Annotated in this window: 100 protein-coding genes, 2 tRNA genes and 2 pseudogenes (2 of these 104 cut by a window edge); 53 read left to right on the top strand and 51 right to left on the bottom strand. The window is 69.8% G+C overall.

Annotated elements, in window-relative coordinates; genetic code table 11:
- The 4 genes from ACYVO6_RS06175 to ACYVO6_RS06160 all read right to left on the bottom strand — a co-directional run.
- Positions 1-639, bottom strand: the 5' portion of a protein-coding gene (locus ACYVO6_RS06175) for an ATP-dependent Clp protease proteolytic subunit (RefSeq protein ID WP_033328039.1). The gene continues 42 nt to the left of window position 1, outside the view; the window shows 639 of its 681 coding nt (coding positions 1-639); its start codon is at positions 637-639; its stop codon lies off the left edge, out of view.
- A 110-nt stretch (positions 640-749) separates the two neighbouring features.
- Complete coding sequence (locus ACYVO6_RS06170; protein WP_386353524.1) at positions 750-1,358, bottom strand: ATP-dependent Clp protease proteolytic subunit; 609 nt, start codon at positions 1,356-1,358, stop codon at positions 750-752.
- A 345-nt stretch (positions 1,359-1,703) separates the two neighbouring features.
- On the bottom strand, positions 1,704-3,125 hold the full coding sequence (tig, locus tag ACYVO6_RS06165; RefSeq protein WP_461058046.1) for a trigger factor: 1,422 nt from the start codon (positions 3,123-3,125) through the stop codon (positions 1,704-1,706).
- A gap of 244 nt (positions 3,126-3,369) precedes the next feature.
- Positions 3,370-3,446, bottom strand: a tRNA-Pro gene (locus ACYVO6_RS06160).
- Between the two features lie 154 nt (positions 3,447-3,600).
- On the opposite strand from ACYVO6_RS06160, the gene ACYVO6_RS06155 reads away from it, so the two are divergent.
- Positions 3,601-3,674 (top strand) — tRNA-Gly (locus ACYVO6_RS06155).
- 80 nt (positions 3,675-3,754) lie between these two features.
- Here ACYVO6_RS06155 and ACYVO6_RS06150 read toward each other — a convergent pair.
- Together ACYVO6_RS06150 and ACYVO6_RS06145 are read right to left on the bottom strand one after the other, a co-directional pair.
- Positions 3,755-4,597, bottom strand: a complete 843-nt coding sequence (locus ACYVO6_RS06150; protein ID WP_461058044.1) for an alpha/beta fold hydrolase — start codon at positions 4,595-4,597, stop codon at positions 3,755-3,757.
- 28 nt (positions 4,598-4,625) lie between these two features.
- The gene (locus ACYVO6_RS06145) at positions 4,626-4,820 is read right to left on the bottom strand and encodes a hypothetical protein (RefSeq protein WP_033328032.1); all 195 of its coding nucleotides are present in this window, start codon (positions 4,818-4,820) and stop codon (positions 4,626-4,628) included.
- Positions 4,821-5,528: 708 nt separating this feature from the next.
- Between ACYVO6_RS06145 and ACYVO6_RS06140 the strand changes: the two genes are divergently transcribed.
- On the top strand, positions 5,529-6,629 hold the full coding sequence (locus ACYVO6_RS06140; protein ID WP_461058235.1) for an acyltransferase family protein: 1,101 nt from the start codon (positions 5,529-5,531) through the stop codon (positions 6,627-6,629).
- Between the two features lie 15 nt (positions 6,630-6,644).
- On the opposite strand, the gene ACYVO6_RS06135 is transcribed toward ACYVO6_RS06140, so the two are convergent.
- The 4 genes from ACYVO6_RS06135 to ACYVO6_RS06120 form a co-directional block, all read right to left on the bottom strand.
- Positions 6,645-7,100, bottom strand: a complete 456-nt coding sequence (locus ACYVO6_RS06135) for an HD domain-containing protein (RefSeq protein WP_461058042.1) — start codon at positions 7,098-7,100, stop codon at positions 6,645-6,647.
- Positions 7,097-9,550, bottom strand: coding sequence for an ABC transporter permease (locus tag ACYVO6_RS06130; protein WP_461058040.1), 2,454 nt, complete (start codon positions 9,548-9,550; stop codon positions 7,097-7,099). Before ACYVO6_RS06130 ends, ACYVO6_RS06135 begins: the two co-directional genes overlap by 4 nt.
- A complete protein-coding gene (locus ACYVO6_RS06125; RefSeq protein WP_461058038.1) occupies positions 9,550-10,380 on the bottom strand; it encodes an ABC transporter ATP-binding protein in 831 nt (276 codons plus the stop codon). Before ACYVO6_RS06125 ends, ACYVO6_RS06130 begins: the two co-directional genes overlap by 1 nt.
- Before the next feature lie 680 nt (positions 10,381-11,060).
- Positions 11,061-12,227, bottom strand: coding sequence for a SpoIIE family protein phosphatase (locus ACYVO6_RS06120; protein WP_461058036.1), 1,167 nt, complete (start codon positions 12,225-12,227; stop codon positions 11,061-11,063).
- Positions 12,228-12,408: 181 nt separating this feature from the next.
- Between ACYVO6_RS06120 and ACYVO6_RS06115 the strand changes: the two genes are divergently transcribed.
- The gene (locus ACYVO6_RS06115; protein WP_461058034.1) at positions 12,409-13,644 is read left to right on the top strand and encodes a GNAT family N-acetyltransferase; all 1,236 of its coding nucleotides are present in this window, start codon (positions 12,409-12,411) and stop codon (positions 13,642-13,644) included.
- 6 nt (positions 13,645-13,650) lie between these two features.
- On the opposite strand, the gene ACYVO6_RS06110 is transcribed toward ACYVO6_RS06115, so the two are convergent.
- From ACYVO6_RS06110 to ACYVO6_RS06095, 4 genes are all read right to left on the bottom strand, one after another.
- A complete protein-coding gene (locus ACYVO6_RS06110) occupies positions 13,651-14,460 on the bottom strand; it encodes an Fpg/Nei family DNA glycosylase (RefSeq protein WP_461058032.1) in 810 nt (269 codons plus the stop codon).
- 416 nt (positions 14,461-14,876) lie between these two features.
- Complete coding sequence (locus ACYVO6_RS06105; RefSeq protein ID WP_461058030.1) at positions 14,877-15,362, bottom strand: ribose-5-phosphate isomerase; 486 nt, start codon at positions 15,360-15,362, stop codon at positions 14,877-14,879.
- 88 nt (positions 15,363-15,450) lie between these two features.
- On the bottom strand, positions 15,451-16,497 hold the full coding sequence (locus ACYVO6_RS06100; RefSeq protein ID WP_461058028.1) for a serine/threonine-protein kinase: 1,047 nt from the start codon (positions 16,495-16,497) through the stop codon (positions 15,451-15,453).
- Positions 16,498-16,632: 135 nt separating this feature from the next.
- Positions 16,633-17,205 carry a biotin transporter BioY gene (locus ACYVO6_RS06095; RefSeq protein ID WP_461058026.1) on the bottom strand — a complete coding sequence of 191 codons (573 nt, stop codon included), beginning with the start codon at positions 17,203-17,205 and terminating at the stop codon, positions 16,633-16,635.
- A gap of 316 nt (positions 17,206-17,521) precedes the next feature.
- On the opposite strand from ACYVO6_RS06095, the gene ACYVO6_RS06090 reads away from it, so the two are divergent.
- On the top strand, positions 17,522-18,163 hold the full coding sequence (locus ACYVO6_RS06090; RefSeq protein ID WP_461058024.1) for a superoxide dismutase: 642 nt from the start codon (positions 17,522-17,524) through the stop codon (positions 18,161-18,163).
- A 158-nt stretch (positions 18,164-18,321) separates the two neighbouring features.
- On the opposite strand, the gene ACYVO6_RS06085 is transcribed toward ACYVO6_RS06090, so the two are convergent.
- Positions 18,322-19,980, bottom strand: a complete 1,659-nt coding sequence (locus tag ACYVO6_RS06085; RefSeq protein WP_461058022.1) for a glycine/sarcosine N-methyltransferase — start codon at positions 19,978-19,980, stop codon at positions 18,322-18,324.
- 275 nt (positions 19,981-20,255) lie between these two features.
- Between ACYVO6_RS06085 and ACYVO6_RS06080 the strand changes: the two genes are divergently transcribed.
- The 3 genes from ACYVO6_RS06080 to ACYVO6_RS06070 are packed head-to-tail and all read left to right on the top strand — an operon-like array spanning position 20,256 to position 24,363.
- The gene (locus ACYVO6_RS06080; protein WP_461058020.1) at positions 20,256-22,472 is read left to right on the top strand and encodes an MMPL family transporter; all 2,217 of its coding nucleotides are present in this window, start codon (positions 20,256-20,258) and stop codon (positions 22,470-22,472) included.
- 5 nt (positions 22,473-22,477) lie between these two features.
- Positions 22,478-23,722 (top strand): sensor histidine kinase, encoded by a 1,245-nt coding sequence (locus tag ACYVO6_RS06075; RefSeq protein ID WP_461058018.1) that lies wholly within the window; start codon positions 22,478-22,480, stop codon positions 23,720-23,722.
- Positions 23,719-24,363 carry a response regulator gene (locus ACYVO6_RS06070; protein WP_461058016.1) on the top strand — a complete coding sequence of 215 codons (645 nt, stop codon included), beginning with the start codon at positions 23,719-23,721 and terminating at the stop codon, positions 24,361-24,363. Before ACYVO6_RS06075 ends, ACYVO6_RS06070 begins: the two co-directional genes overlap by 4 nt.
- A 63-nt stretch (positions 24,364-24,426) precedes the next feature.
- Here ACYVO6_RS06070 and ACYVO6_RS06065 read toward each other — a convergent pair whose 3' ends face one another.
- The gene (locus tag ACYVO6_RS06065; RefSeq protein ID WP_461058014.1) at positions 24,427-25,089 is read right to left on the bottom strand and encodes a mycothiol-dependent nitroreductase Rv2466c family protein; all 663 of its coding nucleotides are present in this window, start codon (positions 25,087-25,089) and stop codon (positions 24,427-24,429) included.
- A gap of 186 nt (positions 25,090-25,275) precedes the next feature.
- Between ACYVO6_RS06065 and pepN (ACYVO6_RS06060) the strand changes: the two genes are divergently transcribed.
- Positions 25,276-27,852, top strand: coding sequence for an aminopeptidase N (pepN, locus tag ACYVO6_RS06060; protein WP_461058012.1), 2,577 nt, complete (start codon positions 25,276-25,278; stop codon positions 27,850-27,852).
- Between the two features lie 320 nt (positions 27,853-28,172).
- Positions 28,173-29,261, top strand: coding sequence for a hypothetical protein (locus ACYVO6_RS06055; protein WP_461058010.1), 1,089 nt, complete (start codon positions 28,173-28,175; stop codon positions 29,259-29,261).
- 87 nt (positions 29,262-29,348) lie between these two features.
- Here the strand turns inward: ACYVO6_RS06055 and ACYVO6_RS06050 are convergent, their stop codons facing one another.
- Positions 29,349-30,098: an SDR family NAD(P)-dependent oxidoreductase gene (locus ACYVO6_RS06050; RefSeq protein ID WP_461058008.1), complete on the bottom strand. Its 750-nt coding sequence runs from the start codon at positions 30,096-30,098 to the stop codon at positions 29,349-29,351.
- 193 nt (positions 30,099-30,291) lie between these two features.
- On the opposite strand from ACYVO6_RS06050, the gene ACYVO6_RS06045 reads away from it, so the two are divergent.
- On the top strand, positions 30,292-31,725 hold the full coding sequence (locus tag ACYVO6_RS06045; RefSeq protein ID WP_461058006.1) for an ATP-binding protein: 1,434 nt from the start codon (positions 30,292-30,294) through the stop codon (positions 31,723-31,725).
- A gap of 167 nt (positions 31,726-31,892) precedes the next feature.
- On the opposite strand, the gene ACYVO6_RS06040 is transcribed toward ACYVO6_RS06045, so the two are convergent.
- Together ACYVO6_RS06040 and ACYVO6_RS06035 are read right to left on the bottom strand one after the other, a co-directional pair.
- Positions 31,893-32,435: an MOSC domain-containing protein gene (locus tag ACYVO6_RS06040; protein ID WP_461058004.1), complete on the bottom strand. Its 543-nt coding sequence runs from the start codon at positions 32,433-32,435 to the stop codon at positions 31,893-31,895.
- Positions 32,436-32,513: 78 nt separating this feature from the next.
- Positions 32,514-32,915: a pyridoxamine 5'-phosphate oxidase family protein gene (locus ACYVO6_RS06035; protein WP_461058002.1), complete on the bottom strand. Its 402-nt coding sequence runs from the start codon at positions 32,913-32,915 to the stop codon at positions 32,514-32,516.
- A gap of 299 nt (positions 32,916-33,214) precedes the next feature.
- Here ACYVO6_RS06035 and ACYVO6_RS06030 point away from each other — a divergent pair, with 299 nt between their 5' ends.
- The 5 genes and pseudogenes from ACYVO6_RS06030 to ACYVO6_RS06010 all read left to right on the top strand — a co-directional run bounded on the left by ACYVO6_RS06030 (position 33,215) and on the right by ACYVO6_RS06010 (position 37,884).
- Positions 33,215-33,865, top strand: coding sequence for an MOSC domain-containing protein (locus tag ACYVO6_RS06030; RefSeq protein ID WP_461058000.1), 651 nt, complete (start codon positions 33,215-33,217; stop codon positions 33,863-33,865).
- A gap of 206 nt (positions 33,866-34,071) precedes the next feature.
- Complete coding sequence (locus ACYVO6_RS06025; RefSeq protein WP_461058233.1) at positions 34,072-34,950, top strand: MOSC domain-containing protein; 879 nt, start codon at positions 34,072-34,074, stop codon at positions 34,948-34,950.
- 331 nt (positions 34,951-35,281) lie between these two features.
- On the top strand, positions 35,282-35,722 hold the full coding sequence (locus ACYVO6_RS06020) for a VOC family protein (RefSeq protein WP_461057998.1): 441 nt from the start codon (positions 35,282-35,284) through the stop codon (positions 35,720-35,722).
- 157 nt (positions 35,723-35,879) lie between these two features.
- On the top strand, positions 35,880-36,284 hold the full coding sequence (locus tag ACYVO6_RS06015; RefSeq protein ID WP_033320271.1) for a nuclear transport factor 2 family protein: 405 nt from the start codon (positions 35,880-35,882) through the stop codon (positions 36,282-36,284).
- Between the two features lie 155 nt (positions 36,285-36,439).
- Positions 36,440-37,884 (top strand): annotated as a pseudogene (locus tag ACYVO6_RS06010) (NF041680 family putative transposase).
- 39 nt (positions 37,885-37,923) lie between these two features.
- On the opposite strand, the gene ACYVO6_RS06005 reads toward ACYVO6_RS06010, so the two are convergent.
- From ACYVO6_RS06005 to ACYVO6_RS05990, 4 genes are all read right to left on the bottom strand, one after another.
- Complete coding sequence (locus ACYVO6_RS06005; RefSeq protein WP_461057996.1) at positions 37,924-38,325, bottom strand: pyridoxamine 5'-phosphate oxidase family protein; 402 nt, start codon at positions 38,323-38,325, stop codon at positions 37,924-37,926.
- A 243-nt stretch (positions 38,326-38,568) separates the two neighbouring features.
- Entirely contained in the window at positions 38,569-38,832 is a 264-nt protein-coding gene (locus ACYVO6_RS06000; RefSeq protein WP_461057994.1) for an ATP-binding protein, read from the bottom strand.
- Positions 38,833-38,922: 90 nt separating this feature from the next.
- Positions 38,923-40,074 (bottom strand): serine hydrolase domain-containing protein, encoded by a 1,152-nt coding sequence (locus tag ACYVO6_RS05995; protein WP_461057992.1) that lies wholly within the window; start codon positions 40,072-40,074, stop codon positions 38,923-38,925.
- Between the two features lie 110 nt (positions 40,075-40,184).
- Positions 40,185-41,945 carry a TIGR03767 family metallophosphoesterase gene (locus ACYVO6_RS05990; RefSeq protein WP_461057990.1) on the bottom strand — a complete coding sequence of 587 codons (1,761 nt, stop codon included), beginning with the start codon at positions 41,943-41,945 and terminating at the stop codon, positions 40,185-40,187.
- A gap of 463 nt (positions 41,946-42,408) precedes the next feature.
- Here ACYVO6_RS05990 and ACYVO6_RS05985 point away from each other — a divergent pair, with 463 nt between their 5' ends.
- Positions 42,409-45,735: a S8 family serine peptidase gene (locus ACYVO6_RS05985; RefSeq protein WP_461057988.1), complete on the top strand. Its 3,327-nt coding sequence runs from the start codon at positions 42,409-42,411 to the stop codon at positions 45,733-45,735.
- 73 nt (positions 45,736-45,808) lie between these two features.
- Here ACYVO6_RS05985 and ACYVO6_RS05980 read toward each other — a convergent pair whose 3' ends face one another.
- Both ACYVO6_RS05980 and ACYVO6_RS05975 read right to left on the bottom strand, forming a co-directional pair.
- The gene (locus ACYVO6_RS05980; RefSeq protein WP_461057986.1) at positions 45,809-46,597 is read right to left on the bottom strand and encodes a hypothetical protein; all 789 of its coding nucleotides are present in this window, start codon (positions 46,595-46,597) and stop codon (positions 45,809-45,811) included.
- 1 nt (position 46,598) lies between these two features.
- Positions 46,599-47,144: a sigma-70 family RNA polymerase sigma factor gene (locus ACYVO6_RS05975; RefSeq protein ID WP_461057984.1), complete on the bottom strand. Its 546-nt coding sequence runs from the start codon at positions 47,142-47,144 to the stop codon at positions 46,599-46,601.
- Between the two features lie 192 nt (positions 47,145-47,336).
- Here ACYVO6_RS05975 and ACYVO6_RS05970 point away from each other — a divergent pair, with 192 nt between their 5' ends.
- Positions 47,337-48,353: an aspartate-semialdehyde dehydrogenase gene (locus tag ACYVO6_RS05970; protein WP_461057982.1), complete on the top strand. Its 1,017-nt coding sequence runs from the start codon at positions 47,337-47,339 to the stop codon at positions 48,351-48,353.
- 267 nt (positions 48,354-48,620) lie between these two features.
- Here the strand turns inward: ACYVO6_RS05970 and ACYVO6_RS05965 are convergent, their stop codons facing one another.
- Positions 48,621-49,097: a DUF1203 domain-containing protein gene (locus ACYVO6_RS05965; protein WP_461057980.1), complete on the bottom strand. Its 477-nt coding sequence runs from the start codon at positions 49,095-49,097 to the stop codon at positions 48,621-48,623.
- A gap of 113 nt (positions 49,098-49,210) precedes the next feature.
- Between ACYVO6_RS05965 and pepN (ACYVO6_RS05960) the strand changes: the two genes are divergently transcribed.
- Entirely contained in the window at positions 49,211-51,802 is a 2,592-nt protein-coding gene (gene pepN, locus ACYVO6_RS05960) for an aminopeptidase N (protein ID WP_461057978.1), read from the top strand.
- Positions 51,803-51,866: 64 nt separating this feature from the next.
- On the opposite strand, the gene ACYVO6_RS05955 is transcribed toward pepN (ACYVO6_RS05960), so the two are convergent.
- On the bottom strand, positions 51,867-53,156 hold the full coding sequence (locus ACYVO6_RS05955) for a M14 family zinc carboxypeptidase (RefSeq protein ID WP_461057976.1): 1,290 nt from the start codon (positions 53,154-53,156) through the stop codon (positions 51,867-51,869).
- A gap of 289 nt (positions 53,157-53,445) precedes the next feature.
- On the opposite strand from ACYVO6_RS05955, the gene ACYVO6_RS05950 reads away from it, so the two are divergent.
- Positions 53,446-53,964, top strand: coding sequence for a MarR family winged helix-turn-helix transcriptional regulator (locus ACYVO6_RS05950; protein WP_461057974.1), 519 nt, complete (start codon positions 53,446-53,448; stop codon positions 53,962-53,964).
- Here the strand turns inward: ACYVO6_RS05950 and ACYVO6_RS05945 are convergent.
- Positions 53,948-55,507, bottom strand: a complete 1,560-nt coding sequence (locus ACYVO6_RS05945; RefSeq protein ID WP_461057972.1) for an FAD-dependent monooxygenase — start codon at positions 55,505-55,507, stop codon at positions 53,948-53,950. The two genes, ACYVO6_RS05950 and ACYVO6_RS05945, sit on opposite strands and share 17 nt — an antisense overlap.
- A 155-nt stretch (positions 55,508-55,662) precedes the next feature.
- On the opposite strand from ACYVO6_RS05945, the gene ACYVO6_RS05940 reads away from it, so the two are divergent.
- Positions 55,663-56,277: a TetR/AcrR family transcriptional regulator gene (locus tag ACYVO6_RS05940; protein WP_461057970.1), complete on the top strand. Its 615-nt coding sequence runs from the start codon at positions 55,663-55,665 to the stop codon at positions 56,275-56,277.
- 257 nt (positions 56,278-56,534) lie between these two features.
- Here the strand turns inward: ACYVO6_RS05940 and ACYVO6_RS05935 are convergent, their stop codons facing one another.
- From ACYVO6_RS05935 to ACYVO6_RS05925, 3 genes are all read right to left on the bottom strand, one after another.
- Positions 56,535-56,831, bottom strand: coding sequence for a hypothetical protein (locus tag ACYVO6_RS05935; protein ID WP_461057968.1), 297 nt, complete (start codon positions 56,829-56,831; stop codon positions 56,535-56,537).
- 91 nt (positions 56,832-56,922) lie between these two features.
- On the bottom strand, positions 56,923-59,061 hold the full coding sequence (gene malQ / locus ACYVO6_RS05930) for a 4-alpha-glucanotransferase (RefSeq protein WP_461057966.1): 2,139 nt from the start codon (positions 59,059-59,061) through the stop codon (positions 56,923-56,925).
- Entirely contained in the window at positions 59,061-59,345 is a 285-nt protein-coding gene (locus ACYVO6_RS05925) for a hypothetical protein (protein ID WP_461057964.1), read from the bottom strand. Before ACYVO6_RS05925 ends, malQ begins: the two co-directional genes overlap by 1 nt.
- A gap of 189 nt (positions 59,346-59,534) precedes the next feature.
- Between ACYVO6_RS05925 and ACYVO6_RS05920 the strand changes: the two genes are divergently transcribed.
- Genes ACYVO6_RS05920 through ACYVO6_RS05910 form a run of 3 tightly spaced genes read left to right on the top strand, consistent with a single transcriptional unit; the run spans position 59,535 to position 62,115 of the window.
- The gene (locus ACYVO6_RS05920) at positions 59,535-60,068 is read left to right on the top strand and encodes a PadR family transcriptional regulator (protein WP_461057962.1); all 534 of its coding nucleotides are present in this window, start codon (positions 59,535-59,537) and stop codon (positions 60,066-60,068) included.
- The gene (locus ACYVO6_RS05915; protein ID WP_461057960.1) at positions 60,065-60,763 is read left to right on the top strand and encodes an ABC transporter ATP-binding protein; all 699 of its coding nucleotides are present in this window, start codon (positions 60,065-60,067) and stop codon (positions 60,761-60,763) included. The genes ACYVO6_RS05920 and ACYVO6_RS05915 overlap by 4 nt, the downstream gene beginning before the upstream one ends.
- Positions 60,760-62,115, top strand: coding sequence for an FtsX-like permease family protein (locus ACYVO6_RS05910; protein ID WP_461057958.1), 1,356 nt, complete (start codon positions 60,760-60,762; stop codon positions 62,113-62,115). The genes ACYVO6_RS05915 and ACYVO6_RS05910 overlap by 4 nt, the downstream gene beginning before the upstream one ends.
- Positions 62,116-62,278: 163 nt before the next feature.
- On the opposite strand, the gene ACYVO6_RS05905 is transcribed toward ACYVO6_RS05910, so the two are convergent.
- Positions 62,279-62,815, bottom strand: a complete 537-nt coding sequence (locus ACYVO6_RS05905; RefSeq protein WP_461057956.1) for an HNH endonuclease — start codon at positions 62,813-62,815, stop codon at positions 62,279-62,281.
- A gap of 289 nt (positions 62,816-63,104) precedes the next feature.
- Here ACYVO6_RS05905 and ACYVO6_RS05900 point away from each other — a divergent pair, with 289 nt between their 5' ends.
- Positions 63,105-64,196 carry a mechanosensitive ion channel family protein gene (locus ACYVO6_RS05900; RefSeq protein ID WP_461057954.1) on the top strand — a complete coding sequence of 364 codons (1,092 nt, stop codon included), beginning with the start codon at positions 63,105-63,107 and terminating at the stop codon, positions 64,194-64,196.
- 89 nt (positions 64,197-64,285) lie between these two features.
- On the opposite strand, the gene ACYVO6_RS05895 is transcribed toward ACYVO6_RS05900, so the two are convergent.
- Positions 64,286-64,810 (bottom strand): cysteine hydrolase family protein, encoded by a 525-nt coding sequence (locus ACYVO6_RS05895; protein ID WP_461057952.1) that lies wholly within the window; start codon positions 64,808-64,810, stop codon positions 64,286-64,288.
- A 132-nt stretch (positions 64,811-64,942) separates the two neighbouring features.
- Here ACYVO6_RS05895 and ACYVO6_RS05890 point away from each other — a divergent pair, with 132 nt between their 5' ends.
- Positions 64,943-65,542 carry a TetR/AcrR family transcriptional regulator gene (locus ACYVO6_RS05890; protein WP_461057950.1) on the top strand — a complete coding sequence of 200 codons (600 nt, stop codon included), beginning with the start codon at positions 64,943-64,945 and terminating at the stop codon, positions 65,540-65,542.
- 25 nt (positions 65,543-65,567) lie between these two features.
- Here ACYVO6_RS05890 and ACYVO6_RS05885 read toward each other — a convergent pair whose 3' ends face one another.
- Positions 65,568-66,764, bottom strand: a complete 1,197-nt coding sequence (locus tag ACYVO6_RS05885; protein ID WP_461057949.1) for a M20 metallopeptidase family protein — start codon at positions 66,762-66,764, stop codon at positions 65,568-65,570.
- 134 nt (positions 66,765-66,898) lie between these two features.
- Here ACYVO6_RS05885 and ACYVO6_RS05880 point away from each other — a divergent pair, with 134 nt between their 5' ends.
- Together ACYVO6_RS05880 and ACYVO6_RS05875 are read left to right on the top strand one after the other, a co-directional pair.
- Positions 66,899-67,291, top strand: coding sequence for a type II toxin-antitoxin system RelE/ParE family toxin (locus ACYVO6_RS05880; protein WP_461057947.1), 393 nt, complete (start codon positions 66,899-66,901; stop codon positions 67,289-67,291).
- On the top strand, positions 67,281-67,592 hold the full coding sequence (locus tag ACYVO6_RS05875) for a helix-turn-helix domain-containing protein (protein ID WP_461057945.1): 312 nt from the start codon (positions 67,281-67,283) through the stop codon (positions 67,590-67,592). Before ACYVO6_RS05880 ends, ACYVO6_RS05875 begins: the two co-directional genes overlap by 11 nt.
- Before the next feature lie 254 nt (positions 67,593-67,846).
- Here ACYVO6_RS05875 and ACYVO6_RS05870 read toward each other — a convergent pair whose 3' ends face one another.
- A complete protein-coding gene (locus ACYVO6_RS05870) occupies positions 67,847-68,689 on the bottom strand; it encodes an NAD(P)H-binding protein (protein ID WP_461057943.1) in 843 nt (280 codons plus the stop codon).
- Positions 68,690-68,776: 87 nt separating this feature from the next.
- Between ACYVO6_RS05870 and ACYVO6_RS05865 the strand changes: the two genes are divergently transcribed.
- Positions 68,777-69,199: a winged helix-turn-helix transcriptional regulator gene (locus ACYVO6_RS05865; protein WP_461057941.1), complete on the top strand. Its 423-nt coding sequence runs from the start codon at positions 68,777-68,779 to the stop codon at positions 69,197-69,199.
- Between the two features lie 28 nt (positions 69,200-69,227).
- Here ACYVO6_RS05865 and ACYVO6_RS05860 read toward each other — a convergent pair whose 3' ends face one another.
- On the bottom strand, positions 69,228-69,389 hold the full coding sequence (locus ACYVO6_RS05860) for a hypothetical protein (RefSeq protein WP_461058242.1): 162 nt from the start codon (positions 69,387-69,389) through the stop codon (positions 69,228-69,230).
- Between ACYVO6_RS05860 and ACYVO6_RS05855 the strand changes: the two genes are divergently transcribed.
- Both ACYVO6_RS05855 and ACYVO6_RS05850 read left to right on the top strand, forming a co-directional pair.
- Complete coding sequence (locus ACYVO6_RS05855; RefSeq protein ID WP_461058231.1) at positions 69,313-69,936, top strand: DUF5753 domain-containing protein; 624 nt, start codon at positions 69,313-69,315, stop codon at positions 69,934-69,936. The genes ACYVO6_RS05860 and ACYVO6_RS05855 overlap by 77 nt on opposite strands.
- Before the next feature lie 4 nt (positions 69,937-69,940).
- Positions 69,941-70,126: a DUF397 domain-containing protein gene (locus tag ACYVO6_RS05850; protein WP_461057939.1), complete on the top strand. Its 186-nt coding sequence runs from the start codon at positions 69,941-69,943 to the stop codon at positions 70,124-70,126.
- A gap of 298 nt (positions 70,127-70,424) precedes the next feature.
- Here ACYVO6_RS05850 and ACYVO6_RS05845 read toward each other — a convergent pair whose 3' ends face one another.
- On the bottom strand, positions 70,425-71,171 hold the full coding sequence (locus ACYVO6_RS05845) for a class I SAM-dependent methyltransferase (RefSeq protein WP_461057937.1): 747 nt from the start codon (positions 71,169-71,171) through the stop codon (positions 70,425-70,427).
- Between the two features lie 208 nt (positions 71,172-71,379).
- Here ACYVO6_RS05845 and ACYVO6_RS05840 point away from each other — a divergent pair, with 208 nt between their 5' ends.
- The 13 genes from ACYVO6_RS05840 to ACYVO6_RS05780 all read left to right on the top strand — a co-directional run bounded on the left by ACYVO6_RS05840 (position 71,380) and on the right by ACYVO6_RS05780 (position 89,273).
- Positions 71,380-72,615: an ROK family transcriptional regulator gene (locus ACYVO6_RS05840; protein WP_461057935.1), complete on the top strand. Its 1,236-nt coding sequence runs from the start codon at positions 71,380-71,382 to the stop codon at positions 72,613-72,615.
- A 194-nt stretch (positions 72,616-72,809) separates the two neighbouring features.
- A complete protein-coding gene (locus ACYVO6_RS05835; RefSeq protein WP_461057933.1) occupies positions 72,810-74,141 on the top strand; it encodes an ABC transporter substrate-binding protein in 1,332 nt (443 codons plus the stop codon).
- A gap of 3 nt (positions 74,142-74,144) precedes the next feature.
- On the top strand, positions 74,145-75,104 hold the full coding sequence (locus ACYVO6_RS05830; protein ID WP_461057931.1) for a carbohydrate ABC transporter permease: 960 nt from the start codon (positions 74,145-74,147) through the stop codon (positions 75,102-75,104).
- Between the two features lie 5 nt (positions 75,105-75,109).
- Positions 75,110-76,030, top strand: coding sequence for a carbohydrate ABC transporter permease (locus ACYVO6_RS05825; protein ID WP_461057929.1), 921 nt, complete (start codon positions 75,110-75,112; stop codon positions 76,028-76,030).
- Positions 76,031-76,036: 6 nt separating this feature from the next.
- Positions 76,037-77,305, top strand: coding sequence for a 6-phospho-beta-glucosidase (locus ACYVO6_RS05820; protein ID WP_461057927.1), 1,269 nt, complete (start codon positions 76,037-76,039; stop codon positions 77,303-77,305).
- Positions 77,296-78,282 (top strand): N-acetylglucosamine kinase, encoded by a 987-nt coding sequence (locus tag ACYVO6_RS05815; protein ID WP_461057925.1) that lies wholly within the window; start codon positions 77,296-77,298, stop codon positions 78,280-78,282. The genes ACYVO6_RS05820 and ACYVO6_RS05815 overlap by 10 nt, the downstream gene beginning before the upstream one ends.
- Positions 78,283-78,516: 234 nt before the next feature.
- Positions 78,517-79,941: a hypothetical protein gene (locus ACYVO6_RS05810; protein ID WP_461057923.1), complete on the top strand. Its 1,425-nt coding sequence runs from the start codon at positions 78,517-78,519 to the stop codon at positions 79,939-79,941.
- A 14-nt stretch (positions 79,942-79,955) separates the two neighbouring features.
- Positions 79,956-80,963 (top strand): glutamate ABC transporter substrate-binding protein, encoded by a 1,008-nt coding sequence (locus ACYVO6_RS05805; protein ID WP_461057921.1) that lies wholly within the window; start codon positions 79,956-79,958, stop codon positions 80,961-80,963.
- A 99-nt stretch (positions 80,964-81,062) separates the two neighbouring features.
- Complete coding sequence (locus tag ACYVO6_RS05800) at positions 81,063-82,403, top strand: zinc ribbon domain-containing protein (RefSeq protein WP_461057919.1); 1,341 nt, start codon at positions 81,063-81,065, stop codon at positions 82,401-82,403.
- A 12-nt stretch (positions 82,404-82,415) separates the two neighbouring features.
- Positions 82,416-85,205 (top strand): serine/threonine-protein kinase, encoded by a 2,790-nt coding sequence (locus tag ACYVO6_RS05795; RefSeq protein WP_461057917.1) that lies wholly within the window; start codon positions 82,416-82,418, stop codon positions 85,203-85,205.
- The gene (locus ACYVO6_RS05790) at positions 85,206-86,510 is read left to right on the top strand and encodes a PP2C family serine/threonine-protein phosphatase (RefSeq protein ID WP_461057915.1); all 1,305 of its coding nucleotides are present in this window, start codon (positions 85,206-85,208) and stop codon (positions 86,508-86,510) included.
- Between the two features lie 139 nt (positions 86,511-86,649).
- A complete protein-coding gene (locus ACYVO6_RS05785; protein ID WP_461057913.1) occupies positions 86,650-87,996 on the top strand; it encodes a vWA domain-containing protein in 1,347 nt (448 codons plus the stop codon).
- A gap of 110 nt (positions 87,997-88,106) precedes the next feature.
- Positions 88,107-89,273, top strand: coding sequence for an FHA domain-containing protein (locus ACYVO6_RS05780; RefSeq protein ID WP_461057911.1), 1,167 nt, complete (start codon positions 88,107-88,109; stop codon positions 89,271-89,273).
- 29 nt (positions 89,274-89,302) lie between these two features.
- Here ACYVO6_RS05780 and ACYVO6_RS05775 read toward each other — a convergent pair whose 3' ends face one another.
- The gene (locus tag ACYVO6_RS05775) at positions 89,303-90,283 is read right to left on the bottom strand and encodes a methyltransferase domain-containing protein (RefSeq protein ID WP_461057909.1); all 981 of its coding nucleotides are present in this window, start codon (positions 90,281-90,283) and stop codon (positions 89,303-89,305) included.
- Between the two features lie 216 nt (positions 90,284-90,499).
- Here ACYVO6_RS05775 and ACYVO6_RS05770 point away from each other — a divergent pair, with 216 nt between their 5' ends.
- The 5 genes from ACYVO6_RS05770 (at position 90,500) to ACYVO6_RS05750 (ending at position 96,014) form a co-directional block, all read left to right on the top strand.
- Positions 90,500-90,904 (top strand): globin, encoded by a 405-nt coding sequence (locus ACYVO6_RS05770; protein WP_461057907.1) that lies wholly within the window; start codon positions 90,500-90,502, stop codon positions 90,902-90,904.
- A 193-nt stretch (positions 90,905-91,097) separates the two neighbouring features.
- A complete protein-coding gene (locus tag ACYVO6_RS05765) occupies positions 91,098-91,799 on the top strand; it encodes a FadR/GntR family transcriptional regulator (RefSeq protein WP_461057905.1) in 702 nt (233 codons plus the stop codon).
- A 146-nt stretch (positions 91,800-91,945) separates the two neighbouring features.
- Entirely contained in the window at positions 91,946-93,400 is a 1,455-nt protein-coding gene (locus tag ACYVO6_RS05760; RefSeq protein ID WP_461057903.1) for a four-carbon acid sugar kinase family protein, read from the top strand.
- A 257-nt stretch (positions 93,401-93,657) separates the two neighbouring features.
- A complete protein-coding gene (locus ACYVO6_RS05755) occupies positions 93,658-94,560 on the top strand; it encodes an NAD(P)-dependent oxidoreductase (RefSeq protein ID WP_461057901.1) in 903 nt (300 codons plus the stop codon).
- Entirely contained in the window at positions 94,557-96,014 is a 1,458-nt protein-coding gene (locus ACYVO6_RS05750) for a GntT/GntP/DsdX family permease (RefSeq protein ID WP_461057899.1), read from the top strand. Before ACYVO6_RS05755 ends, ACYVO6_RS05750 begins: the two co-directional genes overlap by 4 nt.
- 42 nt (positions 96,015-96,056) lie before the next feature.
- Here the strand turns inward: ACYVO6_RS05750 and ACYVO6_RS05745 are convergent, their stop codons facing one another.
- The 9 genes and pseudogenes from ACYVO6_RS05745 to ACYVO6_RS05705 form a co-directional block, all read right to left on the bottom strand.
- The gene (locus tag ACYVO6_RS05745; RefSeq protein ID WP_461057897.1) at positions 96,057-96,746 is read right to left on the bottom strand and encodes a hypothetical protein; all 690 of its coding nucleotides are present in this window, start codon (positions 96,744-96,746) and stop codon (positions 96,057-96,059) included.
- On the bottom strand, positions 96,743-97,168 hold the full coding sequence (locus ACYVO6_RS05740) for an acyl-CoA thioesterase (RefSeq protein ID WP_461057895.1): 426 nt from the start codon (positions 97,166-97,168) through the stop codon (positions 96,743-96,745). The genes ACYVO6_RS05745 and ACYVO6_RS05740 overlap by 4 nt, the downstream gene beginning before the upstream one ends.
- A 2-nt stretch (positions 97,169-97,170) precedes the next feature.
- Positions 97,171-98,835 (bottom strand): energy-dependent translational throttle protein EttA, encoded by a 1,665-nt coding sequence (gene ettA / locus ACYVO6_RS05735; protein ID WP_461057893.1) that lies wholly within the window; start codon positions 98,833-98,835, stop codon positions 97,171-97,173.
- A 135-nt stretch (positions 98,836-98,970) separates the two neighbouring features.
- Entirely contained in the window at positions 98,971-100,479 is a 1,509-nt protein-coding gene (locus tag ACYVO6_RS05730; protein WP_461057891.1) for a serine/threonine-protein kinase, read from the bottom strand.
- A gap of 107 nt (positions 100,480-100,586) precedes the next feature.
- A complete protein-coding gene (locus tag ACYVO6_RS05725; RefSeq protein ID WP_461057890.1) occupies positions 100,587-102,956 on the bottom strand; it encodes an ATP-binding protein in 2,370 nt (789 codons plus the stop codon).
- Between the two features lie 60 nt (positions 102,957-103,016).
- Positions 103,017-103,661, bottom strand: a complete 645-nt coding sequence (locus tag ACYVO6_RS05720) for a DUF6879 family protein (RefSeq protein WP_461057888.1) — start codon at positions 103,659-103,661, stop codon at positions 103,017-103,019.
- On the bottom strand, positions 103,654-103,923 hold the full coding sequence (locus ACYVO6_RS05715) for a hypothetical protein (protein WP_461058229.1): 270 nt from the start codon (positions 103,921-103,923) through the stop codon (positions 103,654-103,656). Before ACYVO6_RS05715 ends, ACYVO6_RS05720 begins: the two co-directional genes overlap by 8 nt.
- A 138-nt stretch (positions 103,924-104,061) precedes the next feature.
- Positions 104,062-104,577: pseudogene (locus tag ACYVO6_RS05710) on the bottom strand (aromatic amino acid lyase); the annotation flags it as partial.
- A 25-nt stretch (positions 104,578-104,602) separates the two neighbouring features.
- A complete protein-coding gene (locus ACYVO6_RS05705; protein WP_461057886.1) occupies positions 104,603-105,565 on the bottom strand; it encodes an ABC transporter substrate-binding protein in 963 nt (320 codons plus the stop codon).
- Positions 105,566-105,917: 352 nt separating this feature from the next.
- On the opposite strand from ACYVO6_RS05705, the gene ACYVO6_RS05700 reads away from it, so the two are divergent.
- The 4 genes from ACYVO6_RS05700 (at position 105,918) to ACYVO6_RS05685 (ending at position 110,109) form a co-directional block, all read left to right on the top strand.
- On the top strand, positions 105,918-108,563 hold the full coding sequence (locus ACYVO6_RS05700) for an ATP-binding protein (RefSeq protein WP_461057884.1): 2,646 nt from the start codon (positions 105,918-105,920) through the stop codon (positions 108,561-108,563).
- A gap of 10 nt (positions 108,564-108,573) precedes the next feature.
- Positions 108,574-109,047 (top strand): roadblock/LC7 domain-containing protein, encoded by a 474-nt coding sequence (locus tag ACYVO6_RS05695; RefSeq protein WP_461058227.1) that lies wholly within the window; start codon positions 108,574-108,576, stop codon positions 109,045-109,047.
- A gap of 65 nt (positions 109,048-109,112) precedes the next feature.
- The gene (locus ACYVO6_RS05690) at positions 109,113-109,544 is read left to right on the top strand and encodes a DUF742 domain-containing protein (RefSeq protein WP_461057882.1); all 432 of its coding nucleotides are present in this window, start codon (positions 109,113-109,115) and stop codon (positions 109,542-109,544) included.
- Positions 109,495-110,109: a GTP-binding protein gene (locus tag ACYVO6_RS05685; RefSeq protein ID WP_461057881.1), complete on the top strand. Its 615-nt coding sequence runs from the start codon at positions 109,495-109,497 to the stop codon at positions 110,107-110,109. The genes ACYVO6_RS05690 and ACYVO6_RS05685 overlap by 50 nt, the downstream gene beginning before the upstream one ends.
- Positions 110,110-110,122: 13 nt before the next feature.
- Here the strand turns inward: ACYVO6_RS05685 and ACYVO6_RS05680 are convergent, their stop codons facing one another.
- From ACYVO6_RS05680 to ACYVO6_RS05665, 4 genes are all read right to left on the bottom strand, one after another.
- Positions 110,123-110,797, bottom strand: a complete 675-nt coding sequence (locus ACYVO6_RS05680; RefSeq protein ID WP_461057879.1) for an ABC transporter permease — start codon at positions 110,795-110,797, stop codon at positions 110,123-110,125.
- Positions 110,794-111,537 (bottom strand): ABC transporter permease, encoded by a 744-nt coding sequence (locus tag ACYVO6_RS05675; RefSeq protein WP_461057877.1) that lies wholly within the window; start codon positions 111,535-111,537, stop codon positions 110,794-110,796. The genes ACYVO6_RS05680 and ACYVO6_RS05675 overlap by 4 nt, the downstream gene beginning before the upstream one ends.
- Positions 111,534-112,703 (bottom strand): ABC transporter ATP-binding protein, encoded by a 1,170-nt coding sequence (locus ACYVO6_RS05670; protein WP_461057875.1) that lies wholly within the window; start codon positions 112,701-112,703, stop codon positions 111,534-111,536. Before ACYVO6_RS05670 ends, ACYVO6_RS05675 begins: the two co-directional genes overlap by 4 nt.
- 129 nt (positions 112,704-112,832) lie before the next feature.
- Positions 112,833-113,099 carry a hypothetical protein gene (locus ACYVO6_RS05665; protein WP_461057873.1) on the bottom strand — a complete coding sequence of 89 codons (267 nt, stop codon included), beginning with the start codon at positions 113,097-113,099 and terminating at the stop codon, positions 112,833-112,835.
- A gap of 199 nt (positions 113,100-113,298) precedes the next feature.
- Between ACYVO6_RS05665 and ACYVO6_RS05660 the strand changes: the two genes are divergently transcribed.
- Positions 113,299-113,385, top strand: partial view of a VOC family protein gene (locus ACYVO6_RS05660; RefSeq protein WP_461057871.1) — the start only. Its footprint extends 318 nt past the window's final position; only the first 87 of its 405 coding nucleotides appear in the window; the start codon lies at positions 113,299-113,301; its stop codon lies off the right edge, out of view.

Here is a 113,385-nt window from a genome sequence, read left to right as displayed (position 1 = left end):
CTGGTCGATCAGACCGTACGAGAGCGCGTCCTCAGCAGTGAGGATCTTGTCGCGCTCGATGTCCTCACGGATCTTCTCGATCGGCGTCGTGGAGTGCTTGGCCAGCAGTTCCTCCAGCTGGGCGCGCATCCGGAGGATCTCGTTCGCCGCGATCTCCAGGTCGGAGACCTGGCCACGGCCCGTCTCGCTGTAGGGCTGGTGGATCAGCACGCGGGCGTTGGGCAGCGCCATGCGCTTGCCCGGCGTACCGGCGGCGAGCAGGATCGCGGCGGCGGAGGCCGCCTGGCCCATGCAGACCGTCTGGACGTCCGGCTTCACGAACTGCATCGTGTCGTAAATCGCCGTAAGCGCCGTGAAGGAGCCGCCGGGGCTGTTGATGTAGACCGAGATGTCACGGTCGGGGTCCATCGACTCCAGGCACAGCAGCTGCGCCATGACGTCGTTGGCGGAGGCGTCGTCGATCTGCACGCCGAGGAAGATCACGCGCTCCTCGAAGAGCTTCGCGTACGGGTCGTACTCGCGCACGCCCTGCGAGGTGCGCTCGACGAAGCGCGGGATGACGTAGCGGGACTCCGCGCGGGGGCCGGTGTACTCGGCCTCCGTGCGGGCGTAGAGGCCGCTGCCGGGGAAGTCGTTCACTGTGTCTCCTGGGAGCCTGAAAAGAGCTGAGGCGGTCGGCTGGGGGCTCGGAAGGCTTATGTCGGCTGCGCTCGGGGCCGCGGCTGGGCTGCCCGTGGGCGCAAGCCGGCCTAGGCCGCTCCGGTGCCTCCGCCGCCCGGCATACCGGCAGCGGTGGGCATGATGTCGTCGATCAGGCCGTACTCCTTGGCCTCGATCGGGTCGAACCAGCGGTCCCGGTCCGAGTCGCGGGTGACCTGGTCCACGGTCTGGCCGGTGTGGAAGGCGGTCAGCTCCGCCATCCGCTTCTTGGTGTGCAGCAGCCGCTCGGCGTGGATCTTGATGTCCGACGCGGAACCGGCGAGGCCGGCCGAGGGCTGGTGGATCAGGATCTCGGCATTCGGCAGGGCGAAGCGCTTGCCCGGGGTGCCCGCGCTCAGCAGGAACTGGCCCATGGAAGCCGCCATGCCCATGGCGATGGTCACCACGTCGTTCTGGATGTACTGCATGGTGTCGTAGATCGCCATGCCGGCCGTGATCGATCCGCCGGGGCTGTTGATGTACAGGAAGATGTCCTTGTCCGGGTCGGCGGCAAGGAGCAGCAGCTGTGCGGTGATCTTGTTCGCAATGTCGTCGTCGACCGGCTGGCCGAGGAAGATGATCCGCTCACCGAGCAGCCGGTTGTAGACCTGGTCGCCGAGGCCACCACCGATGGAGGGCTCGCCGGCGGCTGAAGGCATCAGATTCGTCACGTATCCACCTGCTCGTCTTGTTGACGGCGCCGGGGCCGTCTCACGTGTTCTGCCGGGGCGGGGGGCCGTCCGGCGGTTTATCGGGACTCCCCTGCCCTCGTACTCATGGACCCTAACGCGCGGGTCCCTTCGGGGAATCCCGAGGAGGGAACTGTTCGCTGTGAGCGCATGCGCTCCGCTGGTCGAGCCGGGGTTTTGGCGGGCCGTCCCCTTGGGGCGCGGGGCTGTGACATATGCGGCTCCGCGCCCCTTTGGGGGTGCTCCCCTGGGCGTAGCGCAGCAGGCCCCGGACCGCTTGTGCGGTCCGGGGCCTGCTGGAGGTCAGCGAGGCGATCAGGCCTCAGGCTTCTCCTCGGGGGCCTCGGAGTCCTCCTCAGCCGCTTCCGCGGAGTCCTCCGCCGGGGTCTCCTCGGAGGAGGACTCGGCGGCCTCGGCCTCGTCCTCCTCGTCGTCCAGGTCCACGATCTCGCCGTTCGTGTCCTTGACCGTGGCCGCCTCGACGACGACCGCGAGGGCCTTGCCGCGGGCGACCTCGCCGACGAGCATCGGGACCTGGCCGCCCTCGACGACCGCCTGGGCGAACTGGTCGGGGGACATGCCGGAGGAGGCCGCGCGACGCATGAGGTGCTCGGTGAGCTCCTCCTGGTTGACGTTCAGCTTCTCCTTGTTGACCAGCTCGTCGAGGACGAACTGGGTCTTGATGCCCTTGACCGCGGCCTCGCGCGTCTCGGTGTCGAACTCCTCGGCCGTCTTGCCCTGGATCTCCAGGTACTGCGGCAGGTCGAGGCCCATCTGACCGAGCTGGTGGTGCTCGAGGTTGTGCTTACGGGTGTTGATCTCGTCCTCGAGGAGCTTCTCCGGGACGGGCACCTCGACCAGCTCGAGCAGCTTCTCCAGGACGCGCTCCTGTGCCTGCGTGGCCTGGTCGTACTGCTTCATGTTCTCGAGGCGCTTACGGCTGTCCGTGCGCAGCTCCTCCAGGGTGTCGAACTCGGAGGCGAGCTGCGCGAAGTCGTCGTCCAGTTCGGGAAGCTCACGCGCGGCGACCTGGCTGACCTTGACGGAGACCTCGGCCTCCTTGCCGGCCGCCGAGCCGCCCTTGAGCTCGGAGGTGAAGGTGGCCTCGCCACCGGCCTCCAGGCCCTTCACGGCGTCGTCGATGCCCTCCAGCAGCTCACCGGAGCCGATGGTGTAGGAGACGCCGCTCGCGACGCCGTCCTCCAGGACCTCGCCGTCGACCTTGGCCTCCAGGTCGATCGTCACGACGTCGCCGTCCTCGGCGGCGCGCTCGACCGGCGTGGTGGACGCGAAGCGCTCACGCAGCTCCTCGACGGCCTTGTCGACGTCCTCCTCGCTGACCTCGACGGCGTCGACCTCGACCTCGATACCGGAGTAGTCCGGGATCTCGATGATCGGGCGGATGTCGACCTCGGCGGTGAAGTTCAGCGTCTCGCCGTCCTTCAGCTCCGTGATGTCGACCTCGGGCTGGCCGAGCACGTTCAGCTCGGCGTTGTTGACCGCGTCGGTGTAGAACTTCGGAAGCGCGTCGTTGACCGCCTCCTCCAGAACCGCACCGCGGCCGAACCGCTGGTCGATGACGCGCGCCGGAATCTTGCCCTTCCGGAAACCCTTCACCGTGACCTGCTGGTTGATCTTCTTGTACGCCGCGTCGAGGCTGTCCTTGAGCTCCTCGAAGGGCACCTCGACAGTGAGCCGAACCCGGGTCGGGTTCAGGGTCTCCACGGCGCTCTTCACGGTTCGGTCTCCTTGATGGCTGACTTCTTGGGGTTCTGCTGTCGACCTCTGCCGGATGCGGCGGGTGCCTCAGCGGATTCGCGGCCCTTGCGAGACGTAACAGTGCAGACATACGGGCACGCAGTTTGCATAGTAGCCGCAGGCGGTACACGCCCCAAAAGGCGAGCTTCCGATGCCGCGGTCCCCGGGACCCCGGTCGGCTTCCGGACCGGGTCCCTACGGGTGGCCACCGGGGCCCTGCTGGTGGTCGGGGTGGCGGGATTTGAACCCACGGCCTTCCGCTCCCAAAGCGGACGCGCTACCAAGCTGCGCCACACCCCGTCGGTGCGACACGTAGGGTACATGCCCTCGGACACTGCGGCTCCCGCAATTTCGCGGGCGCCTGAGGGGGCGCGGAACGGGATGTGCGGCGAAGGGGTGCCACCCGCTACGATGCTCCCGTGCCGCGCGTCCACTGACCTGCGGCGCATCCTGTGCGGGCGTAGCTCAATGGTAGAGCCCCAGTCTTCCAAACTGGCTACGCGGGTTCGATTCCCGTCGCCCGCTCCATACAGCTCAGGGCCAGGTCAGAGGTCAAATCCTCTGCCTGGCCCTGAGGCGTTTCCGGGTGCTGCCGCCAGTCGGTGCCGTCAGTCCCTGAGGAAGGCGAGCAGTTCGCCGAGGAGCTGGGCCGGGGCGTCCAGCGGGACGAGGTGGCCCGCGTTCGGGATCAGGTGGAGGCGGGAGCCGGGGATGAGGGAGGCCAGTTCCTGGCCCTTGGCGGCGGGGATCCAGGTGTCCTCCGTGCCCCAGCAGATCCTGACGGGGAGGTTCAGGGTCGGGTACAGGTCCTGGATCTCGTCGGTGTAGCGCTGGTCGGCCTGGGCGATCTGGCGGTAGAACGCCGCTTGCCCTGTCGCGTCCGTCCAGGGCGCGACCAGCTCGTCGAGTACGGGAGGCAGCAGTCCGCGATGGCTCGCGGAGCTGACGTACTCGCGGACCAGGGCCTCGTGCAGGGGAGCCGGGAGCTGTTCGAAGACCTCGGAGTGTTCCGCGACCAGGCGGAAGAAGGGGGAGCCCCAGGGGGCGAGGGCCACGGGATCGACCAGGGCGAGGCGGCCGTACTCGGCGCCATGCAGCAGATGCGCCCGGAGGGCTACGCAGCCGCCGAAGTCGTGGGCGATGACGGAGGGGGCCTGCAGGCCCCAGGCGGTCAGCAGCTCGGCGAAGACCTCGGCCTGGGCCTTCAGGGAGACGTCCTGGGCCGCCCCCTTCCCGGCCTTCTCGGAGCTGCCGTAGCCGGGCATGTCCCAGACGTGGACCCGGTGGCCCTGCGAGGCGAGCGTCGGGGCGATCTCGTGCCAGACGTACGAGGAGAACGGGGTGCCGTGCAGCAGCACCACGGGCGGGCCGTCAGCGGGGCCGAAGCGGTCCCAGCGGACGGTTCCGATCGCGCTGGGCCGGCTCTCGCGCAGCTGCCAGGTGTTCGTCACGTCGTTGGGCTGCACTCGCTGACCCCGCTCAGAACTGGATCTCGTTGATCGTCTCCGCTATCGAGTTGAGGAACCGCTGGATGTCATCGGCCATGCCCGTCGAGGCAAGGAAGAAGCCGAACAGTACGGCGACGACCGCCGGACCCGCCTTGATCGTTCCTCCTCGGATCAACACCACGAGGACGATCCCCAACAGCAGCACAACTGATAGCGAAATGGCCACAACTGATCACACCCTACGGTCGGTCCGCTCTCCCGGCCCGAGGGCGCCACCCCGCACACCCCCGCAGAACCATCGTGCCACCAACAGGCCCGGCCTATGCGGAAGGTGGGTCATCATCAGCCATCGTTCTCGCCGGACCTGCACAATCCGTACCCGCGCGGCGCTCGTCGGCGGCCATGAACGGCGGGGCTGCGTACGGCAATTCGAGGAGCCTCCCGCACGCCGAATTCAGGAGGGTCATTGCCCTGCCCACACATCCTGTTCGCAGCTAATTCGAATTGTTGCCGCAGGCACAGCGAGGGGCCGGCGAGCGGGTCAACAAACGCCGATCAACGGACATTTCACCAGAGTCACCCGCGAACGTTATGCACCATTTAGTCGGTATGAAGTGGTACGTAACAGGCGTACGTAGTACATCAGTCGACCTCTGCATCACCAAGTCGATGTCGTCTCCCGCTTCTTCAAATCCCCCGTACTCACCGGGATAAGCGAGGGTTAAGCAGGAATGACACGGAGGGTTTTACGAAATCGCATCGGCGACGCTAGGGTGCCTCAGATGTTCACCGCTGCCTCGTCCCCCGCATGCGCAGTGAGGTCCCGGATCCTCTCCCCCAGTTCCTGGTGGGAGGGTCTGTGACGAACTCGCTCCGCCCACACGGCCAACAGAGGGCGCCGCTCCCGCCGACGGAGGAATCGTCGGTGTCCGGAATGCCGAGCCCGCGAACCCGCGACACCCCCCAGGCGAACACCGCTCCCACCGGGCCTCAGGCAGGGCCGGCCAAGCAACGCGACGCGTTCTTCGACAACGCCAAGTACCTGGCCATCGTGCTCGTCGCGATGGGCCACACCTGGCAACCGCTGACCGACCACAGCCGCAGCGCCGAGGCGCTCTACATGGTCGTCTACGCCTTCCACATGCCGGCGTTCATCCTCATCTCCGGCTATTTCTCGCGCAGTTTCGACATGCGTGCCGACCGGCTCCAGCGGCTGGTGACGGGCATCGCCGTGCCGTACATCCTCTTCGAAGCCGCGTACTCCGTCTTCAAGAAGGTGGCGGACGACGATCCGAGCCATCCGGTCAGCCTGCTCGACCCCTGGTACCTCACGTGGTTCCTGGTCGCTCTGTTCGTGTGGCGGCTGACGACGCCGATGTGGAAGGTCGTGCGCTGGCCGGTGCCGCTCGCGCTCGCCATCGCGGTCCTCGCCTCCGTCTCGCCCGACATCGGTGACGACCTGGATCTGCAACGTGTGCTGCAGTTCCTGCCGTTCTTTGTCATCGGCCTGTTCATGAAGCCCGAGCACTTCCAGCTGATGCGGCGCCGTGAAGTCCGGATCCTGTCGGTGCCGGTGTTCGCGGCGGCGCTGGTCGTGGCGTACTGGGCGGCTCCGCGGATGACGTCGGCGTGGTTCTACCACCGGGACAGCGCACAGGAGTTGGGCACGCCGTGGTGGGCCGGCGTCGTGATGACGCTCGCGCTGTTCGGCTGCTCGATGATCCTCACGGCCTGCTTCTTCTCCTGGGTGCCGCGTCGCAAGATGTGGTTCACGGTGCTCGGCGCGGGGACGCTGTACGGCTATCTGCTGCACGGTTTCCTGGTCAAGGGCGGCCGTTTCTGGGGCTGGTTCGACTACACCTGGCTGCATGAGCCGCTCGGCGAGATCTTCGTCACCCTGGTCGCCGCCGCCGTGGTCACCCTGCTGTGCACGCCGCCCGTCCAGCGCATGTTCCGCTTCGCGATGGAGCCGAAGATGGAGTGGGCGTTCAAGCGGGACGCGGCGGAACTGGCTCGTGAGCGGGCCAAGTCCTAGGCCGAGGCCCAAGTCCTAGACCAGGCCCAGGAGTTCGCGCATCCTTGCGTACTTCTGCTCCAGCCGTGTCCGCGTGGGCTCGTCCAGGGCCGCCAGCCTCGCCGGATTCGCGTTGTGGGCCAGGTCGGATTCCTTGACCAGGAGGGCCCCCGGCGTCGCCAGGATGCGTTCGGCGTACGACTCCGGGGGCTCGCCGAGGCGTCTGGTGAGGGCCAGGACGATGTCCTTCGTGCGCCGGGTCAGCGCGGCCTCGTGCAGGAGCCAGTCCTCCGAGACGGCGTCGTCCTCGATGGCGTCGTGGAGCCAGGCGGCGGCGATCTGTTCGTCGTCGCCGCCCCGGGCGCGTACCCCTTCGGCCACCGCCTGGAGGTGCTCGGCGTACGGCCGGCCCGCCTTGTCGGTCTGGGCGGCGTGTGCGTTGCGGGCGATGGCTTCGACTTCGGTGAGGGTCAGCAGCGCGTTCTCGGTCATGCGTCGAGTGTGCCGCGTAGCGCCGACCTGGCCGGTATCGACGCCGCCGCCACACCGATCACGAGCACGGCCGCGGCCAGCGAGCCGTACAGCAGCGGTGGTATGTACGGTGCCTGCCCCGTCAGTCCCTTCATCATCGGGATGAGCGTGGCGAGCGCGATGCCCGTGCCGAGGGCGAGGCCCGCGAGTGCGACGAGCAGGGCCTCCCAGTGGATCATGTTCAGCACCTGGCGGCGGGTGGAGCCGATGAGCCGCAGGGTGCCCAGTTCTCGGCGACGGTCGAGGACGGTCATCACCAGCGTGTTGACGGCGGCAACGGCCGCGAAGCCGCCGAGGACCGCCGCCATGACGGTGTTCGCCCAGGCGTTCAGCTCGCGGTCGAGGGACTGGGCGGCGGTGTAGCCACCGCGATCCGAGACCGTGCCGAACTTCGCCAGGTCGGTGGCGCTGCCGCCCTTCGTCCAGAGTTCGGTGGCGAAGGCGGAGCTGACGTGGCTCGCCAAGTCCGCGTGATTCAGGGTCACTTGGGACAGACCCATACCTCGGCCGTACGTCGCCACGATGGTCGGAGTCGCTTTCGTACCGTCGGGCAGGCGCAGTTCGACGCGGTCGCCCACGCCGACATCGGTGTCGCGGGCCAGTGAGGTGTCCATCGCGACCTCGCCCCGCTTCAGGGACAGCGCGCCCTTCTCGACCTTCAAATCCTGCACGCGGGCCAGGTCCCGAGCCGAGCCCATGACGCCCTGAGTGGAGACCGGCTGCAGATATCCGCCCGCCGGCACGAGGACATCGGTCTTCAACAAGCCGACAGCGGCGGTGACTTCGGCGGTGCGGGCTGCCTGCCGCACCGCCCCCGGAGTCAGCCCCGCCTCCGAGGTCACGATGTGGTCGGCCACGGTGCCGACCCGCTGCTGCTCCCGCGTGACCCGCTCCTCACTCGTGTGCATGAAGACGAGTACCGAGGAGAAGGCCATCGCCAGGACGATCGGGGTGATCGCGGAGGCCAGCCGACGGGCGTTCGTACGGGAGTTGGCGGCGGCCAGCGAGGCTGTGGCGCCTGCCCCGCGCAACGCCAGCCCGAACACGGCGGCGCAGGCCCGCGCGACCAGCGGGCCGAGCAGCGCCACGGCCAGCATGAACAGCATCACGATGCCCAGCGCCGCATTGGCCGCGTCCTCGCCGGTCTGCGAGGCGGCGACACCGGCGCAGACGAAGCCGCCGACGGCCGCCGCGATCCCCAGCGGCGTACGGATCCAGCCGAAGCGCAGCCGCTCCACGGACGCCTCGGTGAGCGCCTGCCCCGGCTTGATCCGCGCCGGCCGGCGGGCCGCCATGTACCCGGCGACCAGCGCGGTACCGAGCACGGCGCCGACGGCCGAGAGCAGCGGGATGTACGAGACCGACAGCGCGACCGGCTCCGGTATCGCCCCCTTGTCCTTGAGCTGTCCGAACCACCAACGGGCCAGCCCGATGCCCGGCAGACAGCCGACGAGGCCCGCGAGAGGAGCGACCAGCAGATTCTCGGTGGCGATGGACCGGCGGATCTGGCGCGGGGTCGTACCGATCGCGCGCAGCAGTGCGAACTCGCGGGCCCGCTGGGCGATGGACAGTGCCACCGTCCCCGCCGCCGTGAACACGGCCACCATCGTCGCAGTCCCGCCGAACGATGCGCCGAGCGCGATGAGAAGCTCCTCGGCCTCGGCGAGGGAGGAGTCTTCGACCGAGCCGCGGTCGTCGCCGGCGTGCACCTCGGCCCGGTCCCCGAGGGCACGCGCGACCTGGGCCTTGAGGGCGTCGGCCGTCACCCCGTCCTTCGGCAGGACGGCGATGGCGTCGATATGCCCGGGATGACCGGAGATACGTATGGCCTCGGAGTCGGCGAACCAAACCGTCCCCTCTACATCACCCTGCTGCCCGGCCTTCGCGATGCCGGAGACGCGGAAGGTGCGAGAGTCGTCGGCGGTGGTGAGGCTGACGCGCTCACCGACCGTGCCCTTGGCGAGTACGACCTCACCGTCTCCCGGCGCCCGGCCCGCCGCCAGCCGCTCGCCGGTGAACGCGGTGGAACCCCAGCCATGGGCGGTGAGCCGCGCGCCGTCGCCCGCCCGCACTGGGAAGGTCACGTCCGCGACCGCCTGGCGCGCACCGGACACCGAACCGGCCTTCGCCACCAGGGAGTTGTCCAGCCAGGCCTTGTCCGGGACCGGTACGGCGTCGTCCTCGCGGCTGTCGCCGTGGCCGGTGACGCGGTGGGCGCGTTGGTCGGCGGCGGCGACCACGGGGGCGTCTTTGTAACGGACGGGCGGGACGGAGGCACGCAGGCCGGTCTCCAGGAGGATGCCGCAGGCCGACACTATGAGCGCGGCCATCGCCAGCGCGACGAACGTGCCCACGAAGGCGGCGGGCTTGAAGCGGACGGCGGCGCGGGCCAGGCCGTTGGGTACGAACATCAGGCGGCCGCTCGTACGGTCGCGGGAGCCGTCAAAGCGGCCATCCGGGCAGCGATCTGCTCCGCCGGGGCGCGCTCCAGACGGTCGACGATCGAACCGTCGGCGAGAAACAGGACACGGTCGGCCCAGGCGGCGGCCGTCGGGTCGTGGGTGACCATGACGACCGTGGCGGCGACCGCGTCGACGGCCTGCCGGAGCAGCCCCAGGACCTCACCGGCAGTGCGCGTGTCGAGCGCGCCGGTCGGCTCGTCCGCGAAGACCACGTCGGGCCGGGTGACCAGGGCGCGGGCGATCGCGACCCGCTGCTGCTGCCCACCGGAGAGCTGTCCGGGGCGACGCCGTCCCAGGCCGTCCAGGCCGACCTGAGCGAGGACCCCGGCCGCCCGGCGCCGGTCGGGCCGGTGACCCGCGAGACGCATCGGCAGCACGACATTCTGCTCGACGGTGAGTGACGGCAACAGGTTGAACGCCTGGAAGACGAAGCCCAGGCGTTCGCGGCGCAGCGCCGTCAGCTTGTTCTCGCTCATCCCGGTGATCTCCGTACCGCCGAGCCGCACCGTCCCGCCGCTCGGCCGGTCCAGGCCTGCCGCGCACTGGAGGAACGTGGACTTGCCCGAGCCGGACGGGCCCATCACCGCGGTGAAGCTGCCGCGTGGGAGGGCGAGGTCGATGCCGCGCAGGGCGTGTACGGCGCCCGCACCTCGCCCGTACCGCCGCCGTACGCTCCGCAGTTCGACGGCCCAGTCGCCGTCCGGCCTCAGGCCGCTCCGTACGTTCTGTGGGGCGTCGTCCCCCGCCCCGTCGTCGTACCGCCTCTTCCGCAGGCCCATGGCCGGGTCCGCCCTTCCCCTCGCCGATCCCTACCGATGCCTCGACGCTACGGATCCATTGGCGGCCGGCACCATGAGGGCGACCGCCGGGTTGGGGTGGGGGAAACCCCCCTTCGGCAGCGGAGGTGTTTCGTCTGCGGCGACGTGGGCGGGGGTTCTTTTCCCCAGCCCCGCCCCTTCCCGAAACTGGGGGCTACGCCCCCAGACCCCCTGCCTCCGGCGGGTGGGGCGCCTGCCGGGGAATGGGTGGGTTCATACTCGGGCGCCTGCCGGGGGTGGGGTGTTGAGATCGTGCGCGGCTGCGGGTGCGTCGTGGCTGGTCGCGCCCCGCGGCGGAGCCGCATATGTCACAGCCCCGCGCCCCTGACGGGGCGCTCCCGGAGCCGCCAGCCCTCATGCTCGCCAGCCACCACGTGCCCGCAGCCTCCCACCGGCGGGAGGGGCCGTGGGCCGGTGCGTCGTATGCCCGTCGCGTAGGTTCGGTCTCGGAGAACCAGGACCCTGTACCAGCAAAGGGCCGTATGCCCGGCCTGCGACGGGCTGACGCACCGGCCCACGGCCCCGACCCACCCACCGGACCCCAAGGGGCGCGGGGAACGGCGCGACCAGCCACCCACCAACCCGCACCCGCCCAACCGCCGGAGGCACCCCGCGACCAGCCACAACGCACCCGCACCCACTCAACCGCCGGAGGCCTCCCGACAGATCAGCAGCAACGCCCTGTCATCGTTCACATCCCGCGCAACCGCCTCAATCAAATGCCACGCCGCCCCATGAAACCCCCCAGCCACATACCGGTCCGCCTCACCGGTAAGCCGGTCGATCCCCTCCGCGATGTCCCGGTCGGACGTCTCGACCAGGCCGTCCGTGAACAGCATCAGAACGTCACCCGGACGCAACGTCCCCTTCACGGAGTCGAACTGGGCCCCGTCGTACACCCCGAGCAACGGCCCCTCCGCGGACTTCTCCTCCCAGCGCCCGCTCCCCGCGCTGAGCTGCAGCCCCGGAGGATGCCCGGCCGAGAAGAGCTCGTAGTCACCGGAGTCCAGGTCCAGAACAAGGTGGATCGACGTGGCGAAGCCCTCGTCCCAGTCCTGCCGGAGCAGGTAACCGTTCGCCGCGGGCAGGAAGGCGTGCGGCGGCAGCGAGCCGAGCAGCCCCCCGAACGCCCCCGACAGAAGCAGCGCACGCGACCCCGCGTCCATGCCCTTGCCGGACACATCGGTCAGCACGACCTCGAGCGTGCGCCCCCCGTTCGTACGGGCGGCCACCACGAAGTCCCCCGAGAACGACTGACCACCGGCCGGCCGCAAGGCCATCTCCCGATGCCAGCCCACCGGCAGCTTCGGCAACTTGCTCTGGACCCGGATGCGTTCCCGCAGGTCGAACAGCATGGTGCCGCCGCGCCGCCACGGAACCCCCACCCGGCTGCGGAACTGCGCGATCAGCAGACCGAAGAAGCCGCAGGCGGCGACCACCAGCACGATCCCCGGCGTCACCCGGGACGGCCCCTCCGTGTACGGACCGAGCTTCACGGACTCGACAATCAGCGCGGTGGCGGCAGCCGCGTACAGGCCGAGCAGGCTGGCCGGGCGCAGCAGCAGCCCGCCGGCGACGATCGGGAGGACCAGCGCGGCCGGCGAACACCACACGGAGTTGACGAGTGTGGCGCCCGCGATCACGGGAATCGTCAGCAGCAGAGCGGCCAGCGCGACCCAGTCCGAACCGTCTCCGCGGAAGTAGTCGACAGCGGATCTGCGCAGCCCGGTGCGGACCCGGTGCAGCTGCTTCTTGCACCGGGCCGCGAACGTCTCGGCTTCCGCGCGCCGCTCTCGTCCTGCTGCCATTGTTCGGGACCCTATCCATCGGACCTGGTACTTGGCACGGGAGGTCCCACTTGTCCCCCGTCCGAGAACCGAAGTCACAGAAACGTCCGATCCCCGAGGATCGCATGCCGCAGTGGGCGGCCCGCCCCGAGCCGACAGAAATCCACTCGCTGATCCCGGATTGCCCTGGTAGGCATGGCACATGACGACTGGCTTGCACGTGCTTCGGCCGGACGAATGGGACGAGTGGTACGGGAAGTTGGTGCTCGCCTTCGGCGGAGTCGACGAGTCGCCCGAGGAGCGCGCCCTGTGGAACGGCCTCACGGAGTTCGACCGCTTCATCGGGACCTGGGACGGCGACGCGTGCGTGGGAACGGCCGGTGCGTTCAGCTTCCGGATGACCGTTCCGGGCGGAGCCCCGGTCAAGGCGGCCGGCATCACGATGGTGAGCGTCGCCGCGACGCACCGCCGCCGCGGGGTGCTGACGTCCATGATGCGCAGGCAGCTCGACGACATCCGCTCCTGGGGCGAGCCGCTGGCCGTACTGACCGCCTCCGAGCCGGCGATATACGGCCGCTTCGGCTACGGCGCGGCGACCCAGCAGCTGCGCGCGGAGATCGACACGTCCCGGGTACGGCTGTCGGTGCCGACGGGCACCGACGACGTACGACTCCGCCTCGCCGAACCTGACGCGGACGCCGTACGCGATGCGTGCGAGGCCGTCTACGCACAGCGGGTGCCGACCCGGCCCGGGATGATGGCGCGGCTGCCCGGCTGGGAGCAGCTGCCGCTGCTCGACCCGGAGAGCGACCGTAAGGGCTCGTCGCCGTTGCAGTGCGTGCTCGCCGAGCGGGAAGGGGAAGTGGTCGGCTACGTCCGGTACTCCATCAAGCCGGAGTGGGACGCGGCCGGCCCCAAGGGCACGGTCGAGCTGCGCGATCTGGAGGCGCTGGACCCGGCTGCGTACGCGGCGCTGTGGCGGTTCCTGTTCGACATCGACCTGACGTCGACGGTGAAGACTTACAACCGTCCCGTCGACGACGCCTGGCAGCACCTCGTCTCCGACATCCGGCGGTGCGGGCTCGGCCTGCGCGACTCGCTGTACGTACGGACCGTCGACGTCGGCGCGGCGCTCGAGGCGCGTACGTATCAGACGCCCGTGGACGTCGTGTTCGAGGTCGAGGACGCGTTCTGCCCCTGGAACGAGGGGCGTTGGCGGCTCTCCGGTGACGCGAAGGGGGCGTCCTGCGAGCGGACCACCGACTCGGCCGATCTCGCCCTGTCCGTACGGGAGTTGGGGGCGGTCTATCTCGGCGGCGTGTCCCTCGCCGCACTCGCCGCGGCCGGGCGGGTACGGGAGCTGCGCCAGGGCGCGCTCGCGGAGGCCTCGCTCGGCTTCTCCTCCGTCGTCGCACCGTGGCTGCCGCACGGCTTCTGAGCCGCTTCAGGCCCTCTGGCAGGTGGGGCACCAGAAGAGGTTGCGGGCGGCGAGACCGGCGGTGCGGATCTCGCCGCCACAGATGTGGCAGGGCAGGTCGGCCCTGCGGTACACGTAGACCTCGCCGCCGTGGTCGTCCCTGCGCGGTGGGCGGCCCATGGCCTCCGGCTCGTGTTCCGGGCGGACCGTGTCGATGCGGTTGTCGCGGACGCCTTGGCGCATGAGCGCGACGAGGTCCGTCCACATCGCGTCCCACTCGGCCGGAGTGATGTCCTTGCCCGGCCGGTACGGGTCGATGCCGTGCCGGAAGAGGACTTCCGCGCGGTAGACGTTCCCTACGCCCGCGATGACCTTCTGGTCCATGAGGAGTGCGGCGATCGTCGTGCGGCTGCGGGAGATGCGTGCGTACGCCTGTGCCGGGTCGGCGTCCTCGCGCAGGGGGTCCGGGCCCAGGCGGTCGTGTATCGCCTGCTTCTCCGTGTCCGTGATCAGGGTGCAGGTGGTGGGGCCGCGGAGGTCTACGTACGCGGTGTCGTTGGTGAGGCGGAGGCGGACGGTTTCGGTGGGCGGGGGTGCGGGGGCGTCTCCGAAGGTGACCTTGCCGAAGAGGCCGAGGTGGATATGGGTCCAGTTCTCGGTCTCGAACCGTAGGAAGAGGTGCTTGCCGTGGGCTTCCGCGGTGGTGAGCTGCGTGCCGTCCAGGAGGGCTGCTGCGTCGGCGAACTTGCCCTGCGGGCTCGTGACGCGTGCCTTCCGGCCACCGAACCGTCCGAGGTAGTCCTCGGCCAGCCGGTGGATGGTGTGCCCTTCGGGCACGGGGGCCTCCTGGTCGTGTTCGTGTTGCGGTCCGAGCGGGATTCTTTCCCCAGCCCCGCCCCTTCCCGAAACTGGGGGCTCCGCCCCCAGACCCCCGCTCTCGGCTTGGCGGCCTCGTCCTCAAACTCCCCCAGCTACCTCCCCCAGCTACCGCTGGGGGTGCCCCCAGAGGTGCCCCCAGACGGGCTGACTTGTGCCTGGCCTGGGCTGGATAGCTGACCTCGCCCTTCAGGGGCGCGGGGCTGTGTCAATGTGCGGCTCCGCCGCGATGGGGGTCCCCCCGCTCGAGCGAATTCGAGAGTGGGGGAGCGACCAGCCACGACGGTCCCGCGGCCGACACACGACCCCTCAAGGGGGGCCTGGGGGCGCAGCCCCCAGTTTCGGGAAGGGGCGGGGCTGGGGAAGAAGAAAACCCCCTACCCCCGCGGGTGGTGCGCCGGAATCTCCGGCAGATCCCCCGTCGTCTCGTACGCCGACAGCATGTCGATGCGGCGGAGGTGACGGGCATCGCCCGAGAACGGGGTGTTGAGGAACGTCTCGACGAACTTGGTCGCCTCGTCCCGCGTATGCATCCGCGCCCCGACAGCAACAACGTTCGCATCGTTGTGCTGACGCCCCAGCGCCGCAGTCTCCTCGCTCCAGGCGAGCGCCGCCCGAACCCCGGCCACCTTGTTCGCCGCGATCTGCTCGCCGTTCCCCGAGCCGCCGATCACGATGCCGAGGGACCCGGGATCCGCCGCGGTGCGCGAGGCCGCGCGGAGGCAGAAGGGCGGGTAGTCGTCCTGGGCGTCGTAGATGAGGGGCCCGCAGTCGACGGGCTCGTGGCCGGCCGCCTTGAGCCACTCGACGAGGTGGTTCTTGAGTTCGAAACCGGCATGATCGGAGCCGAGGTACACGCGCATGGTTCGAGTGTGACACGCGTGTTTCGGCCGGGCCTCCTCGGGTCAGGCCGGGGGAAAGCGCCGCTCCTGATGGCAGCGATGGAGCAGGTCAGGGCGGCGGCGGGCGCGAGGTGCCCGCGACCGTGGGCGGCGGGCTGGTGTCCGGCAGCTTCGTCTCACCGCCGGGACGGATCGCGGTGATGATCATGACGATGCCCACGGCGGTGGCGGCCACCAGGACGAGCACCGTGAGCAGCCGCGGGAGCCACTCGGGGCTGTCGCTCTCCTCGGTCTCCCGCTCGCTCTCGGCGGGGAGTTCGCGCCCCGCCGGTACGGGCGCGCTCGCGGCCACCGGCGTCGCAAGCACCCGATACAGGAACCGCACCACCTCCCCCACATCGGGCCGCGCCGCCGGATCCCGGGCCAGCAGCCTCCGCAGCAGCGGAGTCAACGGCTCACCCTCAGGCGGCAGTTGGGGCTCCTCGTACATCACCGCGGCCAGTGTGGCGAGCGTCCCGGCGCGTTCGAACGGGGAGTGCCCGGTCAGGGCGGTGCAGAGCGTGGCGCCGAGGGACCACAGGTCGGAGGGCGGGCCCTGTGGGCGGCCGGAGATACGTTCCGGCGGGATGTACTCCGGGGAGCCGACGATGACTCCGGCCTGCGTCAGCCCCTGGGCATCCTGGAGGGCGGCGATCCCGAAGTCAGTGAGTACGACTCGGCCACCCGGCCCCAGCAGGACGTTGCCGGGCTTGATGTCACGGTGCAGTACTCCGGCCGCATGCACCCGGCGCAGCGCCTCTGCGAGCGCGAGGCCGATCCTGGCCGTCTCGCGTACATCGAGAGGGCCGTGTTCGACGACGGTCCGGGCCAGCGAGGGGGCCTCGACCAGTTCCATGACGATCCAGAGCCGGTCGTCCTCCTCGGCCACGTCGTAGACCCGTACGACATTGGGGTGGTCGATACGGGCACTCGCACGCGCCTCGCGCAGCGCGCGCTCGCGCCGGACCCCGAGTTCCTCACTGCCGGCGACATCGAGCCGTAGTTCCTTCACGGCGACCGGACGGTCGAGCAGCTCGTCGGTCGCGCGCCAGACACGGCCCATGCCGCCCTGCCCGATGGGTTCGAGGAGCCGGTACCGGTCCACGACACACAACATGCGAGTACACCCCCAACCTCCTTCCATGACACCACAATCCGGGCCAATGGCACGAGACCGGAAAACAAGCGGCCCCCGCGCCCCTTACGGGCGCGGGGGCCGGGTGGAGCCGGAGTTGGGGCTGCGACGTCGCTCTTACCGTTTCACGAGCTTCCAGGCGGTGGGCAGCAGGCCCATGGCCAGGGCCGCCTTGAGGGCGTCGCCGATGAGGAAGGGCGTGAACCCGGCGGCAACGGCCTCCGTGGGGCTCAAGAGCGTGGCGGCGGAGAGGTAGGGGACGCCGATCGCGTAGATGACGGCCTCGCCGAGCAGCATCACGCCGGCCATGCGCCACACCGAGCGGTCGGCGCCCCGGCGGGCCAGGGCGCCGACGAGCGTGGCCGCCAGCATCATCCCGATGATGTAACCGAAGGTCGGGGAGACTCCGTGGCCACCCTCCGCGAACCACGGGACCCCGGCCAGGCCGACCAGCGCGTACAGGGCGAGCGAGAGGAAGCCACGCCCTGCGCCGAGCGCGGTGCCGACGAGGAGGGCCGCGAAGGTCTGCCCGGTCACCGGCACCGGCGAACCCGGCACGGGCACGGCGAGCTGGGCGGCGATCCCGGTGAGCGCGGCGCCGCCGGCCACGAGCGCGATGTCGCGGACGCGTGACGCGGGGAGCAGGTCGGCGAGGACCTTGCCCGGGAGGGCGGTGGCGGCGGTGCTCATGGGGACTCCGGCGGTGTGCGAGCGGGCGGTTCGGGACACCGTGACGCTATCCCAGGCCCCTGGACTCGATCACGAGCAGCGCTCGACAAACCGCGGATCGCACGCTTGGTGCGCTCCATACAAAGAGTGGTGGATACACCCGGATCGGCGTGACCCTGGTCACTGAGGTACGGCGGTTTCGCCCACAAGGGCAGAGCCGAGGTGAACTGTCGGGTCTCACCAAACCCCCTTGCCGCCCCCTCTCACGGAACCCCTCTTGATAATATTCTGCACTTGCAACAGACTTGCAATAAGACTTCGGAGGGGACGACCCACCATGCCCGTCTACACGCTCCCTGAGCTGCCGTACGACTACTCCGCGCTCGCGCCCGTGATCAGCCCCGAGATCATCGAGCTGCACCACGACAAGCACCACGCGGCGTATGTGAAGGGGGCGAACGACACCCTGGAGCAGCTCGCGGAGGCGCGGGACAAGGAGACGTGGGGCTCGATCAACGGGCTGGAGAAGAACCTGGCCTTTCACCTCTCCGGCCATGTCCTGCACAGCATTTACTGGACGAACATGAGCGGGGACGGCGGCGGCGAGCCGCTGGCCGCAGACGGAGTGGGCGGCCTCGCGGACGCCATCACCGAGTCGTTCGGTTCCTTCGCCGGTTTCAAGACTCAGCTGACGAAGGCATCCGCGACCACGCAAGGGTCCGGCTGGGGCGTACTCGCGTACGAGCCGCTGAGCGACCGCCTCGTCGTCGAGCAGATCTACGACCACCAGGGCAACGTGGGCCAGGGCTCAGTGCCGATTCTCGTCTTCGACGCCTGGGAGCACGCCTTCTACCTGCAGTACCGCAACCAGAAGGTCGACTTCATCGAGGCCATGTGGCAGGTCGTCAACTGGCAGGATGTGGCTCGGCGTTACGAGGCCGCGAAGTCCCGTACGGATGTGTTGCTGCTCGCACCCTGAGTGCGCGCCCCTGGACCCTTGGACGTCCTGCCTCGTGATCGTCTTCTCAACCTTCGCGCGGGCAGGCGGATAGAAGAAGACCCCCCGCGAGGACGTGACTCGCGGGGGTCTTCCTTGCACGTCATGCGTCGAGAAGGCTGCTCAGTCGAGAAGGTCGCTCAGACGACGGCGCCGAGCCTGAAGTGGAAGACGCCCCAGGTGAGATGCCCTTCCCTTCCACCGTCGATCCAGTGGCCGAGCCCCTTCTTCATCTGGGCCAGGTAGTCGTGGCTGATTTTTCTGGCCAGCCCTTCGGCCTCTTGGCGCCCGGTTTCCTCAAGGACCCGCGTGTAGTGGTTCACCAACTGTTCGCGGTGCTCTTCGAAGCCACCGTCGACGGCGGTGAATCCGAGCCTGTCCAGCTCGCGTGCGTAAAAGGCGGGCGAGCCCATGTCGTCCAGGTGGATGCGGTCGAGAATCGGCTGCAGCACGTCGGTGGAGCCGCCGTCCGCCGCAGCCATCGGGTCGGTGAAGATGAGTCGGCCGCCGGGCCGCAGCACCCGCGCGATCTCCTTCAGGACCTGGACCCGGTTCCCGCTGTGCAGGAAGGCGTCCTGGGACCAGACGACGTCGACCTGGTCGTCCGGAAGCGGGATGTCCTCGAAGGACCCGTCCACGACCTCGATCCGGTCGGTGAGCGCGCGTGCCGAGTTCAGCTCCTTGTGGCGCTGGTTCTCCACCTCGCTGAGGTTGAGCGCGACCACCCGGCAGCCGTACGTCCCGGCCAGGTACCGTGCCGAGCCGCCGTACCCCGAGCCCAGGTCGAGCACCACGGAGTCGCGGGTCAGCTCCAGCTTCGACGCCATCCGCTCGACGGTGCGCCGGCTGGCTTCCGCGATGGACTCCGCGGGGCTTTCGTAGAGGCCGATGTGGATGTCCTCGCCGCCCCACACCGTGGCGTAGAAGGTGTCGGCGTCGGGTGAGTTGTAGTAGCTGCGGGCGGTGCTGACCGCGCCCTTGTACCGGCCCTCCTGCTGGTCGTCCATCCGGTACTCCTTCTGCGCCACATGCACGAAGAAGTCCGGCTGCTCACCCCGGTAGGTGTGCTGGAAGTCGCCGTAGGTCTCGACCCGCTGAAAACCCACCTCGGACATCAGCCGGCGGGTGTAGTCCTTGCGCAGCGGGAACATGTTGAGGTGGTACACGGAGTCGTCCGGGAAGTGGTACCGCATGCGGCACAGACCCTCGTCGACGTACTCCGGCTCCACGGTGACGTCCTCACCGCAGTAGTAGTACGTGTGCTTGCTCGTGTAGCCGTCGTCCAGGATCGCGTCGTAATTGCGCTGGTCGAGGACGAGAATTCCGTCGTGCTTGAGCATCGCGTAGAACTCGGCGAGCGCCTTGCGCCGGTCGCGCTCCGAGAAGAGATGCGTGAAGGAGTTGCCGAGGCAGACGATGGCGTCGTACTCCCCGTGGACGTCTCTGTTGAGCCACCGCCAGTCCGCCTGGACGACTCGCAGGATGTGCCCGCCCTGCTTGGTGCCGTTCTCGAAGGCCATCGCCAGCATGTCCGCGCTGCCGTCGGCACTCACGGTGTCGAATCCGGCGGCCAGCAGCCGTACGGAGTGAAATCCTGTGCCCGTCGCGACGTCGAGCACGCTCTTCACGCCCCACTTGCGCAGCAGGTCGATGAAGAAATTGCCTTCGCTGTCCGCCCGTTTCTCCCAGTCGATGAGCGAGTCCCACTTCTCGACAAAGCTGGGAACGTATTCCTCCGTGTAGTGACCGGTTTCGCGTACTTCGACAGGGTTGTCGCCGAACTCTTGAGCCGGTTGCACGATGATGGGGAACTCCTTCAGTCATCGGGAGTCATGCTCAGCAGATCGCTATCCGATGTCGTGGACCTCATGCCTCCAAAGTTCGTATACAGCGGCGCAGTTGACGCTGATAGCAGCATTGGCCAGCATCTTTGTTGTCTCAAGATTCTTTGAGGCCGGGGCGGGCCGGCCGGTCCGGGGGCTACCCCCAGTTCTCGCGTCCACCGATCAGTGGACGGCAAGTTCCACCGAGTACCTCTGTCTGCCAACTGCCCTGCTCAGCAACGCTTTTGTTCATGAACTCATTCACTGTGCGCATGGCTCGCTGGAGTGCCCTGCACCCCTGGCGGGCGATCATCGGATGGCTGGTGTTCGTGGTGTTGTGCCTGGGCATCGGCAGTGCTGCCGGCCTCAACAGCGCGAAGACCGCGGACTACCGGGTCGGCGAGGCCGGCCGGGCCGAGGCGATGGCCGCCGAGGGGCAGTTGGAGCGCAGGTCCACCGAGCAGGTGCTGATCTCCGCCCGGTCCGGCGCCGGTCTCGACCGGGGCGCCGTCGAAGCCTCCGCGAAGGCCGCCGCGGAGGATCTCACCGCCCGGATGGAGCGGCTGCCCGAGGTCGAGAGCGTGGCCGATCCGCTGCTGTCGGAGGACAGCCGGATCCTCATGGTCGAAGTGGCCGTGAAGGGCGAGGAGCGCGACGCGAAGGACAAGGTCGACGCGCTGATCGCGCAGACCGAGGCCGTACAGAAGGCGAACCCCGAACTGCTCCTGGAGGAGACCGGAAGTCCCTCCATCAGCAAGGGAGTCGACAAGCAGCGCGCTGACGATCTGGCGCTCTCCGAGGCGATCACCCTGCCGGTCACGCTGATCACTCTGCTGATCGTGTTCGGTTCGGTGACCATGGCCGGGGTGCCGCTGCTGCTCGCGCTGTCGTCGATCGCGGCGGCCGTCGGGCTGTCGATGGTGGTCTCGCACGTCTCCCCCGACACCGGGGTCGGGACCAACATCATCCTGATGATCGGGCTCGCGGTCGGCGTCGACTACACGCTCTTCTATCTCAAGCGGGAGCGGGAGGAACGGGCCCGCTCCGGCGGGCGGCTGAGTTCCGAGGCGCTGGTGGAGCTGGCCGCGGCGACCTCGGGGCGGGCGGTCGTGGTGTCCGGGCTGGCGGTCGTGGTGTCCACGGCGACGCTGTTCCTGGCCTCCGACGTGATCTTCTCCTCGCTGGCCACCGGCACCATCGTGGTCGTCCTGGTGGCGGTGCTCAGCTCCCTGACCGTACTGCCCGCGCTGCTGGTCAAGCTCGGCAAACGGGCCGAGCGCAGGGCGCTGCGCCGTGCCGAACGCGGCAAGCCCGCGCGGCGGCGGATGCGGGGCGAGGGCGGCGGCCGGGTGTGGGCCGCGCTGCTGCGGCCTGCGACCAGGCATCCCGTGGCCACCCTGTGTGTCTCGGTGCTCGCCATGCTGGCGCTCGCCGCGCCGCTGGGCGGGTTGAAGATCACCGAGATGAGCCGGGACACCCACTCGCGGGAGATCCCCGCCATGCAGGTGTACGACCGGCTCAACGAGGCGTTCCCCGAGCAGCGGGTGACCCACGACGTCGTCGTACGCGCCGAAGCCGCACGCGCCGGCGAAGTCACCGCGTCCCTGGAGGAACTGGCTCAACTCGCGGACGCGGACCCGCTGTTCACCGGCGAGTCCCGGATACGGACCTCCGACGACCGGCGGACCAGCGTGCTGGAGCTGAACGTGCCGCATCTCGGCAACTCGGACGAGGCGTACGACTCCCTCGACCATCTGCGGGACGAGTACGTGCCCGCGACGGTCGGCCGGATCTCTGGCGTCGAGTCCGGTGTGAGCGGGGACGTCGCCCGTTACGCCGACTATCCCGCGCACCAGAACAGCAAGCTTCCCCTGGTTCTCGGCGCGTTGCTCCTGGTGACCTTTGCGATGACCCTGTACGCGTTCCGTTCGGTGGTGCTCGGTCTGCTGGGTGTCGTACTGAACCTGCTGTCCGCGGCGGCGGCGCTCGGGCTCCTCGTCCTGGTCTTCCAGGGCAGTTGGGCCGAGGGACTGCTGAACTTCGACTCCACCGGGTCGATCGGGTCGCGGGTGCCGCTGTTCCTGTTCGTGATCCTCTTCGGGCTGTCCATGGACTACCAGGTGTTCGTGGTGAGCCGGATCAGGGAGGCCGTCCTCGCCGGCGTACCGACACGGCAGGCGGTCCACGACGGAATTCGCAGCTCGGCGGGTGTGGTGACCAGTGCGGCGGTGGTCATGATGACGGTCTTCGTGAGCTTCGTCTTCCTGCACATCATCGAGATGAAGCAGATCGGCTTCGTCCTCGCGGCGGCCGTGCTGCTGGATGCCTTCATCATCCGGATCCTGATCCTGCCGGCGGTGATGCTGCTGCTCGGCGAGGCGAGCTGGTGGCCTTCGCGCGGGGTGCGGCGGCGGTCGGTGTCCGAGCGGCAAGAGGCCGCCAAGTCGGCGGTGGCAGACGTACGTTGACTGTTATGACCACCCCAGCTTCTCCCGCCGGGAGTCCCGCCGAGCAGGTCACCGACCCTTTCTGGGCCGCCACGCTCCGCCGCTGGAACGCGGTGTCCTGGGTGCTGTTCGGCGCGCTGGCGATCGGGCTGGCCGCGCTGGACCAGCCCGGCGGGAGCAAGTACTGGGCGCTCGGTCTGCTCGGCTGCCTGATGCTCTGCTACGCGGTGGTCGACCGGTTCCCGGACAATCCCGTGCTGCGCCCGCACACGTATCTGCTGGTGCTGGTCGCCACGCTGGGTGTGTTCGCGTATCTGCGCGGCTCCTTCGGGTCGCTGTTCATGGTGACGCTGCCGCACTTCTGGATGTTCGGGCGTACGCCGCGGGCCTCGGTCGGGTTTCTGGGGCTGGCCACCGGGGCGACGCTGGTGGGGAGTTGGTTCCGGCTCGGCCCGTCGGCGAAGTTCTTCGGGGAGACGCTGGTCCCCGTGGTGATCGTCGTGGCCGTCGGGATGCTGATCGGGCTGTGGGTGCACTCGGTGGTGGCCCAGAGTCATGAACGGGCCCGGCTGATCACGGAGTTGGAGCAGGCACAGTCCGAGCTGTCCGAGGCGCATCAGCGTCAGGGGGCGGCCGATGAGAGGGAACGGATGGCACGCGACATCCATGACACGCTCGCGCAGGGCTTCGCCTCGATCATCGCGCTCGCGGAGGCGGCACGGGCAGGCCTCGACAGCGATCCGGCGCGCAGCGCACAGCAGTTGCGGTCGATCGAGTCGACGGCGCGCGAGAACCTCGCCGAGGCGCGGGAGCTGGTCGGCTCCGCGCAGCGCGGCGGGCAGGTGGCGGCCGGTTCGGTGGCGCACACGCTGCGCCGGACGCTGGACCGTTTCGCGGAGGACACCGGGCTCGCGGTGGACGCGGAGCTGGCGGACATCGAGTGCGACCAGCCGACCCGGATCGCGCTGCTGCGCTGTACGCAGGAGTCGCTCGCCAATGTGCGCAAGCACGCGCGGGCGTCCACGGTCGGAGTCGTACTGGCCCGGCAGCCGTACGGGGTGGAGTTGGAGATCACGGACGACGGGGCCGGGTTCGTCGTCGGGGAATCGGCGGGGTTCGGGCTCGACGGGATGCGCAAACGGCTCGCGGAGCTGGGCGGGGAGCTCAGGGTGACCAGTTCGGTGGGGGACGGTACGCGCGTACTGGCGACGATCCCGATGGATGGCGAGGCCGGCGAAGGCAAGTCCGGTGAAGGCGAGGAGATGACATGACCGGCGGCGGAAAACTGCGGATCATCGTGGTGGACGACCACACGGTGATGCGGGCCGGTGTGGTGGCCCTGCTGGCCGCCGAGCCCAGTATCGAGATCGTCGGCGAGGCGGGCGACGGCCGGGCGGCCCTCGAACTCGTCGCGGCGTACGAGCCCGACGTGGCCCTGGTGGATCTGCGGATGCCCGTACTGGACGGGGTCGCGACGACCACGGAGATCGTGGCCGCACACCCGCGCACCCGGGTCCTGATCCTCACCACCTACGACACCGACGCGGAGATCGAGCGCGGGGTCGAGGCGGGCGCCATCGGCTACCTCCTGAAGGACGCCACCCGCGAGCAGCTGGTCGACGCCATCCACGCGGCGTCACGCGGCGAAACGGTCCTCGCCCCTCGGGTCGCGGAAAAGCTGGTCGCCCGTATGCGCCGCCCCGCTCACCCTCCGCTCACAGCCCGCGAGGCCGACGTCCTCAACGCCGTCGCCGACGGCCTCACCAACGCCGAGATCGGTTCCCGCCTGGTCATAGCCGAGGCCACGGTCAAGACCCACCTGCTCCGGCTCTTCGCGAAGCTGGATGTGAACGACCGGACTCGGGCGGTGGTGGTGGCGATGGAGAGGGGGTTGTTGCGGCGGCCCTCGTAACGTCGGACACGGGCGCCCCCGCGAGGACGTGACTCGCGGGGGTCGCTCGTGAGACCTCAGGCCTCAGAGGTTGCTGAAGTCCGGGCCGGCGGTGCGCGTGCGCTTGATCTCGTAGAAGCCCGGGACCGAGGCGACCAGCAGCGTGCCGTCCCAGAGCTTGGCGGCCTCCTCGCCCTTGGGGGCGGGGGTGACGACCGGGCCGAAGAAGGCGATCTGCTCGCCGTCGGAGCCGGGGACGGCGATGACCGGGGTGCCTACGTCCTGGCCGACCTTGTCGATGCCCTCCTTGTGGGAGGCGCGCAGCTCGGCGTCGAACTCGAAGTCCTCCTGGTCCGCGTACTCGATCAGGTCCGCGGGCAGGCCGGCCTCGTCGAGCGCGGCGGCTATGGCCTCGACGGTCGGGCCCTCGCCTTGGTTGTGGAAGCGCGTGCCGAGGGCGGTGTAGAGCGGGCCGAGGACGTCGGCGCCATGCTTCTGCCAGGCGGCGGTCGCCACCCGCACCGGCTTCCAGGCCTTGGTCGCGAGCATCTCCCGGTACTCCTCGGGCAGCTCGTCGATCTTGTCCTCGTTCAGCACCGCGAGGCTCATGATGTGCCAGCGGACCTCGATGTCGCGGACCTTCTCCACTTCCAGGACCCACCGCGAGGTCATCCACGCCCAGGGGCACAGCGGGTCGAACCAGAAGTCGACGGGGGTCTTGGCGGAGCTCGTTGCGGCCTCGGACATGGGTCTCCTCGAAAAAGCGCGGTCAGCACATGCGACAAAAGGCTGTCTTTGAACCCGCAACCACCCCCTTCCCGATCCTATTCCCAGGTGCCTGTTGTCAGTGCCACATGGGAGGATCAAGGCTGTTCGGAGGAGTCATGCCGCCAGTCCCGCAGTCAGTCATGCAGTCACGAGGGAGTGCCGCCCGTGCCCGGTGAGAATCTGTCCCGCGACGAGGCCCGCGAGCGGGCCGCCCTGCTGTCCGTCGACGGGTACGAGGTGTCGCTCGACCTGCGCTCCGCCGTGGACGACACGGACGCCGGGCCGCGGACGTTCCGTTCGGTGACGACGATCCGCTTCCGCTGCGCCGAGCCGGGCGCCACCAGCTTCGCGGACCTGATCGCCCCGAGCGTCACCGCCGTCTCCCTCAACGGCAAAGACCTGGACCCGGGGGCTGTCTTCGACGGCTCCCGCATCCTCCTGGAGGACCTCGGCGACGACAACGAACTGGTCGTCGACGCCCAGTGCGCCTACAGCCGCACCGGCGAGGGCCTGCACCGCTTCGTAGACCCGGAGGATGGCGAGGTCTACCTCTACACACAGTACGAACCGGCCGACTCCCGCCGCGTCTTCGCGAACTTCGAGCAGCCGGACCTCAAGGCCCCCTTCCGGTTCGAGGTCCGGGCCCCCGAGGACTGGGTGGCGTGGAGCAACGGCTTGGGTGAACTGCACGACGGGGTATGGCAGTTCGCCGAGACGAAGCCGATCTCGACGTACATCACGGCGATCGTCGCGGGCCCGTACCACTATGTGACGGACCACTACTCCCGCACCTTCGACGACGGTACGACGCTGGAGATCCCCCTCGGCGCCCTGTGCCGCAAGGGCCTGGCCAGGCACTTCGACTCCGACGACGTGTTCCTGGTGACCAAGCAGGGGCTGGACTTCTTCCACGACCACTTCGACTACCCGTATCCGTTCGGGAAGTACGACCAGGCGTTCGTGCCGGAGTACAACCTCGGCGCGATGGAGAACCCGGGCTGTGTGACGTTCCGCGAGGAGTTCATCTTCCGCGGCAAGGTGACACAGGCGTCGTACGAGCGCCGGGCGAACGTCATCCTGCACGAGATGGCGCACATGTGGTTCGGCGACCTCGTCACCATGGAGTGGTGGGACGACCTGTGGCTCAAGGAGTCCTTCGCGGACTTCATGGGCTCCTTCTCCATGGTCGAGGCGACCCGCTTCACCAACGGCTGGATCACCTTCGCCAACAACCGCAAGTCCTGGGCGTACCGCGCCGACCAACTGCCCTCCACCCACCCGATCACGGCCGACATCCGTGACCTGGAGGACGCGAAGCTGAACTTCGACGGGATCACGTACGCCAAGGGGGCGTCGGTTCTGAAGCAGTTGGTGGCGTACGTCGGGCGGGACGCCTTCCTGGAGGGCTCGCGGCGCTACTTCAAGCGGAACGCGTACGGGAACACGCGGCTCGGGGATCTGTTGTCGGTCCTGGAGGAGACGAGTGGGCGTGACATGGTCGCCTGGTCGCGGGCCTGGCTGCAGACCGCCGGGCTCAACTCCCTTACGCCGCAGGTGCTGTTGGGCTCCGAGGGGCGGATCGACGAGCTCGCGATCCTCCAGGAGGCCGCCGAGTCGCACCCCGAACTGCGGCCGCACCGGGTGGCGGTGGGCCTGTACCGGCGGACTTCCGAGGGTGCGCTGGAGCGGTACGCGCGCGCGGAGGTGGACGTCGACGGGCCGCGTACGGTCGTGGCGGAGCTGGCCGGGGCCGAGGCTCCCGAGCTGGTGCTGGTGAACGACGACGACCTGACGTACTGCAAGATCCGTTTCGACGAGGGCTCGCTGGCGACGCTGCGGGAACGGCTCGGCGAGATCAGCGACCCGCTGGCCCGGGCGCTGTGCTGGTCGGCGCTGTGGAACGTCACCCGGGACGCCCTGCTGCCGGCCCGCGACTTCATCGACCTCGTCCTGCGCTTCGCGGGCCGCGAGTCCGACATCGGCGTGCTCCAGATGCTGCACGCGTGGGCGAACTCCGCGCTCACGCACTACGCGGCGCCCGAATGGCGGGAGGCAGGCGGGCAGTTGCTCGCGGAGGGTGCGCTGCGGGAGCTGCGGCAGGCCGAGCCGGGCAGCCAGCATCAGCTGACGTGGGCGCGGTTCTTCGCGGCGGTCGCGTCGGGTGAGGCCGAACTGGGGCTGTTGCAGGACCTGTTGGAGGGGACGGCCAAGATCGACGGGCTGGACGTGGACCAGGAGCTGCGCTGGGCGTTCCTGGAGCCGCTGGCCTCGCACGGCGTCGCCGACGAGGCCGTGCTCGCCGCCGAGCTCGCCCGTGACGACACGGCTTCCGGGAAGCGGCACCAGGTCCGCTGCCTCGCCGCCCGGCCCTCCGCGGCGGTCAAGGCCCAGGCGTGGGCGGCGGTCGTCGAGTCCGACACCCTCTCGAACGCGCTGGTCGAGGCGACGATCGCGGGCTTCGCCCAGCCGTCGCAGCGGGCGCTCGGCGCTCCGTATGTCGCGAAGTACTTCGAGGTGATCGAGCGGGTGTGGGAGGAGCGGTCCATCCAGATCGCCATGCATGTGGTCAGGGGGCTCTTCCCGTCGTTGCAGGACTCGCAGGAGACGCTGTCCGCGACGGATGCGTGGCTCTCCGAGCATGAGGGGGCGGCTCCTGCACTGCGGCGGCTTGTGCTGGAGGCGCGGGATGACTTGGCGCGGGCGCTGCGCGGCCAAGCTTGTGACATGGCCGCTGCCGGGTAGGGGGTTCGCCCCAGGGGCGGGTGCGTTGCTGCGGTATTGCGGCCGCAGGTTGTGTGTGGCTGGTCGCGGAGTTCCCCGCGCCCCTGGGGCCTGCGGCCCCCTCGGGGCGCGTCTGACTGGGCCGGGGGGACCTGGGCGCCGTCAACAACAGTTGCCGGGCATAACAGTTACCGAATGCTGGTAATCGGGGCCGTAACCCCCATACGGACCAGGGGGTTTTGACAGTCGAACGCTTGCCCTTCAGGGCTGGCCTGTCCAGGTTTGTCGACGGGAACGTAACAGCGGTTAGGGGGCCGAGCGGGTGCGGGAGATTCGGGGACATGAGCCACAACGCCCCTCTCTCCCCCCGCCCCCTGAGCCACCTGTCCGACGCCCAGCGGCGCGTGCTGAGCACCGCGCAGCTGCGGGCGCACGGCGTGACCAACGCCGAGATCAACCAGCAGTGCCGGCCGGGCGGAGCCTGGCAGCAGTTCCTGCCCGGCGTCTGCCTGCTGCACCCCGGCCCACCCACCAGTGAGGAGCGGCTGCACGCGGTCCTGATGTACGCGGCCCGCTCATCGCTGCGTGAACCGGCCCCGAGAGGCCAGGGCGTCCCGGCCCAGTCGGCCGCGACGGAGCCCGGCGCGCAGGAACCGCCCGCACCGCAGCGTTACCCCGACGCGATGATCACCGGCCTCGCCGCCCTCGCCCTGTACGGCTTCTCGTCCGCACCCTCGCTGCTGTCCCTGGACCGCATCGACGTCCTCGTACCGCGTCTGCGCCGGCTCCGCTCGACGGGCTGTGCGCGCATCGTCCGCACGCCCGCGCTGCCGAAGCCCGAGCAGGTCACCGGCCTCCCGGTGGCCCCCGTACCGCGCGCGCTGGCCGACGCCGTCGCCGACCTGCCGGAGTCGGGCACCGTACGCCCTCTGCTCACCGAGGCGGTACGTGGCGGACATTGCGAACCGACCGCTGTCGTACGGGAGTTGACGCAGGCCCGGCTGCTGAACCGGCCGCACGTCGTGGACGCCGTCGACACCCTGCTCGCCGAGGGCCGGGCCATCTCGGAGGACCACCTGTACCGCATGGTCCGCGAACACGGCCTGCCCGACCCGGTCTGGAACGTGGACCTGCGCCTGCCCGGCGGCCCGCACCTGGGCGGCCTCGACGCGTACTGGCCCGAACAGGCCGTGGCCCTCGAACTGGACACCCGGGTTCCCCGCCAAGGCCATTGGCAGGACGACGACGCGCTGTGGTCGGAGTACGCCCGCAAACGCGAACACCTGGAACGGCTCGGCATCACCGTCATCCACGTAACCCCGCGGAAGCTGCGCGATGCGATGGAGCAGCAGGCGGCCGTCGTACGCACCGCACTCATGGCGACGTGCGACCGCGATCCGGCGGCGTATGTGGTGGTGCTGCCGCGGTGACCTGTGGGGGCCACTGGGCACTGGGCATCTGGTGGCCCCCACATCACTGCCGACCGGTCACTCAGTCCGGTCACTCAGTCCATTCGCTCAGTCGACGATGGCCCCGCAGGAGATGTTCACATCCGTCGCGGTCAGCATGCGCGCCCGGTCGGAGGCGACGAAGGCGGCCACGTCGCCCACGTCCGCGAGGGTCGCGGCGCGACCGAGCTGGGTCTCCTTGACGAGGCTGTCGGTGATCGCCTCCTTGCCCGGGAACCCGTCGGGGATGCTCTCCGGCACACCGCCCGACTTCAGGGTGACCACACGGATACCGTGCGGACCCAGCTCGATGGCCCACTGGCGGCGCAGTCCCTCGAGCGCGTCCAGGGCGATCTTGAAGCCGCCGAGGCCGGGCAGCGTCTGCGTCCCGCCACCGCCGAAGGCGAGGATGACCCCCGAGCCGCGGGCGGTCATGTGCCGGGCCGCCGCCCGGGTCGTCAGGAACTGCGAGCGCATCGCGGTCGTGATCGGCTGCAGAAAGTCCGCCATCGAGATCTCCATCAGCGGCTGCTGGACATCCCCGATGCCGATGGCGTTGAACGAGACGTCGATCCGCCCGGCCCGCGCGGCCACGCCGTCGACGAAGCCGTCCACCGCCGCCTCGTCCAAGGCATCGACCACAGCCGTCTCCGCGGTACCGCCCGCACCGCGAACATCCCCGGCGACCGTCTCGAGCGACGCCGCCGTACGCCCGGCGAGAAAAACCCGCGCCCCCTCACGAGCAAAGGCCCGGGCCGCCGCCCCACCGATGGAACCGCCCGCCCCGTACACCACGGCGACCTTCTCCTCCAGCAACATGATCGAACTCCATTCCTGCCCTGATCGACTACCGACTGTCCGATACCAACTGTCCGACCGAAGCCGACGGCTCCGGCCCACACCCGGTACGTCGGAGCCGCTCGCCGGATTTCGACAGACTCAGACAAAGTAAGATTCAATCTACGTAATATCGAATCTGAGTTTGTTGAGCCGACCAGAGAGTGAGTCTCTGATGGAGTTCAAGGGCAGGGCAGCCGATCTTGATCTGCTGGCTCAGCAGCTGGGCCTGGTGGTCGACGGTACGGGGGCCACCCGCGGACGGTCCGTGATCATGATGGGCCGGCGTCGCGTGGGGAAGTCTCGCCTGGTGCAGGAGTTCTGTGACCGGTCCGGGGTTCCTTACGTGGTCTTCCAGGCGACCCGGGGCCGTAATCCGGTGGCTGAGCGGGCCGACTTCACCGCGGCGCTCGCGCATTCCGCCCTGCCCGGCGCGGAACTGGTGGCCGGGCTGCAAGCCGCCGACTGGAACCAGGCGCTGCGCTCCCTGGCCCTCGCGGTGCCGGACGACGCTCCGAGTATCGCCGTGATCGACGAGGTGCCCTGGCTGGTGGAGCGGGACGGCGAGTTCGAGGGGGCGCTGCAGACGGTGTGGGACCGCCATCTGTCCGCCAAGCCGGTGCTGCTCGTCCTCGTCGGCAGCGACATGTCGGTGATGGAGGCCCTGCAGTCGCATGGCCGTCCGTTCTTCGGCCGAGCGACGAAGATGACCGTACAGCCGCTGCATCTGGCCGACGTGCAGGCGGCGACCGGGCTCGACGCGGCGGAGGCGATGGACGCCCTGCTGATCACCGGCGGTTTCCCGGAGATCGTCCAGTCGTGGCGGCCGGGGACGCCCCGTACGGAGTTCCTGCGCGAGGCGGTGAGCAACCCGCTCTCACCTCTGCTGGTCGCGGGCGAGCTGTCACTGCTCGGCGAGTTCCCCGAGGCGTCCCACTCACGTGCGGTACTCGAAGCCGTCGGCAGCGGTGAGCGGACCTTCTCCACCATCGCCGCCCAAGCAGGCGGCGCGGGCGCGCTGCCCTCCGGCACGCTGTCCCCGCTGCTGAACACACTGCTGGCCAAGCGGGTCCTGGCGGTGGACCTGCCGCTGTCCACAAAGCCGGACAGCAAGAACAAGCGCTACCGCATCGCCGATCCGTATCTGCGCTTCTGGCTGGCCTTCCTGCGACGCGGAATCCCGCTCATCGAGCGCGGCCGGGGGGATCTGGCCCTGGAGCGCATCGAGCGCTCGTGGACGACCTGGCGGGGACGCGCGATCGAACCGGTGGTCCGCGAGTCGCTGCTGCGCCTGCTGCCGGACGACACATGGCCCGAGACCGAGGCGGTCGGCGGCTGGTGGAACCGGCAGAACAACCCCGAGATCGACCTCATCGGCGCGGACCGCGAACCCGTGGCCGGCGCCGTGCACTTCATCGGGTCGGTCAAGTGGCTGGAGTCCCAGCCCTTCGGGCGCCGCGAGTACGACGCCCTGGTCCGCGATGCCCTCGCCGTGCCCGGTGCCGACCCGGACACACCCCTCGTCGCGGTCTCCCGCTCCGGTGTCACGGACGGCCTGCCGCTCGCGGCGCACTGGGGGCCGCAGGACTTGGTCGACGCCTGGCGGTAGGCGTTCCTCGTGTGAGGTGTACGGCACAGCCCACAGCCCCTCGATGCCCTACGCAACGCGGCTTTCGTCACCGGTCGGCGGCGAGGAAAAGGGCCGTCACCCGGCTGTCCCGCCGGGTGACGGCCCTCTGGCGCACCACTGGCCGGGCAGGCCGATGGTGAGCGACATCAGACCCGCTCCAGGGGCCGGTGCGGGCTGCTGGGAAGTTCCGCTGCGATCGTGTCGCCCGGGCGCACCACGCCGCCCTCCTTCACGATGCTCATGATTCCGGACTTGCGCACGACGTTCCCGGCTTCGTCACGGCCGACGACCTGCTTCAGGAGCCCGTCCTGGAAGTTGTCGATCTGCAGGCAGGGATTGCGCAGGCCGGTGACTTCCAGGACCGCGTCGTCGCCGATACGCAGCAGCGTGCCGGTCGGCAGGCCGAGCAGGTCGATGCCGCGGGTGGTGATGTTCTCGCCGAGGTCGCCGGGCGCCACCTTGAATCCCTCCGCACCGACCTCGACGAAGAGCTCTTCGTGGATGAGATGGACCTGGCGCAGGTTCGGCTGGGTGGGGTCCTGTGCGACCCGCGAGCGGTGCTTGACCGTCACGCCGGCATGTACGTCACCCTCCACACCGAGCCCGGCGAGCAGCGTGATGCTGTCCCGGTTCGGCTTGGTGAACGAGTACTCGCCATTGCTGCTGACCGCCGTCACTATCCCGCTCATCCTTGGATCCCCCTCCTCAGCGACCTGATCAGCCACGACCCTAGCCCTTACGTCAGCCCTTACGTCGTGTCCGGGCGATCATTGAGCCAAACCGGCCAGCAGCCAGCGCCGTACGGGAACTTCGAGCAGTACGCGGTCCCCGCCCGGTGTGTGCGGGGCGGAGACATCCCATCCGTACTTCGTCGTGAAGGCGTCCGTGATCTTCTCCGGGAACAGGCCACGGTGCAGCACCGCCTCCCCCTCGGCCACGACGGGAAGCCGGCCGTCCTCCAACGCCAGGGAGACCCGCGAGAACTTCTCGATATTGCGGACCTTGACCGAGCCTCCATCCGAGCCGATCCACCAACTGCCCCGCAAGAACACGAACCAGACCGGCGTCACATGGGGAGACCCGCCCGGACGCACGGTACACAGCCAGACGTTCTTCTCCTGGGCCAGGCGGTCGCGAACAGCCACAGGCAGAGACACGGAATCACTCATACACCCATCTCACTGTAGGTGGCCAGTTCTTGCTGGCCGCCGTCATCTCACCCGCATCCCCGCCAGAACGCCTCGGTCCGACGGCCCAGAAACCTCGGGCATGCGCCCTACTCCCACGGGGTCAGGCCATGTCCGGTCGACATGAGCGAGTCGGATCCGATAACTCCGTAGCTCACGAAGCCACGGGAGCCCGGCATCGCCCGGACGGCCACGCCGCCGGGTGCCACGCACGCCGCGAGCGCGGCAGTGACAGGGAAATGTGTCGCCCTCCGGGTGCAGCGGACCGTACCGTCGTCCCCATGAAGCTGCTCTCCGTCAATGTCGGCAGGCCCCGCCCCAACCCTTGGAAGGGCCTCGGCGCGACAGGCATCGACAAGCGGCCCGTCGACGGCCCGGTCGCCGTCATCGCCCCCGGCCCCAAGGGCACCGGCGCAGTCGGTCTCGTCGGCGACCGGGTCTACGACGTGAAGCACCACGGCGGCTCCGACCAGGCCGTCTACGCCTATGCCCGCGAGGACCTCGACGGATGGGAGGCCGAGTTGGGCAGGCCGCTTGCCAACGGCGTCTTCGGGGAGAACCTCACGACCATCGGCCTCGACGTCAACGGCGCCCTGATCGGCGAGCGCTGGCGCATCGGGCCAGACGCCGTCCTGGAGGTGTCGTGCGCGCGGATCCCGTGCGCGACGTTCCAGGGCTGGCTGGAGCGTGACGGTTGGATCAAGCGGTTCACGCAGGCCGCGCTGCCGGGCGCGTATCTGCGCGTGATCGAGCCGGGGGACATCCGCGCTGCCGATCCGGTCGAGATCGTGCACCGCCCTGACCACGACGTGACCGTCGCGCTCGTCTTCCGTGCCATGACACGTGAACCGGAACTGCTGCCGCGGCTGCTGGTCGCCGACGCGCTGCCGGAGGAGGGCAAGGATCTGGCCCGCAGGCGTACGACCGCATAGGTGATCGATTTCAGGAGGATCGTCGGCGCGCATGAGACGACGGAGTCCAAAGTTTGGTTGTGACGCCAGACTTGGACTCGCTCGCCACCGCACCGTACGTGACGACCGACGACCTGCTGAAGGAATCGCCGTACCTCGCTCCCTGGCGGCCTGCCGTGGGGATCGCGCCGCAGCTCAGTCTGGCCGTCGACCGAAGGAGGCAGCACATGGCCGATGTCGTAGAGCTCATCTGCTACCCCATCAAGGGATGCGCGGGCACGTCGATGAGCGATGCGCTACTCACGCCGGCGGGGCTCGCGCATGACCGCAGTTTCATGGTCATCAACGAGGACGGGGTCTACCGCACCCAGCGCCGCCATCCCCGCCTCGCCCTGATCCGCCCCACCGTCAGCGCCGACGGCAGCCGGCTCACGCTCGACTCGGCCGATACAGCGGGCCGTTGTGGCGCGGTGCACCTCGATGTCACCACGTCCGCGCCACGGCGCGGCGTCGACCTGTTCGGTGACGCCTTGGAGGGGATCGACCAGGGCGAGGAAGCCGCGGCTTGGCTCTCGGAGTTTCTCGGCACCCCCAGCCGCCTGGTCCGTGTGCCCCCGGAGCACGACCGGGTCGCCGACGGCTGGATCCCCGGCCCCTCTGGCTACGCCGACAGCAGCGCCGTGCATTTGCTGTCCCGCTCGTCCCTCACCCTTCTCAACCGGCGGATGGCGGATCGCGGCGCCCCGCCCCTGCCGATGAATCGCTTTCGCCCGAACATTGTCGTCGACAGCGGGCCCGGCCAAGGCCATGGCAGTGAAGGCGGCGACTGGGCGGCCGTGCCGCATGCCGAGGACCGCGCACGCCGCATCAGCATCGGCGGGGCTGAACTGGGCTATGCCAAGCTCGCGGGGCGCTGCGCGGTCACCCTGGTTGACCAGGAGGCTGGGGCGCGGCAGGGGCGGGAGCCGCTGCGTACGCTCGCAGGCTACCGGCGAGCGGCGAACCGGGGCGTGGTGTTCGGCGCGAAGTTCTCTGTGGTGCGGCCGGGGAAGCTGTCTGTCGGCGACGAGGTGGTCGTCCAGGAGTGGGGCGACGTTGAACTGTAAGAATCCCTCCAGACGACCGAAGCCGCCCGTCGGCCGGACGAGATCAATTCGGGGATACGGAACAGCTTCTGACCTTGTTCTTTAACCTCCGGCTGTCCTGCCCCATCGATGTCTGAGCAGTCTCATCGAAGTCTGATTGTTCTATGACACTGCACCTTGAGCGCGTGCCATCGAGGTTTGAGTGGTGCAGGCCGCTCGCTGAGACTCCATGATCCTGACAGCCCTGCGGTTCTCGAAGGGAATGTGGCCGAGGACGTCGAGGACGGCTTCTCAGCTCTGTCTCAGGGGCAGAAGCGGCTACCGTGGCCGTGCCACACGAAGGAGGCCCAACATGACGATCCAGCGGATGGACAACGTCCTCATCGTCGTCGACGACCTTGAGGCTGTCATTGCATTCTTCGTCGAACTCGGCATGGAGCTCGAGGGTAAGGGGCCACTCGAATGGCGCGGGGCGGAGCGTGTCATCGGGCTCGATGACGTCCGGCAGGACATCGCCATGCTGCGGGTCCCGGACGGCCACGGGCGAGTAGAGCTGGCGAAGTTCCACAGGCCGAAGGCCATCACCCCCGAGCCGAAAGACGCGCCGGCGAACACGCTCGGCCTTCGTCGCATCATGTTTGCCGTCGACGACATCGAGGACGTCGTTGCCCGCCTGCGGGCCCACGGTGCCGAACTCGTCGGCGAGATCGTGCAGTACGAGAACATCTATCGGCTCTGCTACGTCCGCGGCCCCGAGGGCATCGTCGTCGGACTCGCCGAGCAGCTCAGCTGAAGCCCTCCGACGGGGCCGTGCACCCACAGGGCAGGCGGGCCCGGCCCCGCCTCGGCTGACTTGCGGCTTCGACACATGTCGGCACGGCCTAGAGGGTGCTCTTGAATCAGGGCTTGACGGGCTTGCACCGCATATCCGACCTGTAAGGTCGACACGCATGACAGCAGAGTCACCGGCGCAGACTGTGCAACGCTTGTTCCCGCTGCTCGCCGAGGGGAAGAGTGCGGAGGCGGCGGCGCTGTTCGCCGACTCGGTGTCGTTCTCAATCCCGCACCCGCCGGGCATTCCGTGGGTACCGGAGGTCGACTCGGCGGAGGGCATGCGGACGTTCTTCGAGCTGCTGCAGATCCATGTGCAAGCCAAGGAGTTCGACCTCCGCCAGGTCATCGCCGAGGGCGACGATGTGGTGCTCATCGGGCGCATGGTCTCCGAGGTCAAGAAGACGGGCCGGGACATCGACACCGCGTTCGCCCTGCACACCACGGTCCGGGACGGGCGGATCACCCGTTACCACCTCTACGAGGACAGCTACGCCGTTGCCAAGGCCTACTTCGGCGACTGATCGTCCGGCGGGCTCGCTCAGCTTGTCTTTCAACCTCTGGCCTCGAACGTCGCATCGCACGCGCTCGCTCGTCCGGGGACTCGCCGGGCAGGCGGACGGCCTTCGCATGATCAGGCGTTCCGCCACGGAACCACGTTCATACGAAGGCCGCAGAGGTGAGTTTGCTGCACCACGATGCCCGGCGGGACGCGTTCGACTTCGCCTCACACTTCCGGGACGACTTCTACTCGTGCCTGACCCGGCGCGGTGACACGCTGTTCGAGCTGACCGACGCGTTGCTGTGCGCGGACGGCCCGGTGACCACGCCGGTGGACCTCACACTGACGGCCGAGCACCGGCGCGGGCACGGCGCGATATACGACGCGCTGAACAGCGGCAACGTCGATGTGCCGCGACTGCGGCAGGTATTGGCCGGGCTGCCGCAGCCCGAGGCCGCCGACGGGCGTCTGGTCCTGGCGGTGGACGTCACCCACTGGCTGCGGCCGGACGCTCCGTGCAGTGCCGACCGCTTGTTCTGCCACGTCTACGGCCGCAGCGGACGCTCGTCGGACCAATTCGTCCCTGGCTGGCCCTACTCGTTCGTTGCCGCGTTGGAGTCGGGCCGGACCTCGTGGTGCCAGATCCTGGACGCGCTGCGGCTGGGGCCGGCCGACGATGTCACCGAGGTCACCGCGGCCCAGGTCCGCCGGGTGGTCGAGGACCTCATCGACATGGGCCGTTGGCACGTGGGTGACCGCGACATCCTGGTCGTCTTCGATGCCGGCTACGACGCTCCGCGCATGGCCTACCTCTGGAAGGACTGCCGGTGGAGGTCCTCGGACGGATGCGCACGGACCGCGTGATGCGCAAGCCCGTCCCGGTTCCCTGGATCTCACCGCCACAGGGCGGGCGCCCGCCGAAGCACGGCAAGGAGTTCCGCTTCGCCAAGCCCGACACCTGGGGCCAGCCTGATGCCGCGACCGTGCAGGTCACCGACCGCTATGGCACCGCTCGCGCGATGGCCTGGGATCACATTCACCCCCGGCTGACCACCCGCTCCGCGTGGATCGACCACACCGGCGAACTCCCTGTCATCGAGGGCACGTTGATCCGCCTGGAGGTCGACCGCCTGCCCGGCGGCCACGATCCGCTCCCCGTCTGGCTGTGGTCGTCAGCCACCGGCCTGTCGGGCGAGGGCGTCGACCTGCGCTGGCAGGCGTTCCTGCGCAGATTCGACCTGGAGCACACCTTCCGGATGATCAAGCAGACGCTCGGCTGGACCCGCCCGAAGCTCCGCACCCCCGAGGCGGCGGACCGGTGGACATGGCTGGTCATCGCCGCCCACACCCAACTCCGCCTCGCCCGGCCGCTGGCCGCGGACCTCCGCCGCCCCTGGGAGAAGCCGGCCGAGCCCGGCCGACTCACCCCCGCCCGAGTCCGCCGGGGGTTCAGGAACCTCCGCCCCAACTTGCCCTGCCCGGCCCGTGCGCCGAAACCCAACCGGCCCGGCCCCGGATGCCCGCCCGGCTCGAAGAACCGGCACCCCGCCACCCGCTACGACGTGGGCAAAACGGTCAAGCGACCCGAGACCATCGCCGAACGTGACCAGGTCAGACCATAAAGAACAAGCTGACGCTACGCGGTGGTCGTGTCCGGGCGATCATTGAGCCATACCGGCCAGCAGCCACCGCCGTACGGGAACTTCGAGCAGTACGCGGTCCCCGCCCGGTGTGTGCGGGGCGGAGACATCCCATCCGTACTTCGCGGTGAAGGCATCCGTGATCTTCTCCGGGAACAGGCCACGGTGCAGCACCGCCTCTCCCTCGGCCACGACGGGAAGCCGGCCGTCCTCCAACGCCAGGGAGACCCGCGAGAACTTCTCGATATTGCGGACCTTGACCGAACCCGCGTCCGCGCCGATCCACCAACTGCCCCGCAAGAACACGAACCAGACCGGCGTCACATGGGGAGACCCGCCCGGACGCACGGTGCACAGCCAGACGTTCTTCTCCTGGGCCAGGCGGTCGCGAACAGCCACAGGCAGAGACACGGAATCACTCATACCCCCATCCCACCCGCACCCCTGCCAGAACGCCTCGGTCCGACGGCCCAGACGCCTCGGGCATGCGTCCTACTCCCAAGGGGGTAGGCCGTGTCCGGTCGACATGACGGTCACGTCCGCGGAGGAGGTGTACGGCTGTGGATGTGACACATCGAGGGAATCTGTAACACTCGCAGAACTACCTACCGGTGGGCCACCGCCGCACACCACGTGCGCGGACGCATCGGCCCCACCGTACGTCCCTCATGTGCCTGACGTACGCGGCTCGGGTACGGCCAGCCGGGCTCGGACCGTCTTTCCGACTTCCGGCCGCAGGAACCACCTGAGGTCGTCGGCAAGTTGGGTGACGACGAGGAGGCCCCGGCCGCCTTCGCCGTCGGGCGCGACGTCCGTCCTGGGGAACACCCGCACCGGATCCGAGACCTCGACGATCAGTCCACCGTCCTCCAACTCGGCCAGCCGCAGCCACAGTCTCGATCCGCTCGGCCTCGACCGGGCCGCGAGCATATCGGCGGCCGTTCGGCCTTGCCGTTCTGCACGTCCGAGAGGAGCTCAAGCCACTGCCCGAGCCCCTCCCTACGCACGTACGCGGACGCGCTACTCGCCGCAGAACTCCGCCTCGATCACCGCGGCCGTGTCCCCCGTCCAGTCGCCGTTGAAGTTGAAGGCGAGGGAGTGGCGGCCGTCCGCCGTCGTGACCGCATCCGTGAGCGAACCGATGATTTGGCCGCCGTGGCCCCAGACCGTGACGCCACAGCTCAGCTTGCGTTCGATGAGGCCGAGGCCGTAGCCGGCACCGGGGACCTCGTCAACCTTGACGGTCGTCTTCATCGCGGTGAGCTGGGCCTTGGGCAGCAGCTTGCCGCGCAGCAGGGCCGAGTAGAAACGGTTCAGGTCGCCGGAGTCGGAGATCATGTCGCCCGAGCCGCCGGAGAGCGTGGGATTCAGTTCCGTGACGTCATACGTCGGGCCGGTCGTGGACGCGGCGAGCTTCGAGTACGCCCGGCTGCTGGGCTGCGGCACCTTCGGGTACGTACCGGGCACGGAGGTGGCGTGCAGGCCCAGCGGTTCGATGATGCGGTGGCGTATCTCGTCCCCGTACGAGTTGCCCGTGGCGCTCTCGATCACCATCGCCGCCAGGGAGTAGTTGGTGTTCGAGTAGTTCCAGGACGCGCCGGGCGCGGACTCCGGCTTGTGGGACATGGCGTACTTCACGAGTTGCCCGAGGGTCGCCGTGTCGTAGCGGTTCTTGAAGAAGCCGTCCTTGGTGCCGTACTTCCGGCCGAACTCCTCGGCCGCCAAGTAGTCGAAGATGCCGCTCGTGTGGTTGAGGAGCTGACGGAGGGTGATGCGCCTGCCGTCGTGACCGTTCCCGCGGACAACGCCGGGCAGCCTCTTGTCGACCTTGTCATCGAGCGAGAGCCTCCCCTCCGCCTCCAGCTGCAGCAGCACCGTGGACACGAAGGTCTTGGTGAGGCTGCCGACGCGATACCGGTCGTGCGCGGAACGCGCCTGCCCCGTCTTGAGGTTCCCGACGCCCGAAGTGCCCTTCCAGACCCCGTACTTGTCCTTCACCTGTCCGGCAACACCGGGAACCCCGTCCTGCACGGCGGCGTCCATCGCTTCCTGGGTCGCGCTGTGGTCTCTGGTGGTCGGGGTGGGGGCGGCCACGGCGGATGCGGTGAGCGACGCCGCGGTGAGCGCGACAGCCCCCACCAGTCCGATACGCAGCGTGCGGGATGCGGTCATGTGTTGGTACGTCCCTTCCGTCGAAGGTGGTCGACGGAAGGGAAACCGTGGCGGGGTGGAAGGTTGCCTGCCCTTGTACCGGTTGGGCGCTTTTGAGCCCTGCCGAGGAACTAGCCCTTTTTCAGGACGAGTTCCGTGTTCCGGTCCCCCGGATCGCCCGAGAGGGTCGAGCGGGAGCCGGGGGCGTTGAAGGACAGCTCGCGGTAGAGGGCCGCGAGGCCCGTCTGGGAGAGGTCGGCGAAGTCCGTGCGGTGGGGGGCCGCGGATTCGATGAGCGTGGTGAAGAGGGAGATCGTGCCGTCGTGGTTGTCGACTACCTCGATGACGCGGGCCAGTTGGGGGAAGTCGATGTGGGAGGCCGTGGAGATCTCCCAGAAGGAGCGGTTGTCGGGACCGGGGTGCGGGGTGATGTTGTTCTTGTGGCTGTGGCCGTTCACCCAGGCCAGGGTGGAGCGGTAGCTGCCGAGGAGGGCGAGGACCTCGTCGCCGCCGTAGCGGCGCTCGCCGGGGTGGTTCGGGTCCTCGCGGAGGTTGCGCATCGTCTTACTGGTGTGGTGGCTGAAGACGATGACGTGTTCCTTGTTGCGCTCGGCCGTCTTCAACGTGCGCTCCAGCCAGCGCAGTTGGGCCGTGCCCAGCGAGCCCTCGTAGTGCCCGCCGGAGTTGGTGCTGTCGAGGCTGACGCCGAGCAGGTCGTCCGCGATCCGGAAGGTGTAGTACTGGGTCTTCGCGGCGAGGTTCGCCTGCGAGTAGCCGTGCCCGACAGGGCCGGGGCCGGTGTGCGAGGGGTCGAGGTGCGCCTGGAGGTACTCGGCGGAGGTGAAGGGCGCGCGCCCCTCGTCCGGGGTGACCGAACGCATCTTCCGCGCCTGCGACTTGAGCATGTCCTTGAGGACCGTGCCCTTGGGGTCGCCGCCCTTCCTGAGGTTCTTCCAGATGGTGGCGCCCACCGTCTCGTCCAGCGTCATCAGCTTCTTGCCGCCGACGGCCAACTCGGTGAGGAAGGGGTCGCCGGGCGCGAAGCAGCCGCCGGGCAGGGAGTCGTGGTTGCCCACCGTGGAGTACCAGGGCAGGTTGAGGCCGGGGCTCTGCAGTTCGCGTACGGCGGCGGCGAGGAAGCCGTCGATCTGCGGGAAGCCGAGTTGCTTGTCGCCGTCGCGGACGTTCGCGTCGGGCTGCCAGTACAGCTTGATGCCGCTGTTCTGAACACCCTCGTAGGACTTCGGGTCACCGGAGTTGGGGGTGATACGGCCGCCGCTCATCACCTTCAGGAACCAGTCCAGCTCCGTCTTGGTGTTGTTGTCGGTGTTGTCGCCGGTGGTCATCACGAAGTGCAGCGGGGAACCGGTGACGGGGGCGCCGCGCAGCGCGTTGACCCGCTCGACGAGCGAGACCGCGCCGGCCACCGACAGCGACTCCTGCGGACGCCAGGCGTTGGCGGCCTGGGCGCGCAGATACTCGTACCGCAGCGGGTGCTGCACGTCGACCACGTGCAGGTCGGTGAACTGCACGAACGCGGCGAGCGCGGTGCGGCGTTCACCGCGGCCCGCCTTGGGCGCGGCCAGGTCGCCGCGGACGACGCGCTGCCAGGCGGGGCCATCGCCGAGCCGCCGGAAGCCGGAGGAGTTGAGCGGGGCCGCGGCCGAGCCGAGGGTGGTGCCGCGGGTGTACGGCATGAGGGGCGCAGGGGGTGCCTGGCGGGACATGGCGATGGCCGCCTGCCCTTCGTCGGCGACGGCGGGGACGGTGCTCCCGCCGCTGTCCGGGCGGAGTGCGAAGCCGATACCCGCGGAGAGCGACACCGCCCCGGTTGCGGCCAGGAAGGCGCGGCGGTCACGAACGGATGTGGCGACAGAGCGTATGCGCGACATGGCGCGGTCTCCCCGAGTGCGAACGCGTCAGCAGTGGTCGCGGGCGGTTCGCTGACGCGAACTACCCGCTCACACTGGATCGTTGGCACCGGGAGTGACCTGCGCGTTAACTGAGCGGCAACGGGCAACACCGATCACCGTACGTGGATCTTGGTCACTCTCCGCGTCCATCGACCCCTCGTCGGACTGAGGGGAGGCGGTCACTCCACGTTCATCTTCCTGGGTACGGAAGCTATTTCTCAGGGTATGGGTCGCCCTGCGGCAAGGGGGCGCGACTCGAAAGCCTTGCGCATTTCAGACGCGTCCCCTTATGACGCCCTATCAGCTCCATGGCGCATGGCGGGATTACGCCAGCTTTCTCTCGCGTACCTGTCAACTCTCCCCAAACATGCATCTCTTGCGTAAAGCTGAGCGGTCATCCGGGTTCACATACCGGACTCATGCTCGTCCTTACCTAACAGGGATGCTGATGACCCCCACTCCCGAGCCTCAGCGCACTCCGATCAGAGGCGCGAGACACGTGGCCAGAATTGCCGTGGCCGCGGGCCTGGTGGCCGCCCTCTCCGCGACGGGGCCGATACCCATGGCCTTCTCCGCGGACGATCCGGCCGCCCGTGCGGCAACCGACCCGGCCCTCAAGTCCGCCGACGACAAGCTCGGTTCGGCCGATGCCGACCTGCTTGCCGAGGCCCAGGCCGACGGTGCGAAGAACGTCACGATGATGATCGCCACCGCACCCGGTGAGACCGAGAAGGTCGCCGACCAGCTGGACGCGGTCAAGGGCGGCTCCGTGGGCCGCACCTACGACAAGCTCGGCTACGTCCGCGCCACCGTGCCCACGGCCAGGGCCGAGGCCGCCGTCGACGCCGCCGCCAAGCTCTCCTCCGTGCACGGCATCGACCTGCGCCACGAGATCATCCGTGAGGACCCGACTCCGGGCGCCGACGGGGCCAAGGGCGCCAAGGCCGAGGCCGCGGCGAAGAGTTACCCGGCTCCGGACAAGAACACCCCGGCGGAGAACCCGTACAACCCGTCCTTCGAGACGGGCGCCGTCGACTTCGTGAAGAAGAACCCGAAGGCGGACGGCCGCGGCATCACCATCGGCATCCTCGACTCCGGCGTGGACCTCGCTCACCCGGCGCTGCAGAAGACCACCACCGGTGAGCGGAAGATCGTCGACTGGGTGACCTCGACCGACCCGATCATCGACGGCGACGGCAGCTGGCGCCTGATGACGAACTCCGTCTCCGGGCCCACCTTCACCTTCAACGGGCAGACGTGGACGGCGCCTTCGGGCTCGTACAAGATCAACCTGTTCCGGGAGTCCATCACGGCGGGCGGTGACGCCGCGGGTGACGTGAACCGCGACGGCGACAAGACCGACACCTGGGGCGTCCTGTACGACGCGGCCGGCACGGTCACCGTCGATGTGAACGGCAACAACGACTTCACCGACGACACCGCGATGAAGCCGTACAAGGACGGCTACCAGATCGGTTACTTCGGCACCGACGACCCGTCGACCGCCGTCGCCGAGCGGCAGCCGTTCGTCGTCGAGATCCGCAAGGACGTGCCGACCGACCCGCTGGGCGGTGACTGGGTCGGCAAAAAGGCCGACTTCGTCAACATCGGCCTCATAGCGAGCGAGCACGGCACGCACGTCGCCGGTATCACCGCGGCGAAGGGCCTGTTCGGCGGCAAGATGAACGGCGCCGCCCCGGGTGCGAAGATCGTCTCGTCCCGTGCCTGCGAGTTCGGGCCCGGCTGCACCAACGTCGCGATCGCCGAGGGCATGATCGACCTCGTGACGAAGCGCGGCGTCGACATCGTCAACATGTCGATCGGCGGCCTGCCCGCCCTGAACGACGGCAACAACGCGCGCGCCGAGCTCTACACGCGTCTGATCGACGAGTACGGCGTCCAGCTGGTGATCTCCGCGGGCAACTCCGGCCCCGGCGCCAACACCATCGGCGACCCCGGCCTCGCCGACAAGGTCATCTCGGTCGGTGCGGCCATCTCCAAGGAGACCTGGGCGTCCAACTACGGCTCGGCTGTGGAGAAGAAGTACGCCATGTTCCCCTTCTCCTCCCGCGGCCCGCGTGAGGACGGCGGCTTCACCCCGACCCTGGTCGCGCCCGGCGCCGCGGTCAACACCGCGCAGACCTGGCTGCCCGGCTTCATAGCCCCCGAGGCGGGCTACACGCTGCCGCCCGGCTACCAGATGCTCAACGGCACCTCGATGTCCTCCCCGCAGGCGACCGGCGCCTCGGCGCTGCTGCTGTCCGCCGCGAAGGAGAAGGGCGTCGACCTGACGCCCGCGAAGCTGCGCACCGCGCTGACGTCGACCGCCGACCACATCAGCGGTGTCCAGGCGTACGCCGAGGGCGTGGGCCGGATGAACATCGTCGACGCGTGGAAGTCCATCCAGAAGGGCGCCACGGCGCACGAGTACACGGTCAAGGCCCCGGTCGACACCGCCCTCGACCAGGCGCTCAAGACCCCGGGCTTCGGCACCGGCCTCTACGACCGTGAGAGCGGGCTCAAGGCCGGCCAGAAGAAGACGTACGACATCACGATCACCCGTACGTCCGGCCCGGACCGCGCGCTGCGGCACGAGCTGCACCTGGAGAACAACAGCGGCAAGACGTTCCGCATCGAGAGCTCCGACGAGGTGTCGCTCCCGCTGAACAAGCCGGTGACCGTGAAGGTCTCCGCGAAGCCGTCCTCGGCCGGGATCAAGAGCGCGATCCTCGAGGTCGACGACCCGCGCACCGAGGGCATCGACCACCAGATCATGTCGACGGTCGTGGTCTCGGCCCCGCTGAAGTACTCCTACTCCGCGTCGGGCTCGGTGCAGCGCAACAGCAACGACTCGTACTTCGTGACCGTCCCCGAGGGCGCGAAGACGCTCGAGGTCCGGATGAGCGGGCTGAAGGACAAGAGCCAGACCCGGTTCCTCTCCATCCAGCCGTACGGCCTCGGGCTCGACCCGTCGGCCTCGCTGGACTGTTACCACAACTTCACCAGCCCGGACAGCAAGCCCTGCCGCCCCGACGTGCGCTCGTACGCCGATCCGCAGCCGGGTGTCTGGGAGATCGAGGTCGAGTCGCGTCGTACGTCGCCGATGCTCGACAACCCGTACAAGCTGGACATCGCTGTCCTGGGCGCGACCTTCGACCCGGAGCTCGTGACCATCCCCGAGGCCAAGGTCGGCACCCCGGCCGATGCCTCCTGGAAGGTGACGAACACGCTGGAGCCGGTCGAGGGCAAGCTCGCGGGCGGTCCGCTCGGCTCCGCCAAGAACGAGCGGCCGACCATCGCTGAGGGCGCCGCCCAGACCAGCACGGTGGAGGTGCCCGCGGGCGCCGAGTCGCTGAACGTGACCATCGGCAAGACGTCGGTCGCGAACGCCGACCTCGACCTGTACGTGTACGACGCTGCCGGCAACCAGGTGGGCATCGCGGCCGACGCCGACTCGGAGGAGTCGGTGACGATCGCCAAGCCCGCCGCCGGTACGTACACCGTGGAGATCCAGGGCTACGCGGTCCCGGGCGGCACCACGGAGTACGACTACCGTGACGTGTTCTTCTCGGCCGCGCTCGGCACGATCGAGGCCGACGACACGCAGGTGTCGCTCGGCACCGGCGACTCGGCTACGTTCTCCGGCTCGATCGTCGCGGCTGCCGCGGCGCCCGAGGGCCGCGAGTTCTTCGGCCAGGTGCAGCTCGTGAACGCGCGCGGTACGGCCGCGGGGACGGGCAGCGTGCTGATCGAGAAGGTCACGCCGTAGTTCTCCGGTTCTGTACGACTGTGGGCGGGCGTCCGGTGTGTAACCGGGCGCCCGCCCCTTTTGCCGCCCTCAGTCACTCCTCCGGGGGCGGGCACTTCAGCCCATGTGCGCCAGGCAGCGCGTCGACGAGCCCATCGCGGTCTTCGGCGGCCTCGGGGCCGACCTTCCATTCCTGCGGCTCCTGCGTGTGGAGCGGCACCCGTACCAGGGCGTCGACACCCACCTTCAGGTCCGCCCGCGCGCTGCCGTACAGGTTGACGGCGATGGTCGGCTGTTCGGCCACCGTCCGCTCGGGCCGGAAGTAGCGCTTCACCTCCAGTACGACCCGTACGTCTCCGTCGTCCCGAGGCGTGACGCTCAGTACGGTCCCCTCGACGAGGACCTTCGAGCAGGCGATGTGCATCTCGGGTGAGAACGGTTTCTCGCCCGAGTCCGCGGCCGTGTCGTCGCCGCTACCGCTTTCGGCCCGGCTGGCGGCGGAGTCGGAGCCTGCCTCGGCCCCGCCACCACTTTGGACGCCGAGCCATACGAGCCCGCCGAGCAGCGTGGTGCCCAGGGCGACCACGAGGGCGCCCAGGGCGAGGCCGGCGTAGCGCCGGGGCTGCCATGATCGCGCGGCGCGTTTGGGCGGCTTCGCCGTCCTGGCCGGCGCGGGATCCGCCTGGGACCGCTCGCTCTCCGCGGCCAGCGCCTCCCCCATGAACAGCAACTGTTCCCGCAGCTCCGCCACGTCCGCCATCGCCGACCGGTGCTCCGCCATGAACTCCGGGTCGTCCAGGGCCTCTTGGGGCAGCGGTTCATCGGTGATCGCGGCCAGCAGCGCGTCGGTTCGCGCATCGCCCTCGCCCTCGTACTCAGCCACGTCACACCACCTCGTCCTCGTGCAGGCGGGCGCGCAGGGCGCGGACCGCCGTGTGCAGCCTGCTCTTGACCGTGCCCTCCGGGATGCCGAGCTCCTCGGCGATCCCGCGGACCGGCAGATCGGCGTAGAAGCGCAGGACGAGGATCTGCCGCTGGGACTCGGGCAGCTCGTCAAGGCCCTGGGCCACGGCGAGCGAGAGCACCTTCGTGTCGTCGCCCGAGGCGTCCACGGGTTCCAACTGCCGCAGCGAGGCGAGGCGTTCCCCGATACGTTCCTGGCGGCGCCTGGCCCGGTGCCAGTCCATCGCCAGGTTCGACGCCACGACCGCCGCCCACGCCGACACGTCGCGCGGTGCCTCCGCCCCGCTCGCGGCCCGCTCCAGGAGCCGCAGCCGGACCTGCTGCACCCCGTCCGGCAGGTCCGCCTGCGGTACGCCGCCGAGCGCGAGCACCGCACGCACCCGGCGTTCCTGGGCCGCGTCCAGCGGATCGTCCGCCGGAGCGTCGCCCCCCTGGCCGCGGCGGCTTTTTCTGCGCAGCACAGCCACCCCTCCCCTCGCCCTGCCTCTACGACGCCGGTGCGGGCCAAAACGTTCGGCCGAGACGTACGTCACGTCGTGCGGGCGCACACCGTCCCACTCCTCGGGCAGGAGCACAAAGGATTGGACAGCCGGGCCGGGGTGGGACGCATGATGGAACGCTGCCGCCCAGTGATGCACAGGTAAAGGGAGAGAGTCGCCGTGAAGGTAGGAATCGTCGGAGCCACCGGTCAGGTCGGCACGGTCATGCGCAGGATCCTCGTGGAGCGGGACTTTCCGGTGGAGACGCTGCGACTGTTCGCCTCGGCCCGCTCGGCCGGGTCGGTACTCGACGGTGTGACGGTGGAAGACGCTTCGACGGCGGACTACTCCGGCCTGGACATCGTGCTCTTCTCGGCGGGCGGCGCGACCTCGCGGGCGCTGGCCGAGAAGGTCGCCTCGCAGGGCCCGGTCGTGATCGACAACTCCTCCGCCTGGCGCAAGGACCCGGACGTACCCCTCGTGGTGTCCGAGGTGAACCCGCACGCGATCGTGAACCGCCCCAAGGGGATCCTCGCGAACCCGAACTGCACGACGATGGCCGCGATGCCGGTACTGAAGCCGCTGCACGAGGCGGCGGGCCTTGAGGCGCTGGTCGTCGCGACGTACCAGGCGGTGTCGGGCTCCGGCCTCGCGGGCGTGGCCGAGCTGCACGGGCAGGCCCAGAAGGTGATCGCGGACGCGGAGAAGCTGACGCACGACGGTTCGGCGGTCGACTTCCCCGAGCCGCAGGTCTACAAGCGCCCCATCGCCTTCAACGTCCTCCCCCTGGCGGGCTCGATCGTCGACGACGGCCTGAACGAGACGGACGAGGAGCAGAAGCTCCGCAACGAGTCCCGCAAGATCCTCGAGATCCCTGGGCTGAAGGTCTCCGGCACCTGCGTACGAGTCCCGGTCTTCTCCGGCCACTCCCTCCAGGTGAACGCCCGCTTCGCACGTCCGCTGTCGGTGGAACGCGCGACGGAGCTGCTGGCAGGCGCCCCCGGCGTCGCCCTGTCGGACATCCCGACCCCCCTCCAGGCCGCCGGCCAGGACCCGTCCTTCGTAGGCCGCATCCGCACGGATGAGACCGTGGAAAACGGCCTGGCCCTCTTCATCTCCAACGACAACCTCCGCAAGGGCGCTGCGCTGAACGCGGTACAGATCGCGGAGCTGGTGGCGGCAGAACTCAAGGGCTGACGCCTTCCCGTACGAGGAACGGGGCGGTCACCGTACGGTGACCGCCCCGTTCCTCGCGCTGTCTCAGCCCGTGTCCACGAATGCGAGCCAAGTTCTCGGCCCGCATCCTGGCCCGGTCAAGCCGGGCCTGGGCGGAATCCAGCTCCGGATGGCGCTCGAATGCCTCGGCACGAACCTCGCGCCAGGATCGCCCCTTCATTCTTCACCCGCGTACTCGGCGATGAGCTGCTCGTTCTCATGCTCCATGCGCAAAGTGTGCCCGTACGCTCACGGCCTGCGCACCTCAAAAAGGAAGCAGCCGTATTCGACGGCGCGGACGTGAACCAACGCCACTTCCGGATCGGCGAATGCCTCTTCGAAGGCACGGCCGAACAGCTCAGGCTTCTCCACGAGGCGACCGCCCAGGATGTGCCCCCTGGCGGAATAGCGGCGGACCGTGCGGTGGGCGCCCGTGAACGGGTAGCCGTCCAGATCCGGACCACCGCACTCCTCCACGTGGATGAAAACCGGACCCTGTTCGTCGTACGCCCCCGGGTCAGCGCCCGTTTCCGCCGCCCAGCGGCGCAGCGGGGCGTACGAGACGAGGGCGACCCGTTCCCCCGGCTCGCTGCGGCGCAGGCAGCAGCGGAGCGGGGCGCCACCCTCGTCGTCCACGAAAGGAAGCATCGGACGGCCCGCGTCGTCCATGGAGCGCAGTTCCTTCAGAGCGGCCGGTTCGATGGGACGTGCGTGATAGCTGGTCATGCAGTCCAGGCTGACCCCCACCCCGCCAGGGCACCGGCGGGAAACGGACATCGCCTTACACACAGCTCCCGTGGAAGGATGACCGAACCGACACATAACGAGGAGATGACCGAGTGCCTGGCACAAACCTGACCCGTGAAGAGGCGCAGCAGCGGGCGAAGCTGCTCACCGTTGACTCGTACGAGATCGATCTCGACCTCTCCGGCGCGCAGGAGGGAGGCACCTTCCGGTCCGTGACCACGGTGCGCTTCGACTCGGTCGAGAACGGCGCGCAGTCCTTCATCGATCTGGTGGCCCCGACCGTCCACGAGGTCATCCTCAACGGCGACCACCTCGATGCGGACGAGCTCTTCAAGGACTCGCGTATCGCACTCCCGGGCATCCTGGAGGGCCGCAACGTCCTGCGGGTCGTCGCCGACTGCGCGTACACCAACACCGGTGAGGGACTGCACCGGTTCGTCGACCCCGTCGACCAACAGGCCTACCTCTACACGCAGTTCGAGGTCCCGGACGCCCGCCGTGTGTTCGCGTCCTTCGAGCAGCCCGATCTGAAGGCCACCTTCCAGTTCACCGTGAAGGCGCCCACTGGCTGGACCGTCATCTCCAACTCGCCGACGCCCGAGCCCAAGGACGACACCTGGGTCTTCGAGCCGACGCCGAGGATCTCCACGTACATCACCGCGCTCGTCGTCGGCCCGTACCACAGCGTCCACAGCGTGTACGAGAAGGACGGGCAGTCCGTCCCGCTCGGCATCTACTGCCGTCCCTCCCTCGCCGAGTACCTGGACTCGGACGCGATCTTCGAGGTCACACGGCAGGGCTTCGACTGGTTCCAGGAGAAGTTCGACTACGCGTACCCGTTCAAGAAGTACGACCAGCTCTTCGTGCCGGAGTTCAACGCGGGCGCGATGGAGAACGCGGGCGCGGTCACCCTCCGTGACCAGTACGTCTTCCGGTCGAAGGTGACGGACGCGGCGTACGAGATGCGCGCCTCGACGATCCTGCACGAGCTGGCGCACATGTGGTTCGGCGACCTCGTGACCATGGAGTGGTGGAACGACCTGTGGCTGAACGAGTCGTTCGCCACCTACGCCGAGGCCGCCTGCCAGGCGTACTCCCCCGACAGCCGGTGGCCGCACTCGTGGACCACCTTCGCGAACCAGATGAAGACCTGGGCGTACCGCCAGGACCAGCTCCCGTCCACGCACCCGATCATGGCGGAGATCCGCGACCTGGACGACGTCCTCGTCAACTTCGACGGCATCACGTACGCGAAGGGCGCGAGCGTACTGAAGCAGCTCGTCGCGTACGTCGGCATGGACGAGTTCTTCCGTGGTGTGCAGGCGTACTTCAAGACGCACGCGTACGGGAACACGCGGCTGTCCGACCTCCTCGGCGCGCTGGAGGAGACCAGCGGGCGTGACCTGGGGAACTGGTCCGAGAAGTGGCTCCAGACCGCCGGTATCAACATCCTCCGTCCCGAGTTCGAGACCGACGCGAACGGCGTCATCACCTCCTTCGCCATCCGCCAGGAGGCCCCGGCGCTGCCCGCCGGCGCGAAGGGCGAGCCGACGCTCCGTCCGCACCGCATCGCCATCGGCTTCTACGACCTCGACGACGACAGCGGCAAGTTGCTGCGCGAGGACGAGAACGGCCGCATCGAGCTGGACGTCGACGGTGAACTGACCGCCGTCCCCGAGCTGGTGGGCAGGCGCCGCCCGGCCGTCGTACTCCTCAACGACGACGACCTCTCGTACGCGAAGGTCCGCCTCGACGAGCAGTCGCTGGCCTTCGTCACGGAGCACCTGGGCGACTTCGAGGCGTCCCTCCCCCGCGCCCTGTGCTGGGCCTCGGCCTGGGACATGACGCGCGACGCGGAGCTCGCCACCCGCGACTACCTGTCGCTCGTCCTGTCCGGCATCGGCAAGGAGTCCGACATCGGCGTGGTGCAGTCGCTGCACCGCCAGGTGAAGCTGGCCCTCGATCTGTACGCGGATCCGGCCTGGCGCGAGACTGGCCTGACCCGCTGGACCGTGGCCGCGCTGGAGCACCTGCGCGCGGCCGAGCCGGGCGGCGACCACCAGCTGGCCTGGGCGCGCGCCTTCGCGGCGACGGCCCGTACGCCGGAGCAGCTGGACCTCCTGGAGGGGCTGCTCACCGGCAGCGAGACCATCGAGGGGCTGGCCGTGGACACCGAGCTGCGCTGGACGTTCGTGCACCGGCTGGCGGCGGTGGGCCGGTTCGACGAGGCGGAGATCACCGCCGAGTACGAGCGGGACAAGACGGCCGCCGGTGAGCGCCACGCGGCGACCGCGCGGGCCGCCCGGCCGACCGAGGCGGCGAAGGCGGAGGCCTGGGCCTCGGTCGTCGAGTCCGACAAGCTGCCGAACGCCGTGCAGGAAGCGGTGATCAGCGGCTTCGTCCAGACCGACCAGCGGGAACTGCTCGCCCCGTACACGGAGAAGTTCTTCGCGGCGGTCAAGGACGTCTGGGAGTCCCGCTCCCACGAGATGGCCCAGCAGATCGCGGTCGGCCTCTACCCGGCCGTGCAGGTCTCCCAGGACACCCTGGAGAAGACGGACGCGTGGCTCGCCTCCGCCGAGCCCAACGCGGCGCTGCGGCGGCTGATCTCGGAGTCCCGCTCGGGCGTGGAGCGTGCGCTGAAAGCGCAGGCGGCGGACGCGGCTGCTGACTCGAAGGGGTAGTCCGTACGTGGATGGGGGCGCCCGGTGTCGTACCGGGCGCCCCCTTCACGTGTCCCGGCTCTTGTCACGTGTCCAGGAGCTGCTGTGCCAGTCGGCGCATGGTGCGGGTGTGCAGCGCGGTCTGGCGGTGGACCGGCACCCAGCGGGCGTCGAAGGTGGCGTCCAGCTCGCGGCTCCAGTCGCTCACCAGGGCATCGAGGGCGGCGAGTTCGTGCGTACCTTCGGGCGTACTGGAGACTCCGGTCGTCCCCTCGCCGAAGGCACCCCGCATCATCGCCGCCGCGCGCAGCGGGATACGGCGGGCCGCGATGCCGAGGGAGACGGAGTTGCCGACGGTGGTGGCGAGTTCGGCGTCGCCCAGGCCCCGGGCGTCATGCGTGGTCCAGGTGTCGACCACGCCGGGGCCGATGTCCATGAGTTCGCGGGCGGCCGTGTAGAACGGCAGCCGGGCGGGGTCCCGGGGCGGCCGGTCGGCCAACGGGCCGAGTACTTCCTCCAGTTGCTTGGAACGGCTGAGCAGGAGTTCCGAGGCACCGTCGATCTCCCGTCCGGGGTCGGCGACACGGCTCGGGTCGCTCACGGCCGCCACGCTCCACAGGGGCGCCTCGACGACGGCCGACACGGTGCCGTGCCGCATCGCGTACGTCCAGGTGGAGCGGGAGGTGTAGCCGGACGGGTCGCGCTCGTCGTCGGCCGGGCTGCCGTCCGGCAGAACGAGCACGCCGGGGCTGTCGACGAACCAGCCCATACCGTCGAACGGCCGGTATTCCAGGGGTATTTGGAGCTCCGCCGCGACAGTGCGGAAGGCGCGTGGCGCGCCGGGCACAGGGCGGGTGAGTTGCAGGAACGATCCGCCTGCTTCGACCCCGTGCAGCGAGAACTGCACGACGGGACGCAGCTCGTCGAGGAGCCGGGTGAGCGCACGGGACTCCGGAAGGGGCGGACGCGGATCGGCCTCGACGGGCGGGAACTCCGGCTGCCCGGCGAAAGCGGGCCGGTAGAAGCCCCGGTAGTACTCCTCCAGCGTGGGCCGCTCGGCGAACCGGCGCTCGGCGAGGGCGGCACCGTCCGGATCCAGGCAGAGCAGGAAGTGCCAGGTGCAGCCCCACTCTTCGAGGACACGGGGGTCGCGTACGAACTCCTCGGCGAGGGCAAGCGCGGACACCCCGCCCACGGGCTCATTGGCATGCGCCCCGGCCACCGTGAGCACCTGCCGCTCACCACGCCCGACGGACAGCACCCAGAGCGGCCGCCCGTCCCGCGAGTCCCCGACACTCCGCATCCGCACCACCCCGGGCCGAGCCACCACCATCGCCCGCGCCGTCCGCGTCAGCTCGTCGACAGTGAGGATCACGCCCCCAACTCCTCACTTCCGCACGGGTGTCGAGCGTTCATGACGGCCACCACGGCCCGAGGCCCACCGCCTCGTCAAGGCTCAAGGTGCCGGGTCAGGGAGTCAAGGGCGCGGTGCGGGGGAGCGGAGGGGGCGTTGGGGCTGGTGCGACGGAGGCCCTCGGTCGCCAGGGCAGCCGAGGGCAGCGGTGACAGGGTCAGTAGATTAGTTCCAAACTACTTTCGGGCAAGCTACTTCTCGTCAAGTTACTTTCTTGCGAGCGACCGACCCGGCACGGATACTCGCCCCCATGAGCAGCACGCCCAAGACCCCCCGGGACGCCGTCGACGCGATCATCGACCAGTGGGCCGCCGTACGGCCCGATCTCGACACGACCGCGATGGAGGTGTTCGGCCGCGTCTACCGGCTCTCGCGGACGATGGGCGACCAGATGGACAAGGCGTACGCCCGGTTCGGGGTCTCGCGTGGCGAGTTCGACGTACTCGCCGCGCTCCGGCGGTCCGGCGCCCCGTACACCCTCTCGCCCCGTCGGCTCTCGGACACGCTGATGCTGACCACCGGAGGCATGACGGGGCGGCTCGACAAGCTGGAACGGGCCGGCCTGCTCCGCAGATCCCCCGACCCCCACGACCGCCGGGCCCTCCACGTCACCCTCACGAACAAGGGCCTGGCGATGGTCGACGACGCGGTCGAGGCCGGGCTCGCCCTCCAGACGGAGGCGCTGTCGGCGCTCGACGAGGAACAGGTCGGCCAACTGGCCGACCTGTTGCGTCAGTTGCTCGCGGGCACGGTCAGCCCACGGCCTTAGCCAGCGCCGCTTCGACCTCCCCCGCGTCCGCGGAGTCCGCCGCCCAGGCCGCGTAACCGTCGGGACGGACCAGTAGCGTCGTACGCCGGTCGCTCGCCCAACTCGCCACCGTGAGGCGGTCTTTGCGGGCGTTGACGTCGGCGAGGGTGGCGTCGGCGGGAGTGACGAGTACGAACCTGCCGCCGCGCAGGGCCTCATACAGGCGGCCGTTGCGCAGGGCCACGTCCGGGACGCGCCGGCCGACCAGCGGGTGGGCGCCGCGTGGAGCGGCGTACTTGAAGCCGATCCCGGTGATCTCGCCGAGCATCCGCGTGCGCGCCGGACGGACGTGGTTCAGGAACGTGGTGACCAGAGCGCGGGCCGCGAGCGTCCACGGCCGCTTGGCCATCGCGAGCCGTACGATCCCGCCGCTGCTGCGGAGGACCGCCTTGCCGATGGGGTGGCGTTCGGCCTGGTAGGTGTCCAACAGGTCCGCGGGGCCGTGCCCGTTGAGCGTCGCCGCCAGCTTCCAGCTCAGGTTCGCGGCGTCCTGGAGGCCGGTGTTCATGCCCATGCCGCCGGCCGGGGTGTGGACGTGCGCGGCGTCCCCGGCGAGGAACACGCGGCCCACGCGATACGCCGGCGCCTGCCGCTCGTCGCTGTGGAACCGGGACATCCAGCGGGCGTCGTGCATGCCGTAGTCGCGGCCGAGGGCGAGCCGGGTGATCTCCTTGACCTCGTCGAGGTCGAGGGGTGCACTGTCGGGGACGTTGCGGCCGCGGTGCCAGCCGATCATGCGGTAGTAGCCGTCGCCGAAGGGCGCGAGGAAGGCGAAGGCGTCGCCGACGGCGTTGACGGTGAGGATCGTCTCGGGTTCCTCGGCGAGCTTGACGTCGGCGAGGACCACGGAACGGATCACCGAGCGGCCGGGGAAGGGCAGCCCGATCGATTCGCGTACGGCACTGCGCATCCCGTCCGTCCCGACGACGTACGCGGCCCGCAGCTCATCCGCTTCCCCGCTGGGCCCGCGCACGCGGAGCGTCACGCCGTGCGCGTCCTGGACGAGCCCCGTCACCTCGGTCTCGTACGCGAACCGCACCCCCGCCTCGACCGCCCGCCGCTCCAGCGCCGCCTCCATCTCGTACTGCGGGAGAACGAGCAGGTGGTTGAAGCGGGAGGGGAGCGTGCCGAGATCGATGGCGAGCCGGCCGAAGAGCCGGATCCGGTCGAGGGGCTGCCCCTTGGCCTCCAAATCGTCGGCGAGACTCCGCGAAAGAGGTTCGCGCGAAGCGCGTCCGTTGAGGGCGGTGGTGGGAGACGGGCGGGCATCCAGCAGTTCCAGGGTGCGGGCGTGCACGGCGAAGGCGCGGGAGAGGTTGCTGATCTCGTGCGACCGCTTTTCGACGAGGGTCACGGGGATGCCGGACGTGGCGAGGTCACCGGCCAGCAGCAGCCCGGTGGGGCCGGAGCCGACGACGATGACGTTGCGGGGGGCGGCGGGTCGGGTGGTGCCGTTCGTGTCGGTCTTGGTGTTGGTGCTGGTCTTGGTGTTCATGGTGTTCATGGCGGCCTCCTGATGCCTACGCGTGTTGGTCAAGGTGCGCTGGTCAACGTGCGTTGGCCAACACCTCAGGGCCAACGCTTGTTGGCCAACGCTCGTTTGCCAACATAGGGTGACCCCACTGGACTGTCAACACGTGTTGGCCTACGTTTGTTGGCATGGCTGACATCGACTCCCCCGCCTCCTCCACCTCCGCGCCGCAGGCACCCCGTCGCTCCGACGCAACACGCGCCACGATCCTCACCGCCGCCCGCGAACGCTTCGCCGCCGACGGCTACGAGCGTGCGACCATCCGCGCCATCGCCCGCGACGCGAACATCGACCCGTCGATGGTGATGCGCTACTACGGCAACAAGGAGGGCCTGTTCGCGGCGGCGATCGATGTCGACCTGCGGATGCCGGTGCCGGACAAGGTGCCGAAGGAGGAGGCCGGCCGGATGTTCGCCCAGCACTTCCTCGACATGTGGGAGAGGAACGAGGTCCTCACCGCGCTGCTGAGGGTCGGCGTCTCCAACGAAGCCGGGGCCGAGCGTATGCAGAACATCTTCAAGGAGCAGTTGCTGCCGGTGGTCATGCGCGTCTGTCCCGACCCCGAGCAGGCCCCGGCGCGGGCCGCGCTCTGCGCCTCACATGTGCTCGGGATGGCCCTGACCAGGTACGTTTTGAAGTTCCCGCCCGCCGTCGCCCTGCATCGCGAGGAGATCCTGGCCTGGCTGGGACCGTCCCTCCAGCGTTACCTCACCGCGCCCCACCCGGGAGTACCCCTCCGCTGAGAACACAATGAGGTCGGCGAATCCCCCGGCCAGGTCACCGGTCGCGGGGAAGTGTGACACTCCACCGAAAAGTGTCACACTTTCCCGCACCACATACCGGGGCCCGGCAGCGTCGGCCGATGCGCCCGCACCACCGCCGGGATTCGCCAACAGCATCGCGAGAACACGTGAAGGGCGCCGTCCTCACCCACGTACCGGAAAGCTGCGTACGTATGCGAGGACGGCGCCCTCAAAAGAAAGCTCGGAGAGGACCGAGGTCAGGAGGCCTGCACCTGGTCCTCGCCCTGCATCCTGCCCTGCGCCCTGCCCCCGGGCTTCGGCTTCGGCTGCCGGTCCGTCGACCTGTCGAAGACCATGACCAGCCCGGCGATGACCGCGAAGAGCGCGATCGGCGCCACGACAAAGAGGCCCAGCGTCTCGATGACGCTCAGGCCCGGGCCGGGGTCGTCGCCGTCGTCGCGGGTCAGCGCGAGGGCGGGGGACGACATGAGCAGCATCATCAGCGTCGTACCGGCTGCCAGGGCGCCGGCTCGCAGGGCGTTCTTCTTGTCCACGGAGCCAAGGTAACGAACGGCTCGCCCGGTCGCTCGCCCGGGGTGCCGTACAGCGGCCGTCCCTGGGGCTGCGCCCCGGACCCCCGGCCGATCACGCACCACCCGGCGTCCTCCCCCGCACCACATCCAGCAACGCATGCAGCCGAGGTGAAGCCGCCAGTTCCTCCAGCGTCACCGGGCGGCCCTCCGCGTCGGCGATCGGGAGGCGCCAGTTCGGGTACTGGTCCCAGGTGCCGGGGACGTTCTGGGGGCGGCGGTCGCCGACCGTGTCCGGGAGCCAGATGCCGATCATGCGGGCGGGGGTGCGGAGCAGGAAGCGGTGGACGGCCTGGATCTCGGCTTCCTCCGAGACGGCGGCTCCGCCGCCCAGGCCGTCGAGGAGGCCGAGGCGGGCGAGCAGGGTCAACCACTCCCCCGCGTCCGCGGCGGCCTCGGCGCGTTCCTCCTCCAAGGGGCGGGTCAACAGGCCCAGGCTGTCGCGGAGTTCGACGTGGTCGCCGGTGAGGCGGGCGGCGGTGGGCGGCAGGTCGTGGGTGGTGGCGGTGGCGAGGCAGTCGGCGCGCCAGCGTTCGGGCGGCAGGGGCAGGCCGTCGCCCTCCCAGTCGCGCTCGAACCACAGCACGGATGTGCCGAGCACGCCGCGCTCGTGCAGCGTGTCGCGGACGCCCGGTTCCACAGTGCCGAGGTCCTCGCCGATCACCAGCGCTCCGGCGCGCGAGGCCTCCAGTACGAGGATCGCGAGCATGGCCTCGGCGTCGTAACGGACATACGTCCCTTCCGTCGGTGCCTCGCCCTGCGGGACCCACCAGAGCCGGAACAGGCCCATGACGTGGTCGATGCGCAGGGCGCCGGCGTACCGGAACAGGGCACGCAGCAGGCGGCGGTAGGGGGCGTAGCCGGAGTCGGCGAGCCGGTCGGGGCGCCAGGGGGGCAGGCCCCAGTCCTGGCCGCGGGCGTTGAAGGCGTCGGGGGGCGCGCCGACGGACATGCCCGCCGCGAAGTACTCCTGTTGCGCCCAGGCGTCGGCGCCGCCGGGATGCACGCCGACCGCGAGGTCGTGCACGAGTCCGACGGGCATGCCGGCGTCGCGCGCGCTGCGCTGGGCGGTGGCGAGCTGGCTGTCGGTGAGCCAGACGAGACGGCTGTGGAAGTCGATGCGGTCGATCAACTCGGCCCGGGCGCGGGCGGTTTCGGGCGAGCGGGGATCGCGCAGGCCGGCCGGCCAGTTGTGCCAGTCGGAGCCGTATCTCTCCGCGAACGCGCACCAGGTGGCGTGGTCCTCGAGGGCTTCGCCCTCCTCGGCGAGGAAGTCGCAGTAGGCGGCGCGCCGTCCGGGCCCGAGCGGCACGTCGCGTACGAGCTCCAGGGCTTCGCGCTTGAGTGCCCATACGGCGTCGCGGTCGATCAACGCGCCTTTGTGGAGCACGGATTCACGCAGCCGGTCGGCCCGCTCCAGCAGCGTACGAACCCGGTCGCGGTCCTCGACGTACGCGAATTCCGGGATGTCCTCGACGCGCAGATGCACCGGGTCGGGGAAGCGGCGCGAGGAGGGGCGGTACGGGGAGGGGTCGGTGGGCTCGCCGGGCACGGCCACGTGCAGCGGGTTGACCTGCACGAATCCGGCGCCGAGCGCCCGCCCCGCCCAGGCCGTCAGCTCGGCGAGGTCCCCGAGGTCGCCCATGCCCCAGGAGCGCCGGGAGAGGAGGGAGTAGAGCTGGACGAGCAGTCCGTACGTACGTCCCGGAGGCGCCGGCAGCCGGGAGGGGGCGACCACGAGGTGGGCGCGGGCGGTGCGGCCGTCGGGGGCGGTGGCCTCCAACTCATGGACGCCGTACGGGAGTTGCTCGGCCGAGGCGCGGGTCTCGCCCTGCTCGGTGCGGATCCGCAGGCGGGTGCCCGCGGGGAGTGCGGTGAGCGCGGCGGGCAGCGGGCCACTCGTCGGACGCCCGGCTCGGGCGGTGGGCGCGGGGTCGTCCGCCGCGGGTTCCCGGTCGCCGCTCATGGCTGGGGCTCCGCCCCAGCACACCACCGTCGGCGGCAGCAGCCGCTCCCGCAGCTCCGTCTCGCGGGCCGCGAGCGACCTCTGGACGGCGTCCGGAGTCTGAGCGTCCACGCCCAGCGCGCCAAGGACGGCGATCACCGCCGAGTCCGAGGCCTGGACCGTACGGTCCGGGGACGGGCTGTAGGAGGTGGCGACGCCGTGCAACGCGGCGAGCCGGGACAGTGGCATCAGACCCCCGGGAAGTCCAGGCCGGCGGCGGCGCCCGTGGAGGTGGGTTCGCTCGTCAGGGGGGCGGCGTCGGCAAGGGGCGGTTCACTGGTGAGGGGTTCGGCGTCGGGCAGCGGCGGTTCACTGGTCAGCGGAGCCTCGGCGCAGGAGCCCTCGGCACTGAAGACGCAAAGGTGCGGGTCGGGATCGGCGGGCAGGCCCGCCAGGCGTTTGGAGGGGTCCTCCAGGCCCTCTTCCGGGCGTTTGGAAAGGGCCGAGAGCAGAAGCGGTGCCGATGCGGCCATGGTGGCCTCCTTGGGAAGTCGATAGTGCGGGTCAGGAGCAGCCATACCCAGCGGGCGCGGCCACAGACGTAAACGAGTGGGGAACGTGTTGGTGCTCACATTTTCTCCCGCATCCGGCGCTGTTCTTCGTAAATCTTTTTTCGGGACAACTATTCACTCGCTACATATACCGAGTACATACTGGTCCCCATGAGCACCCGCCACATCCTGTTGGGGCTGCTCGCCGGTGGGCCGAGCCATGGCTACGACCTCAAGCGACGGCACGACGAACGTTTTCCGCAGGCCCGTCCGCTGGCCTACGGGCAGGTCTACACGACCCTGCAACGCCTGGTGCGCGACGGTCTCGCCGAGGTCGACGGCACCGATTCCGCCGGCGGCCCGGAGCGGACGCGGTACCGGTCGACCGACGAGGGAGCCCGTGAACTGGCCAAGTGGGCGGGCGAGATCACACCGCCCGCGCCCTTCGTGACGAACGAGATCTTCGCCAAGGTCGTCTGCGCGATCCTCGCCTCGACGGACCCGGCCGACTATCTGCGCGCCCAGCGCGCCGCGCACATGGAGCGGATGCGGCAGCTCACGGCGGTCAAGACCGCCAAGGACGCCGATCTCGCGACGGTCCTCTCGGCCGACTACGCCCTGTCCCATCTCGACGCCGATCTGCGCTGGATGACCACCACCGCGGCCCGGCTCACCACTCTGACCGCGGAGGTCGACGCAGCATGAGCAACGAAGTGCCGCTCCTGGCGGCCCGTGCCCTCGCCAAGACGCACGGCAGAACGCAGGCGCTGCGCGGCGCCACGATCGAACTGCGCGCCGGCGAGATCCTCGCCGTCACCGGCACCAGCGGCAGCGGAAAGTCCACGCTCCTGCACTGCCTGGCCGGGATCGTCCGCCCCGACGAGGGCTCGGTGGTCTACGACGGGCGGCGCCTGGACCAGCTGCCGGAGAAGCAGCTCAGCGAGCTGCGGCGGACGGAGTTCGGGGTGGTGTTCCAATTCGGGCAGCTCATCCCGGAGTTGACCGCGATCGACAACGTGGCGCTGCCGCTGATGCTCGCGGGAGTGCGGCGGGCCGAGGCGCACAAGCGGGCGGGCGAATGGATGGAGCGGTTCGGCGTACGCGGCCAGGAGGAGCTGAGGCCGGGCGAGATGAGCGGCGGTCAGGCCCAACGGGTGTCGATGGCACGGGCGTTGGTGACCGGCCCGAAGGTCGTCTTCGCCGACGAGCCGACCGGTGCTCTCGACTCCCTGGCGAGTGAGCAGGTGATGACGGCGATGGTGCACACCGTCCGGGAGTCCGGCACGACGGTGCTGCTCATCACGCACGACGCCCAGGTCGCGGCGTACGCGGACCGTGAGGCCCGGCTGCTGGACGGCGTCGTCCGGCAGGACTCGGTGGACCTGGAGGTGGCGCAGTGAAGGGCTCGGTGAGGGAGGATCTGCGGCTCGCCTGGTTGCTGACGCGGGGTTCCGACCGGCGCGAGTGGTGGCGCGTGACGCTGACGGCGGTGGGAGCCGCGCTGGCCACCGGCTTCGGGCTCGCGGCACTCGGGATCGGAGCGGTACGCGGGGAGAGACACTTCCCGTATCTCAACGGCCTGCTGGATGAGCCGGGGATACGTCCCGGGGTGGTCGTCGCGCTGCTGCTCCTGCTGGTGCCGGTGCTCGGGTTCCTCGGGCAGTGCGCGCGGATCGGCGCCGTGCACCGGGACCGGCGGCTGGCCTCACTGCGCCTGGTCGGGGCGACGGCCCTGCAGGTGCGGCGTATCGCAGCCCTGGAGGCGGGCCTCGCCTGCCTGCTGGGATCGGCTCTCGGCGCGGCGGTCTCCGTACCCCTGCTGCTGCGCCTGTGGGATCGGCCCCCGCTGCTGCTCTGGGCCGGCTTCGCCCTGGTTACGCTGGCCGTACCGGTGGTCGCCGCGCTGGTGAGCGTGGTCGCGCTGCGCCGGGTGGTGGCCTCGCCGCTGGGGTGGGTGCGCCGGGTGCGGCCCGAGCGTGGCGGGAGCGCGTGGCTCACCCTGGGGGCGCCTGCGCTGCTGGTGTTCGCGGCGGCCGTACTGGTTCTGGTGTGGGGCTCGCAGGCGAGCTCCACCGCGTTCCCGCTGGCGGTGTTCGGCGCGGTACTGCTGACCGCGGTGGGCTCGGTCGCGGTCGCCGGGGCCACGGCGAAGATCACCGGCCGGTGGCTCGCCGCGCGGACCGGGAACCCGGCGGTACTGATCGCGGCCGAGCGCCTGCGCACCGACCCCTGGGCCGCCGCGCGCACCCACGCCGCCGTGCTCCTGGTGGCCATCGTGGGCGTGAGCTTCCTGGGCATACGGCAGCTGCTGGTCGACGACTTGAACGGCCCGGGACACAACTACTCCGCCGAGGACATGGCCTTCTACACCACCGGCATCAACCTCACGGGCGCCGCCGTCCTGGTCGCGCTGGCCATCACCCTGAGCGGTCTCGCCGTCGGCGCCGCCGAGTCGCTGGCCACCCGGCGCCGGGGCCTCGCCGTGCAGGCCGCAGCCGGGGTGCCGCGGGCGGTGCTCGGCCGGGCGCTGCTCCTGGAGACCGCGCTGCCGCTGGCCCCGGCGATGCTGCTCGCGGGCCTCGGCGGTACGGCGGTGTATCTCGCGTACGGGATCGTGGCGGAGCTCTCCGTCCCACTGCTGCTGCCGCTGCTGTTCCCGCTGGCCGTGTACGTGTCCTGCCTGCTCGCCGCGGCCACGGCACTGCCGCTGCTGCGGCGGGTGGCCCAGCCGGGGGAGCTGCGTTACGCGTAGCGCCGCGTGACCCGTGCGGGTCGGCAAGGCTCGGCTCTCCGGGAGGCACGAGGGGACCTCCCGGAGAGCCGTAACACCGCAGTTCAGAGCCGTACAGCCGTGATGCCTTTAACGGGCCGGTCGGCCGGATCGACGTACCGAGACAAGACGAAGGCCCGGATCCTCAGGCGGAAATGCCGTCGATCCGGGCCATCGCGTCATCCGCGCCGTACGGCTGCAAGTAGGGCAGCCAGCGCGGGTCCCTATGCCCGGTTCCGATGATGCGCCAGGCCAGGCCCGTGGGCGGGGCGGGTTTGTGGCGCAGCCGCCAGCCGATCTCGAAGAGATGGCGGTCGGCCTTCACGTGGTTGCAGCGGCGGCAGGACGCCACCACGTTCTCCCAGGCGTGCTGCCCCCCGCGGGAGCGCGGGATGACGTGGTCGACGCTGGTTGCGACGCCACCGCAGTACATGCACCGGCCTCCGTCGCGGGCGAACAGTGCCCGACGGGTCAGTGGAACGGGCCCCCGGTAAGGGACCCGTACGAACCTCTTCAGCCGGACCACGCTGGGTGCGGGGACAGTAACGGTCGCACTATGCATGAAGGCGCCGGACTCCTCGAGGCAGACAGCCTTGTTCTCGAGGACGAGGACGAGCGCGCGGCGGAGCGGTACGACGCCGAGTGGCTCGTACGACGCGTTGAGGACCAGGACATGCGGCACGGATGCCTCCTTGTACGCCGGCGGCGCGTGGCTCGCGCCGGGACGATCTGTAGTCAGTCTCCCCTCATGCCTGGTGGAAGCGCCACCATGTCCCGGTAACGGGCTGGGAGTGTTTTCGACCACACCGTTTTCACTTCTTCGCGTTCATCCCCAGGTGAGCACAGTCTCTCCCTCGAACATTGGGGCAATCCACACATGGTGCCCCGTTAGTGTGTTGAGTCTGCCCGTCCGGTGACTCTCCTGTGACCCCCATGCCGCGGGCGGGCCGCTACGCCTGGAGGTACCTGCCGTGTTCTTGTCCGTCCTGTCGGTCGCCGATCCCTCGGACGAACCGTCGGCGCCATCGCTCCAGGACGCCCAGGAGAGTGCGACCAACGCCGCGAGCTGGGTGGAGCAGAACTGGTCGACGTGGCTCAGCATCGGGCTCAGAGTCCTGTTGATCGTCGTGATCGCGGGCGTCCTGAGAGTGGTGATCCGGCGGGCCATCACCAAGCTGATAGACCGCATGAACCGCACCGCCCAGGCCGTCGACGGCACCGCGCTGGGCGGTCTCCTCGTCAACGTCGAGCGCCGCCGTCAGCGTTCCCAGGCGATCGGTTCGGTACTGCGCTCGGTCGCGTCCTTCCTGATCCTGGGCACGGCCGGGCTGATGATCCTCGGCACGTTCGAGATCAACCTTGCCCCGCTGCTGGCCTCGGCGGGTGTGGCGGGCGTCGCGATCGGTTTCGGCGCGCGGAACCTGGTGACGGACTTCCTCTCCGGCGTCTTCATGATCCTGGAGGACCAGTACGGCGTCGGTGACACCGTCGACGCGGGCGTCGCCTCCGGCGAGGTCATCGAGGTGGGCCTGCGCGTGACGAAGCTCCGCGGCGACAACGGCGAGATCTGGTACGTCCGCAACGGCGAGGTCAAGCGCATCGGTAACCTCTCCCAGGGCTGGGCCACGGCCGGCGTCGACGTCACGGTCCGCCCTGACGAGGACCTCGACGTCGTCAAGGCCAAGATCCTCGAGGTCGGCGAGACCATGAGCAAGGAAGAGCCCTGGAACGAGCGCCTCTGGGGCCCGATCGAGGTCCTCGGCCTCGACAGCGTTCTCCTGGACTCCATGGTCGTCCGCGTCTCGGCGAAGACGATGCCCGGAAAGGCCTTGTCCGTGGAACGCGAGCTGCGCTGGCGCATCAAGAAGGCCTTCGACGCGGCCGGCATCCAGATCGTGGGCGGCCTCCCGCTCCAGCCGGACGCCGAGGCGCCCGCCGGCGACCCGACGGCGGGCATGGCCCCTCCGTCGGCGTACGCGAACACGTCGTCCCCACAGGCCCAGGCGGCTACGCCGCTTACCCCTGCACCGGCGGCTTCGGCTTCAGCGAACGCCTCGAAGTAGCGGTTCGTACGAGGGTGGCGGCGTCCGGAGGGTTCCGGGCGCCGCTTCGCTTTGTGCACGGCGACCGCGTAATGGCGAGGTCGCTTCGGTCACGGGCGAAGGTCGGTGATCTCGGTCGGCTTCACCACGCCGGCGATGCGCCAGAGCCCGATCCAGCTCTCCGGGAAGACGGACTCGTCGAGCAGCGCGGAATGGACCTGCGGGTCGGGGTCGGCGCAGGCGTCGGCGCAGACGGCGACCTCGTAGCCGACGTCGTACGCCCACCGGGCGGTGGACAGCACCGTCCCCGACGTCGCCACACCGGCGATGACGATCCGGCCGACGCCGGACGCGCGCAGCAGCTCGTGCAGGTTGGTGGTGGCGAACGCTCCGAGGGTGGTCTTGCCCAGCACGGGCTCGTCCCCGACGGGCGCCAGCAGCGGGTGGATCTGCTCGCGCATCGCCTCGTGGAGGACATGGAACACGGGCAGCCCCGCGTCCCGGGCCGACGCCATGGCGTTCGACGCGTGCTCCGCTACGGCGGCGTCGTGGCTGAAGTTCTCGACGATGTAGGTCGCGAAGTCCAGCGCGAGGAAAGCCGTCCGCGTTGCTGTTTCTTGATCGGTCAGGGTCATCAGATCTCCTTCAAGAGGAAACGGGGCCTCGGGACCGTAATCGGAGACTGCGCCCCGGTTAAGGTGGCGCTAGCATAACCGGAGACATCGCCCCGCTTCGAATGGACGGACCGACTGAGGAAGGAGCCCCACATGGCGGCGGAGAACCGCCCTCTGCGCGCCGACGCCCGCCGCAACCGGGACCGGCTCCTCGAGGTGGCGAGGCAGGCTTTCGCCACCGAGGGGCTGTCCGTCTCGTTGGATGAGATCGCACGCCGGGCCGGAGTGGGCCCCGGCACCCTTTACCGCCACTTCCCCACCAAAGAGGCGCTCTTCGAGGCCGTCGTCCACGAGCGCCTCCGACGTCTTGTCGACGAGGCCCGAACCCTGTCGTCCCGCGCCGACGACCCCGGAGCGGCCCTGTTCACGATCCTCAACCGTGTCGTCGCCGACGCCGCGGAGAAGGCCGACCTCATCGAGGCCCTGTCCGGCGCCGGCGTCGAGGTCCGCACAACGGTCTCCGCAACAGCCGCCGACCTCCGCCACGAGATCGGCCACATCCTCGCCCGCGCCCAGGACGACGGCACGGTCCGCGCCGACATCGACACCGCCGACCTCATGGCGGTCCTGGGCGGCGTACTCCTCGCCCTGCGCCACCCCGCCAACAAGGCCGCGGATCCACGGCGCTCCCTGGCGATCGTGCTCGACGGGCTACGCGCCGCACCACGGGGAAACCAGGACTCCGCCGACTGAGGGCCACGTCCTGTGGCGGCCCCAGCTAGGTGGTGAGTCGGCTGAACAGGAAACCGGCCATGGCACGGACTCCAATACCGAGGGCCCGCTCGTCCGCGCCGAAGTCCCGGGCGTGCGGTGTCCCGTTGAGGTCGGCTTCCGGGTTTGCGACGCCGAGGAAGAACATCGCTCCGGGGACGTCTCGCAGGAAGAGTGCGAAGTCCTCGCCGTTGAAGGGGAACGCCGCGTGGAGCACCGTGACCGCGTCGTCGCCGAGGGCGCTTCGCAGATACGTGGCCGCGGCTTCGCTCAGCTCGGGTGAGCACACCATGGCGGGGAACGGCTCGTCGGCGAAGTCGCCTCGGGCGCGCGGGAGTGAGTTCACCACCGCCCGGACCGCGTCGCGGATCTCGGCGTACCGGCTGTCGGGCCAGGCGCGCAGCGACGCCCGTACGACCGCGCCATCGGGCTCGGCTGTCAGCCGGGATCGCAGGAAGACGAAGCGTGCCAGCGGACCGTCCGGTGTCCGGATGTCGCGAACGAGCCGCGCGTACTGCTCGGGCGTCTGCGGATACTCGACGGTCGACCAGCCATCGACGAGGGCGACAAGGCGCTGCGCGTCGGCAACGGCCTCCGGCCCCGTCAGCTCGACCTGAAAGTGATCCTGACCGGGCAATCCAAAGCCGGGCATGACCGCGAACGTGCCGACCGGGAACGGCCCGCAGTGCAGGGCGTAGATCTCCTGGATCTCCTGGGGCGAGGTCCGCGCCAGGACGCCACTCGCGATCATCGCCCGTGCGCCCTCAAGGGTCTCTTCGGCCGGCTGGAAGAGGAAGACGATCCGCCCGTTCACGTACTCCCGCAGCCGCGCGAGGACCTGGGCGACGCCCACCCCGATCGTCGTATGCAGGTCGTGACCACACAGGTGTGCCGCGCCAGGCACGCGTGAGGCGAACTCGGCGTCGAAGGCTTCATCATCGTCAACCGCGTCCATGTCAGCCCGGTACGCGACGACAGGCCCAGCACCCGCCCCCTCAAGCACAGCCACCACGCCATGCCCACCCACCCCGGTCGAGACCACCAGCCCAGCGTCCCGAAGCCGCTCGGCAACAAGGGCCGCCGTATGCCGCTCGTCCCCGGCAAGCTCCGGATGCCGGTGAATCGCGCGACGCAGCGCGATCAGCTCGCCGTCGATCTCGCCTGCGATCTCATCAATGAGCTTGCCGTCCATGGCTGTTGACATATGGGGGAGGTTACTGGGAGCCGGTCGGCCGGGCTTGAGCTTGGCAACGTGGAGTTGGAAGCGGCACGCGCCCTGCTCCGGGCAGGCACCCTTGCCATTGGCGCAGCAACATTAGTCAGTGCTAATATCGCCCTGTGGACGACCCGTACGAGCTGAGGTTCTTCGCTGATGTCCTGGAGTGGATCCATGTGCTGGCAAAGGAGGATCCGGACAGCCACGATCACGTGATCGCCACGCTGGAGCGGTTACAGGAGTCGGGCCCTGCCCTGAGGCGACCTACTGTCGGCGCGATCGAGAACAGCAGATACCGCAACATGCGGGAGCTGCGCCCGCGAAGCGGCGGCTCGGTCAGCATCCGGATGCTGTTCGTCTTCGACCCCGTCCGACGCGCGGTGTTCCTCGTAGCGGGGAACAAGGCCAGCGGACGGCAGTGGGCAGCGTGGTATCCCAAGGCGATCAAAGAAGCTGACGCCAAGTACAGCGCGTACCTTGAAGCCCTGGAGGAGGAGAAGAAGCATGAAGCCTGAACTCGGCACCATGGCAGACCTGACGGCCGACATCACTCCGGAAAAGCGCGCCCGCATCGACGAGATCAAGCGGGAGATGCTCGACGCGGAGCGTGGCTACGAACTCGCCGCTCTTCGCAAAGCTCAGGGCATGACACAGGTTCAGGTCGCGAAAGCAATGGGCGTGACTCAGGGGCGTATCAGTCAGATCGAGCGTGGGGGTGTCCGGCTGGACACGTCGACGATGGCGGCATACCTCCAGGCCATTGGCGGGGAGCTGACGATACTGGCCACCGTGGGGAATGTGTCCGTGAAGCTTTGAGGGGAATGGCTGGACCCAGTACTGGCAGAGCTGATGCGTACTCAGGACTCGAGCCGGGCTTGGCGGTCGTATGCCGGGGTGTGACCGGTAGTGATCGGCTACGGCGACGATGTTGGTCCAGCCTGCTGGGCGCATGAGTCCGAAGTTGCGCGCGGTCAGGGGGACGCCGGATGCCGATCGGTTCCGCGCGCTCAGCAGCCTGGTGACACAGGTGACTCCTCCCGCCACGATCGGCGGGAGGACTCCTTTCGTTGCTATGCGCGCATCGCCCGCCGCTCAACGCTTGCTTCTGGTCTTGCGGCGGACGCGGCTGCAGTGGCCGTAGCCAGTGGGTCGCGGGCGGGGCGGTCAAGGAGGTCCGTGAGGTCGGGGGCGGTGCTGTCCAGGAAGCCGTGTCGGATGCCCGTGGCGATCGAGGCGAGCATGGGCGGCTGGAACGGCAGCAGCCCCGGCGTCTCGTCGAGGAGCCTGCGTCGGTATTCGGCCAGGCTGACGGTGCGGTGCGGGACCCCGAGCCGGTCGGCCACCTGTCCCGCCGTGATCGGGGTGCCGACGAGGTCGTATACGCGTCCGCTGTGCCGTGTCGGATTCGCCGCAACGATCGCCGTCGCATCGGCGAGATCCCCTCGCGCGACCGCGGCCAGGGCGCCGTCCCCGAACGCAGACTCCACGCCACTGTCGGCCCACATCAGGAGACCGCCGAAGAGTTCGGCGTAGAGGCCGTTGCGCAGGATCGTCCACGGCAATCCGCTTGTCCGAACAAGGCGTTCGGTCGCACGGTGCGCGAGCGCGAAACCGAGATGGTCGCCGGCACCGGTCAGGCTTGTGTAGACGACGTGGTGGACGCCATCGCGGACGGCGGCGTCCAGGACTGCCGCGTGCCGCCCGACGACCTGGTCGTCCTCGGCATAACCGGCAGAAATCAGCACCAGGGTCGACACACCGGCGAGATCGAGGCCCCCATGGTCGTCGAAGTCGAGACGCCGCATTCCCTCGCCCGGCGTGCGGCTGCCACCCGTCGCGACGGCGCCGCGAGCACGCAGCGCCGCAAGAGTGGCCGAGCCTAGATTCCCGTTCGCTCCGGTCACCAAGATCATGTCAATCACAGTCTTCCGTCGTGGTTCTCATCGGTAACTACGCTTGATCCTTGACCGCACGCCCACGGGCTACAAGAAGGCAGTTCGATGTCACTCACGCACACCGGGGTAACCGCCGCCCCCGCCGACCTCGATCCCTGCGGACGCGAGGACCACCCCGACTGCGGCATCCGCGACGTCCTGGACCGCATCGGGGACAAGTGGTCGGTGCTCGTGATCGTTGAACTCGCGGGCGGACCGCGCCGGTTCCGCGAACTACAGCGCGCCGTCGACGGCATCTCCCAGCGGATGCTCACCCTCACCGTACGCAGACTCGAACGCGACGGCCTCGTGCTGCGCACCGTGTACCCAACCGTCCCGGCCCAGGTCGACTACCGCCTGACCGAGACCGGGGCCAGCCTGACCCACCTGGTCAAGGCACTCGCCGACTGGTCCCTGACCCACCGTGCCGGCATCGCCGAAGCACGGCACGCGTACGACCAGACCCACCCCGACCACGACATTCGCTGACGAGAACCGTCACGGCTCCCAGTGCCAGTCAGCCACCGGCGACCTCGCGGTGCGCGGCGTGCACGATGTCACCGGCCTCCCGGATGGCACGGTCGCGCACGGCCGGGTCCGGGCTGCTGATCGCCTGCTCGGCGGCGTGCAGTCGGCGTGCCATCTCGGGATGGCGCTCAATCTCAACGACGAGCCTCACGGCTGGTAGAACATCCGGATCGATACGACGCTGGCCTCATCCCCTTCCCGGCCTTCTTCAGACTGCCGAGTACGCCCGCTCGCTGATCGTCACCGAAGGTGCAGGGGTCTGGGATGACCCCGACGAGATCGAGCGCATGGTCGAGATCCGAATGCGCCGCCAGGCACGCTTGGACGACGAGCGCCCGCTCCAGGTGTACGCCGTCATCTGGGAAGCGGCGCTACGACAGTTGATCGGCAGCTCCGAAACGATGCGCGCCCAGCTTCAGCACCTGCTGGAGGTGACCAAGCTCCCGAACGTACGCCTCCAGGTGCTGCCGTTCCGGGCGGGCGGACACCCGTGCATCACGGGCCCGTTCACCATCGTCTCGTTCGCCGAGACCGAGGCTGTGGACGTGGTCCACGCCGACACCATCGTGTCTACTGTGTGGGTGGAAAACGAGGCCGAAAGCGCCGCGTACAGCGCGTTCTTCGACCGTACGGCCCGGCTGAGCCTTGCCCAGCACGACTCAGCCCTGCTGATCGACACCATCCGCCAGGAGATGTGACCCCATGCGTGAGTTCGACTTCGTCAAGTCCACCTACAGCAACACTGGAGGCGAATGCGTCGAAGTCGCCCGCAACGCCCCCCACACCATCGCTGTCCGCGACTCAAAGGACCCCGATGGCCCCATACTCCGCCTCACCCCGGAAGCCTGGGCGCACTTCACGGCATCGTGCCCCCGGCTGACCCGTTAGTCGGCGCGAGCCGGCTCGACAGGAACCCTGCCATGGCGCGGACTCCGATCCCGAGGGCACTCTGGTGGCCCTCAGCCACCGTCCGGATCCCGCAAGCCTTCCAGCGCGGGACCATAGGACCCGGTCGTCACCAAGCCCCTCAACCTCCGTGCGCTCTTCAGTGCAGCCTCTGATGCCGTAGTAGACCGCCGCCACAACCAGGAGTGCGAGCAGAGCGCCCGGAGGCCTTGGCCCAGATGGCACTCCCGGGCAGTGAGGGGGCATGAGTACGGGTCCCCAGGGCCATGGCCCCGCGCACTCACCCGGTACGACGGTTCGCCTCGGGGATGCTGACGCGGTCGCTCCCCCCGTCACCCCCGCTCCCCACCGCTTCCGCCACCCCCACAATGAAACTCCCGCCCACCAGCCGGACGTCAGCCGACCAGCCGAGGGTGGCGAGATCGTCGGTCAGCGTCTCAGGGTCGTGGAAGACCTTCACGACGCGATGGCGGCTGCCGTCGTCGAGTTGGCGTACCACCGCGGAAGCGGACTGCGGTGCGAGAAATTCCTCGCGCCAGGACTCGGCCGGGCCCTCGTCGATGAAGATCGCTTTGCCCTGCGGGGCGAGCGCCGCGCGGACCGTGTTCCAGAAGTCGGCCAGTCGCGATGGCGGGACGTGGGAGAGCCAGAAGGCGAAGAAGACGGTGTCGTAGCGGCGGGACGGATGCCAGGTGAAGACGTCGGCCTGGGTGAACAGGACGTTGGGGGACGTGACGCGGGCGCACGCGATGTCCAGCGTCTCCGCTGCCGCGTCGAGCGCGGTCACCGAGCGGGCGCGTTCGGCGAGTGCGCCGGTCCACTGGCCCGTTCCGCAGGCCAGCTCCAACACGTCCCCGGTGATGGGGAGTTCGTCGGTTGCAGCCAGCAGGTTCCGTAGGTCCTCGCGCTCGGCATAGACCCGGTCGTACTCGGGCGCTCTGGCCCGGTAGTAGGCCTGTTGCTCCGCCAGAAGGGCATCGTCCAGCAGCAGGCCATGGTCCACAAGCGCGTCGTCCTCGCCAGCCATGGCCAGACCCTAGCCGTACAGCCTCACGTAACGACTTTGTTGCCTGCCAGTGGCCGGTATTGACGCCTCCGTGGCCGAAGGCCTACCTTCCTCAACCAATAGGAAAGTTTACTAACAGTGATCCAGGCGGGGCCCAGCGAGGTCCCGCATGGACGCCCGCACCAAATCGCTGAAAAGCTGGCCAACGGAAGGACAGGTGACGACAGCGATGGCAGGATCCGCCGGTACCCCGGGCACCCCGCGCGTCCTGCGCGCCATGAACGACCGGGCCGCTCTCGATCTGCTGCTGGAGCACGGGACGCTGTCGCGGACCAGGATCGGCAACCTCACCGGCCTCTCCAAGCCGACCGCCTCGCAGCTCCTCGCACGCCTGGAAGCCGCCGGTCTCGTCGTCGTGACCGGCACCAGTGAGGGGCGGCCGGGGCCCAACGCCCAGCTGTACGCGGTGAACCCCGCCGCCGCGCGGGTCGCGGGCCTTGACGTCACCCCGACCGGAATCCGTGCCGCGATCGCCGACATCACCGGCGAGACCGTCGGACGGTTCGAACTGCCGACCCCCGGCCGCAGCGCACAGGGCGCCATCGACCGCGTACTGCTGGCCCTGGACGGCGCGGTCAAGGACGCCGGGCTGCACCGGGCCGACGTGCACCGGATCGTGATCGGTACGCAGGGCGCCTTCGACCCCGCCACCGGCAACCTTCGCTACGCCAGCCACCTGCACGGCTGGCACTCGCCCCGGCTGCTGGAGGACATGGCCGCCGCGCTCGGCCCCATCCCCTTCGAAGTGGAGAACGACGTCAACCTCGCCGCCATCGCCGAGCAGCGCATCGGTGAAGCGCGCGGCTGCGAGAACTTCACCCTGCTCTGGGGGGAACGGGGCTTCGGCGCCGCGGTCGTGATCGGCGGCCGGCTGCACCGGGGCGCCACCGGAGGCGCCGGCGAAGTCGCCTTCCTCCCGTTGCCGGGAGCCCCGCTCGTACGCAATGTCGCCCGCAGCAACTCCGGCGGTTTCGAGGAACTGGCCGGTCGCCGGACCGTGTTGCGCCTGGCCCGCGAGCACGGCCTGACGCCCCCGCCCGGAACCGGCAGCGGCACCCTCACCGAGAAGGCCGCCGCGGTGGTCTCCGAAGCGGCCCGTACGGCCGAAAGGCCCGGACCGGGTCAAGCCCTCCTGGCCGACTTCGCCACCCGCCTCGCCACCGGACTCGCCGCGGTCGTCGCGGTGATCGACCCCGAACTGATCATCCTGGCCGGCGGGGTGATCACGGCCGGCGGCGAACCCCTCCGCTCCCTGATCCAGTCCGAGCTCGCCGAACTGGCCGTCCCCCGCCCCACCATCCGCCTCAGTACGACACCCGACAGCCCCGTACTGACCGGCGCCCTGCAGTCCGCCCTCGCGGCCACCCGCGACGAGGTCTTCGACACCACGGGTCGCACCCCCTGACCCGTACCGCCTGATCCACCACCGCCTGGTCCGTACTGCCTGACCGGGACGGCAGCCCCGTACGGCCGGACCGGTACTGCCTGCCCGTACCACCTGATCCGCGGGCCCCCGACCCGCCCCGTCCCCTCCCCACGCACGCCCAATTCCCTTCGCACGCCCAAAAGTTCCCCGCGCACGCCCCAAGGAGTTCCGTCATGCCCAGAATCAGTCCCGTACGTCTCGCCGTGGCGGCCACCGCGCTCGCCCTGACCGCCACCGCCTGCACCGGATCCAGCACATCCGGCGCAACCGACGACGCCAGCAAGCCGTCCACCATCACCTTCTGGCACCCCTGGAGCGCACCCAACGAAGTCAAGGCGATCGAGGCGAACGTCGCGGCCTTCGAGAAGGCGCACCCCAACATCGACGTCAAGGTCGTCGGAAACGTCGACGCCGACAAGGTGAACCAGGCGCTGCGCGCGGGCGGTTCGAACGCCCCGGACGTGGTCGCCTCCCCCGAGACCAGCAACGTCGGCAAGTTCTGTTCGTCGGGTGTCTTCGCCGATCTCGATCCCTTCCTGGAGAAGTCGAAGATCGACACCGCGAAGACCTTCCCCAAGCCGATGCTGGACTACACCCAGTTCGAGGGGACGCGCTGCGCGCTGCCGCTGCTCGGTGACGCGTACGGGCTCTACTACAACAAGACGATGTTCGAGGAGGCGGGCATCAAGTCGCCGCCGAAGACGCTCTCCGAGTTCAAGGCCGCCGCGGTCAAGCTGACCAAGGCCAAGGGCGACAGCTACTCGCAGCTCGGCTTCATGCCGAACTTCCACGGCTACGAGGTCACCGTCCCGCACCTCGCGGCGCAGTGGAGCCCGGAGTACTTCACCGCCGACGGCAAGTCGAACGTCGCCAAGGACCCTGCGTTCAAGGAGCTGTTGACCTGGCAGCAGGACATGGTGAAGTCGCTCGGCGGCTTCCAGAAGCTGGAGAAGTACCGTTCCGCCTTCGGTGACGAGTGGTCGGCCCAGAACCCGCTGCACACCGGGCAGATCGCCATGAACATCGACGGCGAGTGGCGCGGCGGCATGATGAAGGACGCGGGCGTGGACTTCGAGGTGGGGGTCGCGCCGTTCCCGGTCCCGGACGACCAGGCGGACACGTACGGCAAGGGCTTCCTGACCGGCACGATCATCGGGCTCGCCAGCACCAGCAGCAAGCAGAACGCCGCCTGGGAGCTGGTGAAGTACATGACCACGGACACCGACGCGGTCGTCTCCTTCGCCAACGCCATCAACAACGTCCCCTCGACCTTCGAGGCGCTGAAGTCCCCGAAGCTCGAGAACGACGCGACGATGCAGGCCTTCGTGAAGATCGCCCAGAACCCGAACAGCAACACCGCGCCCGCAGCCGTCAACGGCAGCGCCTACCAGGAGACGCTGCAGAACTTCGCGTACGACTTCGAGTCCGGCAAGGCGAAGGACCTGGACGCGGGTCTGGAGAAGACCGCCGGGCAGATCGACACCGACATCGCCAAGGCGCAGTAACCCATGACGATCCTGCACGGCCATTCGGCGGCGCTTCGCAGCAAGCGCCGCCGGGAGGGGCTGCGTACGCTGGCGTTCCTCTCCCCCTGGCTCATCGGTTTCAGCGTCTTCTTCGTCTATCCGCTGCTCTCGACCGTCTACTTCTCCTTCATGAAGTACGACGGCTTCAAGCCGCCCACCTTCAACGGGCTGACCAACTGGACGTACGTCTTCACGGACTATCCGTTCTTCTGGGCCGCGATGCGCAACACCCTGTGGCTCGTGGTGATCATGGTGGCGGCCCGGGTCGTCTTCGGGCTCGGCGTGGGGCTGCTGATCACGAAGATCAAGACGGGTGCGGGGCTGTTCCGTACCTTCTTCTATCTGCCGTATCTCGCCCCGCCCGTCGCCGCCACCCTGGCCTTCGCCTTTCTGCTCAACCCGGGCACCGGCCCGGTCAACCAGGTACTCGGCGATCTGGGCCTGCCGCAGCCGGGCTGGTTCAACGACCCGACCTGGTCCAAGCCGGCGCTGACGCTGCTCGCGCTGTGGGGCATCGGCGACCTGATGGTGATCTTCATGGCGGCGCTGCTCGATGTGCCCAAGGAGCAGTACGAAGCGGCCGAACTCGACGGCGCGGGCTCCTGGAAGCGCTTCCGGTACGTGACCCTGCCGAACATCTCGCCCATCGTGCTGTTCGCCGTGGTCACCGGTGTGATCCAGACGATGCAGTACTACACGCAGCCGATCATCGCCGGTAAGACGGCCAGCGGTGTCATCGGCGCCGGGGCCGGCCAGATCTACGAGCCCGGCTACCCGGGGAAGTCCACGCTGACCCTCCCCCAGCTCGTCTACACCCTGGGCTTCCAGCGCTTCGACACCGGCTCCGCCTGTGTGGTCGCACTCGTGCTGTTCGCTCTGTCCATGGCGTTCACCGCGCTGCTGATGCGCCGCCGCGGCGGCCTGATCACGGTGGAGGACTGATCCCTATGACCCACACCGTCACCGCCCGCCCGCCTGCCCCCACCAAACCCGCCGGTCCGTCCGGCAGGGCCTCCGCGAGCCCGGCGGCCCGTACCGCCCGGCGCAAGGCGCTGCTGCACTGGATCGCCGTGCACTGTCTGGGCATCGCCGCCGCGCTGTTCTTCATCATGCCGTTCGTGTTCATCCTGCTCACGTCCCTGATGGACGATCAGCAGACGCTGACCAGCGCCCTGTGGCCGAGGTCCTGGAACTGGGACAACTACGCGAACGTCTGGAACGCCCCCGGCTTTCTGACCTGGTGGCGCAACACCCTGATGTACGCGGGCCTGGGCACCCTCTTCACCGTCGTCTCCAGCCTTCCGGTGGCGTACGCCCTGGCCAAGTTCCGCTTCCGCGGGCGCCGGATCGCGATGATGCTCGTCATCTCCGCGATGATGCTGCCGCCGCAGGTGATCATCGTGCCGATGTACCTGTTCTGGGCCAAGCAGATGCACATGACCGGCTCGCTGTGGCCGCTGATCATCCCGATGGCCTTCGGCGACGCCTTCAGCATCTTCCTGCTGCGCCAGTTCCTGCTGACCATTCCCGACGAGTATCTCGACGCGGCGAAGGTCGACGGCTGCGGAGAACTGCGCACCCTCCTGCGGATCGTCGTGCCGCTGGCCAAGCCGGGGATCGCGGCCGTCGCGCTGTTCCAGTTCTTCTACTGCTGGAACGATTATTTCGGCCCGCAGATCTACGCGAGTGACAATCCGGCTGCCTGGACGCTCAGTTACGGACTCGAGTCGTTCAAGGACAACCACCATACGAACTGGAATCTGACCATGGCCGCGACCCTGCTGGTCATGGCCCCCGTGATCATCGTGTTCTTCTTCGCGCAGAAGGCGTTCATCGAGGGTGTCACGCTGACCGGAGTGAAGGGCTGACCGACCGTGAAACTGGCAGTAGTGGGCGGGGGTTCGACGTACACCCCCGAACTCATCGACGGCTTCGCCCGGTTGAGGGACACCCTGCCCGTCGAGGAGCTGGTGCTCGTCGATCCGGCGGCCGAACGGCTGGAGCTGGTCGGCGGCTTGGCGCGGCGCATCTTCGCGAGGCAGGGGCACGGCGGGCGCATCGTCACGACCTCCGACCTGGACGCGGGCATCGACGGCGCCGACGCCGTCCTGCTCCAACTCCGCGTCGGAGGACAGGCCGCGCGCGAGCAGGACGAGACCTGGCCGCTGGAGTGCGGCTGCGTCGGCCAGGAGACGACCGGTGCAGGCGGGCTCGCCAAGGCGCTGCGTACGGTGCCGGTGGTGCTGGACATCGCGGAGCGCGTACGGCGAACCAATCCGGGCGCCTGGATCATCGACTTCACCAACCCGGTGGGCATCGTGACCCGCGCCCTGCTCGAAGCCGGTCACAAAGCGGTCGGGCTGTGCAACGTAGCGATCGGTTTCCAGCGGAAGTTCGCCGGAATGCTCGGCGTCGCGCCCGTCGACGTGCACCTCGATCACGTCGGGCTCAACCATCTCACCTGGGAGACGGGTGTACGACTCGGGGGGCCCGAGGGCGAGAATGTCCTGCCGAAGCTGCTCGCCGAGCACGGCGACGCCGTCGCCGCCGACCTGCGCCTGCCGCGCGACGTCGTCGACCGCCTCGGCGTCGTCCCCTCCTACTACCTGCGCTACTACTACGCGCACGACGAGGTCGTTCGGGAGCAGCGGACGAAGCCGTCGCGGGCCGCCGAAGTGGCGGAGATGGAACGGCAGTTGCTGAAGATGTACGGCGACCCGGAGCTCGCCGAGAAGCCGGCGCTGCTCGGCAAGCGGGGCGGGGCGTACTACTCGGAGGCGGCCGTGGACCTCGCGGCCTCGCTGCTCGGTGGCGGGGCGGGCAGTCCGTACCAGGTCGTGAACACGTACAACAAGGGGACGCTGCCCTTCCTGCCGGACGACGCCGTCATCGAGGTCCAGGCGGCCGTCGGATCCAGCGGGGCCACTCCGCTGCCGGTGCCGTCGGTGGATCCGCTGTACGCGGGCCTGATGGCGAACGTGACCGCGTACGAGGACCTGGCGCTCAAGGCCGCGCTGCACGGTGGACGCGAGCGGGTGTTCCGCACGCTGCTCGCGCATCCCCTGGTGGGCCAGTACGCGTACGCCGACGTCCTCACCGACCAGTTGCTCGCGCACAACCGGGAGCACCTCGCGTGGGCATAAGAGCGGGTGTTCTCGCCATCGACGCCGGGAACAGCAAGACCGACGTGGCCGTCGTCGCGCGGGACGGGCGGGTGCTCGCCGAGGCGCGCGCGGGCGGTTTCCGGCCGCCCGTGGTCGGCGTGCGGCAGGCCGTGGACACACTGGCCGATGCCGTCGACCGGGCCTTCGCCGAGGCCGGCGTCAGCTCCGTGGACCATGTCTCTGCGTGTCTCGCCAACGCCGATCTCCCCGTCGAGGAGGAGCAGTTGGCCGCCGCGCTGCACGCGCGCGCGTGGGGCACGAGTACCGAGGTGCGCAACGACACCTTCGCGATCCTGCGTGCCGGGGTCGCCGAGCCGCGTGGGGTGGCCGTGGTGTGCGGCGCGGGCATCAACTGCGTCGGTATGCGGCCCGACGGATGCATCGCCCGCTTCCCCGCCATCGGCCGCCTCTCCGGTGACTGGGGCGGCGGCGGGGGCCTCGCCGAGGAGGCCATCTGGCATGCGGCGCGGGCCGAGGACGGCCGGGGCGGCCCGACCGCGCTGGCCCGCGCCCTGCCCGCCCACTTCGGCCTCGACTCCATGTACGCGCTGATCGAGGCCTTCCACCTCAGATACCTGAGGCACGAACGGCGTCACGAGCTGACACCGGTCCTGTTCGCCACGGCGGCGGCCGGCGACCCGGTGGCCCGCGCGCTCGTCGACCGGCTCGCGGAGGAGGTGGCGACCATGGCGAGCGTCGCCCTGTCCCGTCTGGAACTGCTCGACGAGGAGGCCCCCGTACTTCTCGGCGGCAGCATCCTGGCGGCCCGGCACCCCCAACTCGACGACCGGACAAGGGAACTGCTGGCCGAACGCGCCCCCAAGGCCGTACCCCGGGTGGTCACCGCGAGCCCGGTCCTGGGCGCCGCGCTGCTCGGCCTCGACCACCTGAAGGCGCCCGACGAGGTGCACGCGCGCGTGCGGGCGCATTACGAGGGCTCGCGCAGGGAACCGTAGGGTTCTGGATCGCGTATTCATGGTTGCGCTGCGGTACGAATTGCACTGCGATACGAACAAGATCCAGTCTGGGACTGTGCGATGTCAGTCCTGGCGGGGATACTTGCGGCCGTGCACCTCTTCCCGTGCGTCCTGACGCGCGGGCGGACGTGACGGAGGGATGACCATGGGGGAGGTCAAGTGACATACACGCCGAACGGCGGCTCGGCGCCACCTGGCGCGGGACCGCCCACAATGCCCGCAATGCCGCCGCAGCCAGGTCCACCGGTCGCGGTGCCGACGGCGCCGCCCGCCGCGCAGCCCGGTCCGGCCGGTCCCGGCGGGCCCGACACGACGCCCCCGCGCCGTACGGCCTGGGCGGAAGGCGTCGACAAGTTGCGCGCCGCGGCGACCACGGAGCCGGGGCGGCTGCGCATCATCGGTGCCGTGCTGGCCTTCCTGGTCGTGGCGTTCGGCGCGATGACGGCCTGGCAGATGACGGAGCGTTCGGCCGCCGCCGACGACGTACTGAACAGCAGTCAGCCGCTGAGCGCCGACGCCGCGCTCATCTACCGCTCGCTCGCCGACGCCAACACCGCGGCCTCCAGCGGCTTCCTCGCGGGCGGCCAGGAGACCGCCCAGTCCCGTCAGCGGTACGAGCGGGGCATCACCACGGCCGCGGACAAGCTGGTCAACGCGGCGGCCAACTCCGAGCCGGGCTCCGAGTCGGCGGAGACCATCACCCGGCTGAACACGCGGCTGCCCGAGTACAAGGGCCTCATCGAGCGCGCCCGGTCCAACAACCGGCAGGGCTACCCGCTCGGCGGCGCCTACCTGCGCTACGCCAACGCGAAGATGCAGGTCATGCTCAAGGACGCCGAGGATCTCTACAAGATGGAGAACCAGCGGCTGCGCTCCGACTACGACGCCGCGACGCCCTACCCGTGGATAGCGATCGGCGTCGGCGTCGTCGCGATCGGCGGCCTCGTCTGGGCCCAGCGCCGCAACTACCAGCGTACGAACCGGGTGTTGAACCACGGCATGGTCGCCGCGACCGCCGCCTCCACAGTGGTGCTGCTCTGGCTGGTGGTCGGCCACAGCTTCGCCAGGGCAGGCCTGAACGAGTCGTACGACCACGGGGTACGGTCGCTGAACGTGCTGAACGACGCCCGGATCGCCTCCCTCAAGGCCCGCGGCAACGAGACGCTGACGCTGGTCAGCCGGGGCGCCGAGACCAAAGAGGTCGACGGCGAGATCGTGGACGCGTACGACAACGACTACACGAACCAGATGAAGGACCTCTCCGCCAAGCTGGCCGCCGCCGAGGACCTCGCCGACGACAGTGCGGGCGAGTCTCCGGTGAAGGGCGCGACGGAGAACATGCAGGTCTGGCAGGACCGGCACAAGGAAGCCCGCACCGCGGACGACTCGGGCAACTACCAGGGCGCGCTGGACAAGGTGATCGGCTCCAAGGACGACAAGCCGACGGGCGAGTGCTTCGACAACGTGGACACCGATCTGCAGAAGGCGCTCACCCATGAGCAGGGCGAGTTCGAGCTGGCGGCCGAGGACGGCAAGGGCGCGATGACGGGGCTTCCGGTGGGTGCCGCGGTGCTCGCGGTGCTGGGCGCCTCGGGTGCGGTGCTCGGTATCGGGCGCCGGCTGTCGGAGTACCGGTGAGAGGGGGCATGACGATGAAGGCACGACGTGTGCGGGCCGCTCTGAAGGGCTGGGGCGGCGTCGGCGCGATGGCGGTCGTCCTGGCCCTGACGGCGGTCTTCGCGCTGGTGCTGCCGCTGTCGCAGTCCCGCGGGGACGGCAGCACGGGCACCGGCGGCCAGGGCGTGGCCGAGGGCACGCAGACCAAGGCCGAGGAGTGCACCGACCCACAGGACCAGAGCCTGCCGCCGTCCGGCGACCAGAACGGCGCGACGGTCCAGGCCATCCGGGACCGCGGCTATCTTCGGGTCGGCGTCGATCAGAACAGCTACCGCTGGGGCTACCGCGATCCGAACAGCACCACGGAAACCAGTGAGCTGGAGGGCTTCGACATCGATCTCGCGCACGCGATAGCGGGCGAGATCCTCGGCGACCCCAACGCGATCCGCTTCCAAGCCATCCCCACCAATGAGCGGATCCCCGCGATCCAGGGCGACCGCGTCGACATGGTGGTCCGCACGATGACGATCAGCTGCACCCGGCTGGAGGAAGTGGCCTTCTCCTCGCCCTACTTCGAGACGGGACAGCAGGTCCTGGCCCCGAAGACCTCGGACATCACGGGGTACGACGACTCCTTGGCGAACAAGAAGATCTGCTCGGCGGACGGCTCCACCGCCTGGGAGAACCTGGACGCGGACAAGAAGGACGGCGACCTGGTCGCCTCCGCCGACATCAAGACCACCGTGCCCAACCAACTCGACTGCCTGGTGAGGCTCCAGCTCGGTGAGGTCGACGCCGTGGTGACCGACGGCGCGCTCGCCGCGAGCCAGGCCGCGCAGGACCCGACGGTCGAGCTCAAGGGGGAGCCGTTCACGACCGAGTACTACGGAGTGGCGATGAAGAAGGGCGCCGACGATCTGGTGCGCCGGGTCAACCAAGTGCTGGTGGACTACCGCAAGAACGGCTGGCAGCAGTCGTACGACAAGTGGCTCGCGGCGAGCCTCGGGGATTCGGCGGGACCGCCCGCCGTTAAGTACCAGTAACTGAAGCCGAGTACCAGAAGCCAAGCTGATACGACTGGAGAGTTGCCCGGGCCGCGTGGGGAACGCGTACCGGAAACGACCAAGAGCGAGAGGTGATCGATGGGCGCCGCGGGACCCTCCGGGCCGGTAATGGACCGGGACGAGGTGGACCGTGCGCTGGCGCGGCTCGGCGCGGAGCACGAGGCCATCGAGACCTCGCTCCTCGCCCTGCAGGACCACGCGGGCCGCAGACTCCTCGAAGGCGCCGAGCTCACGGGGACGACCCGGGAGCGCTGGACGGCCGCCGAGGCGTCGATCTCGCTCCTGTGGACGTACTTCGACGCGTACGCGGACGCCCTGCGCTCCGCGCGTGACGTGCGCTCCCGCAGACGCTGGCCGAACCGCGACGACCTCGTGGAGCTGACGGAGCTGCTGCGCGGCGAGAGCGTCACGGTGGCGGGCAGCGCCGCAGCGACGGCCTCCGCGCCCACGATGGCCGGCACGGGAAAGCTCAGCGAGCGCTTCACCCTGGCCGAACTCGTGGAGCGTATGAACGAGTTGTACGCGAAGTCCCTCGACATGGTCGTGGCGGCCGACGCCGTCTGGTCGGCGCTGCCCGCGCGGATCGACCTGCTGGCCGCGGAGTTGCAGCGCACCCGCCAGCTCGCGCACTCCGTGGGCGTACGCCCCGGGGAGCACCCGGCGGGCGACGACCTGGAGCGGATCACGCGCACGCTGACGTCGCTGCGGGAGCAGGTGGTGTCCGATCCGCTGGCGTTCTGGCTGCCCACGCAGGGCAGTTCGGCGCCGGGCGGCGGGCGGCCCGACACCACGCGTTACGACCGGGAGGCGCGCGCGCTGGAGGACGTGCGCCGCGAGATCGACGCGGTGCTGAGCGTGAGGCAGGACGCGGAGGCGCGGCTGGTGAAGCTGCGGGACGTGCTCTCGCGTGCGGACCGCACGCTGGCCGAGGCGCGCTCCGCGCGCGGTGAGGTGCTGGCGAAGATCGCCGCGTCGGAGGTGCCCGCGGTCAGCGGCCCGCCGACGGCGCTGCAGGAGCAGCTGGCGACGGCCGCCGAGTACCGCAGACACGCGCAGTGGCACCGTCTCTCGCCGCTCCTTGAGGCCCTGGAGGAGAAGGCCGAGGACGAACTCCTCAGGGCGCGCGAGTCGTTGACGGCCGTCACCGCGCCGCTCGCGGTCCGCGCGGAGCTGCGCGGCCGGCTCGACGCGTACAAGGCGAAGGTCGCCCGGCACGGCCTCGCCGAGGACCCGCTGCTCGTGGAGCGCTACGACGCGGCGCGCCGCATGCTGTGGAGCGCACCCTGCGATCTGCGCGTGGCGGAACAGGCGGTGCTGCGCTACCAGCACGCGGCCGCCGACTTGCTGGTGCCCAAGGTCCCCGGCCAGGCCGGCCACGGGGGGCCACAGGACCGGAGGGGGCCCTCCCGTGAGGGATAAAGGTGATGCAGTGTGAGCGAAGAGAACGCGGGCGAACGGAAGCAGTGCCAGCGCCCCGGTTGCACGGGGGCGTACGAGGACGTGGGCGGCGGCGAGTTGTACTGCGACACATGCGGTCTGGCGCCGGTCGTCTCCGCGAGCGGCATGGTCGGCTCGCCGCCGACCGGGATCACGGCGGGCGGGAAGGGCTCGCGCGGCTCCGGCCGCGGCAGTGCCAGCTCGCGCTCCAGTTCCCGGTCGTCGTCGCGCTCGGCACGCTCCTCGCAGTCCCGGCGCTCGGTGTCGGGGCGTCTGTCGCGCTCCTTGTCGGGGCGGACATCGGGCCGTTCGGTGTCGGTGCGCAGCTCCGGTTCGACGGCCGGGTCCTCCGGTCGGGGTCGGCTGGGCGTCGGCCTCGTCCAGGTCCCGGACGTGCCGCGGCCCGATCCGCGCGAGATGGTCCAGGAGAACCCCGAGGTACCCGAGCGCAAGCGGTTCTGCTCGCGCTCCGACTGCGGGGCGCCGGTGGGGCGTGCGCGGGGTGAGAGGCCGGGGCGTACGGAGGGTTTCTGCACCAAGTGCGGCCACCCGTACTCGTTCGTGCCGAAGCTGCGCGCGGGCGATGTCGTGCACGGCCAGTACGAGGTCGTGGGCTGCCTCGCGCACGGCGGGCTCGGCTGGATCTACCTCGCCGTGGACCGCGCGGTGTCCGACCGCTGGGTGGTGCTCAAGGGCCTGCTCGACACGGGCGACCAGGACGCGATGGCCGCCGCGATATCGGAGCGCCGCTTCCTCGCCGAGATCGAGCACTCCAACATCGTGCGGATCTACAACTTCGTCGAGCACCTCGACCAGCGCACGGGCTCCCTCGACGGCTACATCGTCATGGAGTACGTCGGCGGCAAGTCCCTCAAGGAGATCGCCAACGAGCGTCGTACGCCCGCCGGGAAGCGTGACCCGCTGCCGGTGGAGCAGGCCTGCGCGTACGGTATCGAGGCGCTCGAGGCGCTCGGTCATCTGCACAGCCGCAACCTGCTGTACTGCGACTTCAAGGTCGACAACGCGATCCAGACCGAGGACCAGCTCAAGCTGATCGACATGGGCGCGGTGCGCAGGATGGACGACGACGAGTCGGCCATCTACGGCACGGTCGGCTACCAGGCGCCGGAGGTCGCCGAGCTCGGCCCGTCGGTCGCCTCCGACCTCTACACCGTCGCCCGTACGCTCGCGGTGCTGACCTTCGACTTCCAGGGCTACACGAACGTCTTCGTGGACTCCCTGCCCGACCCCGACAACATCGAGGTCTTCCGCCAGTACGAGTCGTTCTACCGCCTTCTCGTACGCGCCACCGACCCCGACCCGGCCCGCCGGTTCGCCTCCGCGCAGGAGATGGCCGAGCAGCTGACGGGCGTACTGCGCGAGGTCGTGGCGCTGCAGACGGGCCGCCCCCGCCCCTCCCTGTCCACGCTCTTCGGGCCCGAACTGAAGGTCACGGACACGGAGTTGTTCGGGGAGCTGGAGGGGGATGTGTCGCGGCTGGGGGCACGGGCGGTGCCGGTGGGACGGCGGCGCCGGGCGCTTGTCGGGACCAACGGAGGCCGGGCGCTGGTCGCGGCGGGCAACGGCGGTGCAGCCGTTTCTTCAGGCACCGGAGATGCCGCGCTGTCCGGCGGCGGAGCCGCGGGCGGTCCTGGCGCCGGAGGCGCTGGGCAGTTGGGCGGCGGAGCCGCTGGCGCTCTCGGCAGCGGAGGCGCCGCACTGTCTGGCGGCGGAGCCACTAACGCTTTCGGCGCCGGAGGCGCCGGGCAGGCAGGCGGTGCAGCCGCCACCCCCGCCCAAAGCGCGGCCGACGCCCTCGCGCCGCCGCCGACCGCCCTGGTCAAGCCCGTCCAGAGCGCGGCCAGCGCACTCGCTCTGCCGGTCCCCCGCGTCGACCCCGGCGACCCGAACGCCGGTTTCCTCGCGGGCCTCATGGCGTCCGCGCCCGCGGAGCTGATCTCCGCGCTGCACGCGGCGCCCACCGGCTCCCTGGAGCTGCGGCTGCGCGAGCTGCGGGCCCGCCTGGAGATGGGCGAGCTGGAGAGCGCCACCGGGACCCTCGCGGCCCTGGAGGCGGACCATCCCGACGACTGGCGGGTGGTCTGGTATCGCGGGGTCGCCGCGCTCGCGACCGGCGACCACGAGGTGGCGGCGCTGTCCTTCGACGCGATCTACGACGCGTTCCCCGGCGAGCCCGCCCCCAAGCTGGCCCTCGGCCTGTGCGCGGAGGTCCTCGGGCAGCTGGACAACGCCGCCGAGTACTACCGCCTGGTGTGGACGACCGACCCGAGCTATGTGAGCGCGGCGTTCGGACTGGCCCGCGTACAGCTCGCGGCGGGCGACCGGCGGGGTGCCGTACGGACCCTGGAGTCGGTGCCGGAGGCGAACATCCACTACACGGCGGCCCGCGTCGCCGCCGTACGGGCACGGCTGCGGCACCGGATGAACGCGGCCCCGGACGCCCAGTTCCTGGACGACCTGACCGCGGCGGCGGGGCAGATCGAGGCGCTCGGCGGATACGGCCTGGACGCGGTCCGACGCGAGCAGTTGTCCACAGAGGTCCTTGGCTGCGCCCTGGACTGGGTACTCTCCGGTAGCCAGGGTTCCGCGCCACCGAGCACACCGGCGCGTACCGTACTGCTCGGCAGTGACCTGGACGAGCGAGGCCTCCGCTTCGGTCTGGAGCGCTCGTACCGGACACTGGCCCGGCTCGCCCAAGGTGGCGAGGAGAGGATCGATCTGGTGGAGCGCGCCAACCGCTACCGCCCCCGGACGTGGGTGTAATTGATGTCGCAGATGCCCCCGGCGTTGTCGAAGTGCCCCAGCTGCGAGGAGCCGCTGGAGTCGGGCGACCGCTTCTGCGGTGCGTGCGGGTACGACCTGTCGGCCGTGCCCGCACCGCCGGACGACAACCCCACGATCACCATGAACGGCATGGCAGCGCACCCCCCGTCGGCCGCCCCTTCGGTGGACTGGCCGGTCGCCCCCGAGGTGGACAGCTCCCACAGGCCCGCCCCAGTCCATGTGCCGTCGGAGATCCAGGGCACCGACTCGGCGGGCCACGAACTCCCGGCCCACGCGTCGGGCGTACGGTTCGACGGGCCCCCGGAGCCGGACGAGTACACTCTGCAGGCACCCGACCCGCGCACCGCCGACTTCGCGACGACCCCGTCCGCGGGCACCAAGGTGTGCGTGGCCTGCCGCGCGGGCCAGGTCGACCGGGACGGCTACTGCGAGAACTGCGGCCACGCACAGCCGCGTGAACGGGACCATATGGAACAGGAGTTGGACGCCGTGTCCGCGGTCAGCGACCGGGGGCTGCGCCACCATCGCAACGAGGACGCGTTCGCGATCTCCTCGACCGCGCTGCCCGACGGCTCCTCCGCCGTCGTCGCGATCGTCTGCGACGGGGTGTCCTCGGCGACCCGCCCGGACGAGGCCTCCCTCGCCGCGTCCCGCGCCGCCAACGAGTCGCTCCTGGAGGCCCTGCCCCGGGGCACGCACCCCCAGCAGGCCATGCACGACGCGATCGTCGCCGCCTCCCGGGCGGTCAACTCCCTTGCGGGAGCCGCCCCTTCCGAGCACGCCCCGCATCAGAACGCGCCCGCCTGCACCCTCGTGGGCGCCGTGGTCACGCCCACTCTCCTGATCGTCGGCTGGGTCGGCGACAGCCGCGCCTACTGGATCCCCGTGGACCGCACCTCCCCCGCGGCCCGGCTCACCGAGGACGACTCCTGGGCCGCGCAGATGGTCGCCGCGGGCCTGATGAACGAGGCGGAGGCGTACGCGGACGAGCGCGCCCACGCGATCACCGGCTGGCTCGGCGCGGATGCGTACGAACTGGAGCCGCACACCGCTTCCTTCAAGCCGGACCGGCCGGGTGTAGTGGTGGTGTGCACCGACGGCTTGTGGAACTACGCGGAGGCGGCCGAGGAGCTGGCGCAGGTCATCCCGCCCGACGCCGCGCTCCGCCCGCTGCACAGCGCCCAGGTTCTGGTCGGCCACGCCCTGGACGGCGGGGGCCACGACAACGTAACAGTGGCCGTCCTGCCGTTCCCGGCCCCCTCGATGGGGGCAGGATCGGCCTGAGGCCGGACAGGGAACGGTCTCTAGGGCCGGGCAGGACCGGCCTGAGGCCGGGCAGGAACGGCCGTGGACCGGAGGGGACCGGTCCGCTCACCGACATCACCCACGGTTCGTGGGGGTCCTGAGGGGGAGCAAAGAAGGCATGGCCAATTTCTCGAAGTCGAACGTGCCGCAGTTCTCGGTGGACGTGTACCAGAACGAGTACCTGCCGGAAGGCGGGCGCGAGGTCAACGCGATCGTGACGGTGACCTCGACCGGCGGCGGCACCATCGGGAGTGCGGTCGCCGCGCCGCACCTCTACACACCGGGGCAGGGCCCGGACGCGGCCGTGGCGATCATGGTCGACTGTTCGGGCTCGATGGACTACCCGCCGACCAAGATGCGCGGCGCCCGGGACGCGACGGCCGCCGCCATCGACGCCGTACGCGACGGAGTGCACTTCGCGGTGATCGGCGGCACGCATGTGGCCAAGGAGGTCTACCCGGGCGGCGGGCAGCTCGCGGTGGCCGACGCGGGGACCCGCGAGCAGGCCAAGCAGGCGCTGCGCAAGCTGAGCGCGGGCGGCGGCACCGCGATCGGCACCTGGCTGCGGCTCGCGGACCGGCTGCTGGCATCGGCGGACGTCGCGATCCGGCACGGCATCGTGCTCACCGACGGACGGAACGAACACGAGTCGGCAGAGGATCTCAAGGCCGCGCTGGACGCCTGCGCCGGGCGCTTCACCTGTGACGCGCGGGGCGTCGGCACCGACTGGGAGGTCAAGGAGGTCACCGGGATCGCCTCCGCGCTGCTCGGCACCGCCGACATCGTCGCCGACCCGGCGGGACTGTCCGCCGACTTCACGCAGATGATGGAGACGGCCATGGGCAAGGAGGTCGCGGACGTCGCGCTGCGGCTGTGGACGCCGGTGGGCACAGCCATCAAGTTCGTCAAGCAAGTGGCGCCCACGGTCGAGGAGTTGACCGACCGCCGCACGGAGGCGGGCCCGCGCGCCGGTGACTACCCGACCGGCTCCTGGGGAGACGAGTCCCGTGACTACCACGTCTGCGTCGAGGTGCCCGAGGCGGGCATCGGCCAGGAAATGCTCGCGGCCCGGGTCTCCCTGGTGATCCCGCAGCCCGACGGCACCGCCCAGACGCTGGGCGCGCAGGGTCTCGTACGGGCCGTGTGGACCGACGACATGGTGGCGTCCACGTCGATCAACCCGCAGGTCGCGCACTACACAGGCCAGGCCGAACTGGCACAGGTCATCCAACAGGGACTGGACGCCCGTAAATCGGGAGATATCGATGGGGCAACGGCCAAGCTGGGCCGCGCCGTTCAGCTCGCCAGCATCTCCGGAAACGCGGATACGGCGAAACTGCTTGCGAAGGTAGTGGACGTGGTCGACGCCCCGGCAGGTACTGTGCGACTGAAGGCAAAGGTCGAAGAGGCCGACGAGATGACGCTCGAGACGCGGTCGACAAAGACTGTTCGTGTAAAGAAATAGGTGGTCCGGCCCCTCCCCGGGGGCCGGAGCTGCGAGCCCGGACCCTGTACCGAGGGGGACGGAGAACTTCGGTCCCCCGGGGCCGGAAGAAGAAAGGGGGAAGCGCCGACATGCCGACCTGCCCGAACGGACACCAGTCGGGTTCCGACGACTGGTGCGAGGTCTGCGGTCACCGCATGGCCGGTGCCGTGCCCCCGCCTCCGCCGCCACCCCCGGCAGCCGGCTACGGCTATCCGCCGCCCGGCCAGGGCGGGCGCCCGCACCTGTCCGCCGTACCGGACCCGTCGCCCGAGCCGGAGTACTGCCCGCAGTGCCACACACCGCGCGAAGGCGCGGCGCCGTTCTGCGAGGAGTGCCGGTGGAACTTCCTGACGAACACGGCGACCTCGTACACCCCGGCCGCACCTCCCGGTGCCGGTCCCGGCGGCCCGAACCCGGCGCTGCGGTTCCAGCAGCAGCCGCCCGGACAGCACGGTTCCGGCCATGATTCGTACGACTACCAGAGCTCGCGGCCCTCGCAGATGAACCGTCCTGCCGAGCCGCTCTCGCCGTACGGCGGCGATCCCTCGGGCCAGGGTGGGTACCCCGGTGGTCCCGGGAACTTCGGTGGTCAGGGTCAGGGCGGGCCCGGTGGCCCCGGTGCCGCTCAGGCGTACCAGCAGCCCGCTCCCCCCGGATATCCGCAGGAGACCGGGTACCCGCAGGAGACCGGCCATCCGCAGGGTCCGGGCGGGCAGCCCTACGGGGGCAACGACGACTGGGTCCTCCCTCCGCCGGGCGGCGGTCCCGGTGGTCAGGGCCAGGGCCAGGGCGGCTACGGCTACCCGCAGCCCGGCGCGACGCAGGCCCCGCCCGGGTACCAGCAGCAGCCGATGGCCTGGAACGTGACGATCGGGCCCGACCGCGAGTACTTCATGGCGATGATGCAGCGCTCCGGTCCGGAGGCCGCAGGGCTGAACCTCCCCGCGTACTCCCCCGAGCAGCAGCGCCCGCTCATCGGCAACCAGATCACGATCGGCCGCCGTCGCCACTCCACGGGCGAGTCCCCGGACATCGACCTGGCGGTGCCGCCGGAGGACCCGGGCGTCTCGCACCAGCACGCGGTCCTCGTCCAGCAGCCGGACGGCAGCTGGGCGGTCGTCGACCAGAACTCCACGAACGGCACCACCGTCAACGGCGGCGAGGAGCCCATCCAGCCCTTCGTCCCCGTACCGCTGCAGGACGGCGACCGGGTGCACGTGGGGGCTTGGACGACGATCACGATTCGCAGGGGTTGAGCGGCGTCAGGTGATCGGCGTGATGTGCGTTACGCGAGCGGCCAGGCGTACGGCCCTTCCGGGTCGTCCAGCCAGGCCCACTCGCGTTCGCCGCTGACCGTGATCCCGTACCGCACGCGTTCCGGTTGCTCCTCGCGCTCCCACAGGGCCAGGGCCTCGTGCGGATCGAGGGCGCCCGCGGTGAGGGCCAGCAGGAAGCGGAAGAGTTCGTTCTGGATCGCCCGGCGCGGCAGGCCGCCGTCGACCGTGGGCCGCGGTTCCGGCCGCCCGGTGCCGCGCAGGGGCACGAAGTAGGCGGGTGTGAGCAGGAAGTAGCCCTCGGCGTGCTCGGCGTCGCGTACGCGCAGGTCGATCACGCCGGTCGCGATCGGCGCGAGGATGTGGGCGCCGGGGGTGCACTGGGCGAGCCAGGGGCGCGGGATCGAGGTCACGGCGCAGGTCACGATGACGCGGTCGTACGGGGCGTGCTCGGGGCAGCCGCGGGCGCCGTCGCCGGTGACGACGGCCGGGTGGTACCCGGCGGCGGCCAGATGCCGCCGGGCCGACTCGGTGATCTCCGGGTCCAGGTCGATGGTGGTGACCCGTTCGTCGCCGAGCCGGTGGGCGAGCAGGGCCGCGTTGTAGCCGGTGCCCGCGCCGATCTCCAGGACCGTGTTGCCGTCCCGTACCTCCAGCTCGGCCAGCATCTTCGCCATCAGGGACGGCTGGCTGCTGGACGAGAGCAGTTCGCCGTCGCGCACCCGGGTGGCCAGCGGCGAGTCGGCGTACGCACCGCGCAGCCAGCGCTCACGCCTGCGCGGGTCGGGGTCCTCGCCCCACAGCCGCTCGTAGCCGTCCTCGGCACCGACGTAGTAGTACGGCACGAAGAGATGGCGCGGGACGCTCTCGAAGGCCTCCCGCCAGACCGGGTCGCTGTCCCAGGCCCCGCCCGCGTCGATCTCACGCACCAGCGCCGCCCGAGCCGTGGCGGCGAGGTCGTCCAGGCCATGGCCGATGACGTGCGCGCTCATACCTCCACTGTGCGGCGCACGGCTCCCGGAGGCGAGCGCCTGAATGCGCCGTTCCGCCGGGGGTCCCCAAGCCTTGGGCGGTGGTCCTAGGCCTTGAGTCCTCGGTCTCCCCGTCTGAGACCATGGACGAGTGCTGCAATTCCCGGGGGACAGCCCCCGGACCCCCGGCCGGGAAGACCGGGGCCACCCCGAGCGATATTTGTGAGGCCAACCCACGTGAATGAGATTCGGCGCGGCACGCTTCAGGAGCAGACCTTCTACGAGCAGGTCGGCGGGGAGGAGACCTTCCGCCGCCTCGTCCACCGTTTCTACGAGGGTGTCGCCGAGGACCCGCTGCTGCGGCCCATGTATCCCGAGGAGGACCTGGGCCCGGCCGAGGAGCGCCTCACGCTGTTCCTGATCCAGTACTGGGGCGGCCCCACCACGTACAGCGAGAACCGCGGCCACCCCCGGCTGCGGATGCGCCACGCCCCCTTCGCCGTCGACCGCGCGGCGCACGACGCCTGGCTGAAGCACATGCGCGTCGCCGTCGACGAGCTCGGCCTCTCCGAGGAGCACGAGCACACGTTGTGGAACTACCTGACGTACGCGGCGGCGTCGATGGTGAACACGGCGGGCTGAGCCCCACGCTTGATCTATTGCCGTAACCGAACAGCAATCACGCAGAGGTATTGACGGGCCCCGACCCCGGTGTCATGGTTACGCCCATCGAGACATCAGATGTCTGACGTCAGATCTCTTGATCGCACTGCGATCACTTGATGACAGACTTCTGGTCACCACCCGTCGAGACCCGCCCGCCGGAGGCCCAACGATGTCGCTCTCCGAAGACCTGGCCGAGCAACTGCTCAGCGCGATCATCGACGGCACGTACCCGCCGGACGCCGCCCTCCCCCCGGAGGCCGAGCTCGCCGAGCAGTCGTCCGTGAGCCGTCTGACCGTGCGCGAGGCGGTGAAGCAACTGCGCGCGCAGAACGTCGTACGTGTGGTCCGCGGCCGTGGCACCTACGTGAACCCGCCGGACCGCTGGACCGCCATGGAACACGTGGTCCGCGCGGCGTCCCGTTCCTCGCACACCGCCCTTTCGGAGCGACTCATCGAGGCCCGCCGCCTCATCGAGAACGGCGCGACGGAACTCGCCGCCGTCCGCAGGAGCGAGGCCGACCTCGCGGAGCTGCGCGAGCACCTCGCGTCGATGCGCGAGGCGGCCGACACGGCGGACACGGAACAGTTCGTCCAGGCGGACATCGACTTCCACGCCACGGTGATGCGGGCGACCGGCAACCTCTTCGTCCCGCTCCTGTTCGAGCCCTTCGGCCCGCTCCTGACGGAGGGCCGCCGCGAGACGTCGGCGGTCCCCCAGATCCGTATCAACGCGATCGCCCATCACGAAGCGGTCCTGGTGGCCCTGGAGTCCGGCGACCCCGAGAAGGCCCGCCGCGCGATGGACGCCCATATGAACCAGACGGCGAACGACCTGCGCACTCACGTGATCAAGGACCCCGACCACCGCTGACGCGCACAGCTCCTGACCACGTAGCCGCTGCGTGGCTGTAGGCACACGTAGCCGATACGTGGCCGAAGGCACTCGTGCCACTGGGGTGGCACGAGTGTGCTCACCCCCGAACGATCCCCATCCCCCGCCCTCACCCAGGAACCGCCATGTCCCTACCCCGCCATGCCCTCCCCGAGCACGAAGTCCTCTCCGGCCTCCCGCCTGTCCGGGCCGTCCCGGCATCGGAAGTCGCCGCCAGAATCCGGTCCGCCCCGCGCCTCGTCGTCCTGGACGACGACCCCACCGGCACCCAGACCATCAAGGACATCCCCGTCCTCACCACTTGGACCGTCGACGATCTCCGCTGGGCCCTCCGCCAGAACACCCCCGCCTTCTTCGTCCTCACCAACACCCGCAGCCTCTCCCCCGAGGACACCGCGACCCGCAACCGCGAGATCGTCCACGCCCTCCACCAGGCATCCCGGGCCGAAGGCATCCCCTACGCCATCGCCTCCCGAAGCGACTCCACCCTGCGCGGCCACTTCCCGCTCGAAACCGACGTACTGGCCGAGGAGTTGACGTCCGTCGGCGCCCCCACCCCCGACGGAGTCGTCCTCGTCCCCGCCTACATCGAGGCCGGCCGCCTCACCGCCGACTCGACCCACTGGATGCGCACCCCGGACGGCCTTCTCCCTGTCGGCGAGAGCGAGTTCGCCAGGGACGCCACCTTCGGCTACCGCTCCTCCCGCCTCCCCGACTGGATCGAGGAGAAGACGCACGGCCGCACCCCCGCCGACAAGGTCCTCCGCATCACGCTCACCGACCTCCGTACGCACGGCCCCGCCCACGTCGCCACCCTCCTCTCCACCCTCCGCGACGGCGCCCCCGCCGTGGTGGACGCGGTCTGCGACGACGACCTCCGCGTCCTCGCCCTGGCTCTCGCCGAGGCCGAGGAGAACGGCGCCCACCTCCTCTACCGCGTAGGCCCCTCCTTCGTACGCGCCCGGGCCGGCCAGTCCGCCCACCCCCCGCTCACCCCCGCCGAACTCCGCCCCCTGCGCGGCGACGCCCCGCACGGCCTGATCGTCGTCGGCTCCCATGTCTCCCTGACCACCCGCCAGTTGGACCGCCTGCGCGAGCGGCAGGGCAATCAGCAGGGCAACCTCACCGAGTACGAACTCGACGTCGCCCAGCTCCTCTACGACACCCGCCGCGACACCCACATCCGCGAGATCGCCACCGCTGCCGCGGCCGCCCTGGAGACCTCCGACGCCGTCATCCGCACCACCCGCACGCTCGTCACCGGTACGGACCCGGACGCCAGCCTCGCCATCTCCCGCCGCGTCTCCGCCGCCCTCGTCGAAGCGGTACGCCTCGTCAACGCCGCCCGCCGCCCCGCCTTCGTCATCGCCAAGGGCGGCATCACCTCAAGCGACACCGCGACCCACGGCCTGGAGATCCGCCGCGCCTGGGCCCGCGGCACCCTGCTCCCCGGCATCGTCTCCCTCTGGCAGCCCGTCGACGGCCCGGCCGCCGGCATCCCGTACGTCGTCTTCGCGGGCAACGTCGGCGGCGACGACGCCCTCTCCGACGCCCTCGCGCTCCTGAGGAGCGCTGCCTGATGCCGCTGACCGGGCCTGAAGGCCCTCACCGAGGCGTACAACTGACCCCACGGCACGCGTAGTTCAGGGCCCGCTGGGGCTCCCGCGGCCTCGGGCGGCGGCACAACAGGGCCTGCCCATCCAGCTCGGGCGCTGCGCCCTGCCGCCACGCCGGAAAACACTCCCCATCCGGCTCCGGCCCTGCTTTGGGCGACCCCACCCGCAGCCGAAGTCATACCCCCAAAGCACCCCCGTCCCCCTCCCCAAAGGACACTCACATGTCAACCGCTCCCCACACGGCAGTGATCGGCCTGGGCGCCATGGGCCTCCCCATGGCCACCCGCCTGGCCGCCCACCTCCCGGTCACGGCCTACGACATAGCCGAAGACCGCCGGGCCCTGGTCACCAAGGCGGGCGGCGCTGCCGCCACCTCCCCCGCCGAAGCCGCCCGCAACGCGGACATCGTCCTCCTCGCAGTCCGAGACCAGTCCCAAGTAGAAGGCGCCCTCTTCGCCAAGCACGGCGCAGCCGAAACCCTCCGCCCCGGCGCCACTGTCGTCCTCACCAGCACGGTCGGCCCGGAGGCGGCCCGCGCCACAGCCGCCCGCCTCACCGAAAAGGGCATCCTCACGGTCGACGCGCCGGTCAGCGGCGGCCCTGTCCGCGCGGGCAACGGTGACCTCCTCATCGTCGTAGGCGCCGAGGACAAGGCCCTGGACCTGGCCCGCCCGGTCCTGGACCTCCTCGCCTCCACCCTCACGGTCGTGGGCCCCCGTCCGGGCGACGGCCAGGCACTCAAGGCGATCAACCAACTCCTCGCCGGCGTCCACATCGCCGCCGCCGCGGAGGCCGTCGCTCTCGCCCGGGGCCTGGGCCTCGACCCGGCCACGGTCGTGGAGAGCCTCCGCCACGGCGCCGCGGGCTCGTTCATGTTCGCCGACCGCGGCCCCCGCATGGTCGAGACGTACGAGGACGGCCCGGACCCCGAGGTGAAGTCCCGCCTCGACATCTTCGTGAAGGACATGGGCATCGTCACCGGCATCGCCAGGGACGCCCACGTCCCGGTCCCCCTCGCGTCCGCCGCGCAGCAGCTCTACCTCCTCGGCGAAAGCTCAGGCCTCGCCGCCCACGACGACTCCGCCATCGTTACCGTGCTCTCACCGAAGGAGACCGGCGAATGAGCTCCACCACACTGCTGCTGATCGCGGCGGGCGGCATTGCCCTGCTGCTGCTGATGGTGATCAAGTTCAAGGTCCATGCATTCATCGCCCTGCTCCTGGTGAGCATGGGCGTGGCGCTGGCCGCGGGCACTCCCGCGGCAGAGCTGGTCACCACCATCCAGGACGGCATGGGCCAGACCCTCGGCTACATCGCCATCATCATCGCGCTGGGCGCCATGGTCGGCCGAATGATCGAGATATCGGGCGGCGCACGGTCGTTCGCGCAGTCACTGATCGACAGATTCGGTGAGCGCCGAACACCGCTGGCACTGACCGTGGCCGGTTTCATTCTCGGCATCCCGATCTTCTTCGACGTCGGGCTGATCATCTTGATGCCGATCGTCGTCGGTGTTGCCCGGGTTTCCCGCAAGCCGATCCTCACGTACGCCCTGCCGCTCGCCGGAGCGATGCTCACCGTGCACGCCCTGCTGCCCCCGCACCCGGGACAGGTGGCACTGGCCGGCCTGATCGGCGCCGACCAGGGCATGATCCTGCTCTTCGGCATCCCGATCACCGCCGTGGTGACCTTGGTCGGGTTCCTGCTCGCCCGGCGCTTGACCCGCCGTGAGTACCCGATCGACCCCGATGCGTACCAGAGGATCTACGGCGAGGCGGACTCGCCGGACGCGGACGGCACCGGCGGCGGATCCGCCCCGGCAGCGGGCAGCGGTGCTGTCGAGAAGGGCGATGGCGGCGCCACGGTTCTGGCGCCGGCGCCCAGCGACGCGCAGCAGACGGAGCGCCCGCCGACCTTCGGCATGATCCTCACCCTGGTCCTCACCCCCATCGTGCTCATCATGCTCGGCACGGTCAGCACGAACACCCTGGCCGAGAGCTCGTCGGTGCGCACCGTCCTCGGCGTGATCGGGGCTCCGATGGTCGCCCTGCTCATCGCCGTGCTGCTGTGCGCCTACCTCCTGGGCGTCCGCCGCAGTTGGTCTGCCTCCCACATCGAAGAGGTCCTGAGCTCCGCCCTGCCTCCGATCGCTCTGGTCGTCCTCATCTCCGGCGCCGGCGGCATCTTCGGCAAGGTGCTGGTCAAGACCGGTATCGGTGACGCCGTCTCCGACCTGCTGCAGGCCAGCGGTCTGCCGCTGCTCGCCCTGGCCTTTGTGATGACGCTCGTGCTGCGTGTAGCTCAGGGCTCGGCCACGGTTTCGCTGGTCACCGTCGGCGGTCTCCTCGGGCCGCTGGTGAAGGAGGTGGACCTGTCCTCGCCCCAGCTGGCGCTGGTCGCCCTGGCCATGGGCGGTGGAGCACTCGCCCTGTCGCACATCAACGACTCGGGCTTCTGGATCTTCACGAAGCTGGTCGGGATCAATGTGAGTACCGCCCTGCGCACCTGGACGGTACTGACGACCGCGATGGGGCTGACCGGCTTCGCGCTCGCGGCCGCCCTGTGGCCCCTGGTGTAGTACCCGGGGCGGGAGTCGGGGCCGGGGCGCGGGCCACGAAGCTCAGCGAACGCTGACGTCCAGCGCCCCAAGTCCCGCCCTGCGTACGGCGATCGATCCGTACGGCGTACGCAGCCTGAGCCACGCGCCCGACGAGAGCAGCCCCAGCGCGGCCTCGTCGGGCGCGGCCGTGCGTGCGGGCCTCAGGAATCCCAGCGACTGCGCCGCGTGTGCGGCCCGCACCGGCAGTTCGGTGTCGCCGATCGGCCGGGACCAGATCTCCCGCCCGATCCGGTCCAGCTCGGCGCGGGTACGCCGCTCGGGCGCCAACTCCCCGATACGGGAGCGGAATTCGGCGACCGCCGAGGCGACCATCGACCGCACCGTTTCCAGCGCGGGCAGCCCCGGCTCCTGTCCCCAGCCGCCGCGCGGCGGCAGCACGCCGGCCCACGGCGGTCCGGTGACGGCGGCCGGGACGATGGCCGTGGCCGCCGACTCGTCGAGGGACTCCAGGAGTTCACCGGCCGAGACGGTCACATCGAGCGAGACGTCAAGACCGTTCTCGTACGGCTTGGCCAGTCGCGCCGTACGGATCGCCAGCACCTCGAACGACGGGGGCCGACCGAACACCGCGAGCGCCGTCCCCGACCCCTGCAACCGCACGGCTGCCGCGCGGTCGTAGTGGATCAGCCGGGCAAGGAAGGCGGCGAGGTCCGCCGCCTCCCCGGCGTCGGCGAGGTGCAGGGCCGTCATGCGGCGACGGCCTCCGAGGGATCTTCGTCGTCCTTGGACTCCGTGTACTCCTCGAGGAAGGCCTTCTCCTCGGCGGTGATACGGCGCGGTCGCCGCGCCTCGAAGTCGAACGGCACGATCACCGTCGAGGCCCGGACATACACCTGGTCCGGGTCCTTGACCTCGTACGTGATGGTGAACGACGCCGCTCTGATCTCTGTGACCCACAGCTCGATGTCCACCGGTGTGTGCCGGTGCACCAGTTGCTGCTTGTAGTCGATCTCATGGCGTGCCACCACGGACCCCTGCTGGAAATCCTTGTCCGGGCGGAACAGGAAGTTGATGCGTGCCTCCTCCAGATAGCGGAGGAAGACCACGTTGTTGATGTGGCCGTACGCGTCCATGTCCGCCCAGCGCAGCGGGCAGCGGTAGATGTGCCGCAAGATCAGCCCCGGGTCAGCTTCTTGTAGGTGGCTCGGTGCGGACGGGCGGCGTCCGGGCCGAGCCGCTCGATCTTGTTCTTCTCGTACGACTCGAAGTTGCCCTCGAACCAGAACCACTTGGAGTCGCCCTCGTAGGCGAGGATGTGCGTCGCCACCCGGTCCAGGAACCAGCGGTCGTGGGAGACGACCACGGCGCAGCCCGGGAACTCCAGCAGCGCGTTCTCCAGCGAGGACAGCGTCTCGACGTCCAGGTCGTTGGTCGGCTCGTCGAGGAGCAGCAGGTTGCCGCCCAGCTTGAGGGTGAGCGCGAGGTTCAGCCGGTTGCGCTCGCCGCCGGAGAGCACGCCGGCCGGCTTCTGCTGGTCGGGGCCCTTGAAGCCGAAGGCGGAGACGTACGCGCGGGAGGGCATCTCGACCTGGCCGACGTTGATGTAGTCCAGCTCGTCCGAGACGACGGCCCACAGCGTCTTCTTGGGGTCGATGTTCGCGCGGGTCTGGTCGACGTAGCTGATCTTGACGGTGTCGCCGACCTTGATCGCACCGGAGTCCGGCTCCTCCAAGCCCTGGATCATCTTGAACAGCGTGGTCTTGCCCGCGCCGTTCGGACCGATGATGCCGACGATGCCGTTGCGCGGCAGCGTGAAGGACAGGTCGTCGATGAGAAGCTTCTCGCCGAAGCCCTTGGTGAGGTTCTCGACCTCGACGACGACATTGCCCAGGCGGGGGCCCGGCGGGATCTGGATCTCCTCGAAGTCCAGCTTCCGCATCTTGTCCGCCTCGGCGGCCATCTCCTCGTAACGGGCAAGGCGCGCCTTGGACTTGGCCTGCCGCCCCTTGGCGTTGGAGCGGACCCACTCGAGCTCTTCCTTCAGACGCTTCTGCCGCTTGGCGTCCTTCGCACCCTCGACCTTGAGACGGGCCTGCTTGGTCTCCAGGTACTGCGAGTAGTTGCCCTCGTAGCCGTGGAGGCGGCCGCGGTCGACCTCGCAGATCCACCCGGCGACGTTGTCGAGGAAGTACCGGTCGTGGGTGACGGCGACGACGGTGCCCGGGTACTTGGCGAGGTGCTGCTCCAGCCAGTTCACGGACTCGGCGTCGAGGTGGTTGGTGGGCTCGTCGAGGAGCAGCAGGTCGGGCTGCTCGAGCAGCAGCTTGCAGAGCGCGACGCGGCGCTTCTCACCACCGGAGAGGTTGGTGACGGGCCAGTCACCGGGAGGGCAGCCCAGGGCGTCCATGGCCTGCTCGAGCTGGGAGTCCAGGTCCCACGCGTTGGCGTGGTCGAGGTCCTCCTGGAGCTTGCCCATCTCCTCCATCAGCTCGTCGGTGTACTCGGTCGCCATCTGCTCGGCGATCTCGTTGAACCGGTCGAGCTTGCCCTTGATCGAGGCGACACCCTCCTGGACGTTCTCCAGGACGGTCTTCTCCTCGTTCAGCGGGGGCTCCTGCAGGAGGATGCCGACGGTGTAACCGGGCGACAGGAACGCGTCACCGTTCGACGGCTGCTCAAGGCCGGCCATGATCTTGAGGACGGTCGACTTACCGGCACCGTTCGGGCCGAGGACACCGATCTTCGCTCCGGGCAGGAAGCTCAGGGTGACGTCGTCGAGAATCACCTTGTCGCCGTGCGCCTTGCGCGCCTTGCGCATGGTGTAAATGTACTCAGCCAAGAGAAACCGTCCGGACGCTTGAAATCGGCAGTGGGCAGATACACCCCATACTGCCCGACGGCCACCCCTGGGGGGAAACTCATATGACCGAGGGGCTCTGACCTGCGGTTTTACTGCTGGCTGGGATGGCCCTGATCACGGGCGGGTGCAGCGGCCCGTCGGGTTGGCGGCCGGTGGGCGGCACTGGAGGGCGAAGTCCGAGGCGTTTTTGCTCAGGTAGCGGCCCATGCAGGTGTTCGCGGTGGTGCGGCCTCGTTCGCGGCAGAAGGTCAGGGCGGCTCGGCCGTTGGCGAAGGGGCCCGGGGCGTAGATGACCCAGAAGCCGGGGCGCAGGGAGGCGAAGTTGTCGCTGCGGACGTAGATGGCCCCGGGGATCGACTGGCGGATCTTGGCGAGCCGTTGGTCTCTGGCGGCCGTGCCCGCGCTGACGGGCTCGGAGTAGAGCTGGGCGATCCAGCGGTCGCCTTTGGGGGCGGCGGGCGGGCGGGCGGTCTGCTTCGGCGGGGTCGGTGTGGGGGTCGGCGGCTGGTTCGGCTCGGGGGTCTGGCGTGTCGGCTGCGTCGCCGTTGTGGTCGCCGTTGTGGGGGACGTACTGCTGCGGGCCTCGTTGTCGGTCGAATCGCCGAGCACGAGGGCGAGCGCGGTGGCGGCGGTGACCGCGAGGGCGACCGCGATGACCGCGATGACGATCGACGTACGGCTGCGCGCGCGGCCGGTCGCGTGGTCGTGCCCGGGGTGCGGCGTCGGCCGGGGGGTGTCCAGCTGGGTGAGCGGGTGCGGCACCGGATCCGGGGCCGGCGGTGCCGTCGTCGTCACCGTCGGCTGCGCCCAGTGCGGGCTCGCGCCGTGCTCCACCTGCGCGAGCATCGCGTCCAGCCGTGCCGCGTCGGGGCGGGCCGCCGGGTCCCGTACCAGCAGCGCCTGGAGTACGGGCGCGAGGGGGCCGGAGCGCACCGGCGGCGGTACCGGGTCGTCGATCACCGCGGCCAGGGTGGCGAGCGTGGTCGCGCGGCGCATCGGGCTGACGCCCTCGACGCAGACGTACAGCACGAGGCCCAGGGACCACAGGTCGGACGCCGGGTCGTCGTCGTTGCCGCGGATCCGCTCGGGGGCGATGTACTCGGGGGAGCCGATGAGTTCGCCGGTGGCCGTCAGAGAGGTCGAGCCCTGGAGGGCCGCGATGCCGAAGTCGGTGAGCACGGCGGTGCCGTCGGGGCGCAGGAGGATGTTGGCGGGCTTGACGTCGCGGTGCTGGATGCCGGCCGCGTCCGCGGCCCGCAGGGCGGCGAGCACCTGACGGCCGATGCGGGCGGCCTCGGCGGGGAGCAACGGGCCGCTGTCGAGGCGCTCTTGGAGCGAGATGCCGCTCACCAGCTCCATCACGAGCCAGGGGTGCGGGTCGTGGTCCACGATGTGGTGGATGGTCACCACGTTCGGATGGCTGATCCGGGCGAGCGCCCGTGCCTCTCGCAGCACCCGCTCCCGCAGGGCGTCCGACGTCGCCGCGTCCGCCCGTACGGCCTTGAGGGCGACCTCCCGGTGCAGCACGTTGTCGCGCGCCCGCCACACCGTTCCCATCCCGCCACTGCCGAGCCGGTCGATCAACTCGAAGCGGCCGTCGATCATGTCCCCCGGTGCGTTCATGGGCGACAGGTTAGAGGAGTGAGGGGAGGGTTCGCCGGGTGGGCCGTTCCTCCGGCTGCCCCGGAGTGGGCGTACGAGATGTCGGCTGAAGTGACGTACCGGATCCGTCAGTTGGCTTCGGCCAGCCGGTGTTCGAGGGTGTCGCGCATCGCCGTCGCCCTCGGATCGTCGTAGTCGGCGAGGAGCCTCAGGGCCCGGGTCCAGTGCCGGCGAGCTTCGTCCGGGGCCTTGTCGAGCAGGGCCGAGGCGAGGCCGTCGAGGGCGAGGGCCTCGTGCCAGGTGTCGGCGAGGTCGTGGTGGGTGGCGGCGGCCTGGCGGTGGAAGTCGGCCGCCTCCGGGTGGCGGTCGAGCCGGCGGTAGACCTCGCCCACGCCGTGCCAGGCGCAGGCCTGTCTGGTGCGGTCGCCGAGACGCTGATGCAGCGTGGCGGACCGCTGGTAGGAGGTCAGCGCGTCCGCGAACCGGCCGGCTGCCTGCTGGGCATCGCCGAGCGTGAGCAGCCAGTAGCCCTCCATGCGGAGGTTGCGCAGTCCCAGGGCGATGTCCACCGCGGACTGGGCCGAGGCCAAGGCCGCCTCGATATCGCCCTGTTCACGTTCCAGGCCGCTCGACAGGCTCAGGATGTTGCCCTCGCCTCGCTGGTTGCCCAGGTCCCGGTGTGCTGTCAGGGCCTGCTCGATGACGGTCGCGGCCTCCTGGAGGCGGCCGGCCCGGTAGTGGGCGGTGGCGAGGTTGGACAGCGCGGTGGCGGCCCAGTGCGCCGAGTCCTGCTCCTGGAAAGCGGCGATGGCCTGCTCGAAGCGGCGGGCGGCGGAGTCGAGCCGTCGGCGGCGCAGATGGTTGAGCCCGATCAGGTTGAGCGAGTGCGCCTCGCCCAGCCGGTCGCCCAGCTCGGTCCAGATCTCCAGTGCGCTGCGGTGGCATTCGAGGCTCCGGTCCAGGTCGTTGACCCGCGCGTACGCCATGCCCAGGTCCGTGCACAGCAGGCCCTCGGCTCCGCGGTCGCCGGACCGGCGTGCCGCTTCCAGGCCGGTGGGGCCCACGCCCAGCCAGTCGGCCCCGGCGGCGGAAGGGAACTGTGCGTTCCACAGGACGGCGCACAGCTGCCAGGCGAGCCGGTCCTCTCCGGCGGCGGACGCGGTGCGTACCGCCCGCAGGAGGTTGGTGTGCTCGCGCTCGGACCAGTCCACGGCGGCGTCGTAGTCGGCGAAGGACAGGGGACGTACGCCCTCCGGAGGCGGTACGAGGTCCAGGTGGTCCTCGGCGGGATCGATCCAGCTCTGTGCGGCGTCGGCGGTGTGGAGGTACCACTCCAGGATGCGGCGCAGCGCGGCGCTCCGTTCCTCGGAGGGCTCCTCGTGCTGGGCCTGGTCGATGGAGTAGGCGTGCAGCAGGTCGTGGAACTGGTAGCGGTCCGGGGCGGTCTGCTCCAGCAGGTGGGCGCCGACCAGGGAGTCGAGGAGTTGGCGGGTCCGGGTCGTTCTCCCGCCGGTGAGGGCCGCGGCGGCGTGCAGGCCGAACTCGGGGCCGGGGTGCAGGCCGAGCAGCCGGAAGAGCCGGGCGGCCTGGTCGGGCAGGGCGCGGTAGGACCAGGCGAAGACGGTGCGGACGGCTTCGGCCTCCTCGTCGTCGCCGGTGCTCAGCGCGTCCCACAGGGCGGATTCGTCGCGCAGGTCGGCCGTCAGGTCGGCCAGCCGCATATGGGGGTCGCTGGCGGCCCGTTCGGCGGCGATACGCAGGGCGAGGGGCAGTCGCGCGCAGAGGTGGGCCAGTTCGGCGAGTTGCTGTTCGTCGTCCTGGGGCCGGTATCCGGCGGTGACGGTACGCAGCAGGGCGATGGCCTCGCGCTCCGGCAGGGTGCCGAGGGTGAGCCGGCGTGCCCCGTCCCGGACCGCGAGTCCGGAGAGCCGGCTGCGGCTGGTGACGACGACCAGGCTGCTCGCGCTGCCGGGCAGCAGCGGACGGACCTGGCCCACCGTGGCCGCGTTGTCCAGGACGACCAGGACCCGGCGGTCGGCCAGCAGCGAGCGGTACAGCGCCGCGGCGGCGTCCAGATCCCGCGGTACGGAGGGAGCGCCCACCCCGAGGGCGGCGAGGAAACGGTGCAGCGCCTCCTGGGCGGTGACCGGCTGACCGGGGTCGTAGCCGCGCAGATTGACGTAGAGCTGGCCGTCCGGAAAGCGGCCCTGGACCTGGTGGGCCCAGCGCAGCGCGAGCGAGGTCTTTCCGGCGCCGGCGGTTCCGGCGATGACGTACACCGAGACGACGAGCGGGTCGTCACCGTCACCGGTCAGGACGGCGTTCAGCTGGTCGAGTTCGTCGGTGCGGTTGACGAAGCCGCGTACGTTGGCCGGGAGTTGCCGTGGTGTGGGGTTCGCCGATCCGCTGCCGTGGTCCGCCTTCGCCTGTTCGTGGAAGTGGATTCCGCCGGTGACGTCCCTGGCCTGTACGACGTCACGCGAGGACGACCCCGACACTTCGGAGTGCGTGCTGCCGGGGTGCTTGTCGTTGTCGTGGGGGCGGGGCTCTGTGATCGGTTACTCCGTCCTGGTCTGGGGCGTCCCGGTCTGGGGCGGGGGGAGGTGGGCCACCTCGCGCTCGAAGTACGCCCGCACGTCGTCCCCGGTGTCGTAGAGCTTGCGGATGTAGCTCTCCCAGCTGTTGATCAGCTCGCGGTCGGTGTAGCGAACCGCGCCGAGGGTGGCTCCGGACGGGGAGTAGAGGACCTGGAAGAGCGTGTCGTGGCCGAGGACGACGACTTCCGGCAGCAGGTGCTCGCGCTCGGCGGCGGCCACCTGTTCGGCGCCGACGACGCGGATCAGCTCTCCGTACTGGGCGCGCTGCCGATGGGAGTGCAGCTCCCACTGGACGTACGGCGTCAGCGGCTGCTCGACCACCCGTACCCGGTGGAAGCGATGGTCTTTGCGGGCGTCGTCCCGAGCGGTGGCGAGCAGGTCGTCACGCCGGTCTCCGAGGAGCCTGAGAGCCTCCTGCCAGTCTCCGCGGCGCAGTGCGTCCCGGCTGGGACTGCCCTGCTCCTCGAAGTGCTGCCGACGCTCCAGCTTCCAGGAGTCCGCGTCCCGGATCAGCGCGTCACGTTCTCGGAAGTCCCGTTTGTAGGCGTCGCGAGTGAGTCGTTCGCCCTGCTCGGGCACGAGGATCGGAGCGAGTAGGTCAAGCATCGGGGATGTCCGCCTTTGCCGAGCTGAGCATGCTGCCGGGAATGACCACCAACCGCTCGTCGGGGGCGAGGGTCACGCCGTCGGGGAGGCGGGGGCCGTAGGCGGCCGTGAGGTCCCGGCCGATGACGGCGATATCGCCGTTGTCGAGCTGCCAGATGTCCGGGCAGTCGTCACGGCCGTCCGTCGCGCCCAGCTCTTTGGCCGACTTTCCCAGCCGTCGCTCGAATAACGCGGACGGGTCTGCTTCCCAGGCGCGGGTCAATTCCGTCTCCCCCTCAAGATGGTTGCGCATTCATTCACTACAGATTGTATCGGCGTGAATACGCAGCACAACTGGGGAATTGGGCTGTTCGGGGCGCTTTTCAGCCGTTCTCGCGCCCGGCCCTGCGGCTGACGGGGCTCAGGTGAGCTCTGCGAACTCCGTCAGGAGTGCTGCCGCGGCCGTCACATCGCTGGTGAGCGGGCGGTCCTCCATGGCGGGATTCAGGACCTGAGCCACGCGGGTGTACGCCCGGCCCGCCGGGGTTCCTGGAGCGGGCGCCGTGCCGCGCTGGCTCAACGCGCGGACAGCGGCCACGAGTTCGCAGGCCAGGACCTGGCGGTAGGCGTCGGCCGGGCGCGGGGTCTTGCGGGCCGCCTGGGCGGCGAAGCTCGCCGCCTCCTCCACTCCCCGGGAGAGCACCCCGTGGCCGGGGGCGACCGGGGTGGCGTACGTCTGGATCTCGGCTGTCGCGGCGGCAGCGCCGTACTCGAGGATCATCATTCCCGAGTCCGCGGACGCCTCGTCGGCCAAGTAGGGGCGCAGGCCGGTCAGTTCAGGGCGGCCGAGGGCCGACAGGCGGGCGGCGGAGTGGCGGGCCGTGCCGAGGGCGGCGAGGCACAGGTGGTCGAGCCCTCGGTGGCAGCGGCCGGAGCGGAAGCCCGCCCCGGCCCTGAATCCGTCAGGTCAGTCCGTTGGAGGACAGCCAGGTTTTGGCCACCTCCAGCGGGTCCTTGTTGCCGTTCTGCACCTCACCGTTGAGGCTGATCAGAGTTTCCGTGTCGAGCTTCTCCGATACGGCATTGAGCGCGGAAACTCCCTCTGCCGGGAGATCGCTCTTGTATGTCAGCGGAGTTACGTTCTCGAATCCGAAGAGATTCTTCGGATCCTGCATGATGAGGAACTTGTTCTTTTCGATACCGGGGTCGGTCGTGAAGATGTTCCCGGCCTGAATGTTGTTGCCCTTGAGCGCCGCCACCGTCAGCGGACCGCCCGCGTCCAGCGCCTTGAAGGACTTGAATTCGAGCCCGTAGTCCTCCTTGAGGCCCGGCAGCCCGTGGTGCCGGGTCTGGAACTCGGGCGAACCGCCGATGACCAGCTCAGGCGCCGCTTCGGCGAGGTCGGCGAGCGTCGACTTCTCCGTCAGGTTGTACTTCTTGGCCGTGGCCTCGTTGACCGCGACGGCGTCCTTGTCCTGGGCCTCCGAGGACTCCAACAGCGTGAGTTTTGAGTCGAGTTCGGACGCGATGGCCTTGTTGGTCTCCTCAGGCGTCGTCGCGTGCGCGTCCTTGTTCAGATAGGCCAGCAGCGCCCCGTTGTACTCGGGCAGCACCGTGATCGTGCCGTTCTTGATCAGACCGTAGGTCGTTTCGCGGCTGCCGATGTTCAGCTTGTAACTGACCTTGATGCCCTTGGACTTGAGGGCTTCGCCGTAGATGTCCGCAAGCAGGATGCTCTCGGGGAAGTTGTTGGAACCGACCACGACGGTCCCGCCCTTGGTGTCGTCCTCCTGCAAGGGGTCGGAGCTGCTGGAGGAGTCGTCGGAGGAACCACAGCCCGCCAGCGCGGCCGTGGCCACAACCAGCAGGGAAACGGCGTACGTTGCGGATTTTCTGGTGCTTCGTGCGAAGGTCACGTTCGTCATCCAGACTTGGCGGGGGTGGCGGTGTGGTCGAGTACGGCCATAGTTGCGGCGTCGCGACGATCCAAGCGAGCCGGATCACGGACCGTCAAGACACGAATTGATCACCGATGGACACCGGACGGCTTCGTCCTGTGTGCGCAACGGGGCCAATATACGAGCGAATCCGGCGTATCCCCGTGCCAGTTTTTGTTTGATCATGGCCGTACTGTTGCGGCAGCCGCTAATGTTGGCCGCGTCGGGGGTCCTGTTCCACCTGGTTCCACTTGTCGGTCGAAGCGCGCTGTCGCGACCCTGCAACCCATGAGTTTCGGACAGCGGGCTTCCCATGTGATGCAAGAAGCAAGGAGGTTCGGTGCCCGCGCACAGAAAGGTTGCCGGGGAACAATCACCCGCAGCGCCCCGCACCGGCCCGACGCCGCCCCTCCTGGACCGCTGGCCCTTCCGGCGCAAACTGAACGTTCTGGTGATCGTTCCGCTTGCGGTCGTCTCGGCGATGCTCGCCTACGTCGTCTACGCCCAGGTCGACCAGGCCCGCTCCGCCGCCTCCACCGCTGAACTCGTGCGCGACAGTGCGCAGGTGACCAAGCTGATCGACGGTGTGCAGACCGAGCACCGGCAGGCGCTGCTCGTCTCCCTGCGCCATGAGGCCGCCCGCCCCGACGACAGTCCGCCCGACACCTCCTCGTATCTCGAGGCGCAGCAGAAGGTGAACTCCCAGATAGAGACGGTCCGGGAGACCTACGGGGAGCGGCTGCCGGCGGGCGAGGCCCAGGCGCTGAAGGAACTGGAGGGCCTGGACAGCCTCCGGCAGACCGTGGAGTCGGGGCCCATACCCGCCGACAACATCGACCCCGCGTACGGATCGGTGATCGAGGGCCTGATCAGCGGACTCGGACTCGGTGAGTCGGGTGAAGAGTCCTCCTCGTCCGCGGGCAATCTGCTCGACGCGCTGCTGCGGGCCGACACCTCCCACGCGTCCTTCGAGACCAGCGTGTTCGCCGCCCGCACCCGGGACCCGAACGCGCTCATCCAGTTCACCGCCGCCGTCGGCGACTTCGAGCAGTACACCCACCAGGCCGAGCGGTTCACCCGGTTCGCCAGCCAGGAGCAGGGCGCCGAACTGGCCGGGATCGAGCAGAGCCCGTACCAGAGCGTCATCGCCCAGCACTATGTCTCGCTCCAGGTCGACCCCAGCGCGCTGGTCGCCGAGAACGCGACCCAGTTGCGTACGGCCCTCGACCAGGCGCTGCAGGCCGAGCCCACCTACGAACGCCAGGCGCAGAACCGGCTGAAGATCACCCAGTCGCTCATCGACCAGATCGCCGCCGACACCCAGTCCGCGTCGAACACCGCCTGGTGGCAGGTGGCCTGGCTGGTCGCCGGCACGCTGCTCGCCTTCGGGGCCTGGCTGCTGTTCTCGGTGCTGGTGCGCCGCTCCGTGGTGCGGACCGTACGCACCCTGACCGGTGCGGCCCAGCACGTGGCCGCCGCGGCCGAGACGGAGCTGGCCCGGGTCGCGGACGACGACGCGGACGACGCGAGCCCGCCGCGTCTGGAAGCCGTACCCGTGCCCGTACGCGACGAGCTCGGTGAACTCGCCGAATCCTTCAACCAGGTTCAGGTCACCGCGAGTGCCCTGCTGGAGCGCCAGGTCGTCAGCCGCCGCAACATCGCCGAGATGTTCGGCAACGTCGGCCGCCGCGTCAGCAACCTGACAACACGTCAACTCGCGCTGATCGACTCGGTGGAGCGCGGCGAGACCGATCCGCAGGTACTGGACCGGCTCTACCGCATCGACCACATCGCCGTACGTCTCCAGCGCAACGCCGACAGCCTGATGCTGCTCGCCGGAATCCGGGAGACGGGTCTGAACACCGGGCCGATGCGGCTGAGCAACATCGTCCGGGCCGCGCTCGGCCAGATCGAGGGCTATCAGCGGGTCACTCCGCACGCCGAGGGCGATGTCACCGTCGCCCCCGACATCGTCGGCGATCTGACGCTGATGCTCGCCGAACTGCTGGAGAACGCGGTGACGTTCTCCCCGGCGCACACCAGCGTCGAGGTGGTCCTGCGGCCCCGGCACGGCTCCGGCGGCGGCGCCCTCGTCGAGATCGTCGACCACGGTCTCGGGATGAGCGAGGAGCGGCTGGCCGAGGAGAACGCCCGGCTGATCCGCCGTGAACGGCTCGACCTGGCGCCGACGGAGGTCCTCGGCCTGTTCGTGGTCGGCGGTCTGTCCCGGCGCTGGGGCATCGAGGTCGAGCTCTCCCGCACCCCGGGCGGCGGTGTCACCGCCACCGTCGCGGTTCCCCCGGCCCATCTGCTGTCCGCCGACCCGATGTCGCCGCCGGCACGGCCCGCGCAGATCCTGCCGCCCGCCCGCCGCAACGGCCCGGCCGAGCCGCGTCCCGCGATGGTGGAGGCGGCACCCGGCCGCTCGTCCCTGCCCCGCCGGATCCCCGCGCGTACGCGAACGGAGCAGGCCCCGCCGCCCCGCTCCCCCGTTCAGCCCCTGTCCCCCGGCCACGCGCGCCGCCTGGAAGCCACGGCGGAGAGCGGACGCGAGCAGGCCATGGGCCACACTCCGTACGGCCCCGGCACTCCCCCGCTGCCCAGACGGGGTGCCACCTCGCCAAGGCCCGCACCCGGTACGGGAGTCGGCGCTCACGAGGCGGCCGGGCGCGGTGGTGGAGGCGACATCGGATCCTCCGGTACGGCCCCGGCGAGGCCCGACGCTCCCGGGCCGCTGCGGCGCCGGGTGCGCGGGGCGACCCTGGGGGCCACCACCGCCTCGAGCCGCCAGCCCAAGCGTGCGCCCGTCAAGCAGCGGCCGTCCGCCTGGCAGCCCGCCGACGCGGAGGCGACGCGGTCCGAGCTCGACGAGTTCGAGGCCGCCGTCCAGCGGGCTCAGCGCGAGGCCGCGGCCGAGACCCGGCCGGGCACAACCCACAGACCCACAGACCAGAGACCTACAGATCCCCATTCCCGGAAGGCATGAGCAAGTGACGATGTGGACAGGTGGACCGCAATCCGGGGCCGTGGAGCCGGTGACGGACATGAAGGCCGCCGCCGCCGACTTCAACTGGCTGCTCAACCGCTTCGCCACCGAGACCGCCGGGGTCGTCGACGTGATCGGTGTCTCCTCCGACGGTCTGCTGATCGCGGTGTCCCAACTGCGCGGACAGGCGGACTCGGAACGGCTGGCGGCGATCGTCTCCGGCATCACCAGCCTCGCCATGGGGGCGTCGGGCAACTACGGACTCGGTGGCCTGAACAAGGTCATCATCGACCTCGAGGGCGGGCACGTCCTGGTGTCGGCGCTCGGCGCGGGCGCGGTGCTCGGCGTGGTCGCGTCCAAGGAGGCGAAGCTCGGCAACATCGCGTACGAGATGACCCTCTTCGCCAATCGCGCCGGTGCCGCGCTGAGCCCGCAGCTGGTCATGGAGCTGAAGAACACCGTGGGGATCGCGCCAGCCGGGTGACGGACGGCCGGGAACCGGGGGCGTCGCCCGACCAATGGCGCCCGTGAAGGTGAAGGGGGAACGTGATGACGGCCGGTGAGCCACCAGCCGCCGACGACGTCGTGTGGGGGCCGGAGCCTCCCGCGCCTCTCGTGAGGCCGTTCCTGCTGACGGCGGGGCGGATCGCCGGCGGCGACAGCCTCGTACCGCCGATTCCGATCGAGACACAGGTGATCGCGACCGACGTGGGTCTGGCCACGCTGGACGCCTTCGCCTTCGACCAGCACCGCGACATCATCATGATCTGCCGCCAGCCGCAGTCGCTGGCGGAGATCGCGGCGAAACTGCGGATGCACCTCAATGTGATCCGGGTGCTCGCCGACGATCTGCGCGCGGACGGTCAACTGGCCTTGTACGCACCGCAGGACGGTTCCGCCCGCGACGCCACTGTATTGCGAAGGGTTATCGATGGTCTTCGAGACATCCCCGACTCCCGGGGCCGGGTCCGTGAACGATGAGGCCTCGGGGACCCGGCCGCCGCTGCCGGTGAAGATGGTGATCGCGGGCGGCTTCGGCGTGGGCAAGACCACCACGGTGGGCGCCATCTCCGAGATCGAGCCGCTGACCACCGAGGCGTCCATCACCTCGGTCGCGGCCGGTGTCGACGACCTCTCGCACACCCCGGAGAAGATGACGACCACCGTCGCCATGGACTTCGGCTGCGTCACGCTCGACCCGACGCTGAAGCTCTATCTGTTCGGGACCCCCGGCCAGGAGCGGTTCGGGTTCATGTGGGACGACCTGGTGGACGGCGCGCTGGGCGGGCTCGTCATCGTCGACACCCGCCGCCTCGACGACTGCTACGCGGCCGTCGACTACTTCGAGCACCGGGAGATCCCCTTCGCGGTGGCCGTCAACGCCTTCGACGGCAAGGTCGAGCACGACCTGAACGACGTACGGTGGGCCCTCGACGTCGCCGACCACGTACCGCTCACCGTCTTCGACGCCCGCGAACGCGGCTCGGTCCGGGACGCGCTGCTCGTCGTCCTGGAACACGCCCTGGCCACCGCCGAGCAGCGGTAACCCCCCGCGGGGGTCAGGCCGCTCCGTGCCTGCGCACCCCGGGGGACACCGCCGTCCGGCCCACGGCCCAGAACACCACGAGGACGAACAGAGCGAGGACGGCGGTGAGGGTGGCCCCACCGACCACCTTCTCGTAGTCCCGCTGGTAAAGGCCGTCCACGATGTACCGGCCGACGCCGCCCAGCGAGACGTACGCCGCGATCGTCGCCGTGGAGACGATCTGGATCGCCGCCGAGCGCAGCCCGCTGAGGATCAGCGGCAGCGCGGCCGGCACCTCCACCTGGAACAGAATCCCCGCCTGTGACATGCCCATTCCGCGGGCGGCGTCGACGGGCGAGGGGTCCACGGTGCGCACCGCCTCGTAGGTGGTGATGAGGATCGGCGGGATCGCCAGCACCACCAGCGGGATCATCACGGGCAGCACGCTCAGCCCGAGCCAGACGAACATCAGCACCAGCAGCCCGAACGTCGGCAGGGCGCGGGCCGCCGCCGCCACGAACGCCATCGCATTGCCGCCGCGGCCGGTGTGCCCGGTGACCAGACCGATCGGCAGGCCGATGGCCGCGGCGATCGCGAGCGCCGCGGCGGAGTACTGAAGGTGCTCCCACACACGCTGCGGGATCCCGTCGTAGCCGCTCCAGCGGGCGCTGTCGCTGAAGAAGGACTCGATGAAGTTCAGTACGTTCACGAGACGCGCTCCGGTGCGCGGGCGGCGCCCGCTGTTGTGGACGTGTCCGGCACTGTGGGTCCCGCGGCGGTACGCAGGGCCGTGCGCCTGGCCTTGCTGTCGGACGGCGGCAGCCAGGGGGTGAGGAGCCGGCGCGCGAGGACGAGCAGGGCGTCGACGAGTACGGCGAGTACGGCGGTGGTGAGCACCGAGTTCAGGGCAAGGGCGGGGCGCTGGTAGAGCAGCGCGGTGGTCAGCAGATTACCCAGCGCGCCCTGGTTGCCGATCAGCGCACCGACGCTGACGAGGCTGATGCTGGAGGCGGTGGCCACCCGCAGTCCGGCGATGATCGCGGGTACGGCGATGGGCAGTTGGACCTGGAGATAGCGGCGTACGAGGCCGATGCCCATCGCCTGGGCGGCGGCGTTCGTCTCCTCGGGAACCGACCGGATGCCGTCGACGACCGACGGGACGAGGACGACCAGGCTGTACAGGCACAGCGGGATCATCACCGTGAGCTTGCTCAGCCCGGTGTAGTCGATGAGCACCACGAAGAAGGCCAGCGACGGGATCGCGTAGATCACCGTGGTGGTCCACAGCACCGGTGGGTAGAGCCAGCGGACGCGAACGCACAGCAGGCCGATCGGCAGCGACAGCAGGAAGCCGACGAGCACCGGGATCAGAGCCTCTTGCAGGTGCGTGGAGATGAGACCGAGATAGCTGCTCTGGAGGTCGCTCGGGATGTCGAAGAAGCCGTTCATCGCGTGGCCTTCACCGGGGGCGGGTCCTGCGGGGAGTCAGTGCCCTGCCCGGAGCCGGCGGCGTGCTGCTGCCGGGCGGCGCGGATCGCCGCGGCGATCGTCTCCTGACCGGCGATCCCCAGCACCCGACCCGACGCGTCCACGGCGACCGCGTGACCGGTGGGCGAAAGGACCGCCCGGTCCAGGGCGATCCGCAGGGAGTCCCGGCCGATCTGGAAGCTCTGCCCGTACGGCGTCAGGGTCGCGGCGTCGCCGTCCCATGCCGTGGGGTCGGTCCAGCCGAGGGGTCGGCCGTCGGCGTCGGTGACCAGAACCGGCTGGGCATCGGTGTGTTGAGAGCCGGTGGCCTCGGCGATCCGCTGCCGGTCCGTGCCGATCGGGAAGACCCGGGAGCGGTCGAGTTCGAGATCGCGCGTGGACAGGAACGACAGTCCACGGATGCCCCGGTCGCCGCCCAGGAACTCCTCCACGAACTCGTCGGCGGGCGACGACAACAGCTCGTCCGGCGCCGCGAACTGGGCGAGCTGGCCACCGGTGCGTAGCACGGCGATACGGTCGCCGATCGTGATGGCCTCGTCCATGTCGTGCGTGACGAACACGATCGCCTTGCCGAGCTCGCCCTGAATGCGCAGCAACTCCTCCTGCAGACCCCGGCGGACAACCGGGTCGACCGCCGAGAACGGCTCGTCCATCAGCAGGATCGGCGGGTCCGCGGCCAGCGCGCGGGCCACGCCGACCCGCTGCTGCTGGCCGCCGGAGAGCTGGTACGGGTAGCGGCGGGCCATCTCCCGGTCCAGGCCGACCCGTTCCATCAGCTCGGAAGCCCGGGCCCGGGCGCGCTGCTTGGACCAGCCCAGCAGCCGCGGCACCGTGGCGATGTTGTCGAGGACGGTGCGGTGCTGGAAGAGGCCGGCGTTCTGGATGACGTAACCCATGGAACGGCGCAGGGCGTTGACCGGCTGACGCTGGACGTCCTCGCCATTGACCCGGATCGTGCCGCTGCTGGGCTCGACCATGCGGTTGATCATGCGCAACGTGGTGGTCTTGCCGCACCCCGAAGGCCCGACCAGCACGGTGATGGAGTGGTTCGGAATCTGCAGGGACAGGCGATCGACGGCCACCGTGCCGTCGGCATATCGCTTGCTGACATCTTCGATGGCTATCAAGCGTCGAAACCCTTCGGGAACGGCATGACCCGTACGTGGCGCGATCACGTGCACGAGGGCACGAGGCCCCGAAGTCTAGCCAGTCGGTGGCTGTCTGCGATCGGGCCGGGGCCTGTTGGTGCCACTCTGCTACCCGGGTGTGATCACCACGGTTACCGTGCGGTTTCGTGCGGCGCTGTCGTACGGGGCGTCCTGCTGGTCCGCGCTGGTGGTGGTGAACGCGGTGAGGGATTTGCCGCTGGCGATGCTGAGTTCGCGGGCGGCCACAAGGGCGCGCCACAGGATGTCCGGCTCGTGGTTCGGCGCGACGCGGCCGACCGTGTACTGGTCGCCCTCCAGTACGTATACGCGCGCCTTCCCCCCAGGAGAGGTCACCTTCAGCTTCGCCGGTCGCATGCCACGCTCACCTCCGCCCTCTCCTGCGGCTTTCGCGCCTGCCTCCCCGAGTCTGCGGACGGCGTAAGCGGCTGGCCATGGAAGGGAGTTGGAATCCGGATGGACACAGGACGGTTCTACCGCCGTGGCCCCGGGACCCCTCCCGGAGCGGCAGGCTGGGGGCGCCCCTGGTCACGTTCGAGATCTCCAAGGAGCCGATATGCCCGACGAATCCGCCGTACGCGAACTCCGCCTGGTGGTCACGGCAGCCGACTACGACGCGGCGCTGCACTTCTACCGCGACGTC

This window comes from Streptomyces pseudoechinosporeus (assembly GCF_054783935.1).
Note: the sequence above shows the minus strand (reverse complement) of the source record. Positions and strands in the feature narration are given on the sequence as shown.

What these genes read in the sequence shown, in the direction of transcription:
- ACYVO6_RS06170 (WP_386353524.1), bottom strand. Translation starts at nt 1,358, where the DNA reads ATGCCTTCAGCCGCCGGCGAGCCCTCCATCGGTGGTGGCCTCGGCGAC.
- ACYVO6_RS06140 (WP_461058235.1), top strand. Translation starts at nt 5,529, where the DNA reads ATGCCGAGCCCGCGAACCCGCGACACCCCCCAGGCGAACACCGCTCCC.
- ACYVO6_RS06135 (WP_461058042.1), bottom strand. Translation starts at nt 7,100, where the DNA reads ATGACCGAGAACGCGCTGCTGACCCTCACCGAAGTCGAAGCCATCGCC.
- ACYVO6_RS06130 (WP_461058040.1), bottom strand. Translation starts at nt 9,550, where the DNA reads ATGTTCGTACCCAACGGCCTGGCCCGCGCCGCCGTCCGCTTCAAGCCC.
- ACYVO6_RS06125 (WP_461058038.1), bottom strand. Translation starts at nt 10,380, where the DNA reads ATGGGCCTGCGGAAGAGGCGGTACGACGACGGGGCGGGGGACGACGCC.
- ACYVO6_RS06120 (WP_461058036.1), bottom strand. Translation starts at nt 12,227, where the DNA reads ATGGCAGCAGGACGAGAGCGGCGCGCGGAAGCCGAGACGTTCGCGGCC.
- ACYVO6_RS06115 (WP_461058034.1), top strand. Translation starts at nt 12,409, where the DNA reads ATGACGACTGGCTTGCACGTGCTTCGGCCGGACGAATGGGACGAGTGG.
- ACYVO6_RS06105 (WP_461058030.1), bottom strand. Translation starts at nt 15,362, where the DNA reads ATGCGCGTGTACCTCGGCTCCGATCATGCCGGTTTCGAACTCAAGAAC.
- ACYVO6_RS06100 (WP_461058028.1), bottom strand. Translation starts at nt 16,497, where the DNA reads ATGTTGTGTGTCGTGGACCGGTACCGGCTCCTCGAACCCATCGGGCAG.
- ACYVO6_RS06095 (WP_461058026.1), bottom strand. Translation starts at nt 17,205, where the DNA reads ATGAGCACCGCCGCCACCGCCCTCCCGGGCAAGGTCCTCGCCGACCTG.
- ACYVO6_RS06090 (WP_461058024.1), top strand. Translation starts at nt 17,522, where the DNA reads ATGCCCGTCTACACGCTCCCTGAGCTGCCGTACGACTACTCCGCGCTC.
- ACYVO6_RS06080 (WP_461058020.1), top strand. Translation starts at nt 20,256, where the DNA reads ATGAACTCATTCACTGTGCGCATGGCTCGCTGGAGTGCCCTGCACCCC.
- ACYVO6_RS06075 (WP_461058018.1), top strand. Translation starts at nt 22,478, where the DNA reads ATGACCACCCCAGCTTCTCCCGCCGGGAGTCCCGCCGAGCAGGTCACC.
- ACYVO6_RS06070 (WP_461058016.1), top strand. Translation starts at nt 23,719, where the DNA reads ATGACCGGCGGCGGAAAACTGCGGATCATCGTGGTGGACGACCACACG.
- ACYVO6_RS06065 (WP_461058014.1), bottom strand. Translation starts at nt 25,089, where the DNA reads ATGTCCGAGGCCGCAACGAGCTCCGCCAAGACCCCCGTCGACTTCTGG.
- ACYVO6_RS06055 (WP_461058010.1), top strand. Translation starts at nt 28,173, where the DNA reads ATGAGCCACAACGCCCCTCTCTCCCCCCGCCCCCTGAGCCACCTGTCC.
- ACYVO6_RS06050 (WP_461058008.1), bottom strand. Translation starts at nt 30,098, where the DNA reads ATGTTGCTGGAGGAGAAGGTCGCCGTGGTGTACGGGGCGGGCGGTTCC.
- ACYVO6_RS06045 (WP_461058006.1), top strand. Translation starts at nt 30,292, where the DNA reads ATGGAGTTCAAGGGCAGGGCAGCCGATCTTGATCTGCTGGCTCAGCAG.
- ACYVO6_RS06040 (WP_461058004.1), bottom strand. Translation starts at nt 32,435, where the DNA reads ATGAGCGGGATAGTGACGGCGGTCAGCAGCAATGGCGAGTACTCGTTC.
- ACYVO6_RS06035 (WP_461058002.1), bottom strand. Translation starts at nt 32,915, where the DNA reads ATGAGTGATTCCGTGTCTCTGCCTGTGGCTGTTCGCGACCGCCTGGCC.
- ACYVO6_RS06030 (WP_461058000.1), top strand. Translation starts at nt 33,215, where the DNA reads ATGAAGCTGCTCTCCGTCAATGTCGGCAGGCCCCGCCCCAACCCTTGG.
- ACYVO6_RS06025 (WP_461058233.1), top strand. Translation starts at nt 34,072, where the DNA reads ATGGCCGATGTCGTAGAGCTCATCTGCTACCCCATCAAGGGATGCGCG.
- ACYVO6_RS06020 (WP_461057998.1), top strand. Translation starts at nt 35,282, where the DNA reads ATGACGATCCAGCGGATGGACAACGTCCTCATCGTCGTCGACGACCTT.
- ACYVO6_RS06015 (WP_033320271.1), top strand. Translation starts at nt 35,880, where the DNA reads ATGACAGCAGAGTCACCGGCGCAGACTGTGCAACGCTTGTTCCCGCTG.
- ACYVO6_RS06005 (WP_461057996.1), bottom strand. Translation starts at nt 38,325, where the DNA reads ATGAGTGATTCCGTGTCTCTGCCTGTGGCTGTTCGCGACCGCCTGGCC.
- ACYVO6_RS06000 (WP_461057994.1), bottom strand. Translation starts at nt 38,832, where the DNA reads ATGCTCGCGGCCCGGTCGAGGCCGAGCGGATCGAGACTGTGGCTGCGG.
- ACYVO6_RS05995 (WP_461057992.1), bottom strand. Translation starts at nt 40,074, where the DNA reads ATGACCGCATCCCGCACGCTGCGTATCGGACTGGTGGGGGCTGTCGCG.
- ACYVO6_RS05990 (WP_461057990.1), bottom strand. Translation starts at nt 41,945, where the DNA reads ATGTCGCGCATACGCTCTGTCGCCACATCCGTTCGTGACCGCCGCGCC.
- ACYVO6_RS05985 (WP_461057988.1), top strand. Translation starts at nt 42,409, where the DNA reads ATGCTGATGACCCCCACTCCCGAGCCTCAGCGCACTCCGATCAGAGGC.
- ACYVO6_RS05965 (WP_461057980.1), bottom strand. Translation starts at nt 49,097, where the DNA reads ATGACCAGCTATCACGCACGTCCCATCGAACCGGCCGCTCTGAAGGAA.
- ACYVO6_RS05950 (WP_461057974.1), top strand. Translation starts at nt 53,446, where the DNA reads ATGAGCAGCACGCCCAAGACCCCCCGGGACGCCGTCGACGCGATCATC.
- ACYVO6_RS05945 (WP_461057972.1), bottom strand. Translation starts at nt 55,507, where the DNA reads ATGAACACCATGAACACCAAGACCAGCACCAACACCAAGACCGACACG.
- ACYVO6_RS05940 (WP_461057970.1), top strand. Translation starts at nt 55,663, where the DNA reads ATGGCTGACATCGACTCCCCCGCCTCCTCCACCTCCGCGCCGCAGGCA.
- malQ (WP_461057966.1), bottom strand. Translation starts at nt 59,061, where the DNA reads ATGCCACTGTCCCGGCTCGCCGCGTTGCACGGCGTCGCCACCTCCTAC.
- ACYVO6_RS05925 (WP_461057964.1), bottom strand. Translation starts at nt 59,345, where the DNA reads ATGGCCGCATCGGCACCGCTTCTGCTCTCGGCCCTTTCCAAACGCCCG.
- ACYVO6_RS05920 (WP_461057962.1), top strand. Translation starts at nt 59,535, where the DNA reads ATGAGCACCCGCCACATCCTGTTGGGGCTGCTCGCCGGTGGGCCGAGC.
- ACYVO6_RS05915 (WP_461057960.1), top strand. Translation starts at nt 60,065, where the DNA reads ATGAGCAACGAAGTGCCGCTCCTGGCGGCCCGTGCCCTCGCCAAGACG.
- ACYVO6_RS05895 (WP_461057952.1), bottom strand. Translation starts at nt 64,810, where the DNA reads ATGACCCTGACCGATCAAGAAACAGCAACGCGGACGGCTTTCCTCGCG.
- ACYVO6_RS05890 (WP_461057950.1), top strand. Translation starts at nt 64,943, where the DNA reads ATGGCGGCGGAGAACCGCCCTCTGCGCGCCGACGCCCGCCGCAACCGG.
- ACYVO6_RS05885 (WP_461057949.1), bottom strand. Translation starts at nt 66,764, where the DNA reads ATGTCAACAGCCATGGACGGCAAGCTCATTGATGAGATCGCAGGCGAG.
- ACYVO6_RS05875 (WP_461057945.1), top strand. Translation starts at nt 67,281, where the DNA reads ATGAAGCCTGAACTCGGCACCATGGCAGACCTGACGGCCGACATCACT.
- ACYVO6_RS05870 (WP_461057943.1), bottom strand. Translation starts at nt 68,689, where the DNA reads ATGATCTTGGTGACCGGAGCGAACGGGAATCTAGGCTCGGCCACTCTT.
- ACYVO6_RS05865 (WP_461057941.1), top strand. Translation starts at nt 68,777, where the DNA reads ATGTCACTCACGCACACCGGGGTAACCGCCGCCCCCGCCGACCTCGAT.
- ACYVO6_RS05850 (WP_461057939.1), top strand. Translation starts at nt 69,941, where the DNA reads ATGCGTGAGTTCGACTTCGTCAAGTCCACCTACAGCAACACTGGAGGC.
- ACYVO6_RS05845 (WP_461057937.1), bottom strand. Translation starts at nt 71,171, where the DNA reads ATGGCTGGCGAGGACGACGCGCTTGTGGACCATGGCCTGCTGCTGGAC.
- ACYVO6_RS05840 (WP_461057935.1), top strand. Translation starts at nt 71,380, where the DNA reads ATGGCAGGATCCGCCGGTACCCCGGGCACCCCGCGCGTCCTGCGCGCC.
- ACYVO6_RS05835 (WP_461057933.1), top strand. Translation starts at nt 72,810, where the DNA reads ATGCCCAGAATCAGTCCCGTACGTCTCGCCGTGGCGGCCACCGCGCTC.
- ACYVO6_RS05830 (WP_461057931.1), top strand. Translation starts at nt 74,145, where the DNA reads ATGACGATCCTGCACGGCCATTCGGCGGCGCTTCGCAGCAAGCGCCGC.
- ACYVO6_RS05825 (WP_461057929.1), top strand. Translation starts at nt 75,110, where the DNA reads ATGACCCACACCGTCACCGCCCGCCCGCCTGCCCCCACCAAACCCGCC.
- ACYVO6_RS05810 (WP_461057923.1), top strand. Translation starts at nt 78,517, where the DNA reads ATGCCCGCAATGCCGCCGCAGCCAGGTCCACCGGTCGCGGTGCCGACG.
- ACYVO6_RS05805 (WP_461057921.1), top strand. Translation starts at nt 79,956, where the DNA reads ATGAAGGCACGACGTGTGCGGGCCGCTCTGAAGGGCTGGGGCGGCGTC.
- ACYVO6_RS05800 (WP_461057919.1), top strand. Translation starts at nt 81,063, where the DNA reads ATGGGCGCCGCGGGACCCTCCGGGCCGGTAATGGACCGGGACGAGGTG.
- ACYVO6_RS05785 (WP_461057913.1), top strand. Translation starts at nt 86,650, where the DNA reads ATGGCCAATTTCTCGAAGTCGAACGTGCCGCAGTTCTCGGTGGACGTG.
- ACYVO6_RS05780 (WP_461057911.1), top strand. Translation starts at nt 88,107, where the DNA reads ATGCCGACCTGCCCGAACGGACACCAGTCGGGTTCCGACGACTGGTGC.
- ACYVO6_RS05775 (WP_461057909.1), bottom strand. Translation starts at nt 90,283, where the DNA reads ATGAGCGCGCACGTCATCGGCCATGGCCTGGACGACCTCGCCGCCACG.
- ACYVO6_RS05765 (WP_461057905.1), top strand. Translation starts at nt 91,098, where the DNA reads ATGTCGCTCTCCGAAGACCTGGCCGAGCAACTGCTCAGCGCGATCATC.
- ACYVO6_RS05760 (WP_461057903.1), top strand. Translation starts at nt 91,946, where the DNA reads ATGTCCCTACCCCGCCATGCCCTCCCCGAGCACGAAGTCCTCTCCGGC.
- ACYVO6_RS05755 (WP_461057901.1), top strand. Translation starts at nt 93,658, where the DNA reads ATGTCAACCGCTCCCCACACGGCAGTGATCGGCCTGGGCGCCATGGGC.
- ACYVO6_RS05750 (WP_461057899.1), top strand. Translation starts at nt 94,557, where the DNA reads ATGAGCTCCACCACACTGCTGCTGATCGCGGCGGGCGGCATTGCCCTG.
- ACYVO6_RS05745 (WP_461057897.1), bottom strand. Translation starts at nt 96,746, where the DNA reads ATGACGGCCCTGCACCTCGCCGACGCCGGGGAGGCGGCGGACCTCGCC.
- ACYVO6_RS05730 (WP_461057891.1), bottom strand. Translation starts at nt 100,479, where the DNA reads ATGAACGCACCGGGGGACATGATCGACGGCCGCTTCGAGTTGATCGAC.
- ACYVO6_RS05720 (WP_461057888.1), bottom strand. Translation starts at nt 103,661, where the DNA reads ATGCTTGACCTACTCGCTCCGATCCTCGTGCCCGAGCAGGGCGAACGA.
- ACYVO6_RS05705 (WP_461057886.1), bottom strand. Translation starts at nt 105,565, where the DNA reads ATGACGAACGTGACCTTCGCACGAAGCACCAGAAAATCCGCAACGTAC.
- ACYVO6_RS05695 (WP_461058227.1), top strand. Translation starts at nt 108,574, where the DNA reads ATGTGGACAGGTGGACCGCAATCCGGGGCCGTGGAGCCGGTGACGGAC.
- ACYVO6_RS05690 (WP_461057882.1), top strand. Translation starts at nt 109,113, where the DNA reads ATGACGGCCGGTGAGCCACCAGCCGCCGACGACGTCGTGTGGGGGCCG.
- ACYVO6_RS05685 (WP_461057881.1), top strand. Translation starts at nt 109,495, where the DNA reads ATGGTCTTCGAGACATCCCCGACTCCCGGGGCCGGGTCCGTGAACGAT.
- ACYVO6_RS05675 (WP_461057877.1), bottom strand. Translation starts at nt 111,537, where the DNA reads ATGAACGGCTTCTTCGACATCCCGAGCGACCTCCAGAGCAGCTATCTC.
- ACYVO6_RS05665 (WP_461057873.1), bottom strand. Translation starts at nt 113,099, where the DNA reads ATGCGACCGGCGAAGCTGAAGGTGACCTCTCCTGGGGGGAAGGCGCGC.